General features: G+C 67.3%; 83 protein-coding genes. 40 read left to right on the plus strand and 43 right to left on the minus strand.

The annotated features are described in order from the left end of the window. Nucleotides 1-193: 193 nt before the first annotated feature. Both A9J21_RS27425 and A9J21_RS27430 read right to left on the minus strand, forming a co-directional pair. The gene (locus A9J21_RS27425) at nt 194-1,381 is read right to left on the minus strand and encodes an efflux RND transporter periplasmic adaptor subunit (RefSeq protein ID WP_066741275.1); all 1,188 of its coding nucleotides are present in this window, start codon (nt 1,379-1,381) and stop codon (nt 194-196) included. Then, nucleotides 1,378-2,874, minus strand: a complete 1,497-nt coding sequence (locus A9J21_RS27430; protein ID WP_231907063.1) for an efflux transporter outer membrane subunit — start codon at nt 2,872-2,874, stop codon at nt 1,378-1,380. The genes A9J21_RS27425 and A9J21_RS27430 overlap by 4 nt, the downstream gene beginning before the upstream one ends. Nucleotides 2,875-3,136: 262 nt before the next feature. Here A9J21_RS27430 and A9J21_RS31790 point away from each other — a divergent pair, with 262 nt between their 5' ends. From A9J21_RS31790 to A9J21_RS27450, 5 genes are all read left to right on the plus strand, one after another. Continuing rightward, complete coding sequence (locus tag A9J21_RS31790; RefSeq protein WP_156546236.1) at nt 3,137-3,292, plus strand: hypothetical protein; 156 nt, start codon at nt 3,137-3,139, stop codon at nt 3,290-3,292. A 152-nt stretch (nt 3,293-3,444) separates the two neighbouring features. Then, nucleotides 3,445-4,479, plus strand: coding sequence for an AraC family transcriptional regulator (locus tag A9J21_RS27435; RefSeq protein WP_082926647.1), 1,035 nt, complete (start codon nt 3,445-3,447; stop codon nt 4,477-4,479). Continuing rightward, nucleotides 4,472-4,948, plus strand: a complete 477-nt coding sequence (locus tag A9J21_RS27440) for a DUF3331 domain-containing protein (protein WP_066741279.1) — start codon at nt 4,472-4,474, stop codon at nt 4,946-4,948. Before A9J21_RS27435 ends, A9J21_RS27440 begins: the two co-directional genes overlap by 8 nt. A 6-nt stretch (nt 4,949-4,954) precedes the next feature. Next, entirely contained in the window at nt 4,955-6,367 is a 1,413-nt protein-coding gene (locus A9J21_RS27445) for a cytochrome ubiquinol oxidase subunit I (protein WP_066741281.1), read from the plus strand. Nucleotides 6,368-6,383: 16 nt separating this feature from the next. Beyond that, the gene (locus tag A9J21_RS27450) at nt 6,384-7,355 is read left to right on the plus strand and encodes a cytochrome d ubiquinol oxidase subunit II (RefSeq protein ID WP_066741283.1); all 972 of its coding nucleotides are present in this window, start codon (nt 6,384-6,386) and stop codon (nt 7,353-7,355) included. Nucleotides 7,356-7,442: 87 nt separating this feature from the next. Here the strand turns inward: A9J21_RS27450 and A9J21_RS27455 are convergent, their stop codons facing one another. From A9J21_RS27455 to A9J21_RS27465, 3 genes are read right to left on the minus strand one after another with little or no spacing between them, the layout of a single operon-like run. After that, complete coding sequence (locus A9J21_RS27455) at nt 7,443-7,841, minus strand: alkyl sulfatase C-terminal domain-containing protein (RefSeq protein ID WP_066741284.1); 399 nt, start codon at nt 7,839-7,841, stop codon at nt 7,443-7,445. Between the two features lie 26 nt (nt 7,842-7,867). Further along, nucleotides 7,868-8,065, minus strand: coding sequence for a hypothetical protein (locus A9J21_RS32120; protein WP_066741286.1), 198 nt, complete (start codon nt 8,063-8,065; stop codon nt 7,868-7,870). Nucleotides 8,066-8,115: 50 nt separating this feature from the next. Next, complete coding sequence (locus A9J21_RS27465; protein ID WP_066741292.1) at nt 8,116-8,589, minus strand: Dps family protein; 474 nt, start codon at nt 8,587-8,589, stop codon at nt 8,116-8,118. 302 nt (nt 8,590-8,891) lie between these two features. Here A9J21_RS27465 and A9J21_RS27470 point away from each other — a divergent pair, with 302 nt between their 5' ends. Further along, nucleotides 8,892-10,364, plus strand: coding sequence for a sensor histidine kinase (locus tag A9J21_RS27470; RefSeq protein WP_066741294.1), 1,473 nt, complete (start codon nt 8,892-8,894; stop codon nt 10,362-10,364). Nucleotides 10,365-10,435: 71 nt separating this feature from the next. Here A9J21_RS27470 and A9J21_RS31795 read toward each other — a convergent pair whose 3' ends face one another. Both A9J21_RS31795 and A9J21_RS27475 read right to left on the minus strand, forming a co-directional pair. Continuing rightward, nucleotides 10,436-10,585 (minus strand): hypothetical protein, encoded by a 150-nt coding sequence (locus A9J21_RS31795; protein ID WP_156546239.1) that lies wholly within the window; start codon nt 10,583-10,585, stop codon nt 10,436-10,438. Further along, nucleotides 10,582-10,845 carry a hypothetical protein gene (locus A9J21_RS27475; protein WP_066741296.1) on the minus strand — a complete coding sequence of 88 codons (264 nt, stop codon included), beginning with the start codon at nt 10,843-10,845 and terminating at the stop codon, nt 10,582-10,584. The genes A9J21_RS31795 and A9J21_RS27475 overlap by 4 nt, the downstream gene beginning before the upstream one ends. Nucleotides 10,846-11,140: 295 nt before the next feature. Between A9J21_RS27475 and A9J21_RS27480 the strand changes: the two genes are divergently transcribed. The 3 genes from A9J21_RS27480 (at nt 11,141) to A9J21_RS27490 (ending at nt 17,092) form a co-directional block, all read left to right on the plus strand. Then, nucleotides 11,141-13,459 (plus strand): FdhF/YdeP family oxidoreductase, encoded by a 2,319-nt coding sequence (locus tag A9J21_RS27480; RefSeq protein WP_066741298.1) that lies wholly within the window; start codon nt 11,141-11,143, stop codon nt 13,457-13,459. Nucleotides 13,460-13,916: 457 nt separating this feature from the next. Then, entirely contained in the window at nt 13,917-16,040 is a 2,124-nt protein-coding gene (locus tag A9J21_RS27485; RefSeq protein ID WP_082926648.1) for a di-heme oxidoredictase family protein, read from the plus strand. Between the two features lie 86 nt (nt 16,041-16,126). Next, a complete protein-coding gene (locus A9J21_RS27490; protein ID WP_231907064.1) occupies nt 16,127-17,092 on the plus strand; it encodes a glycosyl hydrolase in 966 nt (321 codons plus the stop codon). Nucleotides 17,093-17,146: 54 nt separating this feature from the next. Here the strand turns inward: A9J21_RS27490 and A9J21_RS27495 are convergent, their stop codons facing one another. From A9J21_RS27495 to A9J21_RS27510, 4 genes are all read right to left on the minus strand, one after another. Then, nucleotides 17,147-18,142: a hypothetical protein gene (locus tag A9J21_RS27495; RefSeq protein WP_156546242.1), complete on the minus strand. Its 996-nt coding sequence runs from the start codon at nt 18,140-18,142 to the stop codon at nt 17,147-17,149. A gap of 248 nt (nt 18,143-18,390) precedes the next feature. After that, complete coding sequence (locus A9J21_RS27500; protein ID WP_066741303.1) at nt 18,391-19,074, minus strand: anaerobic ribonucleoside-triphosphate reductase activating protein; 684 nt, start codon at nt 19,072-19,074, stop codon at nt 18,391-18,393. A gap of 7 nt (nt 19,075-19,081) precedes the next feature. Further along, a complete protein-coding gene (nrdD, locus tag A9J21_RS27505; protein ID WP_066741305.1) occupies nt 19,082-19,279 on the minus strand; it encodes an anaerobic ribonucleoside-triphosphate reductase in 198 nt (65 codons plus the stop codon). A 53-nt stretch (nt 19,280-19,332) separates the two neighbouring features. Then, nucleotides 19,333-21,048 (minus strand): ribonucleoside triphosphate reductase, encoded by a 1,716-nt coding sequence (locus A9J21_RS27510; protein ID WP_404851420.1) that lies wholly within the window; start codon nt 21,046-21,048, stop codon nt 19,333-19,335. Between the two features lie 182 nt (nt 21,049-21,230). On the opposite strand from A9J21_RS27510, the gene A9J21_RS27515 reads away from it, so the two are divergent. Continuing rightward, complete coding sequence (locus A9J21_RS27515) at nt 21,231-21,938, plus strand: glutathione binding-like protein (RefSeq protein ID WP_066741308.1); 708 nt, start codon at nt 21,231-21,233, stop codon at nt 21,936-21,938. Nucleotides 21,939-21,985: 47 nt separating this feature from the next. Here the strand turns inward: A9J21_RS27515 and A9J21_RS27520 are convergent, their stop codons facing one another. Continuing rightward, nucleotides 21,986-22,804 (minus strand): IclR family transcriptional regulator, encoded by an 819-nt coding sequence (locus tag A9J21_RS27520; RefSeq protein WP_066741310.1) that lies wholly within the window; start codon nt 22,802-22,804, stop codon nt 21,986-21,988. A 101-nt stretch (nt 22,805-22,905) separates the two neighbouring features. Here A9J21_RS27520 and A9J21_RS27525 point away from each other — a divergent pair, with 101 nt between their 5' ends. Beyond that, nucleotides 22,906-23,877, plus strand: coding sequence for a tripartite tricarboxylate transporter substrate binding protein (locus A9J21_RS27525; RefSeq protein WP_066741428.1), 972 nt, complete (start codon nt 22,906-22,908; stop codon nt 23,875-23,877). Between the two features lie 26 nt (nt 23,878-23,903). Further along, nucleotides 23,904-26,255: a cytochrome P450/oxidoreductase gene (locus A9J21_RS27530; protein WP_066741429.1), complete on the plus strand. Its 2,352-nt coding sequence runs from the start codon at nt 23,904-23,906 to the stop codon at nt 26,253-26,255. Here A9J21_RS27530 and A9J21_RS27535 read toward each other — a convergent pair. Next, entirely contained in the window at nt 26,252-27,187 is a 936-nt protein-coding gene (locus tag A9J21_RS27535; RefSeq protein WP_066741315.1) for a LysR family transcriptional regulator, read from the minus strand. The two genes, A9J21_RS27530 and A9J21_RS27535, sit on opposite strands and share 4 nt — an antisense overlap. Before the next feature lie 100 nt (nt 27,188-27,287). On the opposite strand from A9J21_RS27535, the gene A9J21_RS27540 reads away from it, so the two are divergent. After that, on the plus strand, nt 27,288-28,712 hold the full coding sequence (locus A9J21_RS27540) for an aldehyde dehydrogenase family protein (protein ID WP_066741316.1): 1,425 nt from the start codon (nt 27,288-27,290) through the stop codon (nt 28,710-28,712). Between the two features lie 72 nt (nt 28,713-28,784). Here A9J21_RS27540 and A9J21_RS27545 read toward each other — a convergent pair whose 3' ends face one another. Together A9J21_RS27545 and A9J21_RS27550 are read right to left on the minus strand one after the other, a co-directional pair. Continuing rightward, entirely contained in the window at nt 28,785-29,783 is a 999-nt protein-coding gene (locus A9J21_RS27545) for a class I SAM-dependent methyltransferase (RefSeq protein ID WP_156546245.1), read from the minus strand. A 220-nt stretch (nt 29,784-30,003) separates the two neighbouring features. Beyond that, nucleotides 30,004-31,068 carry a VWA domain-containing protein gene (locus A9J21_RS27550; protein WP_066741317.1) on the minus strand — a complete coding sequence of 355 codons (1,065 nt, stop codon included), beginning with the start codon at nt 31,066-31,068 and terminating at the stop codon, nt 30,004-30,006. Between the two features lie 72 nt (nt 31,069-31,140). Here A9J21_RS27550 and A9J21_RS27555 point away from each other — a divergent pair, with 72 nt between their 5' ends. Genes A9J21_RS27555 through A9J21_RS27570 form a run of 4 tightly spaced genes read left to right on the plus strand, consistent with a single transcriptional unit; the run spans nt 31,141 to nt 35,151 of the window. After that, nucleotides 31,141-32,082 (plus strand): S1C family serine protease, encoded by a 942-nt coding sequence (locus A9J21_RS27555; protein ID WP_066741319.1) that lies wholly within the window; start codon nt 31,141-31,143, stop codon nt 32,080-32,082. A gap of 12 nt (nt 32,083-32,094) precedes the next feature. After that, nucleotides 32,095-33,108, plus strand: a complete 1,014-nt coding sequence (locus A9J21_RS27560; protein ID WP_066741321.1) for a MoxR family ATPase — start codon at nt 32,095-32,097, stop codon at nt 33,106-33,108. Continuing rightward, nucleotides 33,086-34,081: a DUF58 domain-containing protein gene (locus A9J21_RS27565; protein ID WP_066741323.1), complete on the plus strand. Its 996-nt coding sequence runs from the start codon at nt 33,086-33,088 to the stop codon at nt 34,079-34,081. Before A9J21_RS27560 ends, A9J21_RS27565 begins: the two co-directional genes overlap by 23 nt. Next, nucleotides 34,078-35,151 carry a VWA domain-containing protein gene (locus A9J21_RS27570; protein WP_066741326.1) on the plus strand — a complete coding sequence of 358 codons (1,074 nt, stop codon included), beginning with the start codon at nt 34,078-34,080 and terminating at the stop codon, nt 35,149-35,151. The genes A9J21_RS27565 and A9J21_RS27570 overlap by 4 nt, the downstream gene beginning before the upstream one ends. A 19-nt stretch (nt 35,152-35,170) precedes the next feature. Here the strand turns inward: A9J21_RS27570 and A9J21_RS27575 are convergent, their stop codons facing one another. The 3 genes from A9J21_RS27575 to A9J21_RS27585 all read right to left on the minus strand — a co-directional run bounded on the left by A9J21_RS27575 (nt 35,171) and on the right by A9J21_RS27585 (nt 38,019). Then, complete coding sequence (locus tag A9J21_RS27575) at nt 35,171-35,644, minus strand: PaaI family thioesterase (protein ID WP_066741328.1); 474 nt, start codon at nt 35,642-35,644, stop codon at nt 35,171-35,173. Between the two features lie 122 nt (nt 35,645-35,766). Beyond that, a complete protein-coding gene (locus A9J21_RS27580) occupies nt 35,767-37,008 on the minus strand; it encodes a diguanylate cyclase (protein ID WP_066741329.1) in 1,242 nt (413 codons plus the stop codon). 237 nt (nt 37,009-37,245) lie between these two features. Continuing rightward, nucleotides 37,246-38,019 (minus strand): IclR family transcriptional regulator, encoded by a 774-nt coding sequence (locus A9J21_RS27585; RefSeq protein WP_066741333.1) that lies wholly within the window; start codon nt 38,017-38,019, stop codon nt 37,246-37,248. 198 nt (nt 38,020-38,217) lie between these two features. Between A9J21_RS27585 and A9J21_RS27590 the strand changes: the two genes are divergently transcribed. Then, nucleotides 38,218-39,444: an MFS transporter gene (locus A9J21_RS27590; RefSeq protein ID WP_066741335.1), complete on the plus strand. Its 1,227-nt coding sequence runs from the start codon at nt 38,218-38,220 to the stop codon at nt 39,442-39,444. Here A9J21_RS27590 and A9J21_RS27595 read toward each other — a convergent pair whose 3' ends face one another. From A9J21_RS27595 to A9J21_RS27615, 5 genes are all read right to left on the minus strand, one after another. Continuing rightward, nucleotides 39,445-40,212, minus strand: coding sequence for a class I SAM-dependent methyltransferase (locus A9J21_RS27595; RefSeq protein WP_066741336.1), 768 nt, complete (start codon nt 40,210-40,212; stop codon nt 39,445-39,447). Between the two features lie 73 nt (nt 40,213-40,285). Then, a complete protein-coding gene (locus A9J21_RS27600; protein ID WP_066741338.1) occupies nt 40,286-41,155 on the minus strand; it encodes an ABC transporter permease in 870 nt (289 codons plus the stop codon). A gap of 20 nt (nt 41,156-41,175) precedes the next feature. Continuing rightward, the gene (locus A9J21_RS27605; RefSeq protein WP_066741340.1) at nt 41,176-42,039 is read right to left on the minus strand and encodes an ABC transporter ATP-binding protein; all 864 of its coding nucleotides are present in this window, start codon (nt 42,037-42,039) and stop codon (nt 41,176-41,178) included. A 1-nt stretch (nt 42,040) separates the two neighbouring features. Then, nucleotides 42,041-43,078 (minus strand): ABC transporter substrate-binding protein, encoded by a 1,038-nt coding sequence (locus A9J21_RS27610; protein ID WP_066741342.1) that lies wholly within the window; start codon nt 43,076-43,078, stop codon nt 42,041-42,043. Between the two features lie 42 nt (nt 43,079-43,120). Continuing rightward, nucleotides 43,121-43,999 carry a TauD/TfdA family dioxygenase gene (locus A9J21_RS27615; RefSeq protein WP_066741347.1) on the minus strand — a complete coding sequence of 293 codons (879 nt, stop codon included), beginning with the start codon at nt 43,997-43,999 and terminating at the stop codon, nt 43,121-43,123. 208 nt (nt 44,000-44,207) lie between these two features. On the opposite strand from A9J21_RS27615, the gene A9J21_RS27620 reads away from it, so the two are divergent. The 5 genes from A9J21_RS27620 (at nt 44,208) to A9J21_RS27640 (ending at nt 49,402) form a co-directional block, all read left to right on the plus strand. Continuing rightward, nucleotides 44,208-45,191 carry an aliphatic sulfonate ABC transporter substrate-binding protein gene (locus tag A9J21_RS27620; RefSeq protein ID WP_066741349.1) on the plus strand — a complete coding sequence of 328 codons (984 nt, stop codon included), beginning with the start codon at nt 44,208-44,210 and terminating at the stop codon, nt 45,189-45,191. A gap of 179 nt (nt 45,192-45,370) precedes the next feature. Beyond that, nucleotides 45,371-46,462, plus strand: coding sequence for a pyruvate dehydrogenase (acetyl-transferring) E1 component subunit alpha (gene pdhA, locus A9J21_RS27625; RefSeq protein WP_066741351.1), 1,092 nt, complete (start codon nt 45,371-45,373; stop codon nt 46,460-46,462). After that, nucleotides 46,455-47,435, plus strand: coding sequence for an alpha-ketoacid dehydrogenase subunit beta (locus A9J21_RS27630; RefSeq protein ID WP_066741353.1), 981 nt, complete (start codon nt 46,455-46,457; stop codon nt 47,433-47,435). The genes pdhA and A9J21_RS27630 overlap by 8 nt, the downstream gene beginning before the upstream one ends. 23 nt (nt 47,436-47,458) lie before the next feature. Continuing rightward, complete coding sequence (locus A9J21_RS27635; protein ID WP_066741355.1) at nt 47,459-48,592, plus strand: dihydrolipoamide acetyltransferase family protein; 1,134 nt, start codon at nt 47,459-47,461, stop codon at nt 48,590-48,592. Nucleotides 48,593-48,745: 153 nt separating this feature from the next. Next, nucleotides 48,746-49,402 carry a peroxiredoxin gene (locus A9J21_RS27640; RefSeq protein WP_066741357.1) on the plus strand — a complete coding sequence of 219 codons (657 nt, stop codon included), beginning with the start codon at nt 48,746-48,748 and terminating at the stop codon, nt 49,400-49,402. Nucleotides 49,403-49,789: 387 nt separating this feature from the next. Here the strand turns inward: A9J21_RS27640 and A9J21_RS27645 are convergent, their stop codons facing one another. Beyond that, nucleotides 49,790-50,752 (minus strand): chemotaxis protein, encoded by a 963-nt coding sequence (locus tag A9J21_RS27645; RefSeq protein WP_066741359.1) that lies wholly within the window; start codon nt 50,750-50,752, stop codon nt 49,790-49,792. A gap of 478 nt (nt 50,753-51,230) precedes the next feature. Between A9J21_RS27645 and A9J21_RS27650 the strand changes: the two genes are divergently transcribed. Then, nucleotides 51,231-52,613, plus strand: coding sequence for an NCS2 family permease (locus tag A9J21_RS27650; protein ID WP_066741361.1), 1,383 nt, complete (start codon nt 51,231-51,233; stop codon nt 52,611-52,613). Nucleotides 52,614-53,365: 752 nt separating this feature from the next. Further along, nucleotides 53,366-53,683 carry an H-NS histone family protein gene (locus A9J21_RS27655; protein ID WP_066741363.1) on the plus strand — a complete coding sequence of 106 codons (318 nt, stop codon included), beginning with the start codon at nt 53,366-53,368 and terminating at the stop codon, nt 53,681-53,683. Between the two features lie 28 nt (nt 53,684-53,711). Here A9J21_RS27655 and A9J21_RS27660 read toward each other — a convergent pair whose 3' ends face one another. Together A9J21_RS27660 and A9J21_RS27665 are read right to left on the minus strand one after the other, a co-directional pair. After that, nucleotides 53,712-54,299 carry a hypothetical protein gene (locus A9J21_RS27660; RefSeq protein WP_231907066.1) on the minus strand — a complete coding sequence of 196 codons (588 nt, stop codon included), beginning with the start codon at nt 54,297-54,299 and terminating at the stop codon, nt 53,712-53,714. Nucleotides 54,300-54,558: 259 nt separating this feature from the next. Beyond that, the gene (locus A9J21_RS27665) at nt 54,559-55,488 is read right to left on the minus strand and encodes a LysR family transcriptional regulator (RefSeq protein WP_066741367.1); all 930 of its coding nucleotides are present in this window, start codon (nt 55,486-55,488) and stop codon (nt 54,559-54,561) included. Between the two features lie 130 nt (nt 55,489-55,618). Between A9J21_RS27665 and A9J21_RS27670 the strand changes: the two genes are divergently transcribed. After that, on the plus strand, nt 55,619-56,851 hold the full coding sequence (locus tag A9J21_RS27670; protein WP_066741369.1) for an MFS transporter: 1,233 nt from the start codon (nt 55,619-55,621) through the stop codon (nt 56,849-56,851). 157 nt (nt 56,852-57,008) lie between these two features. Beyond that, nucleotides 57,009-58,007 (plus strand): Lrp/AsnC family transcriptional regulator, encoded by a 999-nt coding sequence (locus A9J21_RS27675; RefSeq protein ID WP_066741436.1) that lies wholly within the window; start codon nt 57,009-57,011, stop codon nt 58,005-58,007. A 6-nt stretch (nt 58,008-58,013) separates the two neighbouring features. On the opposite strand, the gene A9J21_RS27680 is transcribed toward A9J21_RS27675, so the two are convergent. From A9J21_RS27680 to A9J21_RS27695, 4 genes are all read right to left on the minus strand, one after another. Beyond that, nucleotides 58,014-58,466: an SCP2 domain-containing protein gene (locus A9J21_RS27680; protein ID WP_066741371.1), complete on the minus strand. Its 453-nt coding sequence runs from the start codon at nt 58,464-58,466 to the stop codon at nt 58,014-58,016. Further along, a complete protein-coding gene (locus A9J21_RS27685) occupies nt 58,463-59,389 on the minus strand; it encodes a U32 family peptidase (protein ID WP_066741372.1) in 927 nt (308 codons plus the stop codon). The genes A9J21_RS27680 and A9J21_RS27685 overlap by 4 nt, the downstream gene beginning before the upstream one ends. Before the next feature lie 71 nt (nt 59,390-59,460). Beyond that, nucleotides 59,461-60,489 (minus strand): peptidase U32 family protein, encoded by a 1,029-nt coding sequence (locus A9J21_RS27690; protein WP_066741373.1) that lies wholly within the window; start codon nt 60,487-60,489, stop codon nt 59,461-59,463. Nucleotides 60,490-60,575: 86 nt separating this feature from the next. Then, nucleotides 60,576-61,424, minus strand: coding sequence for an IclR family transcriptional regulator (locus tag A9J21_RS27695; RefSeq protein ID WP_082926649.1), 849 nt, complete (start codon nt 61,422-61,424; stop codon nt 60,576-60,578). Nucleotides 61,425-61,635: 211 nt separating this feature from the next. Between A9J21_RS27695 and A9J21_RS27700 the strand changes: the two genes are divergently transcribed. The 4 genes from A9J21_RS27700 (at nt 61,636) to A9J21_RS27710 (ending at nt 64,909) form a co-directional block, all read left to right on the plus strand. Continuing rightward, nucleotides 61,636-63,084 (plus strand): NAD-dependent succinate-semialdehyde dehydrogenase, encoded by a 1,449-nt coding sequence (locus tag A9J21_RS27700; RefSeq protein WP_066741374.1) that lies wholly within the window; start codon nt 61,636-61,638, stop codon nt 63,082-63,084. Between the two features lie 79 nt (nt 63,085-63,163). Continuing rightward, nucleotides 63,164-64,321 carry an iron-containing alcohol dehydrogenase gene (locus A9J21_RS27705; protein WP_066741375.1) on the plus strand — a complete coding sequence of 386 codons (1,158 nt, stop codon included), beginning with the start codon at nt 63,164-63,166 and terminating at the stop codon, nt 64,319-64,321. Nucleotides 64,322-64,507: 186 nt separating this feature from the next. Then, nucleotides 64,508-64,666, plus strand: a complete 159-nt coding sequence (locus A9J21_RS31220) for a DUF3309 family protein (protein ID WP_082926650.1) — start codon at nt 64,508-64,510, stop codon at nt 64,664-64,666. A 54-nt stretch (nt 64,667-64,720) separates the two neighbouring features. Continuing rightward, on the plus strand, nt 64,721-64,909 hold the full coding sequence (locus tag A9J21_RS27710; RefSeq protein ID WP_066741377.1) for a DUF3008 family protein: 189 nt from the start codon (nt 64,721-64,723) through the stop codon (nt 64,907-64,909). Nucleotides 64,910-65,091: 182 nt separating this feature from the next. Here A9J21_RS27710 and A9J21_RS27715 read toward each other — a convergent pair whose 3' ends face one another. Genes A9J21_RS27715 through A9J21_RS27725 form a run of 3 tightly spaced genes read right to left on the minus strand, consistent with a single transcriptional unit; the run spans nt 65,092 to nt 67,099 of the window. After that, nucleotides 65,092-65,718: a ParB-like protein gene (locus tag A9J21_RS27715; RefSeq protein WP_066741379.1), complete on the minus strand. Its 627-nt coding sequence runs from the start codon at nt 65,716-65,718 to the stop codon at nt 65,092-65,094. A gap of 17 nt (nt 65,719-65,735) precedes the next feature. Further along, a complete protein-coding gene (locus A9J21_RS27720; RefSeq protein ID WP_066741381.1) occupies nt 65,736-66,224 on the minus strand; it encodes a hypothetical protein in 489 nt (162 codons plus the stop codon). A 17-nt stretch (nt 66,225-66,241) separates the two neighbouring features. Beyond that, complete coding sequence (locus tag A9J21_RS27725; protein WP_066741386.1) at nt 66,242-67,099, minus strand: SDR family oxidoreductase; 858 nt, start codon at nt 67,097-67,099, stop codon at nt 66,242-66,244. 233 nt (nt 67,100-67,332) lie between these two features. Here A9J21_RS27725 and A9J21_RS27730 point away from each other — a divergent pair, with 233 nt between their 5' ends. Next, a complete protein-coding gene (locus A9J21_RS27730; protein ID WP_066741387.1) occupies nt 67,333-67,983 on the plus strand; it encodes a ParB-like protein in 651 nt (216 codons plus the stop codon). A 6-nt stretch (nt 67,984-67,989) separates the two neighbouring features. Here A9J21_RS27730 and A9J21_RS27735 read toward each other — a convergent pair whose 3' ends face one another. Together A9J21_RS27735 and A9J21_RS27740 are read right to left on the minus strand one after the other, a co-directional pair. Further along, nucleotides 67,990-68,559: a hypothetical protein gene (locus A9J21_RS27735; protein ID WP_066741389.1), complete on the minus strand. Its 570-nt coding sequence runs from the start codon at nt 68,557-68,559 to the stop codon at nt 67,990-67,992. A 99-nt stretch (nt 68,560-68,658) separates the two neighbouring features. Beyond that, nucleotides 68,659-69,738, minus strand: a complete 1,080-nt coding sequence (locus A9J21_RS27740) for a DNA topoisomerase IB (RefSeq protein ID WP_082926654.1) — start codon at nt 69,736-69,738, stop codon at nt 68,659-68,661. Nucleotides 69,739-69,948: 210 nt separating this feature from the next. Here A9J21_RS27740 and A9J21_RS27745 point away from each other — a divergent pair, with 210 nt between their 5' ends. Continuing rightward, the gene (locus tag A9J21_RS27745) at nt 69,949-70,569 is read left to right on the plus strand and encodes a DUF4142 domain-containing protein (protein WP_082926651.1); all 621 of its coding nucleotides are present in this window, start codon (nt 69,949-69,951) and stop codon (nt 70,567-70,569) included. A 21-nt stretch (nt 70,570-70,590) separates the two neighbouring features. Here the strand turns inward: A9J21_RS27745 and A9J21_RS27750 are convergent, their stop codons facing one another. The 3 genes from A9J21_RS27750 to A9J21_RS27760 all read right to left on the minus strand — a co-directional run bounded on the left by A9J21_RS27750 (nt 70,591) and on the right by A9J21_RS27760 (nt 73,289). After that, nucleotides 70,591-71,526 carry a S9 family peptidase gene (locus A9J21_RS27750; protein ID WP_066741390.1) on the minus strand — a complete coding sequence of 312 codons (936 nt, stop codon included), beginning with the start codon at nt 71,524-71,526 and terminating at the stop codon, nt 70,591-70,593. Beyond that, the gene (locus A9J21_RS27755) at nt 71,513-72,706 is read right to left on the minus strand and encodes a DUF3182 family protein (protein ID WP_231907067.1); all 1,194 of its coding nucleotides are present in this window, start codon (nt 72,704-72,706) and stop codon (nt 71,513-71,515) included. Before A9J21_RS27755 ends, A9J21_RS27750 begins: the two co-directional genes overlap by 14 nt. Nucleotides 72,707-72,782: 76 nt before the next feature. After that, on the minus strand, nt 72,783-73,289 hold the full coding sequence (locus A9J21_RS27760; RefSeq protein ID WP_066741393.1) for a low affinity iron permease family protein: 507 nt from the start codon (nt 73,287-73,289) through the stop codon (nt 72,783-72,785). Nucleotides 73,290-73,515: 226 nt separating this feature from the next. On the opposite strand from A9J21_RS27760, the gene A9J21_RS27765 reads away from it, so the two are divergent. Continuing rightward, on the plus strand, nt 73,516-73,872 hold the full coding sequence (locus A9J21_RS27765; protein ID WP_066741444.1) for a BON domain-containing protein: 357 nt from the start codon (nt 73,516-73,518) through the stop codon (nt 73,870-73,872). A 153-nt stretch (nt 73,873-74,025) separates the two neighbouring features. On the opposite strand, the gene A9J21_RS27770 is transcribed toward A9J21_RS27765, so the two are convergent. The 5 genes from A9J21_RS27770 to A9J21_RS27790 all read right to left on the minus strand — a co-directional run bounded on the left by A9J21_RS27770 (nt 74,026) and on the right by A9J21_RS27790 (nt 78,110). After that, nucleotides 74,026-74,490: a PRC-barrel domain-containing protein gene (locus A9J21_RS27770; RefSeq protein ID WP_066741395.1), complete on the minus strand. Its 465-nt coding sequence runs from the start codon at nt 74,488-74,490 to the stop codon at nt 74,026-74,028. Between the two features lie 79 nt (nt 74,491-74,569). Beyond that, a complete protein-coding gene (locus tag A9J21_RS27775; protein ID WP_066741397.1) occupies nt 74,570-75,139 on the minus strand; it encodes a hypothetical protein in 570 nt (189 codons plus the stop codon). A 79-nt stretch (nt 75,140-75,218) separates the two neighbouring features. Next, nucleotides 75,219-75,548: a hypothetical protein gene (locus tag A9J21_RS27780; RefSeq protein WP_066741399.1), complete on the minus strand. Its 330-nt coding sequence runs from the start codon at nt 75,546-75,548 to the stop codon at nt 75,219-75,221. Between the two features lie 198 nt (nt 75,549-75,746). Beyond that, nucleotides 75,747-76,574 (minus strand): sensor histidine kinase KdpD, encoded by an 828-nt coding sequence (locus A9J21_RS27785; RefSeq protein WP_066741402.1) that lies wholly within the window; start codon nt 76,572-76,574, stop codon nt 75,747-75,749. Nucleotides 76,575-76,709: 135 nt separating this feature from the next. Continuing rightward, a complete protein-coding gene (locus tag A9J21_RS27790) occupies nt 76,710-78,110 on the minus strand; it encodes a sigma-54 dependent transcriptional regulator (RefSeq protein ID WP_066741404.1) in 1,401 nt (466 codons plus the stop codon). A 312-nt stretch (nt 78,111-78,422) separates the two neighbouring features. Here A9J21_RS27790 and A9J21_RS27795 point away from each other — a divergent pair, with 312 nt between their 5' ends. The 6 genes from A9J21_RS27795 to A9J21_RS27820 form a co-directional block, all read left to right on the plus strand. Then, nucleotides 78,423-79,439, plus strand: coding sequence for a sigma-54-dependent Fis family transcriptional regulator (locus A9J21_RS27795; protein WP_066741406.1), 1,017 nt, complete (start codon nt 78,423-78,425; stop codon nt 79,437-79,439). Nucleotides 79,440-79,775: 336 nt separating this feature from the next. Beyond that, the gene (locus tag A9J21_RS27800; protein WP_066741408.1) at nt 79,776-83,087 is read left to right on the plus strand and encodes an alpha-1,4-glucan--maltose-1-phosphate maltosyltransferase; all 3,312 of its coding nucleotides are present in this window, start codon (nt 79,776-79,778) and stop codon (nt 83,085-83,087) included. Then, nucleotides 83,084-86,485 carry a maltose alpha-D-glucosyltransferase gene (treS, locus tag A9J21_RS27805; protein WP_066741410.1) on the plus strand — a complete coding sequence of 1,134 codons (3,402 nt, stop codon included), beginning with the start codon at nt 83,084-83,086 and terminating at the stop codon, nt 86,483-86,485. Before A9J21_RS27800 ends, treS begins: the two co-directional genes overlap by 4 nt. Further along, nucleotides 86,478-88,745 carry a 1,4-alpha-glucan branching protein GlgB gene (gene glgB, locus A9J21_RS27810; protein WP_066741412.1) on the plus strand — a complete coding sequence of 756 codons (2,268 nt, stop codon included), beginning with the start codon at nt 86,478-86,480 and terminating at the stop codon, nt 88,743-88,745. Before treS ends, glgB begins: the two co-directional genes overlap by 8 nt. A gap of 76 nt (nt 88,746-88,821) precedes the next feature. Continuing rightward, a complete protein-coding gene (gene glgX / locus A9J21_RS27815) occupies nt 88,822-90,969 on the plus strand; it encodes a glycogen debranching protein GlgX (RefSeq protein WP_066741414.1) in 2,148 nt (715 codons plus the stop codon). Then, nucleotides 90,966-92,434 (plus strand): 4-alpha-glucanotransferase (locus A9J21_RS27820; RefSeq protein ID WP_066741416.1); only part of this gene is annotated, 1,469 nt, incomplete at its 3' end. The genes glgX and A9J21_RS27820, both read left to right, overlap by 4 nt.

Genomic DNA, 92,434 nt, shown 5'->3' on the forward strand with positions numbered 1-92,434 from the left:
CCCCCCCCCCCCCAGCCCCTCTCCCGCCTCGCGGGAGAGGGGAGCAAACACTGCGCATCCCGGCGCGAGCCACGTGCGTTCTCCCCCCTGCCGTTTTACGGGAGAGGGGAGCAAACACTGCGCATTCCGGCACTAGCCACGTGTGTTCTCCCCTCTCCCGTTTTACGGAACAGGCGAGCAAATCCGCAGTCTTCTAGCCAGCATTCGCCACAATGATCCTGGCGATGTTCGCATCGGCATCGCGGCCCACCGAAGCGTAGACATCCGTCGACAGCGGCGTTACCGCCGGCAGCGTATCGAGGCTGGCGCCGTCGTGCTGGTGAACATCCACCGTCACCCGCATCGACAGGCCGATGCGCAGCGGATGGGCTGCCAGTTGTGCCGGATCGAGCGTGATCCGCACCGGCAGCCGCTGCACCACCTTGATCCAGTTGCCAGTGGCGTTTTGCGCCGGCAGGACCGAGAATGCCGCGCCGGTGCCAGCGGCAAAACCGGCCACCCTGCCGTGGTACCGCACCTGGGCGCCATAAAAGTCCGCCACCAGCGACACGGGCTGGCCCACGCGCATGTCCCGCATCTGGTTTTCCTTGAAGTTGGCGTCCACCCAGACCTGGTCCAGCGGCACCAGGCCCATCAGCGGCACGCCCGGCGCCACGCGCTGGCCTACCTGCACGGCGCGGCGCGCCACAAAGCCGGTGACCGGCGCCGGCAGCGTCGAGCGGGCGTGAGCCAGGTAGGCTGCCCGATAGCTGGCGGCGGCGCGCGCCACGTCGGGATGCTGGGCGATGGTGGTGTGATGGGTCAGGGCCAGGTTCGAAGCCAGCTGCTCCTGCGCCACACGCAGCGCCGCCTGCGCTTCCTTGAGCGTGGACCGGGCGTGGTCGACGTCCTCCTTCGATACGGCGCCGGTGCCGTCGACCGACATCCGCCTGCGTAGATCGTCACGGGCGTTCTCCACGTTGGCCTGCCGCTGCGCGATATTCGCCTGCAGCGTGCCGTTGTTGACATAGAGCGTGCGCACCTGGCGTACCGCTTCGGCTAGTTGCGCGGCGGCTTGCTGCAACGCCACCTCGCTATCGGTGGGGTCGAGTCCCACCAGCGGCTGGCCCATCGTCACGCGTTGCGTATCGTCGGCGGCAATCGACACGACCGTGCCGGGTACCAGCGACGTGACCTGCACCACGTTGCCCGCCACATAGGCGTCGTCGGTGGACGCGTAGTGCCGGCCGATGGTCCACCAGTAGGTGGCGGCGCCTATCCCGGCCATGGCAACCAGCGCGCCCACGGCAATCAGGCGGCGGCGCGGAACGGGCCGCATCTCGGCCGACGGGGCCGACGGGGCCGGTGGCGCCGGCGCGGCGGGGGTGACAAGTGCGTTCATGGTGTGGAGGTCATGGGATTGGGTGTCGCGGTGGCCTGGGCGGCGGCATCCGGCAACTGCCCGACGTAGCCGCCGCCAAGCGTCCAGACCAGCTGGAACTGGAGATCGAGCTGCTGTCCCTGCAGTTGCGCCACCTGGCGCTGCTGCGCCAGCACGCTGTCCTGCGCCGTCAGTACGGCCAGCTGGTTGACCAGGCCCGCCTGCCAGCGGCCCGAGGCCAGCGCATAGGCATGCTCGGCCAGCGCCTGAGCCTGCCGCCGCTGTGCGGTTTCGGCGGCCACGGCCTGCAGGCTGCCCACGGCATCGGCCGTTTCGCGCAAGGCGCTGGTCAGGGTCTGGTTGTAGTCGGCCACGGCCGCGTCGTAGTCGGCGTAGCGCCCGTGCAGGTTCGCCCGCAGCCGGCCGCCCTCGAACACCGGCAGGCGCAGCGACGGGCCAAAGGCAAAGGCGCGGCTCGCGCCAAGCAGGAAATCGGATGGCGTGATCGTGGTCAGCCCGGCCATGGCCGACAGCGTGACGTCGGGCAGGAATTCCGCGCGCGCCACCTCGATATCTTTCGAGGCGGCCTCCACGCGCCACCGTGCCGCCACCAGCTCCGGGCGGCGCGACAGCAGGCCAATCCGCGCATCGTCGGGCAGCGCGGGCATCGGCTGGCTGGCACCGGCCAGCAGCACGGGCCGGGCGATTGCCAGCCCGCGATCGGGCCCCTTGCCCAGCAGCGCCGCAATCTGGTGGCGTGTCAGCGCGATACCGTCGTCGATATGGGTCAGATCGGCCTCGGTGCTGGCAAGGTCGGCGTCCTGCAGGGTGATGCCCACCTGGGTATCGAGCCCGGCCACCAGGCGGGCCTTGCCCAGCGCGGACAGTTCTCGGCGCTGGGTAATCGTCTGCACGGTGATATCGCGTAGCGCATAGAGCGTAGCCAGCCGCGCGTAGACGCGTGCCACACCCGTGGTCAGCAGCAACTGCGCGGCCTGGCTTTCGGCCTCGGCCTCGCGCACGCCGGACAGCGCGGCCTGCAGCGCGCTGCGGTGCCGGCCCCAGAAATCCAGGTCATACGTCAGACCGCTGGACAGCTGCACCTGGTTGATCCAGCGCCCGGATAGCGGCGTGGCGCCAAGCAGGTCGGTCTCCGAAATGCGCTGGCGCGACACGCCGCCGCGGATATCGACATCGGGATACAGGCCGCTGCGCGCGCCCTCGGCCACGGCGCGGGCGGCCTCCACGCGCGCCTGCGCCGCCTGCAGCGTGGGGCTGCCGGCAACGGCCTCGCGGGCCAGCGCGCCAAGCTGGGGGTCGCCAAAGGCGTCGATCCAGTCCTGCGACGGCCAATGGCCATGCCGGGGCGGCAGGCTTTGCGCGGTGCCGGTAACCGGTGCCAGCGTTTGCGTGGGGTGGCTGTGGTCGAACGCGGCGCAGCCCGTCAGCGCCAGGGTAGTCAGTACGGCGGCGGCCACGGGCAGGTGCCGCCATCCGGTAGCGGCAGGCTTCACGGCCCTACTCCGAAGGTTGATGCCGGGAATGATGGCCGCTGGCCTGCCGGGCGGTGATTGCGAACGCCACGTTATTTCGGGATGGCACTACCGTGTGCCGCTACCACCCCAATTGGCCCCGGCCTGCCCCGTTCCGGTGCATCGCGTTGGCCCGGCCTATACCTTCGTTTAACACTGCACCACCTACCCGGCAATTGTGGGCATCCGTGCCCGGCTCCTAGCATTCCAGTCAACCACCGACTGCTTCCACGGGAGCCGCACCATGACACACCAGAAGCTCTGGATGCCGATCATCGCCATCACCCTCGCCTTCGCCACGGTCGGCGTCGCCGGTGCCATGGTGTACCGCATGTGGCAACAGGCCATCGAACCCGTCCACACCGCGACGCACGCCGTGCTGTCGCACCACCGTCCGTGAGGGCTGACATGTCCGAACAGGAAAGCCTGCTGCTGATGTACGGCTGGATCGCCCTTGCCGTGCTGAACCTGATCCTGATTGCCGTCGCGTTCCTGCAGTACGCCGAGTGAACGCGCGCCGCCGCACCGATACCGCATCCCGGGAGCATTGCCATGAAAGATGTAGCCACCACCGTCCTGGACATCCATACCGCCACGGTCCCCGACGTCCCCGACACCCTCGACACCACGTTCGCCAGGGCCGCGCCGCAACTGCGCGTTGCCGCGGCGCAGGCGCCCGGGTTCGTCCAGCGCGAAACCCGCTGGCGCCATGCGCCCGAAGCGGTTGCCACGCCAGGCCATCGCGACGCCATCGTGGTATCGCGTTGGACCTGCGACGGCGAACCGCCTGAAACGGTATCGCACGCTGGCGACCCCACCCGGCACTGCATCGCCATCAACCTGCGGTCCAGCTCGATCCGCTTCCTGTGCGGCGGCATGCCCGTGTTCGATGGCCGCCTGGGCGCCGGCGCGGTCCACGTCACCGCGCCCGGCACCGCCACCAGCGCCGTGTACGCGTCGGCCAGCGACGTGCTTCACCTGTTCGTTCCGCAATCGGTGCTGGCGGCCTGCCATGCCGACCAGTTCGGCCACACCCACGAGGGCGAGCTGCGGCTGGACGACCCCTTCTTCCATGCCGACCCGGCACTGGAGCGGCTGGGCCAGGCGCTGGCCGTGGCGCATTCGCAGGACCCGGGGCTGGGCCGCATCTTTGCCGATAGCGTGGCGCTTGCCATCGTGGCGCGCGTGGTCGCCAATCACTACCAGCGCATCGCGTCGAACACGCGCGCCGTGACCATGCTGCCGCAATGGCGCCTGCGCCGTGCCATCGAGTTCATCGACGCGAACCTGTCCACTCCGATCGGGCTGGCCGATATCGCGCGCAGCACGGGGCTGACGCGTATGTACTTTGCCGCGCAGTTCCGCCGGACCACGGGCATGCGCCCGCACGAATACCTGGTACGCCGCCGCATCGAACACGCGCAGGACCTGCTGCGCGGCGGCGCGGGCAGCGTGCTGGAAGTGGCGATGCGCTGCGGCTTCCGCTCGCAGGCCCATTTCACCACCGTCTTCAAGCGTTTTGTCGGCGACACGCCGCACTGCTGGCGTGTCAAGGTCACCTCAACTCCTGGGAGCACCCATGGCTGAAACCCTGTACCACGCATCCGTGGACACCCGCGATCTGGCGGACGTGCGCGACAGCGCCTGTGACGCCTGGCTGCGCACCATCGCGCTGCTGGATCCGAAAGGCCAGCCGCTGGCGTCCCTGACCTATACGGCCGAGGACAACGCACTGCGCGCCCATGCGCCCATCGTCAGCATCATCGAGCGGCTCAGCGCCGCCATGGCCGTGGTGAGCTGGCGCGACGCCACGCACTGCCGCTACGGAGCGCAGGTCTGGACCGTCGGCACGGCGCGCGACACCGGTGTGTGCGCGCTGTCCGGCCAGCCGATAGACAAGAGCGACCTGGTATTCCGCCCGCAGCGTTCGCGTCCGGCCGCGCTCAACGCCGATGCGATGATCCTGGCCTCGGCCATGGACGCCGCCGGCGCGGCCCTTGCGCCCGCGCCGGACGATGCGCAGCCCACCATTGCCTACCGATCCAATGCCAGGTAACACGCCATGCACGACGTCACCGACCTGTCGCGGCTGCAGTTCGCCTTCACCGCGATCTTTCATATCCTCTGGCCGATCCTGACCATCAGCCTGTCGGCCTTCCTGTTCATCGTCGAAGTGCTCTGGGTACGCACCAACGACGTGACGTGGTACCGCCACGCGCGCTTCTGGAGCAGGCTGCTGCTGTTGAACTTTGCCGTCGGCGTGGTCAGCGGCATTCCGATGGAGTTCGAGTTCGGCACCAACTGGAGCGCCTTCTCGCAATTCACCGGGCAGTTCTTCGGCAATATCCTCGGCTTCGAGGGCGCCATGGCGTTCATGCTCGAGGCCGGCTTTGTCGGCATCATGATGTTCGGCTGGGAGCGCGTGCCGCGCGGCGTACACCTGTTCGCCACCGGCATGGTGGCGCTGGGCTCGTCGCTGTCGGCCTTCTGGATCATGGTCGCCAACTCGTGGATGCAGACGCCGGCCGGCGTGGCGGTGGTGGACGGCAGGATCGTCGTCACCGACTACCTGCGCGCCATCTTCAATCCGGACGCGCTCTGGGGCATCAGCCATATGTGGATGGCCGCGCTGGAAACCGGGCTGGTGGTGGTGGCCGGCATCTCGGCCTGGTATCTGCTGAAGCGGCGCCAGCCTGAATTTTTCGCGCGGTCTTTCCGGCTTGCCATGGTGCTGCTGGTGATCGTGACACCGCTGCAGGTATGGCTTGGCGACGGCAGCGGCGTGGACGTCTTCGAGACGCAGCCCGCCAAGGGTGCCGCCATCGAAGGCCACTGGCAGACCAATGCACCGGGCACCGCCGCATCGTGGTCGCTGCTGGCCTGGCCGAACCAGGACGCCCAGCGCAACGACTGGGCCATCGAGGTACCCGGCATGCTGAGCCTGCTTGCCACGCACAAGGCGCATGGCACCGTCACCGGCCTGGCAGACATTCCGCGCGCCGATCAGCCGCCGATGCTTCCGCTGCTCTACTACGCATTCCGCGTCATGGCCGGCATTGGCGTGCTGTTCGTGGTGCTGGCGTTGTGGACGGCGGGCGTGCTGCGCCGCACGCGGCACCGGCCCGCCGCCTTGAGCCAGCATCGCGCGCTGCTGCTGGCATGGATCGTCGCCATCCCGCTGCCGTACCTGGCCGTCGAGTGCGGCTGGATCGTCCGCGAGGTGGGGCGCCAGCCGTGGCTGGTCTATGGCTTGCTGCGCACGCCGCAAGGGGTCTCCACCGCCATCTCCGCCGCCGACGTGACGGGCAGCATCGCGATGTTCGGCGCCTTCTACGCGGTGCTGCTGGTCACCTTCATCTGGCTGGCCGCCCGCTGGCTGCGCCAGGGCCCGGACCTGACGCTGACGCTGCCGGCACCCGCCACCGCACCCGCCACCGCAGCCACGCCGGCCGTCGGCGGGCGCAGCACCTACTGACCACCGGACATTCGCCATGGAAACTTCCGCTCACACCCTGCTGGTGTCGCTCTGGTTCTGCATCCTGGGGCTGATGCTGGCCGCCTATGTCGTCACCGACGGCTTCGATCTCGGCATCGGCATCCTGAGCCTGTTCGAGCCCGAACGGGCGCGGCGCGACGTGATGGTCGAATCGATCGTCCATGTCTGGGACGCCAATGAAACGTGGCTCGTGGTACTGGGCGGCGGCCTGTTCGGCGCCTTTCCCGTTGCCTATGCGACGCTGCTGCCCCATCTGTACCTGCCGCTGATGGCGCTGATCGCCGGACTGATCATGCGCGGGGCCGCCATCGAGTTTCGCCACGCCACGCATCGCGCCCCGTTCTGGGACCGCGTGTTCGGCGTCGGCAGCCTGCTGGCGGCCGTGTCACAGGGGGTGATCCTGGGCCGCATCATCACCGGGCTCGCCCCGGGTATGTGGAACGCCGTGTTCACGCTGTTTGCCGCCGTGGGCGTGGCCGCCGGCTATGCACTGCTGGGGGCCACCTACCTGGTCAAGAAGACATCCTACCCAGTGGAGGCGTCGGCCCGCACCTGGACGCTGGCGACGCTGCCGGTCACCGTGGTCAGCGCGCTGGTGCTGTCCGGCGCCACGCTGCAGCTGAGCCTGATCGGCACCGAGCGCTGGCACCAGCATGGCGTGCTGGCCGTGCTGCTGGCACTGGGCGTGGTGGCCGCACTGGCGGTGGCCGGGATTGCCGGATCCACCTGGACCGGCAGCCGCCGCACGCCATTCCGCGCCACGGTGCTGCTGTTCCTGGTGTCGTTCTGCGGCCTGGCAATCAGCCTGTTTCCGAACGTGGTGCCGGGGCGCCTGTCGCTGCTGGACGCGGCGTCCGACGACCGCACGCTGGTTTTCATGCTGATCGGCATCGGCGTGCTGCTGCCGGTGATGCTGGGCTACAACCTGTACCAGTACCACGTGTTTCGCGGCAAGGTGGCCGCCTGAATCGGTGCCGCCATGCCGTGCGGACACAAGAAAGCCCTGCGGGCCTTCCGGCCGGCAGGGCTTTTACACCACGGGTACGCGGGCGTACTACGGCGTCACAATGTTGAACCAGAACTCGAAGGTATCGAGGTAGCTGACCAGCTCGTCCAGCTTGGCCTGGTTGCCGCTGACCTTGGCGCTGCCGTTCTTCACCGCGTCGGCCATCCTGGTCTGGCCGAGGATGATGCCGTTCAGCGTGTCGCGCGTCATCGTCACGTTGGCGTCGGCCTGCTGCGCCTGCACGCCGGCGGTATGGTTCAGCACGCCATTTTCCAGCTCCAGCAGGTAGGTGCCATCCGGCTTGCCGAAGTCGACGTTGAGCACGATATGCGCATTGGCTGCCTTGGCGCGGTTCACGCGCACGCTCAGGTAGTCGAAGAACATCTCCGGCGTCATCGCCTTGACCGTGTCGCCGCTGGCCGTGTTCGGGGTGGGCAGCTTCTTCACGCCTTCGCGCAGTTCCTTGGCACCGGTCAGGTAAAAATTGCGCCACGGGCATCGTCGAAGTCGGCGCGATCCGAGAACGGCAGTTCGCCGAGCAGCTTCTGGTTGGCCGCCCTGGTGGCGCTGGAGGCGTATTTTGGAATGCGTACTGAGGAAAATGCCAAATGCCCTGCCCAGCCCTGCAGGCTGGCAGCGGCCCGGGCCGCCATCACGTCGGATGGCAGCAACGCAGCCAGATGCCGCGTCCCGGCGCAGGAAGCCGGGCGCGGCAGCCAGATTACCTGACCGATTCCGCCAGGAACCACGCGCGGCGCTGGGCCTCGTCGATCCAGTTTTCCAGCAGGCTGGCCGTGGCAACGTCGGCATGGTCGTCACACACGGCATGCGCGTCGAGCATGGCTTCCACGAGCATGAGGTTGTCGGCATGCAGCTCGCGCAGCATGGCCTTGGGCGAAACATCCTCGGCGTCGTTGTCGCGCACGCGCTGCAACCGGGCAATGGCGCCAATCGAGCGCAGCGTCGTGCCGCCGATCTTGCGCACGCGCTCGGCCACGTCGTCGGTAATCGCAAAGATCTGGGCCGACTGCTCGTCCAGCATCAGGTGGTAGTCGCGGAAGTGCGGGCCGGACATGTGCCAGTGGAAGTTCTTGGTCTTCAGGTACAGCGCGAAGACATCGGCCAGCAGCCGGTTCAGATGGTCGGAGATTTCAGTGACGGCCAGGCCGGGATCGTCGAGTTGGGTATTGGTCATGATGGACTCCGGAAAAGGGCTAGCGATAGGGCGATGTGCCCCGATTCAGTGCACCCGCAGGCGCCTGTGGCGCGGGCGAGTGCCCATCTCGACTGTGCGCCTGGGCCGATGGCGCGGATTGTCCCCAGATCAACCGGTTGCCAAAATGCACCCAAGGTTCTGGATGGGCCACGAATGCATGTACATCTCCTATACCTTCATATGATTCCTCGACCAGTCATTCAGGACTAACATCAGCGTCGGATCATGCTGCCGGTCGTGGGCATGGCGTACCGATAACCAGCAAGACGGGCGAAACAGGGATGTACAACCCAACCACCAACCGGCTGTTGATGGGCGCGGCAGGCCTGCTGGGCCTGTCCGTATTCGCGATCGACGCCTTCACGCCACTGGATTTCGCCATCGCGGTGGTCTACGTGCTTGTTATCCTGCTGGTGGCGCTGACCGGCTCGATCCTCGCCACGCGGGTCACCGCCGCCATTGCGCTGGTGCTGACCGTGGTGGCCTTTGCCTTCTCGCAGAACCCGGACCCCGACCACGGCCAGCTGGCCCGCTTTGTCTTTGCCCTGCTGGCAATCGGCACCACCACCCTGCTGGCGCTGCGGAACCTGGCCGACATGACGCGCAGGCGCCGCACCGAGGCCGCCCTGGCGCGCAGCGAAGCGTTCCTGGCCGAAGCCCAGCGGCTCAGCAAGACCGGCAGTATCGCGCTGCGCCTGCCGGCCAACACGATGACGTGGTCGGACGAGGCGTTCCGCATCCTGGGTTACCCGCGCGGCGAGGCGCCGCACTTCGGCATGGTGCTCACGCGCGTGCATCCGGACGACTTGGCCGAAGTGCAGCGTGTCCATGCGGCCATGCTCGGCGGCATGGACAGCGTGGACTTGCGGCACCGGCTGCTGCTGCCGGACGGCGCGACCCGCCACGTGCATCTGGTGGCGCGCCGCAGCGCCACGGCCGGCGACCAGCACGAGTACGTAGGCGCCCTGATGGATACCACCGACGCCACCGAGACCCAGCAGGTGCTGCATCGGACCATGACCGAACTCGCGCATGTGTCGCGCGTGACCACACTTGGGCAACTGGCCGCGTCGATTGCGCACGAGGTGACGCAGCCAATGGCCGCCATTGTCACGTGCGGCAGCTCGGCACTGCGCTGGCTGCAGCGCGACGAGCCCGAGATCGCCGAGGCCACCGAATCGATCGAACAGGTGATTCGCGATGCCAGCCGCGCGAACGACATCATCCGCCAGATTCGCGCCATGGCGCAGAAATCGGAACCGAAGTACGTGGATATCGGCGTCGACCACCTGGTGACGGCGTCGCTGGAACTGGTGCGGCGCGAACTGCAGGACCACCAGGTATCTGCGGACCTGGACCTCGATGCCGGCGACGTGCAGATTCACGGAGACTGGACGCAACTGCAGCAGGTGCTGGTGAACCTGATGGTGAATGCCGCGCAGGCCATGTCGCATGTTTCCGGACGGCGCAGGCTCACACTGGCCAGCCGCGTGATGGCGGATCACACGGTGCTGCTGCTGGTGGGCGACACCGGGCCAGGCATTCCCGACAAGGACATGGATCACCTGTTCAACGCGTTCTATACGACCAAGCCGGACGGCATGGGCATGGGCCTGTCGATTTGCCGGAATATCGTCGAGTCCCACGGAGGCAGCATCACGGCGGAATCGCCGCCGGAAGGCGGTGCGAAGATGATCGTGCGATTGCCGCAACGGATGGCCGACGGCGAGCAGGCGACCGAAGAGGCGGCCTGATGCCGGCCTGAAGGCAGCCCGAAACCCTGCACCTCGATCCATCGAAACAAAACCGGCGCCCGGGCGGCACCTCAGACGCCTGCCCAGAGCGCCGTGACCAGCGCCATGCCGCAACTGGCGGCACAGATACCCAGCCATGCCAGCGCCAGCCTGACGCCATCGACGGCCGCGCTGGCGGCCCGGCCGTCGATTCCGCCGGTGGAGATCATGCCGGCGTTCATGCAGGCGCGTTGCCCGGAGGCGCCGACACACCGGTCAGATCCTGCCCCACCTGGATAAAGCGCCCCTGGTCGGCAGGCAACACATTGAAGCGCGCGCCCTGCGTGTAGACATCACGCGGCTGGTCGATGTTGTACTGCGGGTGCGAATGCGTGGCGGCGTGCTTGCCGGTTTCGGCGGCATTTGCCATGCCGGTGCCGAGTGCGCTGACGGCGGCCACGCCGCATGCCACGAGAACGGGAACGATGTGCTTGCGAATCATGATGGACTCCTGGTTGACTTGCGTTGCAGACGGGAGAGAACTTCCTGTCTTCCCGCCGGGGCCCGCATCGCAAGCCCGTGAATCCATCGTAGGCGGCCGCGCCGTGCGGCGCATTCGTACCTGGGTTGCCTCGCGGTAGTCAATTTGTAGGGCACCATCATCCTTTGGTTTGCCTGGCGCATCGACTGACGTGCAAAACCGAAACCGGCGCCGTCGGCCGCAATGCCCGCCCCCCTGCCCCCGATACGCTTGGGTCATCGCAACGTATCGTCCCTTTCAGGCAGGAGCCCCCGCCATGGCCTTCAAGTCCAAGCCGCGCATCGAACCCTATACCCACGCCGCCGCCGGATGGGGCGCGCTGAAGTACGTGGCCATCCACCTCATCAAGCAACGGGTGCCGGGCCGCGACTACGCAATGCTGTTCCGGCAGAACAAGGCCGACGGCTTCGACTGCCCCGGCTGCGCGTGGCCCGACCGCGAACACGCATCGACGTTCGAATTCTGCGAGAACGGCGTCAAGGCCGTGGCGGCGGAATCCACCGCCAAGCGCGTCACGGCGGCATTCCTGTCACATCACACCGTGGCGTCGCTGATGGAGCAGACCGATTACGAACTGGAGCAGCATGGCCGCCTGACCGAGCCGGTGATCTATGACGGGCTGTCCGACACGTACCGGCCCATCTCGTGGCATGACGCCTTCGCGCTGATCGGCACCCGGCTGCGCGCCCTGCCCGATCCGAACCAGGCGGCCTTCTACACATCGGGCCGGGCCAGCAACGAAGCGGCGTTCCTGTACCAGCTGTTTGCGCGCATGGTGGGCACCAACAACTTCCCGGACTGCTCGAACATGTGCCACGAGGCCACCAGCCGCGGCATGCCCCATACGGTGGGCGTGGGCAAGGGCACGGTGACGCTCGACGATTTCGAGACCTGCGACACGGTCCTGCTGTTCGGCCAGAATCCCGCCACCAATCACCCCCGCATGCTGGCCGAACTACGCGACTGCGCCAGGCGGGGCGCCACGCTGGTATCGATCAATCCGCTGCGCGAACGCGGGCTGGAGCGCTTTACCAGCCCGCAGAGCCCGGTCGAGATGCTGACCATGTCGGACACAAAGATCTGCTCGGTATTCGTGCGTCCCACGCTGGGCGGCGACTACGCGCTGATCAAGGGCGTAGCCAAGCGCGTGCTGGAACTGGACGACGAGGCGCAAGCCAATGGCGCGGCCCGCGTGCTGGACACCGCGTTCATCGCCGGGCACACACACGGGTTCGAAGCCTTCGCGGCCGATCTGCGTGCCGAATCGTGGACCGTCATCGAGCAGGAATCGGGCGTGCCGCGCGAGGAAATCGAGGGCCTGGCCGCGATCTATGCCCGGGGCCAACGCGTGATCTGCACGTGGGGCATGGGGCTGACCCAGCACAAGCACTCGGTGCAGACCATCCAGATGCTGACCAACCTGATGATGCTGCGCGGCAATATCGGGCGCGCGGGCGCGGGCCTGTGTCCCGTGCGGGGCCACTCCAACGTGCAGGGAAACCGGACTGTCGGCATCGAGGAGCAGCCGACCGCGGCTTTCCTGGACAAGCTGGGCGCTGCATTCCGATTTACCCCGCCACGCGCGCACGGCTACGACGTGGTGGAGAGCATCGAGGCCATGCTGCGTGGCGACGTGAAGGTCTTCGTGGCGCTGGGCGGCAACTTCGCGGCGGCCACTCCTGACACGCCCCGCACCTGGGACGCGCTGCGTGCATGCAACCTGACCGTGCATATCGCCACCAAGCTCAACCGCAGCCATCTGGTCCACGGCAAGGAGGCGCTGATCCTGCCCACGCTGGGCCGCACCGAGATCGACCTGCAGGGCGGCGTGCCGCAGGGCGTGACGGTCGAAGACTCGGTGTCGAAGGTGCATATCTCGTTCGGCATGAATACGCCTGCGTCGCCAGACCTGATGTCCGAGACCGCGATCATCGCCAACCTGGCCCATGCAACGCTGGGCAGCAACACGGTTGACTGGCGGTGGTACGCGCAGGACTACGCGCGCATACGCGACAAGATCGCCGAGGTCATCGACGGGTTCGAGCACTACAACGCCCGCGTGGCGGTGCCGGGCGGCTTTCACCTGTACGTGCCCGCCCGTGAGCGCCAATGGCATACGCCGTCCGGCAAGGCCGAATTCCTGGTCAACCCGCTAAGCCCCGACACGCCGATCGCCCAGGCCCGGGCGCGCCACGGCGAACGCGTGATGACGCTGATGACCACCCGTTCCCACGACCAGTACAACACCACGATCTACGCGCTGGACGACCGCTATCGCGGCGTCTTTGGCCAGCGCCGCGTGGTGTTCATCCATCCCGCCGACCTGGAATTGCTGGACTTGCGCGATGGTGAATGGGTGGACCTGACCACGGTCTGGCACGACGATATCGAGCGGCGCGCCGCCGGGTTCCGGCTGGTGGCCTACGATATTCCGCGTGGCTGCGTGGCCGCCTACTACCCCGAGACCAACCCGCTGGTGCCGCTGGACAGCGTGGCCGACCTCTGCAATACGCCAACATCCAAGTCGATTCCGGTGCTGCTGCACCGGACCAGCGCGGCAACTGTATCTCCGTGAGCGTTGACTCGTAGCGTACTTGAGCCCTCAACGCCCTGACCTGGCCACTGCCAGCCACTGGTACGTGGCCAGTTTCATTGGGTCCCGGCGGAAATGTCTGCGGCGTTCGCGCAACGGAATCTGCACCAGATTCGTCAATCCGGCTTGAATCCAGGCAGACATTCCAACGCCCGGCCTGGCCGGAATCCTCCGTTTTTGTCATGTACATGACATCGACCGGGCTGCATCCGGCGCCCCGTCACGGTGTGACGATCCTCGTCACCGCACGGCGCAATTTTTGTCACCCCAGGCGCCAGATAATGACAATTGACATCTATTTAAGCGGCTCACGATAATCGCCGCGGCTACAGGGAATGGGCCTGTTTCCGGCGCATGGCTGCAGTGCAAGCCGGCGGCGGAAATAACAGATCGAAAAGCGGAGCCCCGTGCGGTTCCGATAAAAACGAGGGGTCAATACATGAAAAAAGTCGCTCACTATCGTGGGCCGGCATTGCTGCTGGCCGCCGTATTGATGGCCGCCGCGTGTGGTGGCGGCGGAGGCGGTGATGGCAGCGCGCCGCCTCCGGCGGTCACGCCATCGCTCTACGAACCGCTGTACAGCGCCGACACGCCGGTCATGGAACAGATCCAGTACCGGGAGGCCGACGGCACGCTGGTGACGATGATGGGCTCGCGCCCGACCGAGCGCCACGCACGCGAGCGAGGCGAGGCCTGGGACGCCCCCGATGCGGGCCCCGGACGCTATCTGACCTTCCCCACCTTCTACTTCCAGAACCGCACGTTCGGCCTGGAGATCCGCGATCACGTACCGGCCGGCAAGCAGCTGATCGAGGTCTACCTGCGCGTGAACCAGGGCATCTTCGACGGCACCACGTTCAGCCTGTTCCGTAACGTGCTCGACCCCACCGTGCGTGACTATGGCTGGTCGCTGAACTATGGCTTCAACAACCCGAAGGAGGGTGGCCTGCCGATCTGCCGCGAGAACCAGCCGCGCGAAGACTGCATGATGACGTTCGATTCGAACTGGCGCACCGACCCGCACAGTCCGCTGAAGATCGGCGACAAGGTCGAACTGGCTCCGGCGCCGCGCCTCAAGCGCGACCCGGTGGTGGACGGTGGCGGCAGCCGCTACTACTCGTTCGAGCAGCTCTACATCGTCGGCGTGGGCATGCGCCCCTGGTACGGCATCGCCCCGAACCTGGATTCGGAACCGTTGCCCGACGACGCCCTGCTGGGCGGCCAGGCGAGCCTTTCGTACAACTACTCGGAAGAGCCGATGCGGGTCTTCCAGCAGATGGCCAACAACATCGGCATCACCAACACGCAGCGCTTCGTGGAAGGCCGCCGGCTGTTCCACACATCGTTCGCCGATGGCACGCACTCCGAGCACGATCGCGACAATCCCGTGTTCACCGCCCATATCGGGCAGCTTGGCGCACGCTACAACCAGCCGCGCTGTATCGAGTGCCACACCAACAACGGGCGCAGCAAGCCGCTGGCGCTGGGCGCGAAGCTGGACACGATGTCGTTCCTGACCGCCAACGGCGACGGCACCGGCCCCGATCCGGTCTATGGCCACAACGTGCAGCAGCACGCGCAGGATGCCAAAGCGGCCGCCTATGACGTCACCGTGCAGTCGTTCGACACCACCGTGCGCACGCTGCCCGATGGCGAGAAGGTGGAACTGGTCAAGCCCGTCTTCGCGTTCACGGGCCCCGCCCCCGGCCGCTTCTCGGCGCGCCAGGCCGCGCAGGTGATCGGCATGGGGCTGCTCGAAGCCATTCCCGAGGCCACCATCCTGGGCATGTCCGACCCCGACGACGCCAACGGCGACGGCATTCGTGGCATCGCCAACCTCGTGGTGGACCCGCAGACAGGCAAGACCCACGTGGGCCGCTTTGGCTGGAAGGCATCGAAGGGCAGCATCCGCCAGCAGGTGGCCGATGCGCTGATCAAGGACCTGGGCGTGACGTCGCCGATGTTCCCCGACTACGGCTGCCAGCGTGGCGCCGCGAACTGCCACACGGTCACCACACCGACGTCGATCAGCGAAAACGAACTGCAGCGCATGACGCACTACCTGTCGCTGATCGCCGTGCCGGCCCAGCGCAAGCTGCGCAGCGGCTTCCCGGACGGCATCCGCGTATCGCCCGAGCATGACGTGGACCCGGCACAGATCGCCCGGGGTACCGACCTGTTCACGCAAGTGCGCTGCGTGGCCTGCCATACGCCGACCTTGAAGACCGGCAGCACGCATCCGTTTGCCGAGCTTCGCGAGCAGACCATCCATCCGTACACCGATCTGCTGCTGCACGACATGGGTCCCGGCCTGGCCGACACGCTGTCCGAAGGCCGCGCGTATCCGAGCCAGTGGCGCACCGCGCCGCTATGGGGCATCGGCTCGCTGCGTTTCGTGCAGGGTGGCGATGCCAGCGTGCGCCTGCTGCACGACGGCCGCGCCCGCACCATCCCCGAAGCCGTGCTCTGGCATGGCGGCGAGGCCACCGATAGCCGCCAGCGCTATGAAGCGCTGCCGAAGACCGATCGCGACGCGATCACGGCGTTCCTGCAGTCGCTGTAGCGTGCCCTGACGCCAAGGCTCCCCTCCTCCGCTCGCGGGAGAGGGGAGAAGTCCAAGATCCGACGCTGCTTCACACGAACACTCAAATGCTGATGCACACCCTACGCAGCCGTGCCGTTGCACCGCTGCTCATGGCTTTCGCGCTTGCCGCCTGCGGTGGCGGCGGCGACGGCGGCACCGCCACCGGCAACGGTGGATCCACCGGTTCCGGCGGCACCCTTGCGCCAAGCACCCCCGCCGCGCCCGTCACCCCGCCTGCGGCCACGCCGGGCGTGACCAAGAGCGCCAAACGCGGCATCGCGTACGACCTGGCAACCACGGCAGACGTCGCCGCGCTGGCCCCGGGCGTATCGTGGTGGTACAACTGGTCGCCCAGACCGAGCCCCACGGCACCCGTCGACACGCGCACCGCCTATGGCATGGATTTCGTTCCGATGCTCTGGAATGACTACGCGTTCGACGCCGCCACCGTGGAGACCTGGCTGAAGGACCATCCGGAGGTCAAGTACCTGCTGCTGATGAACGAGCCGAACCTGACGGACCAGTCCAATCTGTCGCCCGCCGCCGCCGCGGCCGCGTGGCCCCAGTTCGAGGCCATCGCCGCCCGCACCGGGGTCAAGCTCGTGGGGCCGGCCCTCACATGGGGCACCATGCCGGGCTACAGCGATCCCGTGGTGTGGCTCGATGCGTTCTACAACGCCTATCGCGCCGCCAACGGCAACCGCAATCCCCAGATCGACTACCTGGCCTTCCATTGGTACGACTACGGCCTGGGCGGGCAGCTCGACCGCCTGACCAAATATGGAAAGCCGTTCTGGGTCACCGAGTTCGCCAACTGGCACGACAACGCCGACGGTGCACAGGTCGACACGCTGGACAAGCAGAAGGCGCAGATGCGGGAAATGGTCGCCACCTGCGAGCAGCGCACCGATGTGTTCCGCTACGCGTGGTTCACGGGCCGCTGGAACCCCGATCCACACTACACGAGCCTGCTCGGCGCCGATGGCGAACTGTCGGAACTGGGGCGTTACTACCTGAGCCTGCCATTCTGACGGCACCCGCCGGCCTGCCGCATCGATCCGATGGAGGCAGGCGGGATGCCCTGGCTACCGGGTTGCACGGTGGTCGGCAGATCCGCGCGCCAGCGGGGCCGTCGGCGGCGCCACCGCTGTCGAGGTGCCCGGCACGCGCGCCGCCGCCACCGCTTCGCGCTCCACGCGAAGCTGGTCGATCTCGGCGCCGACGTCTCCGGCCTCGCTGACTCCCATCGAGATCACCACGGTTCCGCGGGCCACCGGCACCGGCACCGGCGGTGACATGCCGCTGCATCGCGCCGTCGTGCACGGCAAGCCGTTGCCGCCCAGCGGCACCCGTGCGATCGTGGTGGCTGCCGAGCCCAGTTCGGCAAACGTTGCCGCGCCCTCGCCGTTGACCACAAGCTGCCGGGCCACCAGCGCGAATGCCACCGCAATCTGGGCCGGCTGCCCGCCGCTGGCCGCAGCCGTCTTCGCGATCGAATTCGCGGCGCGGACATAGAGCGGACGAAAGCGGAAATAGTCGGTGAACTTGCCATCCTGGAGCTTTTGCTCGATGGCGAGCACGGCGATCAGGCCGGGATGCGATGGGGCGTCGCCCTGCGCGTAGCGCGCAAACACCGCGCAGCGCACCCCCCGGAACCCCGCCGCCGAAAAGCTCACGTCGACATTGCTGGCGTCGATTGCCTCGCGCATGAGTTGTTCCGGACTGCCCTGCTCCTTATCCGCGTAGAGATCGGCATGGAGCCGTGTCCCGGTGACGACGAACGAGGTGGCCGCGGCGGCTGTCCGGCCCGCCGGCGCCGATGGCGATTTCGCGGAAGGCTCGGCACACTGCGGCGAGGCCATCAGGTCCTTGAGCTCGCGGTTCTCGGGCAATGCCAGGATGGCGCCCAGGTCCTTGTCCGCCGACCAGTCCTTGCCGGCAGCCACCCAGCCCTGCGCCGCACGCTTCGGTTTGCCGCTGAGGTCATCGGCCTTGAAGGCGGATGGCGGTGGCGCTTTCGGTGTCGATGTGCAGCCGGCGGCGAGCATGCAGCCGGCAACGAGTCCCGTAAAGGTCCTCATGCTGCCCTCCCTTGAAAGAAGCTAGAGGATATGGCCCGCTTGCGCGTGGCGGATACCGTCCAAATGACTGAACAGCCAAATGGAGAGTAGTCACCCTGACGGATCCATGCCAGTGACTGTCGGGCAGGCGCAACGGTCAGGTCCCGGCAGGCTCCGTGCCCGCGCGAGTGGAGCACCCGCCTGTTCGCCGATGGGGCGCGTGCCGGGCCCTCGGCTGCAATGGTGCCGCAGCGTCCCTGCTGCCCGGCTCACGCCGTGCGCAGCATCAGTTGCGGAAAGGCCGACGCCAGCCGCCCGGCCACGCCGGGTGGCCACGGCACTGGCCGCCCGCCCCGGTTGCAAACCTGCAGCGACCAATGCCGGACCCCACGTGCCGTCAGCGTTTCGGCCAACGCCAGCAGCGCCGCTTCATCGAACAGCGCGGGGTCCCAGGTCGTCCGGCATTCGTAGGGCACACCGCTCGCCAGCAGGCGATCCAGCGACGCCATCACGCGTGCTGCGCCGCCGGGCGTGCCGGTAATCGCGTCGTGACAATGGGCCGGACCCTTGATATCGAAGCCAACCCAATCCACCAGCGGCAACACGCGCGCCAGCCGATCCGGATACATGCCGGCCGTGTGCAACGCCACCTGAAAATCCATTCGCCGCACGGCGCGTATCGCTTCGGGCAATGCGGCCTGCAGCGTGGGTTCGCCGCCCGAGAACACCACGCCGTCAAGCAGACCGCGCCGGCGCTGCAGGAACGACACGAAGTCGTGCCAGTCCATTGCTGGCGGCGCCTGCGGCGCAATCAGGTGCGGGTTGTGGCAATAGCCGCATTGCCATGGGCAGCCCTGGCAGAACAGCACGGCCGCCAGACGGCCCGGAAAGTCGATGCTGGTCAGCGGCACCAGGCCGCCGATCCGCATGCTGTCGGCCAACGGGCCGGTCATTGCGCGCTCAGCCCTGGCACCGCTGCTCGTGGAAGAACCGGCGCTCGGCATGCTCGCCCTTCTTGCCGATATTGAAGCTCTCCACGGGCCGGTGGTAGCCCATCACGCGGGTCCAGACCTCGCAGGGCTGGCGTTCATCGTCGCGCAGGACGGCGGTGTCGGCTGTGTTGGCGGAGAAATGCTGGGAGACGGAAAGATCGGTCATGGCGTGGCTCGTCGGGTTGGAAAACGTCAGGGGGAAATGGCGGATGCAAGAACTCAGGCCGCCTGCTGCGCCCGCTTGCGCGCGAGGATATCCTCGTCGCATGTGGGGCAGAAACGGTGTTCGCCGGGCAGGTAGCCGTGTGTGGGACAGATGGAAAACGTCGGCGTGACCGTGATATATGGCAGCCGGAACGACTCCAGCGCCCGGCGCACCAGGCGCTTGCAGGCCTCGCCGCTGGACAGGCGCTCGCCCATGTAGAGATGCAGCACGGTGCCGCCGGTGTATTTCGACTGCAGCGTCTCCTGGCGCGCCAGCGCCTCGAACGGATCGTCGGTGAAGCCCACCGGCAGTTGCGACGAGTTCGTGTAGTACGGCTGCGTGGGCGTGCCCGCCTGCAGGATGCCGGGCCAGCGCTTGCGGTCTTCGCGCGCAAAGCGGTAGGTGGTGCCCTCGGCCGGCGTGGCTTCGAGGTTGTACAGATGGCCGGTGGCTTCCTGGTATTCGACGATGCGGCCGCGCACGTGGTCGAGCAGCCGTACCGCCATGGCATGCCCGGCATCGCTTGTGATGTCGTGCGCGTCGCCGCTGAAGTTGCGGATCATCTCGTTGAGACCGTTCACGCCCAGCGTGGAGAAGTGGTTGCGCAGCGTGCCCAGGTAGCGCCGGGTGTATGGGAACAGGCCCTGGTCCATCAGCTGCTGGATGCGCTCGCGCTTGGCCTCCAGCGTGTCGCGGCCGATATCGAGCAACGTGTCGAGCCGTGCCAGCAGGCCGGCTTCGTCGCCGCGATGCAGGTATCCCAGCCGCGCGCAGTTGATGGTCACCACGCCCAGCGAGCCGGTCTGCTCGGCGCTGCCGAACAGGCCGTTGCCGCGCTTGAGCAGTTCGCGCAGGTCCAGCTGCAGGCGGCAGCACATCGACCGCACCATGTTCGGCGTCAGGTCCGAGTTCACGAAATTCTGGAAATACGGCAGGCCGTACCGGGCAGTCATCTCGAACAGCCGCGCGGCGTTGTCGCTGTCCCACGGGAAGTCGGGCGTGATGTTGTAGGTGGGGATCGGAAACGTGAAGACGCGGCCCCGGGCATCGCCCTGCGTCATCACCTCGATGTACGCGCGGTTTATCATGTCCATTTCCGCCTGCAGGTCGCCATAGCGGAACGGCATTTCCTGGCCGCCGATCACCGGCACCTGCTCCCTGAGGTCGTCGGGACAGGTCCAGTCGAAGGTCAGGTTGGTGAACGGCGTCTGCGTGCCCCAGCGCGACGGCACGTTGAGGTTGTAGATCAGCTCCTGGATATGCTGCTTCACCTCGGGGTACGCCATCGCGTCCTTGCGGATAAACGGCGCCATATAGGTATCGAACGACGAAAACGCCTGCGCGCCGGCCCATTCGTTCTGCATCGTCCCCAGGAAATTCACGATCTGCCCGACCGCGCTGGACATATGCCGGGGCGGCAGCGCTTCCACCTTGCCCGGCACGCCGTTGAGCCCTTCATGCAGCAACGTGCGCAGCGACCAGCCCGCGCAGTAGCCGGACAACATGTCCAGGTCGTGGATATGCAGGTCGCCCTCGCGGTGCGCCGCGCCGGCTTCGGGCGCATACACGTGCGACAGCCAGTAGTTGGCCGTGACCTTGCCGGCCACGTTCAGGATCAGCCCCCCGAGCGAATAGCCCTGGTTGGCGTTCGCGTTGATCCGCCAGTCCTGGCGGTCCAGGTATTCGTTGATCGACGATTCCACATCCACCGTCGTCCTGCTCACGGCCATTTCCGGCATCGCGTCCGCCCTCCTTCATACAAGATATGGGACGGATTCTTCCACGCGACACTACATGTAGTTTTGGCCTGGATCAAACGTCGGTATCAGGGGTATTTGCCGGCCGCCAGGCGAAATTGCGCCAAAGCCATTACCATGGCCGCTTTCGCCCACAAAACGACAAGCTCATCACGATGACCGTTCTGTCCGACTTCCCGATCACCGGCAAATGGCCGGCGCAACATCCCGACCGCCTGCAGCTGTATTCGCTGAACACCCCCAACGGCATCAAGGTATCGCTGATGCTGGAGGAAACCGGGCTGCCCTACGAGCCGCACCTGGTGCGCTTTGACAAGCACGACCAGACCTCGCCCGAATTCCTGTCGCTGAACCCCAACAACAAGATTCCCGCGATCATCGATCCCAACGGCCCCGGCGGACAGCCGCTGGCGCTGTGGGAATCGGGCGCCATCCTGGTGTATCTGGCGGACAAGACCGGCAAGTTCATGCCGGCCGATCCGGCGCTGCGCTACGAGACGCTGCAGTGGGTGATGTGGCAGATGGGCGGAATCGGCCCGATGTTCGGCCAGGTAGGCTTCTTCCACAAGTTCGCGGGCAAGGACTACGAGGACAAGCGTCCGCGCGACCGCTACGTGGCCGAATCGAAGCGGTTGCTGAACGTGCTGAACGAACGGCTCAAGGGCCGCGATTGGATCATGGGCGACGACTACACGATCGCCGATATCGCCACGTTCCCGTGGGTGCGCAACCTGCTGGGCTTCTACGAGGCCGGCGACCTGGTGGGTATCCAGGACTTCCCCGAAGTGTCGCGCGTGCTGGCGGCCTTCGCGGCACGCCCCACCGTGCAGCGCGCGGTCAATATTCCGAAGCGGCCGGAATAAGGCCGGGCCGCAATAAGGCCGGGCCGCAACAAGCGCCCCTTCGGCAGTCAGCCCGCGAAACCCAGCAAGGCGCTGATGGCGGCGGCTTCCTCGCGCACCGCGCGGCCGGTTGGCCCGTCGATGGACGGGTCGAAGCCGCCGGTGGCGCCCAGGGCGGTCAGCACCGCGCAGACCCGCCCGGTGTAGTCGCGCACCGGCGCCGCCACCGCGCTGATGCCCTTGAGGTTGGTATCGCGCACCGCCGCGCAGCCCTGCTTGCGCACGGGCTCGCGCAGGGCGCCCAGCGGGTCCTTCGCATCCAGGTCCGCGCGCTGCCCCGGCGTCAGCGCATCGAGTTCGGCGCGGGCCAGCGCCTGCACCTTCGAATCGTCGAGCATGCCCAGGAACACCCGGCCCGTGGCCGACCACAGCAGCGGCATCACTGACCCCACCCGCACATTCACCGTCACCGGCAGGCCCGGTTCCTCGATCCGCACGATGGTGGGCCCCTTGTTGCCCATCACGGCAATAAAGCAGGTGACTTCCAGCCGCTCGCGCAGGCGTACCAGCGAGGCTTCCGACAGCCGGATCGGGTCGGCCTGGCGCATCGCGGCCAGCCCGATCTGCAGCGCCTCGATGCCCAGGTGGTACTGCTGGGTGTTGGCTTCCTGCGCGACAAACCCCTCCTCCATCAGGCTCACCAGATAGCGGTGCACCTTGGCCGGACTTTCGCCGATCTGCCCGGCGATGGCGGTCAGGCTGGCGCGCCCGCCCAATCGGGCCAGGGTCTTGAGCACGGCCATGCCGGTTTCGGCGGCCTGCACGCGCTGGCGGCGTTCGCGTGGGCGCGAAGCGAGGTCCGGAGAGTGATCGGTAGCAGTGGTCATGGCGCCCGAGGTTAACCCTCATTCATAGATTACGCAATGCGTATATGATTTACGCAAAACAGGCCAACCACTGTTCGGCCAAATACCAAGGAGACAACCCGATGCCCCGCTTCCAGCCCCTGGCGCTGCTTGCGCTGTCCTTTGCAGTGGTCACTGGCGCACATGCCGCCGACGTGTGGCCTGCCAAGCCGATCCGCTGGATCGTGCCCTACCCGGCTGGCGGCGGCTCGGACTTCCTGGCGCGGACCATCGGACAGGGGTTGTCGACACGCGTGAGCCAGCCGGTGGTGGTGGACAACAAGCCAGGCGGCAATACCGCGATCGGCGCCTCGGAAACCGCGCGCTCGGCGCCCGATGGCTACACGGTGCTGTCGGCCGACAACGGCACGCTGGTTTTCAATCCCGCGCTGTACAAGACGCTTTCGTACAACCCCACGCGCGACCTGGCACCCGTGACGCTGCTGGGCCGCTTTCCGATGATCCTGGTGGTGGGCCCCGGCACGCAGGCCAGGACCGCGCAGGAATTCATCGCACAGGTCAAGGCGACGCCGGGCGGCGTGAACTACGGTTCGGCCGGCGCCGGCAGCCCGCACCACCTGGCGATGGAACTGCTCAAGACCGAAGCGCACCTGACCATGACCCACGCGCCGTATCGCGGCGCGGCCCCGGCGCTGTCCGACGTGGCTGCCGGCCAGATTCCCGCGATGATGGTCGACTACGCGGCCGGCGCGGGCTTCATCAAGGGCGGCAAGGTGCGTCCGCTGGCCGTGGCCAACGCCACGCGCCTGCCGCAACTGCCCGATGTGCCGACCTTTGCCGAACTCGGCTACAAGAACGTGGAGGCCGCCGCGCTGGTGGGCATGGTGGTGCCCGCGGCCACGCCGCCCGACGTGATCAACACGCTCAACAGGCAGGTGGTGGCGTCCGTGAAGGACCCCGCCATCCACAAGAAGCTGGTCGACTTCGGCGTGGAGCCCGTGGGCAATACGCCGGCCCAGTTCGCCGACCTGCTGCGCAGCGAAACCGCGCGCTGGACCCGGCTGATCCAGGACCTGAAGATTTCGCTCGACTGACGCCACACCCGAAGTTGGAGTTCCGCATGACCCTGCCCACCTCGCCCGCGCCTGGCGCGGGTTGCCCGATCGACCACGCCGCACTGCGCACGCCTGCACTGGCACCGGACGGCTGCCCGGTCAGCCACAACGCCGCCGCCTTCGATCCGTTCGAAGACGGCTACCAGCAGGACCCGCCCGACTATGTGCGCTGGTCGCGCGAGCAGGAGCCCGTGTTCTACAGCCCGAAACTGGGCTACTGGGTGGTGACGCGCTTCGACGACATCAAGGCGATCTTCCGCGACAACCTCACGTTCAGTCCGGCCATCGCACTGGAGAAGATCACGCCCACCGGCGACGCGGCCAACGCAGTGCTGGCGTCGTACGGCTATGCGATGAACCGGACGCTGGTCAACGAGGACGAACCCGCCCACATGCCGCGCCGCCGCGCGCTGATGGAGCCGTTCACGCCGGCGGAACTGGTGCACCACGAGCCGCTGGTGCGCCGGCTGGCGCGCGAGTACGTCGACCGCTTTATCGACGACGGCCGCGCCGACCTGGTGGACCAGATGCTCTGGGAGGTGCCGCTGACCGTGGCCCTGCATTTCCTTGGCGTGCCCGAGGAAGACATGGATCTGCTGCGCCAGTACTCGATCGCCCACACGGTGAACACGTGGGGCCGCCCCAGGCCCGAGGAACAGGTGGCCGTAGCCCACGCCGTGGGCAATTTCTGGCAGTTGGCGGGCCGCATCCTCGACAAGATGCGCAAAGACCCGTCGGGGCCGGGCTGGATGCAGTACGGCATCCGCAAGCAGAAGGAACTGCCCGAGGTTGTCACCGATTCGTACCTGCACTCGATGATGATGGCCGGCATCGTGGCCGCGCACGAGACCACGGCCAATGCATCGGCCAATGCGATCAAGCTGCTGCTGCAACATCCCGACGTCTGGCGCGAGATCTGCGCCGACCCCGCGCTGATCCCCAACGCGGTGGAGGAATGCCTGCGGCACAATGGGTCGGTGGCGGCCTGGCGCCGCGTGGTGACCCAGGACACCGAAGTAGGCGGCATCCAGCTGCCGGCGGGCAGCAAGCTGCTGATCGTGACATCGTCGGCCAACCATGACGAGCGGCATTTTTCCGATGCCGACCTGTTCGACATCCACCGCGACAACGCCAGCGACCAGCTCACCTTTGGCTATGGCGCGCACCAGTGCATGGGCAAGAACCTGGCGCGCATGGAAATGCAGATCTTCCTCGAAGAGCTGACCAGCCGCCTGCCGCATCTGCGGCTGGCCGACCAGCACTTCACCTACGTACCCAATACGTCGTTCCGTGGCCCCGAGCACCTGTGGGTGGAATGGGACCCTGCACGGAACCCCGAACGCACCGATCCGGCCGTGCTGGCGCCGCGCGATGCGGTGCGCATCGGCGAGCCCACGGGCAATATCGGCCGGACACTGGTGGTCGATGCGGTCGAACCCGCCGCGCAGGACGTGCTGCGTATCCGGCTGGTGTCGCAGGACGGACGCCCCTTGCCGCGCTGGTCGCCGGGCGCGCATATCGACATCGAATGCGGCGACACCGGCATATCGCGCCAGTATTCGCTGTGCGGTGACCCCGCCGATGCCAAGGCGTTCGAGATTGCCGTGCTGCGCGAGGCGGAAAGCCGTGGCGGGTCGGCCTGGATCCATGCCAACCTGCGCGCCGGCGACCGCATCAAGGTGCGCGGCCCGCGCAACCACTTCCGGCTCGACGAAAGCTGCCGCAAGGCCATCTTCGTCGCGGGCGGCATCGGCGTGACGCCGGTCAGCGCCATGGCACGGCGTGCGCGCGAACTCGGCATCGACTACGTGTTTCACTACTGCGGCCGTTCGCGCCAGGCCATGGCCCTGCTCGACGAACTGGCGGCCCTGCATGGCAACCGCCTGCACATCCACGCCGCCGACGAAGGCAATCGCGCCGACCTCGCCCGGCTGCTCGCCAGCCCGGACAGCCGCACGCATGTCTACGCCTGCGGCCCGGCAAGAATGATCGAAGCGCTGGAAGCCGGCTGCGCCAGCTGGCCCGAAGACACGCTGCGCGTGGAACATTTCAGCTCCACGCTCGGCACGCTGGACCCGTCGAAGGAGCAGGCCTTCACCGTGGAACTGAAGGACTCGGGCCTCACGCTCGATGTGCCAGCCGACCAGACCCTGCTCACCGCACTGCGCTGCGCCAACATCGACGTGCAGAGCGATTGCGAGGAAGGCCTGTGCGGGTCGTGCGAAGTGCGCGTGCTGGCCGGCGACATCGACCACCGCGACGTCGTGCTCACCCGCAGCGAGCGCGACGCGAACAACCGCATGATGTCGTGCTGCTCGCGTGCGGCGCGCGGCGGGAAGATCGTGCTGGCGCTCTAGGAATGCGGCTTCCGCCTGCCACCCCGGGCACCCTGCCGCTGCACCTGCGCGTGATCGCGGATCATGTCGACCAGCGCGCGCAGGCCGGCTGGCGCATGGCGGCGGCTGGGGTAGTACAGGCATAAGCCGTCGAGCGGCGGCGTCCAGTCTTCCAGCACGCGCACGAGGCTGCCGGCTTCCAGGTCGGCGGCAACCGTCCATTCGGTCAGGTAGGCCAGGCCCATGCCGGCGCGCGCCGCCGCCAGCATCAGGCTTCCGTCGTCGAGCGTCAGGCCGCCCTGCCCATCGAAGCGCACCACTTCACCTTGCCGCTCGAATTCCCACTGGTAGATCGTGCCGCTGGGCATGCGGCTGCGAATGCAGCGATGCGCCTTCAGATCGGCTGGCACGCGCGGCTTGCGATGGCCCGCGAAGTACGCGGGGCTGCCGACCACGGCAAAGCGCTGGCGGTCGCCGAACGGCACGGCCACCATGTCCTGCGGCACCGTCCCGGCCAGGCGGACACCGGCGTCGAAGCCCTCCACCACGATGTCGACGAGCTTGCCCTCCGTCACGATATCGAGCTTCATCTCCGGATAGCGCGCCAGGAACGCCACGAACACGGCCATCACCTGATGCGCCGCGCCCACCGACGTATTGATGCGCAACGTGCCCGATGGCGTATCGCCATAGCTGCCCGCCCGATCCATCGCCTCGCGGATGGTGGACAAGGCCGGCGCAACGCTGGCTACAAACTGGGCCCCCGCCTCGGATAGCGACACGCTGCGCGTTGTCCGGTTGAACAGCCGCACACCGATGCGGCCCTCCAGCCCCGCCACCGCATGGCTCAGCGCCGACGTCGACACCCCCATCTCGTTGGCCGCCGCCCGGAATCCGCGATGCCGCGCCACCGCCAGCACGGCCTCAAGCTCGCCCAGCCCGGAAGTCTTCATTGTTCGATTCTGTTTAACGATACATAAACGATTGTATGGCTAGTCAACGCAATGCGCGGCCTCTATCTTGATGACAACGCCAACTCCCTTCTCATACACCATGTATCGCATCGACCAGATCTACGTTGACGGCGCCTTTGTCACGCCGCACGGCGACGAGCCGTTCGCCCTGTTCAACCCGGCCACCGGGTCGGTCATCGGCCACGTCCGGCTGGCGGACGAAGTGGACGCCGCCCGCGCCGTGGCCGCCGCCAGACGCGCGTTTCCCGCGTTCTCGCGCACCACCCCGCGCGAGCGCATCGACATGCTCCTGCGCATGCACGCCGCAGTGCTGGCACGTGAAGACGATCTGCTGGATGCCATCGTCGAGGAATACGGGGCGCCAGCGTCACGCGCCCGCTGGATGGCCCGGCACGCCAGCGAAGTGCTGCGCGATGCCGCCGGCGTGCTGGAAGGCTATGCGTTCACGCGGCGCTTGGGCACCGCCGAGGTGGTCATGCAGCCGCTGGGCGTAGCCGGGCTGATCACCCCGTGGAACAACGATGCCGGCTTTATCACCGGCAAGCTGGCGGCGGCACTGGCCGCTGGCTGCACGGCCGTGGTCAAGCCCAGCGAGATGAGCGCGTTGCAGACGCGCATCGTGACCGAAGCGCTGCACGCGGCGGGATTGCCGCCGGGCGTCTTCAATATCGTCACCGGCCGGGGCGACACGGTGGGCACGGCCATCAGCACCCATCCCGACGTGGCAAAGCTGTCATTTACGGGATCGACGGCAGTGGGCAAGCAGATCCTGCGCACGGCGGCGGAATCGCTCAAGCGCACCACGCTGGAACTGGGCGGCAAGTCGCCGGCGATCGTGCTCGACGATGCCGACTTCGACCAGGCCGTGCCGCTGACCCTGCAGGCCGGCTTCATGAACAGCGGGCAGGCCTGCATCGCCGGCACGCGCATCCTGGTGCCGCAGGCACGGCTGGCCGAATTCGAGGCCCGCATGGTGGCGGCCATGGCCGGCGTCCGCGCAGGCGACCCGCACGACCCCGCCACCACCATCGGCCCGATGGTCAGCCAGAAACAGTGGGATCGCGTGCAACGCTATATCGGCATCGGTATCGACGAAGGTGCCCGACTGCTGGCCGGCGGTCCGGGACGTCCAGAGGGCATCGAGGCAGGCTGGTTCGTCCGGCCCACCGTGTTCAGCGACGTGACCAACGACATGACCATCGCCCGCGAGGAAATCTTCGGGCCGGTGCTGTCGATCCTGACCTACCGCGATACCGACGAAGCGATCGCGATCGCCAACGACACGCCCTACGGACTGCAGGCCTACGTGATGTCCGGCGATATGGCGCGGGCACGCCAGGTGGCATCGCGCATCGAAGCCGGCCGCGTGCTGGTGAACACCGTCACGCACGATCCGGCCGCACCGTTCGGCGGCTTCAAGCAGTCGGGCATCGGCCGCGAGTACGGAACATTCGGGCTCGAAGCGTTCCTGGAGCCGAAGGCCGTGCTGGGTGTGGCGGCCTGACCGGCACCGCCTCCGCTGCCATGCCGCGCGGGGCGCCATTCCCGGCGGCGGCGAGCGCCGCCGGGCGCCGTGCTAGTTATTGGCTGCCTGGCCGGGCGCCCGGGCCACGCAGAACAGGCTCATCGCCGCCTGCGGGGTGCCCGGCTTGATGCCCGACAGGCGCTGCGCCATGCGCATTTTCAGTGGCGCCCGGCCGATCTGCCCCTCGAACACTTCGGCTCCCACGAAATGATTGTGTGGAAGCACGCTCACCTGCCATCCGTGCGGCTCGAGCACGCCGCGCAGGAAGGCCTCGGTCACGCCGTCGCCGGGACGGTGATGCAATTCCGTCGCCAGTGCCCAATATTGTTCGTTGTCGGCCGCGGCATGGCCTCCGCGCTTGAGCCAGCGGTAGATCGGCACGCGCAGCCGCCACATCAGCATCGCAACGCCACGGAAATTCCATGCGGTGAACTGGGGATCATGGTCGGTGACCAGCACCCCGCCCGGCTTGACCAGCCGCGCGGCTTCGGCCAGCACGGCAGCCATGTCGTCGCAGTGGTGCAGGGACCCGTTGATGGCCACGATATCGGCAATGCCAGACGCCAGCGGCATGTCGTGCGCATCGGCCTGCAGCGGGACATAGCCCACCGCCACCGCTCGCTGCAGGCTGCCTTCCGCGACATCGACACCAATGGCCACCCGCGGCGTGCCGCCCAGCGTGGCCAGCACGTTGCCAGGGCCGCAGCCCACATCCACGAGTACCTTCCCATCGAGAGGGCCCGTGACCGCATGCCAGCGCTCGCGCCATTGCGCGTAGCGATGGACGCTGACGAGCCAGTCGTCCATCCATTTGGGATGGCTGAAATAGTGTGCATTGGCGCGCATGCCCCGCGTGTAGCGGATCGTGGCCCGGGGGAACCATCCGGCCTGCACGGAGGCACCCGCCTTCAGATAGGGCTGCAGGCGCTGCATGTAATCGTGGCCCCGGCTGTCTCGTTCTTCATGATGCGGCAATGGCTGGGCCGCTGGCGGATCGACGGCCGTCACCGGTTCCGTCCAGCCCCCTGCAAGCGTATCGGACTGCTCCATATCACCCCCAACAAAAAAAAACGAAAAAAAAGCCATTCCCAGTGCCGCGCTAGGTGCGCGGTCATCGGCAGGGCATGTCTGGGTATGGGACTGGATGGCACGTGTCAGGACACGGCCGCTTGAAGCATTAAGAGAAAATTAACAGTGTTATCGCAGTGCAGCAGTGTCCGAAAAGCTGCATTTAGTGCGCATTGGGTGCGGTAGCACACATAACTCGGGGTCAGCGACGGAACCAGAAGACTGAAAGTGCACCGGCCGCCACCAAGAGCAGGCCGGAGATCGCCGCAAACAGCGCGCCGATCTCGGTCTCCCTGCGCTCCAGTGCAAAGCGCGCCGTCAGTTGACGGTAGACACGGCTCAGGTCGGCGGCCGAGCCCGCCTGGAAATACTCCCCGCCCGTGAGATTGGCCACGGCACGCAAGGCGGGTTCGTCGAGTTGCATGAAGTAGGACAGCACGGGCTCGCCCGCCACCCCGCCCTGCGCCGATCCGAAGCCCACCGTATAGACGCGCACGCCCCGCTGCGCGGCCATGCGCGCCGCATCGAGCGGATCGGGGCCGGTGGTGCGCCGTCCATCGCTGAGCAGGATCACCGCCCCGTGACGGTACGATCCGGGCTGCACCGGCGGCCGCTCCTTGGCGCGCTTGCGCGCGGCGTCCGCCGCCGCCGCTTCGTCCAGTGACGTGGCCGGCCGCCCGATCAGTGGCGAGCCGTCGTTGAACAGCACGGCTTCGAGGTCGATGCCGTCATCGGGAAACAGTACGGCCAGTGCCTGTATCAGGCCGCTGCCGGTGGCAGTGCCGCGCTGGAGCTGGAAGCGGTCCAGCGCATCGAGCATGTCCTGGCGGTTATCTGTCGGCGACAGCACTTCGGCGGCGGTGGCGGCAAACGACACGATGCCCAGCCGCACGCTCGATGGCAGCCCCACCACCAGGTCGCGTGCTGCCTGCTGGGCCGCAGCGATGCGCGTGGGGGCAACGTCGGTGGCCTCCATGCTGCGCGAGACATCCATCGCCAGCACCAGCGTGATCGTGTCGGAAGGCAGCGTGATGGTGGCGCTGGGCCGCGCACAGGCCAGCAAGGCGGCGCCCAGCGCAAGCAGGAACAGCACGGGGGGAATGTGGCGCCGCAGACGCTGGCCGGGACCCAGCGCGGCGCGCGGCAATGCAAGGCTGGCATAGAGCAGGGCTGCCTTCTTGCGCCGTGCAATCAGATACACGTAGGCGGCTGCCAGCAGTGGGAGCAAAAGCAGCAGCCAGAGCATTTGCGGCCAGAGAAACTGCATGCCCTGCTCCTTGGCGCGTGAGTAAGAGGATGGTACTGTATTTTTTAAGGCGCGACGGAACCGGGGGCTGCAATGAAACGGGTGACGATCTACGGGTTGGTTTCAGTGGCCATCGTCCTGGTGTTCGCGGCAGGCGTATCGGTCTCGTGGCTGTCGCAGCCGCCGCCCCGCAAGCTCACGCAGGCCGACATCGACGCCGCCGTGCTGCACACGCTGCAGACCAAGACCCTGCCATCCCAGGCCGCGCGGGCCGCCGAATCCATTCGCGAATCGGTGGTCGAGATCCGCAGCTTCGCACCGGAAAAGGCACCCGAGCCTCCGCCCGCCGCCAAGGCCAAACGCGATCCGCCGGACGCAAGATCGAAATCCGCACAGAAGCCCGCGCCGAAGTCCGCACCGAACGCCAGCCCCCAGCGCGATGAAGCTGCCGCCACCGATCCGCCCCGGCGAAGCGAGCAGCCCGAAGCCAGGTCGGAAGCCCGCCACATTGGCTCCGGTGTGGTCGTGACCGAAACCGGCACCATCATCACGAACTATCACGTGGTGGCCGACGCCAGCCGCCTGGAGGTCACGTTCCACAACGGCCAGACGTCGGAAGCATCGCTGCTGCAGGCGATGCCCGATAAGGACCTTGCCATCGTGCAGCCGAAATCGATCCCCGACGACCTCCCCGCCGCCACGCTCGGCTCCAGCCAGAACCTTGCGCCCGGCATGGAAGTGGTGGCGGTGGGCTTTCCGTTCGGCATCGGCCCGTCGGTGTCGGCTGGCGTGATTTCCGGGCTCGACCGGCAGTTCGTGTCGCCGGATCGCAAGCAGAAGCTCGACAAGCTGATCCAGTTCGATGCGGCGGCCAACCCCGGCAATTCGGGCGGCCCGCTGGTGAACATGAACGGCGAGGTGGTGGGCATCGTCACCGCCATCCTCAACCCCAATCCGAGCGGCACCTTTCTCGGCATCGGCTTTGCCATCACGATAGAAAGTGCCGGCATGGCCCTTGGATCATCTCCCTTCTAGACGCGGAGGCCCATGAACGATCAAGCCCGGGGCGCCATCGACAGCGCCAACCTGATGGAACGCCTGCTGTACGAGGTGAAACGCGTGGTGGTGGGACAGGACCACTTTCTCGAACGGGTGCTCGTGGCCATGCTGGCCGGCGGGCACCTGCTGGTGGAAGGCGTGCCCGGCCTGGCCAAGACGCTCACGGTCAACACGCTGGCACGGACCATGAGCGGATCGTTCAAGCGCATCCAGTTCACGCCCGACCTGCTGCCCGCCGACCTGATCGGCACCCGCATGTACAACCAGGGCACCGGCGAGTTCTCCACGGTGCGCGGGCCGGTCTTCGCCCACCTGCTGCTGGCCGACGAGATCAACCGCGCGCCGGCCAAGGTGCAGAGCGCACTGCTGGAAGTGATGCAGGAAAAGCAGGTGACGATTGCCGGCGAGACGCATCCGGTGCCAACGCCCTTCCTGGTCATGGCCACCCAGAACCCGATCGAGACCGAGGGCACCTATCCGCTGCCGGAAGCCCAGGTCGACCGCTTCATGATGAAGGTGCTGGTGGGCTATCCCAGCGAGGAAGAAGAGGTGGTGATCGTCAACCGCGTGACCGGCCCGCGCATCAGCGTGAGCCCGATCGCCACGCCCGAGCACCTGGCCGGGCTGCAGGACGAGTGCCGCAAGGTGTACGTGGACCCGGGCCTGATCCAGTACGCGGTGCGCGTGGTGGCCGCCACGCGCAAGCCTGCCAGCCACGGACTGGAGGACCTTGAGCGCTACGTGTCGTTCGGGGCCAGCCCGCGTGCCACCATCGGCCTGATCGAGGGGGCGCGTGCGCTGGCCTACCTGCGCGGACGCGACTACGCACTGCCAGAGGATGTGACCGACCTGGTGCCAGACGTGCTGCGCCATCGCATCGTGCTGTCGTACGAGGCGATCTCCGATGGGGTGACGGCCGACCAGCTGATTGCCCGCATCCTGCAGGCGCTGCCGGTGCCGGAACGGCCCATGGAATCCCATGTTCGGGCGGCTGCGCGCTAGGCGCCGGGACGGCCCGGTGGCTGTCGTCCCCGGCGACGGCGTGGTGCGCGTGGGCGCCAGCCAGACCGACGCGCTGCTGCGCCGGCTGGAATGGACCGTGGTACGGCGGCTCGATGGCCTGCTGCAGGGCGACTACCGCACGCTGTTTCGTGGCTTCGGGCTGGACCTGGCCGACCTGCGCGAATACCACCCCGGCGACGATGTGCGCCATATCGACTGGAACGTGACGGCGCGGCTGCAGACGCCGCATGTGCGCGAATACCAGGAGGATCGCGAGGTGGCGGTCTGGTTCCTGCTGGACCTTAGCGCGTCGGTCGATTTCGGGTCCGGCACCGTGCGCAAGCGCGACCTGCTGGCCGATTTCGTCACGGTCATGGCGCTGCTGCTGACGCGCTACGGCAATCGCGTGGGCACCGTGTTGTACGGCGGCGCCGCCGATACCGCAGCCCTGGTGGTGCCGGCGCGCGCCGGCCGCCGCCACCTGATGCACCTGCTGGACCGCATGCATGCCACGCCAGCCGCCTCGCCGGGCGATACGCGCCTGCGCGACCTGCTGGAGCGGGGGCGGGCCGTCGCCAAGCGCCGCTCGGTGATGTTTGTCGTCTCCGACTTCATCAGCGCACCGGGCTGGCAGGCGTCGATGGCGATGCTGGCGCGGCGCCACGAAGTGGTGGCCGTGCGGCTGGCCGATCCGCTGGAACTGGCCCTGCCCGACCTGGGCGTGGTGGTGATGCAGGACGCCGAGACCGGCGAGCAGATGGTGATCGATACGCACGACAAGGGCTTCCGCAAGCGCTTTGCGGCCATGGCCGAGGCGCGCGAGGCCGCGTTGCAACTGGGCTTTACGCGGGCTGGCGTGGATTGCCTGACGCTGTCGACGGACACCCGGCTGGACCTGGCGCTGCTGCAGTTCGCTCGCCAGCGCAGCCGGCGCCTGGGCACGGTACGCGACGCCACCAGGGGCATCGCATGATCGATGCCCTGACCCGGCTCCCGGTGCTGAGCTTCCTGTGGCCCGCCATGCTGTGGTTGCTGGCGCTCGTGCTGGTGCTTGGCGCGGGATACATGTGGCTTGACGTTCGCCGGCGCCGCGCCGCTGCGCACTATCCCGCCTTGCGCGTGGCCGGCGTGGCGCCCGGGGCGCGTGCGGCGGGCAAGGCCGTGGCGAACTGGCGCCGTCATGTGGCGCCCGTGCTGGCCCTGCTGGCGCTGACCGCCCTGATCGTAGCCATCGCGCGGCCCCAGGCGGTGATGGTGCTGCCGTCACGCATCGAGACGGTGGTGCTGGTGATCGACCTGTCGGGCAGCATGCGCGCGCAGGACGTCAAGCCCAGCCGCCTGCGCGCGGCACAGGGCGCGGCCAAGGTGCTGCTCGACGCGCAGCCGGCCGGCGTCAGCACAGGGGTAGTGGCGATGGCCGGTACCGCGGCCGTGGCGCAGGCACCCAGCCGCCACAAGGACGACGTGGCCGCCGCCATCGACAAGCTGCAGCCCCAGGGCGGCACGGCGCTGGGCAACGGCCTGCTGATTGCGCTGACGACACTGATGCCGCAACTGACCGAGCAAGCGGCACAACTGATGAACGAGGACGCCTCGTTCCAGAAATCGATGCCGGGCGATACGGACGAGACCGTGGCGCCCGGCTCCTATGCATCCGGTGCCATCGTGCTGTTCTCGGACGGCGAGAGCAATGCCGGGCCCGCCGCGCTGCAGGTGGCCCAGCTTGCCGCCGCCCACGGAGTGCGCATCTACACCGTGGGCGTGGGCACCACCGAGGGCGTGGTGCTGAAGGCCGACGGCATGTCGGCCCGCGTCAGGCTCGACGAACAGGTACTGAAGCAGGTAGCCGATGCCACCGGCGCCGAGTACTTCCGCCTCGAAGACGCGTCGCGGCTCAAGACCGTGTACCGCGCCATCAACGCCAGGCTGGCCTACGGCAAGCGCGACCAGATCGAGGTCACCGCGTTCTTTGCCGCGCTGGGGGCGTTGCTGGCGACCTGTGCGGGGCTGCTGTCGCTGTGGTGGTTCGGGCGCGTGCTGTAGCGGCAACGCGCCCTGCCCGCTAGCGCGGCTGCAGCACCAGCAGCGTGGACGTGCCGTGCGCCAGCACGCGGCCCGAGGCGTCGGTCACACGGCAATCGGCGGTGATGATCTGCCGGCCCTGCGTGATCACGCGGCCTTCGGCACGCACCCGCCCGGTATCGGGCTTGATGGCACGCGAGAAGTTGCCTTTGGTTTCCACGGTGGTATAGCCCGTACCGGCCGGCAACACGGAATTGGCCGCGCATCCCGTGGCGCTATCGATCAGCGTCAGGGCCCAGCCGCCATGCACGGTGCCCATCGGATTGCACAGGTGCGGGCCTGGCTCGCCTTCGAAGGCGGCGAACCCGTCGCCCACTTCCACCAGCCAGAATCCCAGCGCCTGGCCGATCGGCGGCTGCGGCAGCCGCCCGTCGACGATGGCCTCCAGCACGGCCTTGCCGGTCATGCCCGCGATGTCAGCCGGGTTCGCCACGCCATAGTGATAGTCGGTCACGCACGTCTCCTGGTTCTTGTACTGGGTGCGATGATAATGGCGATTGCTTGCGCTTGCGCTTGAGTGCCTCGCCCCGGGAAGCCGGTCGGCGGAGGAAGGCCGGGCCCGTGATCAGCGGGTAATCAGGCCGCAGTGACGCAGTCCTGCTCGGCCTGGACGGCGGGCTCGGCGTCTTCGTCGGGCCGCATGCTCGAGCCCAGCACGAACTGGTCGCGGCCGCGCGTCTTTGCCATGTAGAGCGCGCGATCCGCTTCGGCGAACAGGTTGCGCCAGAGGCCGTCGCGGCTCGATGGCCCGGCGTGCAGCTGCGCCACGCCGATGCTGACGCTGGCGTGGCCGCAACCGGGGCCGTCGCCATCGGGCAGGGCAATCGCCCTGACCTTGCGCAGGATACGGTTGGCAAGCGCCGTGGCCTGGTGTTCGTCGGTATGGGGGCAAAGGATGCAGAATTCCTCGCCGCCGTAGCGCGCGGCAATATCCGACGCGCGCCGCGAGTTGTCGAGTGCTGTGGCGATGTCGCGCAGCACCTGGTCGCCGGCATGGTGGCCGTGCCGGTCGTTGACACGCTTGAAATGGTCGACGTCGATCACCAGGCACGACAGCGGATCGCCGTCGCGCTGCCAGCGCGCCACCAGGCCCATGGCGGTCATGTCCAGCGCCCCGCGGTTCAGCAGGCCGGTCAGTGCATCGAGGCGCGCGCCGCTTTCGTTGCGGGCGATGATCTGTTCCATCGCCATCAGGCTGAAGCCGAACAGGCCCAGCAGCACGGCTACCAGCGGCGCCAGCGGCCAGACCGACGCGCTGGTCTGCAGGAAGAACGGCGTGATTGCCAGTCCCTTGAACGCGGCGCCGTAGCTGAGCGCCGCCACCTGGGATCCAAGCAGAACGAGATGGGATGCCAGCACCAGCGGCCCGCCGATGCTGGTACGGCCGCGCCGGCTGCGCAGCATCGTGACGATGGTGCTGAACGAGATCACGGCGAGCATGCCGTACGCCAGGCCATGCAGCAGCAGCCGCCCGTCGGACAGACCGGACATCAGCACCAGCAGTACCAGCGTGGCCAGTCCGATCACGCGCAACGGCAGCGCCCGATCGGCCAGCCCGTAATACACGCGCACACCGCGATAGATGGTCAGCCGGCCGATCAGGTAGGCGCCGGCACCCAGCGCGGAGAGCTGCAGCGAATCGCCAGCGGTGCTGGCGGCCACCACCAGGCCGGCACCGGACGCCACCACATGCCCCACGGCCCAGAGGCGCCCCGCCTCGCTGGCGCGCAGCGCAAGCACCAGCCCTGCCGCCATGACCAGCGTGCTGGAGAAAACCACCATCATGACGACCAGAATCGTCTGCTGAGCCAGGTGCACGGGAATCGGTTTCCTCTTAAAGCTACCGGGGGCGGCTGCCGTTATCCACGTTAACCCTGACTGGGCGACCCGACGTGAAGAACGGTGGACGGAAACGCCGCCGGAAGATACGGGAAGAAGCGGCGAAAGGACGCATCATAGCCCGCGCGCCAGCCATGGCGGCACCCCCGGCAAGCCGGGTACTCGCCTCATTCTTGCAATGGTTTGCAAAGCGCGGAAATCCGCCACGCGGAATGTTCAGTCGTCCTGCGGGGGGGTGGCCGTCAGCGACCCGGCGCCAGCCGGCCTGACGTCCGGGAACGTGCCGCCCAGCGCCAGCGTCAACGCGCGGGCGGCGTCCAGCACCTGATCGCGGAAAGCCTCGCTGAAGCGAGGCGTCGGGCAGGTCAGCGTCAGCGCCCCCTTCAGTTCGCCACCGGGGCCGAATACCGGCGACGACACGCCGGCGATATCGGGGCTGCGGTCGCCCACCATCGCAATCACGCCTTCGTCGCGAATCCGCTGGTAGATCTCGCCGCGTGCCCCGGCAAAGGCGCGCAGCACGCGTCCGCCCGAGCCCCGGTTGCGCGGCAGCAGATCGCCGGCGCGGATATGGTCGCGCACCGGCTGCGGCGAATCCACGCGATACAGGCACAGGCGATGCTCGCCCTGCTCGACGTGGAACGCGGCCGATTCCCGCGTCACGCGCACCAGTTCGCGCAGCGCCGGCAGCACGACCTGCTCCAGCGAGAACGAAGCCGCATAGACCGCGTTAAGCCGGGCCACTTCCGAGCCCAGCGCGTAGCGGCCGTCGGGCAGCCGCTGGATCAGCCGGGCATGTTCCAGCGAGGCCAGCAGCCGCAGCAGCGTGCTCTTGTACAGGCCGCTGCGCTGGGCCAGTTCGGCCAGGCCCAGCGACGTGTCGCCTTCGCGGAACACCGACAGCACGAACAGCGCCCGGTCGACGGCAATCGCACCACCATCGGCGGCGTTCTTGTCGGCTTCGGAGAGCTGGGCGGCTTTGCGTGGCATGGTCGGGCGGGCGGGACGGCCAATTGGAACGGGGGTCCACCGTATAGAACGGCCCAGGTGTTGTCAATGCGACCACGGCGGCGCACCGGTGCCCGACACGATTGCGGCAATGCCGGTATGATGGCGCCTTCCGGGTTTTCCCTAGGTCGTCGTACCAGGCGATCCACGCCCGGCCAACCCGCGCCTCCTGAATCACCCATGTCTGCCCCGAGCCATTCCTCGGTCACACCACCGCATGGCGAATCCGCCACCGACAATGTGACCCGCCGTATCCTTGCCATCGTTTTTTTCAACTTCATCGCCTATCTGGCGGTGGGCCTGCCGATTGCCGTGGTGCCGGGTTTTGTCCACGGCGACCTGGGCTACAGCGCCGTGCTGGCTGGCCTGGCGGTCAGCATCCAGTACCTGGCAACCCTGATGAGCCGTCCCTGGGCCGGCACGCTGTGCGATACGCAAGGCCCGAAGCGCTCGGTGCTGACCGGGCTGGCACTGGTCACGGGCAGCGGTGTGCTGACGCTGGTGGCCTCGCTGTTCGCCGGCAGCGACTGGATCGGCCTGGCGTGGCTGCTGGCGGGACGCCTGATGCTGGGTGCAGGCGAAAGCCTGGTCACGACGGGCACCATCGCCTGGGGTATCGGCAGCGCCGGGGCGCACCATACCGCCAAGGTCATCTCGTGGAATGGCATCACCACCTACGGCGCACTGGCCGTGGGCGCGCCGGTTGGCGTAGTGCTGGCCAAATGGGGCGGCCTGGGCACGATCGGCGTGGTCACCACGCTGATTGCCGGCGCGTCGCTGCTGCTGGCACGCCGCCGCCCGCCGGTGCCGGTGCTCAAGGGCGACCGCCTGCCGTTCCGCAGCGTCTTCCGCGCCATGACGCCGTTCGGCCTGTGCCTGGCACTGGGCTCGGTCGGCTTTGGGGTGATCACGGCGTTCATCACGCTCTACTACAACAGCAAGGGCTGGGATCACGCCGCGCTGGCGCTGACGGCACTGGGCACCTGCTTCGTGCTGACGCGCCTGGTGATGGCCGATGCCATCTCGCGATTTGGCGGCTACGCCGTGGCACTGGTGTCGTTTGCCGTGGAGGCCGCCGGCCTGGGCATTATCTGGATGGCCCACGCCCCGTGGCAGGCCCTGGCGGGTGCCGCCGTGGTCGGTTTTGGCTTCTCGCTGGTGTTTCCGGCGCTGGGCATGGAAGCGGTCAAGCGCGTGCCGGCCACCAATCGCGGCTCGGCGCTGGGCGCCTACGCCCTGTTCCTTGATTTCGCGCTGGGCCTGACCGGCCCGGTGGCCGGCTTTATCGCCGCGCAAGGCGACTATCCGGCCGTCTACCTGTTTGCCGCGGTGAGCGCGGTGCTGGCGCTGGTACTGAGCCAGCTGCTGGCCGCGCGGTATCGCGACCAGCTGGCGCCGGCCACCTGATTACAGCCGTTCGCAGCAATACGCCTCGGTGCTGTAGGGGAACGACACCTCGCCGTGGCCGCGCAGCGCCGGATCGGCGTCGATCACCGCGTGCAGGCGCGCACGCACGGCATCCTGCTCGGACTGCGGCAGCGACGCGATAAAGCTGACCGACATCACGCGGTCGACAATCACCTGCTCCGGCGCGCCGGTATGTGTATAGGGAAAGCGCGCCAGGCCAAGCGGGCCGAAGCCATCGGCCGGGAAGACCTTCTTCCAGTCGCCCTTGTAGAAGCGTGGCGCATCGCCCTCGTAGGGCGTCATGATCTCGGTCAGCCTGGCAACCCAGCCTACCGATTCGTCGCGCACATTCCAGATCAGGCCAAGACGCCCGCCCGGTTTCAGCACGCGGGCGATTTCCCGCATCGCGGCGGGATTGGCAAACCAGTGAAACGCCTGCGCGCAGACCACGGCGTCCACGCTGGCGTCGGGCAACGGCATCGACTCCGCGCTGCCCTGTACGGCACGCACCTCCGGCAGCCTGGCCGAAAGCTGGGCGCGCATCGCGTCGACCGGCTCCACGGCGATCACGCTGGCGCCGGTAGGCAGCAGCAGGCGCGTGAACTTGCCCGTGCCGGCGCCCAGGTCAACCACGGTTTTGCCGGGCGCCAGCCCTGGCGTGTCGCGCAACCAGGTGCCAAGTTCGGCGGGATAGTCGGGACGCCCGCGGGCGTAGGTATCGGCCTGGGTCGAGAAGCCCTGGGCCGCGGCATGATGGATTGTCGTCATGACCCCGCACGATACGCCGGCGGCGTGACATCGACAAGTCCTGCCGCCGCGCACCCCGGCCCCGGGGGCCGCGTCAGTGCTGCAGGCCCCAGCGGCGCACCGTCAGGCGTTCCAGCGTGGTGAACACCAGCCCCTCCACTGCCAGCCCGATCAGGATCACCGTCGCCAGCCCGGCGAAGACGCGGTCGGTATAAAGCTCGTTGCGGTTCTGGAAAATGTACCAGCCCAGTCCGCCCTTGCCCGACGACGCGCCAAACACCAGCTCGGCCGCGATCAGCGTGCGCCAGGCAAACGCCCAGCCGATCTTGAGACCCGACAGGATGGCCGGCAGCGCCGCCGGCACCAGGATCAGCACCACATAGCGCAGGCCTCGCAGCCCATAGTTGCGGCCCGCCATGCGCAGCGTTTCGGGCACGCCGCGAAAGCCTGCATAGGTGTTCAGGGCCAGCGGCCACAGTACCGAATGGACCAGCACGAACACCAGGCTTCCGGTGCCCAGGCCAAACCACAGCAAGGCCAGCGGCAGCAGCGCGATGGCCGGCAGCGGGTTGAACATCGCCGTCAGCGTATCGAGCAGATCGCGACCGATGCGCGTCGACACCGCCACCGTGGTCAGCACAAATGCCAGCACGATGCCGGCCGCGTAGCCCTGCAGCAGGATCGACAGCGACACCACGGCCTTGCCGGGCAGTTCGCCACTGGCAATGGCCTCCACGAAGGCGCGCGCGGTGGACAGGAAGGTCGGCAGCAACAGATCGTTGTCCTGCACGCGGGCAACGATTTCCCAGGCCACGGCCAGCACCAGCAGGATCGCAGCCTTGCGCAGCCAGCCCTGCTGCCACAGTTGCCGGTACCACGGCAGCGCACGGGACAGCGGCACGGCCGTAAAGGGTTCGAGTACGCGCTCGTATTCGGGGCGCAGGGGCGGAAGGATTGTCGACATGGTTCAGGCGGTGGGGGCGTTCAGTGCGTGGCGGCGTGGCGGGCATGGTCCGGCGTGGTGCCAGGCTCGGCCGGTGTATCGAACAGCATGGCGTGGATTCGCTGCGCCGCCTGCTGGAATTCCGCGCTGCCCTGGCTGGCGAGCGAGAACTGGTGGCTGTTCAGCTCGGCGCGCACGCGGCCCGGATGCGGCGACAGCAGCAGGATGCGGCTGCCCACGACCAGCGCCTCTTCGATCGAATGGGTCACGAACAGCAGCGTGAACGCGGCTTCGTCCCACAGCGCCAGCAGTTCTTCCTGCATGCGCCGCCGCGTGAGCGCGTCCAGCGCGGCAAACGGCTCGTCCATCAGCAGCACCTTGGGCCGGGTTGCCAGCGCACGGGCAATGGCCACGCGCTGCTTCATGCCGCCGGACAGCGTATGCGGATAGGCATCGGCAAAGCCCGCCAGGCCAACCTTGTCCAGAAAATGCATGGCGACGTCGCTGGCCTCCGCCTTCGACAGGCCACGTGCCTGGCGCAGCGGAAACATCACGTTCTGCCTGACGGTCTTCCACGGCGGCAGCTGATCGAACTCCTGGAACACGACGATGCGGTCAGGGCCCGGCGCCTGCACGCGCTGGCCTTCAAGCCGGATCTCGCCCTCGGCCGGCGGCACAAAGCCGGCCACGGCCTTGAGCAGCGTCGACTTGCCGCAGCCGGACGGCCCCAGCAGCACGAAACGATCCGACGCATGCACATCGAAGCTCACGCGGTGCGTGGCGCGCACCACGCGCGTGGGCGTACGGTATTCGAGCGATACGCCATCCACCTGCAGCAGCGGCTGCGGATGAGGTACCACGCGCAGGTGCGGATTGACGTGATTGCCGTGATTGCCGTCAGCCATGTCAGCTCCCCTGCGCGGTGGCCGGGTCCTGGAAGAAGTAGTCCTGCCAGGATGCCGGGCGGTTCTTGATGGCGCCCACGCGATGCATGAAATCGGCCAGTGGATAGGTGTTCTGCGGCGTGACCTTGAACTGCACCTGCGGGTTCCTGAGGATCTTCACCAGCAGCGCGCGATCAATTTTCGCCTTGTTCACGCGGATGTAGAGGTCGGCGGCGGCTTCGGGGTCCCTGGTCGCGAATGCGGCGGCCTCGGCCAGCGCATCGACAAACGCGCGATAGGTCTTCGGGTTCTCGTTGCGGAATTTCTCGGTGGCGTACAGCACCGTGGCCGAGCTTGGGCCGCCGAGCACGTCATACGAGTTCAGCACGATGCGCGCATTCGGGTTGCCGGCCAGTTCCTGCTCCTGGAACGGCGGGTTGCCAAAGTGCCCGGTGATCTCGGTGCCGCCCGCGATGATCGCCGCGGCGGCGTCGGGGTGCGGCACGGCCACGGTCCATTTGTCGAGCCGGTTGAATTCCTTGTCGCCCCACTGCCTGGCCGCCGCAAACTGCAGCACGCGCGACTGCACCGACACGGTCACCGCCGGCAGCGCAATGCGGTCCTTGTCCGAGAAATCGGCAATCGACTTCACCTTGGGATTGTTCGAGACCAGGTAGTACGGGAAGTTGCCCAGCGATGCCACGCCCTTCACGTTCTGGCGGCCGTGCGTGCGGTCCCATAGCGTCAGCAACGGGCCCACGCCAGCACCGGCGATATCGATGGCACCGGACAGCAGCGCGTCGTTGACCGCCGATCCGCCCGACAGCTGCGTCCATTCCACCTTGACGTCAACGCCCTGCTGCTTGCCGTGTTTCTCGATCAGCTGCTGGTCACGCGCCACGTTCAACAGCAGGTAGACCACGCCAAACTGCTCGGCAATGCGGATTTTGCCCTCCGCGTGCGCGGTGCCGGTCAGCGCCAGACCGGCCGTCAGGACGGCCAGCGAGGCTCGGCGTGCAAAGGGGGTGGCAAACGATAGAACTGACTTGCGGACTGACATGCAAAAGACTCCGGGGACGCTGGAATTGAATTGGGAACAGACTTAGAACGGCGTATCGCCTTCGATCGTGGTGCGAAACATCACGCGGCGCAGATGGTCGGGCGTGCCGGCCGCCAGATGCAGCAGCGAGCGGTTGTCCCAGAACACCAGGTCGTGCTGGCGCCACTGGTGGCGATAGACGTACTCGGGCTGCACGCTGTGCGCGAACAGCGCGTCGAGCAGCGCACGGCTTTCGTCGTCGGGCAGGCCGACGATCTTCGTCGTGAAATGCTCGCTGACGAACAGCGCGCGGCGACCGGTTTCCGGATGGGTGCGCACCACCGGATGCACCACGGGCTTGACCTGCGCGATCTGCTCCGGCGTCAGGTTCGGCCGCCAAGGGCTGCGCTTCTGCAGTTCGGCGTAGCGCGCCAGGTAGGTGTGCTCGGCGGTCAGCCCTTCGATCTTCTGCTTCAGCGCCGCCGGCAGTCCATCGTATGCGGCGTGCATGTTGGCAAAGAGCGTGTCGCCGCCTTCGGCCGGCAGATCGATGGCATGGAGCAGCGATCCCAGGCTCGGCGTTTCCTTGTACGACAGGTCCGAGTGCCAGAAATGGCCCGCGTCGCCAAGCCCGATCGGCTTGCCGTCCTTCAGCACGTTGGACACGATCAGGATTTCAGGGTGGTCGGCCAGCTGGAACTGGTGCAGCACGTGGATCTGCAGCGGGCCAAAGCGGCGGCTGAACGCAATCTGCTGGGCCGGTGTGATGCGTTGGTCGCGGAACACCACTACGTGGTGATCCAGGTGGGCGCGGTGGATGCGCCGGAAGTCTTCGGCGGACAGTGGCTGATCGAGATCGAGCCCGATCACTTCCGCACCGAGTGCGGCATCCAGCGGTCGGATCTCGAAATCCTGCGCGGTATCTACGGCGGCAATCGTCATGGCAATTCATGGCCTTGGGGGAAGCACAAGCCTTGCACTCTAGGGAGCCTCGAAGCCGCACACAACGAATCAAATCGCGCGCCGTTATACGGCCAGCGCATATGGGTGCCGTGGCGCAGCTTCCGCATAAGCAAGCGCACTTTCCTTCGTTCCCGTGCCGTGCCGGGTTCCTTACGCTGACAGATTGGTTCTTTCGAAGGAAGCCGCAATGTCATCCCCCAACACCACCCGCCGGCGCATCGTGCTGGGCGGCATGGCCAGCCTGGGCGCCGCCGTCGCGCCTGCCATCACGACAACCGCAGCGCTGGCCGCCGACACGCCCGAGACGCTGCGCATCGGCTACCAGAAGTCGTCGACGCTGATGATCTGGCTGAAGTCGCGGCAGGTACTGGAGCAGGCGCTGGCGCCGCGCAAGGTCGGCGTGCAATGGCACGAATTCACGTCGGGGCTGCCGCTGCTGGAATCGCTCAACGTCGGCAACCTCGACCTCACCGCCGACGTGGCCGATGCCGTGCCGCCGTTCGCGCTGGCGGCCGGCGCCAGCATGACGTACTACGCCATCGAATCGCCGTCGCCCACCGCACAGGCCATCGTGGTACGGCACGATTCGTCGATCCGCTCGGTCGCGCAGCTCAAGGGCCAGCGCGTGGCGTTCTCGAAGGGTGCCGGTGCGCACTACCTGCTGCTGGAAGCACTGAACGAAGCGGGCTTGTCGATGCGCGACATCGAACCCGCGTACCTGACACCGGCCGATGCCCGCGCGGCGTTCGAGCGCGGCAGCGTGGCCGCCTGGGTGATCTGGGACCCGTTCCTGGCAGCGGTGCAGCGCCAGGCCAATGCGCGCATCCTGCGCGACGGTGCGAAACTGTCGAGCTACCGGCGCTTCTACCTGGCCGCCACCCCGTATGCCAAGCGCCGGCCCGACGTGCTGGCGACGGTCTATGCCGAACTGCGGCGCGCGGGCGAATGGGTCAAGGCCAACCCCGCCGAGGCCGCCGCATGGCATGCGCCGCTGATCGGCCTTGACGCCGCCACCGTCGAAGCCGCCAACGCACGCCGCACCTACCAGGTGCAGCCCGTGGACGCCGCCGCGCTCGACGAACAGCAGCGCATCGCCGATGCGTTCGCCAGCCAGGCCATCCTGCCGCGCAAGGTCACCGTGGCCGCATCGCCGGTGTGGAAGCCGGCGTAAGTTGAAGGGGGAGCTTTTCCCCGCGCCCTTTCCGCGGGAGAGCGCGAGACAACTGTCAAGCTTGACGCCGTGCGCCACCGCACGCCCCAACCCCTGTTCCGTGCCCTATAGTCGAAGGCAGCAGCGTCCACAAGATGCTGCGCCGCACAGGACACAGCGAACCACAAGGGGACCACCACATGGGCACTGTTGCGCGCTTTGACATCGGCTTTACCCGCTACCTCTCCCCCGAGGGCACGCCCGCCCCGGACCTTCCCGCCTTCGCCCGCGACCCGGCCGCCCTGCTGCCGCTGTATCGCGCCATGGTGCTCACCCGGCAGTTCGACCTCAAGGCCGTCGCCATGCAGCGTACGGGCCAGATCGGCACGTTTGCGTCGGCGCTGGGCCAGGAGGCCATCGGCGTGGGGGTTGCCACGGCCATGCGGCCCGATGACGTACTGATACCGTCCTATCGCGATCACGCCGCGCAGTTTGTGCGCGGCGTCACGATGACGGAGAGCCTGCTGTACTGGGGTGGCGACGAACGGGGCAGCGGATTTGCGGCAGTGCCGCACGACTTCGGCAATTGCGTGCCCATCGGCACGCAGGTCGGCCATGCGGCCGGCGTGGCCTATGCATTCAAGCTGCGCCGGCAGCCGCGCGTGGCGGTATGCATCATCGGTGACGGCGGCACGTCCAACGGGGCGTTCTACGAAGGCATGAACATGGCCGGCGCATGGCAGGCGCCGCTGGTGATCGTCATCAACAACAACCAGTGGGCCATCTCGATGCCACGCGCCAGGCAGACGGCGGCCGCCACGCTGGCGCAGAAGGCCATCGCAGCCGGCATTCCCGGCGAGCAGGTGGATGGCAACGACGTGATTGCCGTGCGCGTGCGCGTGGGCGACGCCATCGAACGGGCGCGCGACGGCGCCGGCCCGGCGCTGATCGAGGCCGTAACCTACCGGCTGGGCGACCACACCACGGCCGACGATGCGTCGCGCTATAGAGACGACGCCACGGTCAAGGAGGCCTGGCAGCACGAGCCCGTCAAACGGTTGCGCGACTACCTGGCAAGCGTGGGCGCCTGGGATGCCGGGCACGAGGAAGCGCTGATCCGCGAATGCCAGCAGGCCGTGGGCGCCGCCGTCGAGGCCTACCTGCAGCTGCCCCACCCCGATGTCTCGGCCATGTTCGATTGCCTCTACGAGACGCTGCCGGCAGCGATGGCCGACCAGCTCGACACCGCGCAACGCTACGCCGCACCGCACCGGGAGACGGATCATGGCTGAACTGCATATGGTGGAGGCGGTCAACCTGGCGCTGGCCCACGCGCTGGAGCACGACCCCGACGTGGTGCTGCTGGGCGAGGACATCGGCGTCAACGGCGGCGTGTTCCGCTCGACGGTCGGCCTGCAGCAGCGCTTTGGCGAGGCGCGCGTCGTCGACACGCCGCTGGCCGAGGGCGGCATCGTCGGCGCGGCCATCGGCATGGCGGCGATGGGGCTCAAGCCGGTGGCCGAGATCCAGTTCGCGGGCTTTATCTATCCGGCCATCGACAACATCCTGAACCACGCCGGGCACCTGCGGCATCGCACCCGCGGCCGGCTCAGCTGCCCGCTGGTGGTACGCGCGCCCAGCGGCGCCGGCATCCACGCGCCCGAGCACCATTCCGAAAGCCCCGAGGCGCTGTTCGCGCATATTCCGGGGCTGCGCGTGGTCATGCCATCGTCGCCGGCCCGCGCCTATGGCCTGCTGCTGGCCGCCATCCGCGACCCCGATCCCGTGATCTTCTTCGAGCCAACCCGGCTCTATCGCCTGTTCCGGCAGGAGGTGGAGGACACCGGCGAGGCGCTGCCGCTCGATGCCTGCTTCACGCTGCGCGACGGCACAGATATCACATTGGTCAGCTGGGGCGCCATGGTGCAGGAAACCCTGGCCGCCGCCGACCAGCTGGCCGACGATGGCATCTCCGCGGCCGTGATCGACGTCGCCACGCTCAAGCCGCTGGACATGGAGACCATCCTGGAATCGGTGGCACAGAGCGGCCGCTGCGTGATCGTGCACGAGGCCCCGCGCACGGCCGGTGTCGGGGCCGAGATCGCCGCGAACCTGGCCGATGCCGGGCTCTATTCGCTCAGCGCGCCGGTGCAGCGCGTGACCGGCTACGACACCGTGGTGCCGCTGGCACGGCTGGAGCACAGCTACCTGCCGTCGGTGGCGCAGATCGTGGATGCGGCGCGGCGCGCGCTCGACGCCGGCTAGGCACAGCCAACCAGGAGACAACGATGCGGATCTTCAAGCTGCCCGACCTGGGCGAAGGCCTGCAGGAAGCCGAGATCGTGACGTGGCACGTGAAACCCGGCGATACCATCCAGGCCGACCAGCCGCTGCTGTCGGTGGAAACCGCCAAGGCCATCGTCGAAATCCCGTCGCCGTTCGGCGGGCAGGTGTCGAAGCTGTTCGCGCAGCCCGGAGACATCGTCCACCTGGGCGCCCCGCTGGTGGGCTTCGAGGGCGCCGGCGCGGCCGACGATGCGGGCACCGTGGTCGGCAACGTCAAGGTGGGCACCCACGTGGTGCGCGAAGGCGAGACGCGCGTGGGGGCCACCGGCATCCAGGGCGGCCATGGCCTCAAGGCCACGCCCGCGGTGCGCGCGCTGGCGCGCAAGCTGTCGGTGGACCTTGCCATGGTGACGCCGTCGGGCCGCGACGGCGTGATCACCGCCACCGACGTGCAGCGGGTGGCCACGACGCTGGCGGAGATCGGCCCCGCCGAAGTGGTGCGCGGCGTGCGGCGTGCCATGGCCCAGAACATGGCCCGGGCGCAAAGCGAGGTTGCGGCGGCCACGGTCATGGACGACGCCGACCTGCACGCCTGGCAAACCGTGGGCACCACGGCCAGCGGGCATGACATCACGATCCGCCTGGTACGGGCACTGGTGGCCGGGGTACGGGCCGAGCCCGCGCTGAATGCCTGGTACGAAGGCCGCACCGGCCGCCGTCACCTGCTGGAACGCATCGACGTGGGCATCGCGGCGGACCTGCCCGAAGGGCTGTTCGTGCCGGTGCTGCGCAACGTGGGCAAGCGCGATGCGGCCGACCTGCGCAACGGGCTGGACCGCATGCGGGCCGACATCAAGGCGCGTACCATCGCCCCCGAGGAAATGCGCGGCAATACCATCACGCTGTCGAACTTCGGCATGATTGCCGGCCGCTATGCAGCACCGATCGTGGTGCCGCCCACGGTAGCCATCCTGGGCGCCGGCCGCATCCGTGACGAAGTGGTGGCCGCCGGGGGGCTCCCCGCCGTGCATCGCGTGATGCCGCTGTCGCTGACGTTCGACCATCGCGTGGTCACCGGCGGCGAGGCGGCGCGCTTCCTGCGGGCGGTCATCGCCGACCTGGAGCGCCCGGACTAGGGAGTGACGCACGCGATACCGGGCAAGCTTCCGCCATCGGCAGGAGCGCATTCGTCACCGGCTGTTCCTATACTGGATAGCCCCGGCGCGACGGCTACCGCGCGTGCCGGACCTCCCATCCATCACTGCATTCCACCCTGAAGGAGCCAGACCATGGCCATCCGCATTGGCGAGACCGCCCCGGATTTCACCGCAGAGACCACCGAGGGCAAGATCAACTTCCACGAATGGATCGGCGACAGCTGGGCCATCCTGTTCTCGCATCCGAAGGATTTCACGCCGGTCTGCACCACCGAACTGGGCTACATGGCCAAGCTGAAGCCCGAGTTCGACAAGCGCAATACCAAGATCATCGGCCTGTCGATCGACCCCGTGGGCGACCATTCGCGCTGGGCCAAGGACATCGAGGAAACGCAGGGCACCGCGGTGAACTACCCGATGATCGGCGACCACGACCTGGCGGTAGCCAAGCTCTACGACATGATCCACCCCGAGGCCAGCGGCGGCGGCCCTCGCACCGCCGTGGACAACGCCACGATCCGCTCGGTGTTCTGGATCGGCCCCGACAAGAAGATCAAGGCCATGCTGGTCTATCCCATGAGCGCCGGCCGCAATTTCGACGAGGTACTGCGCCTGCTCGATTCGCTGCAGCTCAACGCCAAGCACACGGTCGCCACGCCCGTGAACTGGAAACCCGGCGACGACGTGATTATCCCCACATCGGTTTCCGATGAAGATGCGAAGAAAAAATATCCGGACGGATTCAAGACGCTGAAGCCGTATCTGCGTACGGTGGCGCAACCGAAGTAAATCAGTCCGGAGTCACTCATCAGGATGAGTGCCCGGTGCGGTATACCTGTTTGAGTTAGTCCATCTGGCCTGTGGAACTATCCACAGGTTGCGTGGATAATCGCCCTCTTGACAGCCCGCAAACCCGCGCCAGCATTGAGGGGAGCTGGACTGCCTTTTTTTTGGGCAAATGCCGGTGCGGGGGATTTATTGCCTTCGGCGACGATTTATGCAGGGCGCTGCAGGACGTGAAAAAGAGAATCCCCTCGCCCACTTGTGGGAGAGGGGTCGGGGCAGAAGGGATGGCCGCTCAAGATGCGGCCGGTTGCAATTCGAATTGCTGCGCCCGCTTCCCTGGCCCCTCTGCCGTTTCGCGGGAGAGGGGATATCCAGCGGCGCCAACGCGCGTTACGGATGCCGCGCCAGCACGCCGCGGATCGTATCGGCCAGGTCCTTTGCCAGGAATTTCGACACGTAGGCGTCTGCGCCCACCTTGCGGACGTGTTCCTCGCTGGCCTCGCCCGACAGCGACGAGTGGATGATCACCGGCAGCGACTTCAGCCGTGCATCGGCCTTGATCTTGCGCGTCAGCGTGAAGCCGTCCATCTCGGGCATTTCCAGGTCGGTCAGCACCAGCGCCACTTCGTCGCGGATCGGCCGGCCCTGGCTGGCCGTCAGTTCGGCGATCTGCCCCAGCATCTCCCAGGCTTCCTGCCCGGTCTTGGTCATCACCACCTGCACGCCCATCGCCTTCAGGCCGTTTTCGATCAGGCCGCGCGCCAGCGCCGAGTCGTCGGCGCACAGAATCTTGCTGCCCGGGCGCAGGTTCAGTTGCGGGCCCACCGTGGCGGGGTCGACGTCCGGCTGGCGGGTCGGCAGTACGTCGCGCAGGATCTGCTCGACATCCAGCACCTGCACCAGGCGCGGGTTGTCGCCGCCGACATCGAGCTTGGCGATGCTGGTCACCAGCCCGCCCTTGACGCTGTTCTCGGCCGAGATCACCTGGCTCCAGTCCAGTCGTACGATCTCTTCGACGGCCTCGACCGCAAAGCCCTGGGTCGAACGTGCATACTCGGTCACCAGCATGATGTTCAGGCCCGACTTCGGCGAGCATTCCAGCAGGCGCGGCAGGTCGATGACCGGAATCACCTGGCCGCGGATGTCGGCCATGCCCAGGATCGACGGCTCGGCCCCCACCACCGTGGTGACCGGCGGCATGACCAGGATTTCCCGGACCTTGAAAACGTTGATGCCGAACAGTTCGGACTGTCCGCTATGCGTCGCATCGCCAAGTCGGAACAACAGCAACTCGAACTGGTTGTTGTTGGTCAGGTTGGTGCGCTCGTCGATGTCTCTCATCGCGCTGGTCATGCTCTGGCTCCGCTTCGGCTCGGTATGTGTGGATATGGGTGTTGCCAAGGGGCTATCGGCGCCCCAGCCGTGACCTTTAGCCTGACATGCGCCACCGGCCCCCGTTGTGACGCATCGGTGGCCTCCGTGACTGCACTTCAGCGCCGATACAGTGTGCCGGCAGGCCATTGAGGGAAATCCCTGAGCCGTTCCAGGCACCGGCCAGCCGTGGTTATTCGGTCGACGGCATGTTCCGCATGTCGCACCAATGATGAACATGGCGGATGGCTCGCCTACCTTTGAGCCTCGCCGGATCCCGCCCGTCAGAGGCAGTGGACCGGCACCCGGCCCGAGTGGCCGGACACCGAGGAACGAGACACCCGCACCCCTTGCCGATGCCAACGGGAACTCCGCCCTCGCACACCCGGAACCACGTGAGACGAGGCTGACGCCCGATCCGTACGCGGACGCGCGCAGCGCCCCTGCAAGGAGACAGACCATGATCGAACAGCCGTATCCGTCCGTAACGGACGTGGACGCTGCGCCGCCGCAGGCCAGCGGCAAGCTCGACCAGTATTTCGAGATCAGTTCACGCGGCAGCACGCAGCGCCGCGAGGTGCTGGCTGGCGTGACCACCTTCATGGCGATGGTCTATGCCGTGTTCGTCGTGCCCGGGATGCTGGGCAAGGCAGGCTTCGACACCAGTGCCGTGTTCGTGGCCGTCTGCCTGACCACGGCATTCGGCTCGCTGCTGATGGGCCTGTGGGCCAGGCTGCCGATTGCCATCGGCTGCGCCATTTCGCTGACGGCCTTCATGGCCTTCGGCCTGGTGCTGGGCCAGAAGCTGTCGCCCGCCGTGGCGCTTGGTGCGGTATTCCTGATGGGCGTGGTGTTCACGGCCATCTCGGTGACCGGCGTGCGCTCGTGGATCCTGCGCAACCTGCCTGCTGGCGTGGCACACGGCGCGGGTATCGGCATCGGCCTGTTCCTGTTGCTGATCGCATCCAATGACGTGGGCCTGGTAGTGAAGAACCCCGGCCCCGGACTGCCGGTGGCGCTGGGCCACATCACGGCGTTCCCGGTGATGATGTCCGTGCTGGGCCTGGCCGCGATCTTCGGGCTGGAGCGCCGCCGCGTGCCGGGCGGCATCCTGCTGGTGATCGTCGCGATCTCCGCGCTGGGCCTGTTGTTCGACCCGGCGGTGAAGTACACCGGCGTGTTCGCGCTGCCGTCGCTGTCCGCACCGGGGCACGCGTCTCTGATCGGCACCATGGACATTCGCGGCGCGCTGTCGGCCGCCGTGCTGCCCAGCGTGCTGGCACTGGTGATGACCGCGGTCTTCGATGCCACCGGCACGATCCGCGCCGTGGCCGGCCAGGCCAACCAGCTCGACGCCACCGGCCGCATTCACAACGGCGGCCGCGCACTGACGGCCGACTCGGTCAGCTCGATCTTCTCGGCATGCTTTGGCGGCGCACCGGCTGCGGCCTATATCGAATCCACCGTTGGCGTGGCCGCTGGCGCGCGCACCGGCCTGGCTGCCGTCACCGTCGGCCTGCTGTTCCTGGCGGTGATGTTCTTCTCGCCACTGGCCGGCCTGGTGCCGTCGTACGCCACGGCGCCCGCGCTGATGTACGTGGGCCTGCTGATGCTGTCCAGCGTGTCGCGCCTTCACATGGATGACATGGTCGACTCGCTGTCCGGCCTGGTCTGCGCCGTGTTCATCGTGCTGACCTGCAATATCGTCACCGGCATCATGCTCGGCTTCTGCACGCTGGTTATCGGCCGCATCGTCGCGGGCGAATGGCGCAAGCTCAATGTCGGCACCGTGGCCATTGCAGTGGCGCTGGCCGCTTTCTATGCAGGAGGCTGGGCCATCTGAACAGACGGCCACGCCCCGATTACCCGATAGCGTGCCGTCGCCGGTCGATTGGCATCGATTGCCATCGATTGCCGTGGCGGCACCAGCGAAGTCTCCTCCACCTGGGATAACCGGTGGATTTCCAGGCCCTCGGGACTTTCCCCCGGGGGCTTTTTTTAATGGCACGGCGCGCGTGTCATCGCTATCCCGTCGACGGGAAAATCCAGGCTGCGGTGAATCCGCCTGCGTGACATATCGGATCAAGTTTCCCAACCCTGCCGTCAGTCCCAATTGGACAGGGGCTATTTGGCAGCGCCATTCGGCACCAGGTTCCGGAATCCCGCCCCCGAAAGCGTAACAAAAATATCATTGCTGACAACAATGCAAGTTGCCGGGTCCATTGTGCGCAAATTCCGAATGGAAGCCACCGCCTTCGCCGGGTAAAAATCGCCATCGATTTTTCGGGACGGCATATCGGCGGATTTACGAATATTCGGCGCCACGAGGTTGCTTCCGATTACCGATTCTGGTTAGGATGCGGACCTGCGCCACTGGCAAAATGCCGAGCCGGTGCCAAAGCAATCAGGAACAATCCGATAAGAAGGCGGGATGGCATGCTGACATGGTGCCAACCAGGTCACGATTTTGTTGCGTTTCACGTTTGAATTCGCGTTTGAATCGTGCTTTTTCGGATAATTCTTGTAATATTTTTGTTATGCGGATCGCATTGCAGCCGTACGCAACGCGCCGCCAATCTGAACGGGGATCCAGAAATGCCAACTTACAAGCAACTGCTGGCTGAAAAAGAAGCACTGGAAGCAAAGCTCAGCGAAGTGCGCGCCAATGAGGTGGCCAGCGTGATCGAGCAGATTCGCCAACTGATGGCCGATTATGATCTGACCGCCGAAGATATCGCCCCGAAACGCCGTCGCGGTCGTCCGGCCGGTAGTGGTGCGGCACGCAAGCCGGCGGCGTCGGCCCTGCCGCCCAAGTATCGCGACCCGAAGACCGGCAAGACCTGGTCGGGCCGCGGCCGTGCACCGGCATGGCTGGGCAAGCGCCCCGAGCGCTTCCTGATCGAACAGGCCTGATCCTGCATGGATTCGCGGGACGCGCCGCTTAGCGCGTCCCCGCTCCTGCCCCCGTCCCAGCCTTCGGTACTCCCCCTGCTCCGGCATCGCACAGGTATTCCGGCCTCAGCGCCCTGAACCCCTGCTGCGTAGGCTCCTGCACCACCGTTGCCCCCCCGTCCGCATCCGGCTGCAGCCGCAACACGCGCGCCGTGCATTGCGTGGCGGCGTCGTCGCGCATATACCGGATCTCATATTGCCCGCTGACCTGCGGGACGAACGACACCCCTGCCGCGCAGCGCGCATCGTCGGCCGGCGGCGCGGCGTACGACGTCACCGCGACATAAATTCGCTTGCCGGGCAGGACCTTGCGCTCGCGCGTGCGCGACGGCGGCTCCGGCGGAATACCGGCCATGTCCAGCGTCGAGTCGCGCCCCATCGATGCCAGCTGCTTGCCCATGCCGGCCAGCACCTGCGGACGCGGCGATGGACACTTCGCTGGGTCCAGCACGTTGAAGGTCGTCCGGTCGTCGGTACTGGTCATCAGGCGTACGCTGGCATAGGGCACGTCTGACGGAACGCGGTAATATGACACGCAGCCCCCCAGCGGCAAGGCCAGGGCGACGGCAACAGGCACGGCGGCAAGCGGAATCCTGCACATAGCGGACGCGAAGCTGACAGTTGACCGAGGTTGGTGCCAGAGCATAGCCTTTCAGCGGCCGCGCGGACGTGGGCTGGACCACGTTGGGGATATCCACAGTTTCTGTGGATATCCTGCCATCCCGACCCGCCGAGGCCCAGTCTGTGCGGCATCGCACCGGACTGCCCAAGAATTAGGCAACCACCCCGCCGCGCAAACCGCTTCCCGACACACGGCCGCAACAAAGGACTCTAGGTCAGGTTCGCGCCGAACCCAAGTCCGGCATGCCGGGCGGCGCCACGCTCCAGTGCTCGGCCAGGAAGTCCACGAACGCCCGCACGCGCGGGGGCACCAGCCGGCGCTGCGGCATCACCGCGTAGATGCCCGTGACGGCAATGGGATGGTCAGGCAGTACCTGCACCAGCCGGCCCGACCTCAGGTCATCACAGACATGCCATGTGGAATGCATGGCGATCCCGAATCCCGCCAGCGCCGCATCGGCCAGCAGCTCGCCGGTATTGGCCTCGACCCTGCCGCGCACCCGCACCGCGATCTCGCCGCCCTTGCCATCGTCGAAACGCCAGACATCCGACCGCCCCTGCGCACCGACCAACACCAGGCACTGATGCCGGGCCAGGTCCTGCGGGGTACTGGGCGAACCGTGCTCGCGCAGGTAATCGGGCGATGCGCATAGCAGACGCTGGTTGTCCGCCAGCTTGCGGGCCACCAGCGTGGAGTCCTCGAGCGATCCGATGCGAATGGCAAGATCGAAGCCGCTGCTGACCAGATCCAGCACGTGGTCGGTCAGGTGCACGCTGACATTGACCCCGGGATAGCGGCGCAGGAATTCCGTCAGCAGAGGCGATACGTACTGGCGCCCGAACGACGCCGAGGTGGTCACGCGCAGCGTGCCAGTGATGCCGGAGCCCGATTGCCGCAACGAGCCCGACAGCGCCTCCAGGTCTTCCACCAGCGCCCGCCCCTGCTCGGCCAGCACCGCGCCTTCCGGCGTTGCGTGCAGGCGGCGCGTGGTGCGATGCAGCAACCGGACCCCGAGATCGCGCTCCAGCCGCTGCAGGCGCTGGCTGGCCACCGCCACCGAGATGTCCAGGCTACGCGCCGCCGCGCTGATCGACCCCTGGTCCAGCACCCGAAGAAATAGTCCGATGTCTGCAATGCGATCCATGATTCTCAACAAAATCTTGAAACTGATTATGGATATTGCCCGTTTTTCAGAAGATGGAAAAGACCGACACTTCGGCCTTTCCTGCCATCCAACCGTCGGCCTTGAGCCGGCTCCCACTGGAGAAATTGCCATGGCTGCGCCCCCTTCCACCCCCAACGCCGGCCCGCGCACGCGGATGCCCGCGGCCCTGTATGCCCTGACCGCCGGGTCATTTGGCATCGGTTGCGCGGAGTTCGTCATCATGGGCCTGCTGCTGCAGGTGTCGGCCGACCTCGGCGTGACCATCGCCTCGGCCGGCATGCTGGTGTCGGGCTACGCGCTTGGCGTCTTTGCCGGCGCGCCCGTGCTGACGCTGCTGACCCGCCGCATGCCCCGCAAGGCGGTGCTGATGGCGCTGATGATCATCTACACCGTTGGCAACGCTGCCTGCGCGCTGGCGCCCGACTACACCACGCTGATGATTGCCCGCGTGGTGACGTCGCTCACGCACGGCACGTTCTTTGGCGTGGGCGCCGTGGTCGCCACGGGCCTGGTGCCGGCCAACCGTCGTGCTTCGGCCATTTCGGTGATGTTCTCCGGGCTGACGCTGGCGACGCTGCTCGGCATGCCGGCCGGCGCGTGGCTGGGCCTGCAGTTTGGCTGGCGCTCCACGTTCTGGGCCATGACGGCAATCGGGCTGGTGTCGCTGACGGTGATCGCGCTGCTGGTGAAGACCAGCCGTGACGACACCGCTCCCGTGCGGCTGGTCGACGAACTGAAGACCATCGGCCGCCCGCAGGTGCTGCTGGGCCTGCTGATGACCGTGCTGCAGGCGCTTGGCACTTTTGCCGTCATCACCTATATCCAGCCGCTGCTGACGCGTGTCACGGGCTTTGCCGAAAGCGCGGTGTCGCCGATCCTGCTGCTGTTTGGCGGCGGCATGATCATCGGCAATATCCTCGGCGGACGCATGGCCGACCGCCGCCCCACCGGCGCCCTGCTTGGCGCGCTGCTGGCGCTGACGGTGGTGCTGGCGAGCATGACGCTGTCGGTGCACAACCATCTGGCAGTCGTGGTCTTTGTCGGCGTACTGGGCATCGCGGCCTTCTCGACGGTGTCGCCGCTGCAGCTGCGCGTGCTGCGCCACGCCCAGGGCGCGGGCCAGAACCTGGCGTCGAGCTTCAACATCGCGGCCTTCAATCTGGGCAACGGACTCGGCGCATGGCTGGGTGGCGCGGTGGTGGACCACGGGCCCGGCCTGCAGTCCCTGCCGTGGATCGCGGCCATCGCCCCGTTGGCGGCGTTGGGCATCGCCCTGCTGGCCGTGCGCATGGAGCGCAGCGCATCGGGCAAACCCGGGGCGTACCATCTCGATCCTGCTTGATAACCGTCAACAAGGCCGCGACCGAACTTCACGATCATGCCCGCATGCTGCGGGCGTGCTCTGGTTCGTCGCAATACATGGCGCCTGCGCATCGACCCTGTGCATCCCTCTCGCACAGTTCCGATAGCAAAACACCCCGCTCGCCATGTACGACGCCATGTTCGACGAAAACGACCTCTATAACCGCATCCAGGACGACTTCCCGCTGCACACGCGACCCTACCAGGCCGCTGGCGAAGCCTTTGATCTTTCGGAGCACGCCCTGCTCAGCCTGCTGGCCCGCGACGTCGGCAACGGGCGCATCAGCCGCATCGGCGCCGTCTTTGCGCCCAACACCATCGGCGCCAGCACCGTGGCCGCGTTATCGATACCGCCGGCACGCATCGACCGCGTGGTCGAGCGTATCAATGGCGATCCCGATATCAGCCAGAGCCATGCACGCGACGGCCATCGCTACAACCTCTGGTTCGTGGCCGGCGCGCGAGACCGTCCCACGCTCGATGGCGTGCTGGCCCGCCTTGCCAACGATATCGGCCAGCGGCCCATCGACCTGCCCCTGGAACGCGAATACCGCACCGACCTGGGCCTGCCGCTGGGCGTGACCCGCAGCGCGCGCCGCGCGCCGCTGCAGCCATCTCAGGTGTTGAATACCCCGGTGCGGCCCGATCTCGATGAAGCAGACTGGCGGCTGGCCGCCGCGCTGGAATCCGGCCTGACGCTGACACCGCAGCCGTATCACGCGCTTGCGCGGCGCACCGGACTGGCACTGTCAGAAACGCTGGCACGGCTGGCAAGATGGCGCAGCGCGGGCGTGATCCGCCGCTTTGGCGCCATCCTGCGGCATCGGCCCTTCGGCTATACCCACAATGTGATGTGTGTCTGGAACGTGCCCGATGCACGGGTGGATGCGGTCGGCCTGCGGCTCGCCCATGTGCCGCACGTCACCATGTGTTTCCGGCGTACGCGCCGGCTGCCCGCGTGGCAGTACAACCTGTTTGCGATGATCCACGCCCGCAGCGCCAATGAACTGCACAACACGCTGGCGCGCTTCGACGCCGTGGGCGGGCTGGCCGACGCGCCGTGCGCGGTGCTGCAGGCCAGCCAGTGCTACAAGCAGCGCGGCACCCGTTTCGGGGGCGCCATGCCCGAGTTCTGATTCGATTCAGGCGCCGCGCGGCTCGGGGAACAACAGCGACAGCCGCTGCGCGAGTGTGCCCAGCCACTCGGGCCGCGGCGCTGCATCGAGCCAATACTTGACTTCCAGCCCCAGCGCCGTGTCGCCGCGAATCGACAGACGGCGCTGGAAAAACAGCGTATCGGTGTCGGCATCGCCGCTGATCAGCCGCAGGTAGCTCAACGCCGCCGCGTGCAGCGTCAGGTCGGTTTCCTGACCATCGAACGGGCCCGGCAGGAAGCGGCCATTGGCACACTGGAAGCGCACCTCCAGCCCCACATCGTCAACCGTCAGCGAAAACGTGCGGCCATCCAGCGCGGCCGGCGGCTCCATCCAGCCTGCGCGACGCATGGCCTCCAGTGCCACGACCAGCGGTGCGGCGCGCATCGGCGCGGGCATATGCCGATGCACGCGCGTCATCATCGATTTCAGTATCGTCATGCGGCGGCCCCTTCCTGCGACAGCCAGTGAATGCCCGGCTTGCCGCTCCAGTAGCCATTGCTGGGTGCCGCACCGGCCGGCATCACGGTACCTGGCGAGGCCACGCGTTCTCCGCGCCGGATCGCATCGAGATGGGCAATCGCTTCGAGCGTACCTGTGGCATGCGGACTGATACGGGCATATTCGATGCCAGCTGCGGCCATCTGCGGCACTTGCGCGCACAGGTCCAGGCAGGTGGCCGACTGCGTCTGGATGCCGTTGAGCGTAAAGAAATCCTGGCCTTCGGCGGTCCTGGCCACGAGGCCGTCGGGATAGTCGATGCAGCGGAATTCGCAGGCGTCCTTGCGCAGCCGATGATGCCGCGCCGTAAAGCAGCGCGCCGAAAACGCCAGCGGCATGCGCCCCCAGACCATCGCCTCCAGCGCCAGCCCCGCCGGGCGGGCCGCCGCCAAGGCCGCCATCGTCGCGCCATCCATCTCCACCGGCACCACGCATCCCTGCGCGCCCAGTCCGGCCAGCCAGGCCAGCGTGTCCGCGTGATAGACATTCAGGTGCGGGCCGCCGATAAAGGGCCGCCCGGCCATGCCATGCACGGCGCCCAGGTCATTGGCCTCCACGAGAAAGTCCTCCTGTGCGCAGACCCGGCGCATCACCGCGATATCGCTGTCCGACTCCACCAGCACCGGCGTGGACAGCACCACCTGCTTGCCGGCATCGCGCAGCATCTGCGCCACCTCGATCCAGTCGGCCAGGCGCATCTCGTGCCGGCGCGTGCAGACGGCCTCTCCCAGATAGACACGCTCGACGGCGGTGTCCACGATCGATGCATAGAACTCCAGCACCGCCGTGCGCGGCCAGTAGTACAACAGCGGACCGAGCGCGATGCGGATCGGCTCGGGATTCAGTGGGGTAGTTGTTGCCATGTTGGAACCGGAATTGGGCAGGTATTCGGTGAGCGCGGACAGGCTGTGCCAGTCCGCCCGGGAGAATGGATTTACCGCCAGGGTCGGTCGTACGCGCCCTGCGTCACCTGGTCGCCCTCGGCATGGCGGCCCAGCGTGGCCTGCCAGTCCTGGCGCGGGACAAAGCGTTTCGGGTCGCGGCAGGCGTCGTCGATGGCGGCGCGCAGCACGCCCACCACATCGGCCACATAGCGCGGGCTGCGCTGGCGGCCCTCGATCTTGATGGCCGCGATGCCAATATCGATCAGCGACGGTAGCAGCGAGACCGCATTGAGGCTGGTGGGCTCTTCCAGCACGTAGCCGCGTTCGTCCTCCACCGTGAACCGGCCCTTGCACAGCGTGGGATAGCCGGCCGGCTCGCCCGGGGCATAGCTGTCGATCAGGATGCCCGACAGCCGCGCGTGCATCGTGCCGTCGTGCTCGTCCCAACGTACGGCGTGGGCCGGCGAGCAGACGCCCTTGTTGTTGGGCGAATCGCCCGTGGCGTAAGACGACAGCAGGCAGCGGCCCTCGGCCATCACGCACAGGCTGCCAAAGCCAAAGACTTCCAGTTCGACGTCGGTCTGCTTCGCCAGCCGCGCAATCTGGGGCACGGACAGTACCCGGGGCAGCACCACGCGGCGGATGCCGAACTGTTTGCGCATCAGTTCGATGGCGTCGGCATGCGTGGCGGAACCCTGTACCGAAAGGTGGATGCGCAGCGACGGGTGCCGTCTGGCGGCATAGGCGATCAACCCGGCATCGGCCATGATCACGGCGTCGGCACCCAGGGCGGCAGCGGCATCCACGGCGTGGTGCCAGCGCTCGACATGCCCCATCTGGGCAAACGTGTTGATGGCAAACAGCACCTCGGCGCCGCGCGCGTGCGCTTCGGCCACGCCGGTGCGGATATCGTCTTCGCTGAAGTTCAGGCCGCCAAAGTTGCGCGCGTTGGTGGCATCGCGCAGGCCCAGGTAGACCGCGTCGGCGCCGTGCTGGAGCGCCATGCGCAGCGCCGCCAGCGATCCGGCCGGCGCTACCAGTTGGGGGCGGCGAACGGGGTTCGCCGTAGATTGTGTCATCGCGTGATGATCCGGGAAGGGGAACTTCCGGATCCTAGCGATTCAACGAGAATGGGCCTTTGACCCTACGCAAACGTTGAGAGGGATCAACGCGCCGCCGGCGCAATCGCCATTGCCGATGCCGGCGCACCCAGCCTGGCCGACAGCCGGTCGGCCAGCGCGCGTACCTGCTGCCCGATGCGCTCGCCGGTGGCGGCGTCGATCTCGCTGGTCAGGTAGCTGACTGCAATGGCACCGGTCGCACGGGCCGACTGGGCATCGAACACCGGCGCACCGAAGCAGGTCATGCCTTCGCGCATCTGGCCGTTGTCGACCGAGTAGCCCACCGCGCGCACCTGCTGCAATTCGCTGGTCAGTGCCGCTGCCGAAGCCACGCTGGCGCGCGTGAGTGGCGGCGGCAGGCCATCGGCAAACAGCCGCTGCACATCGGCCGCAGCCATCGTGCTGAGCATGGCCTTGCCCGTGGCCGTGTACGGCGCCGGCAGGCGCATGCCGATGCGGAAGGTCACGCCCAGCGGACGGTCGCCGTTCTGGCAGGCCAGATAGACCACTTCGTCGCCCTCCAGCATCGACAGGGTGACCGTGGCGTCGTGGAACGCATCGGTCTCGTCCCACAGCGCGCGAAATTCCTCGGTGATCTGAGTCTGGGCCAGGAATGCGCTGGCCCAGGTCATGACGTGCGGCCCGAGCGCCATCGCCCCGCCGGGCGTCCGCTTGACCAGCTGCAGCTGGACAAGCGTGTCGCACATGCCATGCAGCGAACTCTTGGGCGCCCCGGTCAGCCGGGTCAGGTCGGCCAGCGTCAGCGGATCGGGCGACGCGGCGATGGCATCCAGCACCTGCACGGCGCGTACCACGGCGGGCGACGTGGGCCGGTTCCCGGCACCGCCGGGGGCGTCGGGGTCTGCTGAAGTGGCGTAGGCGGATTTCGGCATGGGCAGTTTCAACTGTGACAGGCGAGGCAAACGGCGCGAACCTGAGCCGTACACCCCAGCGCCAGCGGAACACCGGCCACTACTGGCGGTCTCCCCGGCATGGGCGTATGATCTCAGCATCGTTCGACATACGGAATATAGTTCAATCTATTGAACGCAGGCAAGTCTTTTGATGGGCATGCCTGTATTCGTGACTTCGGGGAAATTCGCCATGCAGCTCAAGGATGCTTCACTGTTTCGCCAACAGGCTTATGTGGACGGACAATGGTTGTCCGCCGATTCGGGCGCCACGTTCGACGTGACCGACCCGGCCACGGGCGAGGTTATCGCCAGGGTGGCCGACCTGGGCGCAGCCGAGACCGAGCGTGCGGTAGCCGCCGCCGAAGTGGCCCAGAAAAGCTGGGCCGCGCTGACCGGCAAGGCGCGCGCCAGTATCCTGCGCCGCTGGTTTGACCTGATGGTGGCCAATACCGACGACCTGGCCTATCTGATGACCCGCGAGCAAGGCAAGCCGCTGGCCGAAGCCAAGGGCGAGATCGCCTACGCGGCCAGCTTTATCGAATGGTTCGCCGAGGAAGCCAAGCGCGTGGACGGCGAGGTGCTGGCCACCCCCGCCGCCGACAAGCGCCTGGTCACGCTGCGCCAGCCGGTGGGCGTCTGCGCCGCCATCACGCCCTGGAACTTCCCGGCCGCGATGATTACCCGCAAGGCGGCACCTGCGCTGGCCGCCGGCTGCGCCATCGTCATCAAGCCCGCCGAACTGACGCCACTGTCCGCGTTCGCACTGGCCGAACTGGCCCACCGTGCCGGCGTGCCGGCCGGCGTGCTGCAGGTGGTGACCGGCGACGCCAAAACCATCGGCGCCGTGCTGACGGCCAGCCCCATCGTGCGCAAGCTGTCGTTCACGGGATCGACCGAAGTGGGCCGCATCCTGATGGCGCAGTCGGCGCCCACGGTGAAGCGCCTGTCGCTGGAATTGGGCGGCAACGCGCCGTTCATCGTATTTGACGACGCCGACGTGGATGCCGCCGTGGAAGGCGCCATCGCGGCCAAGTACCGCAATGGCGGACAGACCTGCGTCTGCGCCAACCGCTTCTATATCCAGGACGGCATCTACGAAGCCTTCGCCGCCAAGTTCGCCGAACGCACCAGCCAGTTGCGCGTGGGCAATGGCCTGGAAGATGGCGTGGTCATCGGGCCGCTGATCGAGGACGCGGCCATCGACAAGGTGGTGTCGCTGATGGACGACGCCACGGCCAAGGGTGCCCGCGTGCTGACCGGCGGCGGCAGGCACAAGCTGGGCGGCACGTTCTACACGCCTACCGTGATCACGGGCGCCACGGCCGACATGCGCGTGGCGCGCGAAGAGATCTTCGGGCCGGTGGCCCCGTTGTTCCGCTTCAAGACCGACCAAGAGGCGGTGGCCGCCGCCAACGACACCGAATTCGGCCTGGCCGCCTATCTCTACACGCGCGATATTGCCCGCGCGTGGCGTACCGGCGAGGCGCTGGAATACGGCATGGTCGGCCTCAACACCGGCCTGATCTCGAACGAGGTGGCACCGTTCGGCGGCATCAAGCAATCTGGCGTCGGCCGCGAAGGCTCGCGCCATGGCATCGAGGAATACCTCGAGATCAAGTATCTTTGCCTGCAGATGTAGGATTGCGTCTGGCTTGACTCCCCTCTCCCCGCGCGGGAGAGGGCGGAACACCTGACAAGACACATATACCGGAGACATCATGAACCCGTTCCGCTTCCAGACCGTGCCGACGGTCATCGTCGAATCCGGCGCGGCGCGCCGCCTGGGCGTGCTGCTGCGCGAAGCGTTCCCGCAGGCGCGGCGTCTGTGCGTCGTCACCGATGGCTTCCTGGCAAAGAGCGGGCTGCTGGCGCCCGCGCTGGAAGACCTGGGCAAGCATGACTGGCAGGTGACCGTGATCGACGACGTCGTGGCCGATCCGCCCGAGCATATCGTGCTGGAAGCCACCGAACGCGCCCGCCAGGCCGATGCCGAAGTCGTGCTGGGCCTGGGCGGCGGATCGTCGATGGATGTTGCCAAGCTGATTGCCGTGCTGCTGCCGGCCACGCAGTCCATCAAGGACATGTACGGCGTGAAGAAGGTCACCGGCACGCGGCTGCCGCTGGTGCAGATGCCCACCACGGCGGGCACCGGCTCCGAAGTCACGGCCGTATCGATCGTGACCACGGGCGAGACCACCAAGATGGGCGTGGTGGCACCGCAGCTGTTTGCCGACCTGGCCATCCTCGATGCCGAACTGACGCTTGGCCTGCCGCGCGGCGCCACGGCCGCAACCGGTATCGATGCAATGGTCCATGCCATCGAGGCCTACACCAGTGCGCATCTGAAGAACCCGGTGTCCGACATGCTGGCCGTGCGGGCGCTGCAGTTGCTGTCGCAGAACCTGATGCGCGCGTGTGACAACGGCCACGACCTGGCCGCACGCGAGGCCATGCTGCTCGGCGCGATGTTCGCGGGCCAGTCGTTCGCCAACTCGCCGGTGGCGGCGGTGCATGCGCTGGCCTATCCGATTGGCGGCATTTTCCACGTGGCGCACGGCCTGTCCAACGCGCTGGTGCTGCCGCACGTGATGAAGTTCAACGCGCCGGCCGCCTGCAAGCGGTACGCCGAGCTGTGTGACGTGGTACTGCCCGGCACCACCGGCAGCGACGAGACCAAGACCGCAGCGCTGATCGCGCATATCGAGGGCCTGGTCGAAGCCACCGGCATTCCGCGTACGCTGCGCGACGTGGGCGTCAAGGAGCCGGACCTGGGCCGGCTGGCCAGCGATGCGATGCTGCAGACGCGCCTGCTCGTCAACAATCCGCGCGAGGTCACCGAGGCTGACGCCTTCGCCATCTACAGCGCTGCGTTCTGACAAGGCATGCCCGGCGCCGCCGGGCCCTGGCGCCCGCGGCGTTGGCGTCGTCTAATTCCTACACCGATATCAGCCCCTGCCCGCCTCAGGTCGGAGTGGTGCTGTCCTAACCTGCAATAACAGGGACAGCCGCGCGGCGACATCAATTGCCGCTGCGCAGCCAGCACCACAACAAAGGAGCGCACCATGGGTATCGGCACCATTCTTCTGATCGTCCTCATCCTGCTGCTGGTTGGCGCACTGCCGACGTGGCCGTACAGTTCCGGCTGGGGCTACGGGCCAAGCGGTGGCCTGGGGCTGATCGTCATCATTGTTGTGCTCCTGGTTGTATTGGGCCGGATCTAGTACCGATCCGGCGCCGTTCACCGCGAATCCAATCGCGAACCGAAGGAGATCGACATGCCAGCCAAATCCAAGGCACAGCAGATGGCGGCCGGGGCCGCCTTGTCAGCGAAACGCGGCGAGCGCAAGGCCAGTTCGCTCAAGGGCGCATCGAAGTCGATGGCCAAATCGATGAGCGAAGGCGAACTCAAGAAGATGGCCAGCACCAAACAGAAGGGCAAACCCACGCACAAGTCGAAGAGCTGAGGAGCAAAGCCTTCGGGCAGTGCCTCCGCGCAGGTGGCCCGGGTTGCGCCCGGGTTGCTTTCGCGATATACGCCGCGGGGCGGGTTCCGTTGAAGTTCAAAGGGCTCCCGTTTCGCGGCGTTTCTGCGTCTTCTTCTGCGTCCTCGTTTCCGCGTCCCGCGCCCTGCGCAGCCACCCCTCCCTCAGCCGACACCCCCTGCCCGTTCGCACTTGCCCACAAAGCCCGGCAAGCGCTTTGCCTTGCTGCTGCGCGCAAGCCGAATGGCCTGCGTCATGGCCAGCGCAAAGCCGGGAATGCTTGCCATATCCTCCGCCACGTGCCGACGGAAGAATGCCGCCCAGCGGAAGTCCCCATACGCATTGCCCGGCTTGCGGTAGGCGCCCGCATTGCGGGTAAAGGCAGCCAGGCTGCGGTAGGGATCGTCCCGCATGCCCATGACCGTGGCCGGCAGGTCCTGCTCCGACAGATGCTCGCCGTGTTCGTCATACGGATGCACATGACCCAGCGTGCGCATCCGTTTCCAGAACTTGCCCGGCGCCAGGTGGCTCAGGTCGTCGATGATGGCCACCGGCGCTTCCTGCCATCCCAGTTCCAGCCAGGCGCGGGCCCAGTGATGATGATCGGCGATATACAGCGCACCACCCGGCCCGGCGATGGTCTGGATTCGATGAGCCTCGAGAAACCGCTTCAGCGCTGCGCTGCTGCGCGGCCTGGCCGAGACGTCCATCTTCTCGTGTACCTGGTACATCCCCAGCGTGATCTGGGTGGGCCGGAGCGTGTCGAGTTCGGCAGTGGCATGCGTGACCATCGGCGCGTCATCCGTTGTCAGTTATGGCTGGCAACCTGGCGGTCGACATAGTGTTCGAGTTCGCTGCCGGGATCCTCGTTGCCGGTAGAGTCTTCGGCCACCGCTTCCTGCGCCACCGGTGCGGCGTGCGCGGGTCGCACATTGCCGTCCCCGCCGTCGGCACCCTTTCCCGCCCCCTGGCCGGGGATGGGCCAGCATTCGCCCTCGGCCGCATCGACCAGGGCGGGCGCGCGTGCGGGATCGAAATCGGTCCACTGCCCGCCTTCCCATTTGCCCTTGGCCTCTTCGCAATCGCAGGCGCCGCCTTCGCGCAGCACGTCCAGCACCTCTTCACGGCGCTCGCCCTTGGCGCGCGCGGCAAGCAACACGCCGGGTGGCCGTGCACCGCCCGGGTCCACCGACATGATCGATACATCCCACACGGAAAACCCGCGCGCATACAGCTTTTGCGCTGCGTGTTCTGCTTCGGGAATGGACGCGAAGCGCCCGGCGACAATCGAAGACATGATGTTTCTCCCTGCGTTCAGGCGTTGACCACCTCGCCACCGTTGATATGGAGGATCTGCCCGGTGATATAGCTTGCGGCCTCGGACGCCAGGAACACGTAGCCCGCGGCCACTTCGAAAGGCTGCCCAGGGCGGCCCATTGGCGTCTTCTTGCCAAACTCGGCCACTTCCGTGGCAGTAAATGTCGACGGAATCAGTGGCGTCCAGATCGGGCCCGGCGCCACGCCGTTGACGCGGATGCCGCGATCCACCACCTGCAGCGCCAGCGACCGCGTGAACGCCACGATGGCCCCCTTGGTAGCAGAGTAGTCCAGCAGATGCGCACTGCCGCGATAGGCGGTCACAGAGGTCGTGTTGAGGATCACCCCGCCCTGCCCCAGATGCGGCAGGGCCGCGCGTGTCACATGGAACATCGCGAAAACGTTGGTCTGGAACGTGCGCTCCAGCTGGGCGGCACTGACGTCTTCAAGCGACTCCTGTGGATGCTGTTCCGCCGCATTGTTCACCAGCACGTCGAGCCGGCCGAACGACTTCAGGGTATCGGCCACGATCTTGTCCGCGTGGGCCACGTCGGCAATATCACCGGCAATCGCCAGCGTTTTCTGGCCCGCCTCGGACACCAGCCGCGCTGTTTCCCGCGCGTCTTCGTGCTCGTCCAGGTAGGCGAACGCCACGTCGGCGCCCTCGCGGGCAAAAGCCACGGCGATCGCGCGGCCAATACCACTGTCGCCGCCCGTCACCAGCGCCACCTTGCCGCGCAGCCGGCCGCTGCCGACATAGTCTTCGGCGCCGCTGTCGGGTTTCGGCTCCATTTCGCTTTCCAGGCCCGGCTGGCGGTCCTGATGCTGTGGCGGGAGTTTCTTGGGGGTGGACATACGCGCTTCCGGTGGCATCGTCAATGCAGACGTGGGGCGCAAATTCCGTGCCGCGCGTTTTCCCTTGTGCAGCCTTGCGCCCTGCGGCGCGCCGGGCATTTCCCCGCCTCGGAGATGCGTAACGGTTACAAGCGGTGGCAACGATTGCCGAAGCGGCGCGCCGGCACGCACGGCCACGCCACGGCACAAACCTTGCTGCTTCCGGGCCATTCCTGTCCCGGAGATCAGACCCCATGGCAAAGCGCACGCGGCGGCTTGGCAAGGATGCGGCACTGATGGTGCCCATCGGTCACCTGCGTCCCACGCAGATCACCGTGGGCGCGTACCACGTCGCGCAGAAAATGCATGTCACGCGGCGGCTGGCCCATGCCGACATTCCGGCATTCCTTGACCAGCATCGCGTACACATCGTCATCGGTCCCGAGCAAGCGTTGTATATCGTCGATCATCACCATTGGGTGCGGGCGTGGCAGGACATGGGCATCGACATGGTGCCGGCGCTCGTTCGCAACGACTACAGCCATCTGTCGGTACGCAAATTCTGGAAGCGGATGACCGACGAACATATGGTCCATCCGTACGACGAACGCGGACGGCGCCGCCCGATCCGTGAATTGCCGGAAGACGTCCACAGCATGCGCGACGACCCTTACCGCAGCCTGGAGGCCTTTGTGCAACTGGCCGGCGGGTATCGCAAGGTGAAGACCGCATACTCGGACTTTCGCTGGGCCGACTTTTTCCGCAAGAACATCAAGGGGCCGCTGGATACGCACCACACTTTCGCGGCCGCGCTGGCCACGGGCCTGCAGCTTGCGCTGAGCCCCAAGGCGCGCGACCTGCCCGGCTACCTCGGGCCGTGCAAGGACCGGCGTCGAAATCGATAGCGTGGATCAGGCGGTTGCCTTGCGTCGGGCGCCAGCCCGGGCATTGTCGCGGGCCTGCGTCAGCACGCAGCACAGCAGCAGATAGGCGCGCTTGAACTCGCCAGCAGCCTCGCGCGCACTGCCGCTGCGCGCGTGGCGGAAGCCCGCATCCAGCCGGGCCTCGATGCCGCGTTCCACGTCGGGTTGCGTGTACAGCGATCGGGTGCGGTTCTGCCATAGCGCCATGGTGGCCATATGCTGGCTGTCCAGCGCAGCAGGTGACAACACTTCGTCCGGCTTGCTCAGTGCCAGGCGCATCTCGCACAGCGCCTGCATCAGCACGCGCGCCTGGCGCAGGTCGCTGCCACGCGGCGCACGCGCCGTGGCGCCCTTGCCCTGCTGCGCCTTGGCAGCCAGCCGTGCAGGCGATACCAGCCGCGCTATCCGGGCAGCATTGGCTGCGCCGTCGCCGCCATTGTCTCCGATCTCGGAAATTGAGGGATTGCCAGCAGTGGGGAGCGATTGATGCGCTTCAGTAAGCAAGGTTGCCGGGCTGCTGCTGTCAGCCTCCAGCCAACCGATGACTGCGTATTCCACCTTGGACCTCGATGCGTGTTCTGCTTGTTGTTGGTACAAGTATCGATGCAATTGCCGTGCCGGTTGGCGTGTGCAACTGCCAGATGCCTGCCTGACACTTCAGGCAGCCCTGCGCGCGGGCCGCGCCGGCGCAGCGGTACTTTCCAGCAGTGCCAGCAGCCGCGCTTCGTCGGTACGCAGGCGCATGCCTGCACGCGGTGCCGGTAAAGCCTGCAACGCATCCGCCATGAACGCGGCCAGCACGTCCGGATGCACATAGCATTTGCGGCAGACGGCCACGGTGTTGCGCAGCCGTTCCGCCACGCTGCGAATCACGTCAACCATCGCCCGCTTGCGTGCCGCCTCGGTGTCGGCGGGAGTCTTGCGCAGCAGCGCCAGCGCATGCACGCTGCCGGCCCATGTGCGGAAGTCCTTGGCCGTGAACTCGCCCCCCGTCACTTCCTGCAGATAGGCATTGACATCGGCCGAGCCAATCTCGTGCACCTCGCCGTCGCTGTCCTTGTACTTGAACAACTGCTGGCCCGGCAGGTCGGCGCAATTGCGCACCACCCGAGCCAGCCGCGCGTCGTTGACCGACACATCGTGCGTGACGCCGGACTTGCCCGTGAACTGGAAGCGCAGACGGCTGCCCTGCACCGCCACGTGCTTGCGTTTCAGCGTTGTGAGCCCGTAGGTGCGGTTCTGCTCTGCGTAGCGCGGCGTGCCCACGCGCACCAGCGTGGCATCGAGCAGCGTTACCACGGCGGCCAGGACCTTTTCGCGCGGCATGCCATTGCGCGCCAGGTCGCGTGTGACGCGCCCCCGCAGATGCGGCAGCGCATGCCCAAATGCCATCAGCCGCGCGTACTTGTCGGCGTCGCGCAGCGCAGCCCAGTCAGCGTGATAGAGGTACTGCTTGCGCCCGCGCGCATCGCGGCCCGTGGCCTGCAGGTGGCCGTCGGGGTCCAGGCAGATCCAGACCGACTCGTACGCTGGCGGAATCGCCAGTGCGTCGATGCGGGCCTTCGTGGCGGCATCGATGCGCTTGCCATCGGGCCGTACATACGTGAAGCCCTTGCCGGCACGGCGCCGGGCGATGCCGGGCTCGCTGTCGTCGACATGATGCAGCCCCGCCTTGCGCAGGGCAGCGTCGAGGGTCGGGGTCTGGATGTCCGGATGGGCAAGGTTTGTCTGGGTCATGTGCATGCGCGTACGCATGAGCCATGCCATCGGCTTTGCCCCGATAACCACGGGGTGACGCCGCCCACGCTTGCAGTTTTTACCGGCCTGGAATGGCGGGCGCCGGCGCGCTTTGCAAATTCTGCCGCCAGACAGGAATGCTTCTTGCGCGAACCGCATCGTGTACATGCCGCCCATCCATAGCCGAACGGCAAATGAAGGAGCATCGTCATGCCCGAACGAGACCGTGAACCGAATCGACTTCCGAGCCGGTGGCCGCTGCAGGCGGCCGCCGTCGTCATCGTATTGTGCAGTGCCGCAGCCGTCTCGCCGGCTTCGGCTGCCCCACCCGTAGCCGATACGCCGCTGGCCCCGACACCGCCCAGGCCCGCCAAGCCGCCCGCTACATCGCTGTCCACCGACGACCTGCGCTTTGTGGACGAGGCGCAGATGACCAGTCACCTGGAAATCTCGGCCAGCGAAATGGCCCTGGAAGTATCGAAGGACCCAAAGGTCCACGCGTTCGCGCGCCAGATGGTGGAAGACCACAAGGAGGCACTGGGCGCCTTGCGCGGCATCGCCGCCGACAAGGGCATCACGCCACAGGAGCGCGTGCCCGAGGCACCCGAACTGACGCGGCTGAAGTCTCTCAAGGCCGGGGAATTCGACCAGGCCTATATCCGGACCATTGGGATCGATGCGCACGAGCAGGCCGTGCTGCTATTCCAGAACCAGGCTACGCGCGGCAAGGACCCCGCCCTGCGCGCCTTTGCCGCACGCATGCTGCCTGCGCTGCGCGAGCATTTGAAGCAGGCCCGCACGATGGATCAGCGCGTGACGGCCAACCGCTGATCCTCATCGGCCAGCAGCGCATTACACCGCCCCACGCTCCTGACGCGGCCGCGCGGCAATGACCTGCGGATCGTTCTCGTCGTCGCCGTCGGCCAGCACTGCCTCGCGCGCCTTGTCCTCGCCGCCGCTATCCGTGCGTTCCGGCTCCAGCCCATCGTCGTGATGCGGCACCTTCGGCGCGGTGGATGCCTTGGACGGCCGGGCCGGCACGGCGGGGCCGGTACGGGCCTCGGTGACCATCTCGCGCAACCAGCCCAGCAGCAGCCTGGTGTACGCGCGCTGGCTGTCCTCGCTGTTCAGCCCGTGGTCGGCGCCTTTGAGCACCCGATACGTGATCGAACTGGCCTGGATGCAGGCATCGACGTAGCTCAGCACCGCCGTGTGCGGCACGATATTGTCGTGCTGCGATTCCACCACGAGCACATCGCCCTTGAAGTTCGTGCAGGCGCGCAGCGCCCGATTGGTATCGGCGGCCACCACCTTGCGGCGATAGGCCACCAGGTCCTGGTCGCGGTGCAGCTGCCGTTTGGGCGATTCCCAGCCTTCGTCCATGTACAGCGCCGGGGCGCGAAACGCGAGCCAGCGCACCGGCCTGAGTTCGCACAGCACGGCGGCCAGATAGCCGCCGTAGCTGCTGCCCACTACCGCGATGGCATTGCGGTCCACCTCGGGATGGCGCACCAGCATGTCGTAGGCGGCCAGCACGTCGGCCAGGTTGCGCATGCGGCTGACGGTCTCGTACTGTGCCGACGTGCCAGCATGGCCGGTCAGGTCGAAGGTCATGCAGACCGCGCCCAGCCCCGCCACTTCGCGGGCCCGGGCCAGATACTGCTGCTGGCTGCCGCCCCAGCCGTGCACGAACAGCACGCCGGGCAGCTTGGTGGCGGGCGAGATCACGGTGCCCGCGATCATTCCGCCTTCGGTATGGATCTGTATCGATTCTTCATGAGTGGCCATCGGAAACGGACTCCAGTCTTGCGTATTTGGTCAGTGCGCCGACACTGCGGTCTTCTCCCTGGAAATAGACGTCCGCATCCTCCGGCACGGTTGCGTCCTCGCCATAGATCTCCCGCGTGCTCGCCGTGGCACGCACGCATTGCGGATCGTCGCGAAAGGCGGTCAGCGCCGCCAGTTCCGCGCCCGTGGCGCCGCCGACGCGCCACGACTGTTCCAGCACGCCCAGCCGTGGCTGGCCGTTGTCGCGGCCGAACGCCACGTCGTAGTTGCAGCGCGACATCAGGGACCCCGGAAAACAATCGATGGCCGCCGCGTGATAGGCCATCGCCGCAGTGACCGCGTCGTGCAGGCGTACCTCCAGCGGATGCGCCAGCAGGTCTTCCAGCGTGCCACGCACCACACGCAGCGTGGACCCGCCGTAGACCTTGCGGCCGGTGTTGTCGGGTGTCAGGTCCTGCGTGCCGCAATAGCTGGCGCACAGGTCGCCAACCTGGATCTGCCCCACGCTGAAAGTGATCACATCGTCGAGATTGCGCTCCAGCACCAATCCCTCGCGCTTCACGCGCGCTACATCCATTCCCTGCAGCGCCCGGTCCAGTTCCGCCACGTTCGCCACCACCTGCTGGCCCAGGCCGCCAATCCCGCAGGGCTCCTTGACCCGCACCTTGCCATCGCGCAGCATTGCCCGGCCGGCGCGGCTGGCATCATCGAGCGAGAACGCGGTAAAGCCGGGCAATACATGCCCGCGTATGCGCGCGGCAAACGCCTCGTTCCAGCCTTCAGGCGCTGCAGCGTCAGGCGCCACCAGCCCGTGCGAGATCGCCTTGGTGGCGATGAACGCATGCGGCACCACGCCGCCAAGCAGGTCGTCCAGCCCGGCGATGCCAAGCTGGCGCGCGCTGTCGACGCCCGTCAGCGTATCGGCCGGCACGAAGTAAAGCCTGCCTTCCTGCGGCCGGTGCGTGGCCGCGTCGTAGCTGCCGGCGAATGTGAAGCCGGCCAGCTTCGCCACGCGCTGGGCGATGCCCTTGAGCGTGGCGCCCTGGTGGCTGTCCGGGTCATCGCAATCGGCGCGGCCATATACCACCACGCGTACATCGCGTTGCCGCGGATCGGGGGCCGGGGCGGCTTCCATGGCCGCCGCGGTAGCTGCTGCATCGGGAGTCACTGGGGTTGCCAAGTCGGGCTCCTCTGCGGCCCAGGCCGCGTCGTCGTTTCAGCGTGTCAGGTCCAGTCGTCGCCTGTCATGATCGAGGCTACGCCGCGTTTGGCGCCCGACGGTCATCCCGCGGCTTGCGGCGCGCGTGCTGCACGCGGATCTTTTCGGCGTGATTCTCGTTGGCTTCGTCGATCGAGTGGCTGCACTTGACGTCGCCTTCCTTGTCCGCCAACTCGGCCAGGCGGCGGTAGAACTCCACCAGCTGGCGCAATTCCTCCTCGTCCAGATCCTCGATCGCCACCAGGTGGTTGCTGGCCTCGCGGTGCGAAGCCAGCAGCTCGTTGAGCTTCAGGTGAACCGCGATGGCGTCCTTGTTCTGGCTTTGCTGGATCAGGAACACCATCAGGAAGGTGACGATGGTGGTGCCGGTATTGATGACGAGCTGCCAGGTTTCCGAATAGCCGAAGATGGGACCGGTGACCGCCCAGGCCAACACAACGAAGACGGCCAGCGCGAACGCCAGCGGCGAGCCGGCCTGCCGGGTCGCGGCGCCGGCAAAGTGGTCGAACAGTTGAAGAAGACGATTCGTGGGGCGGTGTTGCATGAAATGCTCCCGTGGCAAGCAGGACTGTCTACATTGTAGGGAGCGCCCCAATGCAGTTTCAGTCGGTGGCGTCCTACAAGGATGTCATCCGGCACCGTGACATGTCGTTTTTACAAGCAACGATCCGGAGCCCGGGGCGCCCCGGTGGGCATGGCGATTGCGTCTCACCGGCATTCCGGGCGCGGCTTTGCCGCCGCGCGCCATCACTTACCAGACGAGGACTGCCATGATGCAAACGGAAAGCGAAGCTCCACGCCGTACCAGCCCCGATGACGAAGACGAACTGTTGCGCGAGCGCGTGGGCACCTGTATCGCGGAATTCTGCGGCGGCGACATGCCCGACGGCGTGGCGGTGCATGTGGTGGAGCGCCGCGTGACGATCACGGGCCAGGTGGAGGACATCGATATCGCCCAGCGCATCGAAAAGGCCGCCTCGACGCCGCCGGGCATCCTGGGCGTGTCCAACCAGCTGACCACGCGCGTCCCACCGCCGCGCGAAGCCCCCGGCCAGCCGCCGCAGGCCACCGGCATGCGCGCCGACCCGGCGGAAAAGCCGCCGGGCCAGATCAATCACAAGGTGTAGCCACGAATGCGGCCCCGCCCCGTGCAAAGGGGCGGAGCCGCGCAAGCGTGTGGGAAAGGCCGACGCTGGCCGATGCGGGCCGATGCGGGCCGATGCGGGCCAATACGGGCCGCGCCGGGCCAAACGCGTCGCCCGGCCCGACCGGCCGCCCCCTCAGGCCCAGGGGTCGTATCGATCCTTCTCCCAATACGGCGAAATGCCGTAGTACTCGTGGATGCTGGTGGCCCATTGCGAATTTGCCATGGTGGGCCAGTGCTCCTTGTCGAAGCCGGGCGCGGCCTTGATGCGTTCCTTTTCCACCCCCAGCACGAAGCATTTGCGGCGCGTGTCCAGCGTCAGGGCCGACCACGGCAGCGCATGCAGCTTTTCGCCAATGCCCAGGAAGCCGCCCATCGCCAGTACCGCATAGGCGATACGGCCGCCCAGCACGTCGAGCATGATGTGGTCGATGGTCCCGATCTCCTCGCCGGACGGGTCCACCACCTTGTTGCCTTCCAGCGTATCGGACGCCATCACGAACGGCCCGCATCCGGCCGTGGTCTGATCGACGTCGCCAATGATTGATGCACCGCGCGGCGGCGTACCGGCGGGCGTGCTCTGCGGGTCCATGGGCTTCATGAGCGGTTCCTCCAAGGGTGGAAAGTTGAACTGCAGGATCAAAGGTAGCCGAACCTGGCGGCTGAAGTTGGTCGATACCTCATCTTCCCGCCGGCACCGGCGGCGCCAGCGGATCAAAATCCTCCCAACGGCCGTCGCGCCATTCGCCCTCGGCGCGTTCCACATCGCGCGCACCGCCACGGCGCAGTTCGGTGGCAACCAGCGACGTGTTGGCATCGCTGACATGAGCCGCCAGCAGTACGCCCGCGTGCCGCACCGGCCCCGTGCCGCGAGCAGTGCCCGCCAGTGCGCCCATCAGCGAACCGGCGTAGGCGCCCACCCCGGTGGCAAAGGCCATCACCAGCACCAGCACCCAGGGTTGCAGCGATGCGGCAGCAAACCAGGCGTGGGCGGCGGCCACCAGGCAAACCCCGACGGCAAAGCCCGCCACGGCGCCAATCAGGATGCCCCGTCCGGCGCCGGGCCCGGCATGGCGCGCGCCGGGATCCACGGCCTCGTCGCCGCCTATCGGGAAGGTGGCGTGCTGGCCTGGCGGATTCACATAGAACATGGTCAGATCGTCCTGCCTGACGCCCTTGGCCATCAAACGTGATGCAGCAGTCTCGGCGCGGGCAAACGTTTCGAATCGTCCTGCGATGATCGTAGACATCCTGAGGCTCCGTTCAAGGCATGTTGCAGTGCACTGGTGTGCAGGCGATCACATTTTAATCGCCGGGGGGGAACTGCCTCTAGCGCTTCTTGTCGCTGCGGTCGCTCACGCCCGTACGGTGGGCGGCGGCCTTTTCGCCAGCCGGCTGGTGTTCGCTGCCCTTCTTCAGTTTCCAGTCCACGTCGTCGCGGCGGGTAGCGGTCTGGCGCTCGGCATGCTCGGCGGCGCCCGGCGAGATCGGGTCGCTGGCCGGAAAAGTCATGTCGAGCGATTCGTCCACGGCCGCCTGGTAGGTTTTGCCGGCCTTGTCGGACTTGCCAGACTTGTCCTTGCCGGCCTTGTCCGTTGACTGCGTCGACGGCTTGGCCGACGGCTTGTGTGAACCCTTCGAGGCATGAGCGTGTGACATGGCATCTCTCCTGATCGGAATCGAGTTCGGGTCCCCTGTCTGCGGGGCTCCGTTCGTCAACGATGCAAACGCCGGGCCAGCGCGAACACCTCGCGCATTACCGCTGCCAGGCACGCCCAGCGCCGCGTCATGTCAGGTGCAGCCGGAAGATGGGTTGGCGATGGCGCTGCAGATTGTGCGCCATGCGGTAAAAAATGCTCAGGCGGGGCGTGCGGTGTGCTGGCGCGGAAAGCGCACGGCAATGCAGACGGTGACGTTATCGGTATCGCCGCAATTCTCGTTTTCGGCCGTCAGCATGGCGCCCTGCAGTTCCACCATGCGGCGGGTCAGCAGCAGCGCAGTGCTCTGCCGCGGCGTGTGGCCGCCACTGGCAGGCACCCGGCGGCCAAAGAAGTCGCTCAGCGCGGCCAGCCGGCCTTCGCCTCGCGTTCGCTCCACGGGCGGACTTTCGGTAATGCGGAACTTGACGTAGTCGGGCTCGGCGCTCAGGTACACCCGCACCGAGCCGCCTGCTGCGGCGCGCCAGATGCAGTGAACCAGCAGATGCCTGAGCAGGGGACCGATGCGCAAGGCATCGCCGGGCACCACGAAGCCTGTGCCTGCGCTGTCCTGGATGTCCAGGGTCGCCAGGATAACGCCGCGCGCTTCGGCGGCAGCCCGCTTGTCCTCGATCGCCAGCCCGGCCAGCACGCGCAGGTCGGTCTCTTCCCACGATGGGCTGCGCTCGTCGGCCAGCAGGCGCACGCCTTCTTCCATTTCCTCGATCAGCGCCAGTTGCTGCTGCATGCCCGAGCGCATGCCGTCCAGTGCGCGTTGCGCCGGCGCCGCCAGCGAATCGATCGAGCGATCCAGCACATAGCTCCAGCTCTGGATGGCATTGAGCGACGACCGCAAGTCATGCGCGGCCTGCTCGATCAACGCGCCCACCTCGCCAATGCTGCGCACGGCGGCCGAAGCGTCGTCTGGGGCACCCCCGCCAGCGGAAGGCGGCACGGCAGAGGAAGGAATGCGTGGAGCGTCAGTCATGTTGGGCCATGGGGATCGGCAAACAGTTCGGAAACCGTCATTGGTTTCCACCCACGCAAGAACCATGCGCTGGGCATCGCCAGCTCATCTTGCGCGCCACGCCGCATGCGTCCGGAGCCCTGCCCGCCATTCTCATCAGGCGGCAGGAGGGCTGGCGTCGCCGCCGCGTGATGCCCGCAGCCATTCAGGCAGTTCGCCCTTGGCTGCATAGTCCTCCAGCCGGTTGTACAAAGTCTTCAAACTGATACCCAGAATTTCCGCCGCGTGTTTCTTCACACCGGCGCATTGCTCCAGCGTGGCAAAGATCAGCTGGCGATCGGCCTCGGCCAGCGACATGCCCACGGGCACCGACACCACAGCCGTGCCGGTGCTGGGCGCGGCGGCCACCTGCAGCGGGATCTGGACCTCGGTGATGACATCCTGATCCGCCATGATGTATGCGCGCTGCACGAAATTGCGCAATTCGCGCACGTTGCCGGGCCACGAATGCATGCGCAGGCTTTCCAGCACGGCGGCCGAAAACCGGCGCTGCGTACCCTGCTCGGCGTTCAGCTGTTCCAGCATGGTATTGCCGATCTGCACCACGTCCTCACCGCGTGCGCGCAGCGGCGGAAGCTCGATCGGGAACACGTTGAGCCGGTGATACAGGTCGGCGCGCAGCTTGCCTTCGGCCACGGCTTCCTCGGGGTTGCGATTGGTGGCGGCCAGCACGCGCACGTCGGCATGGTTCTCGCGGTTGGTCCCCACGCGCATGAACGTGCCGGTTTCCAGCACGCGCAGCAGTTTCACCTGCAGCTCCAGCGGCATCTCGGTGATTTCATCGAGGAACAGCGTGCCGCCGTCGGCGCGTTCGAAATAGCCCTTGTGCTGACGATCCGCACCCGTAAAGCTGCCCCGTTCGTGACCGAACATCTCCGTCTCGATCAGCGTGGGCGAGATGGCGCCGCAGTTGACCGCCAGGAACGGCTGCCGGCGGCGCGCGGACAGTTCATGCACGGTCTGGGCGGCCAGTTCCTTGCCGGTGCCGCTTTCCCCGATGAGCAGCACGGTGGCCTCGGTGGGCCCCACCTTGCTGAGCTGGTCGTAGACAACCTGCATCGCCTCCGAACTGCCCAGCAGCCGGCCAAAGCGTCCATAACGGCGCAGTTCACCGCGCAGCGAATGCACTTCGGCACGCAGTTCGCTGGTGGTGGCAATGCGCTTGAGTACGGTCTGCAGCCGCGTGACATTGATAGGCTTGACCAGGTAGTCGGTGGCGCCCAGGCGCAGGGCCTCGACAGCCGATTCCACGCTGGCATAGCCGGTGGTCAGGATCACCTCGACCCCGGCGGAGCCAACCTCGTCGAACAGCTCCATGCCATTTCCGTCCGGCAGCCGCAGGTCGGCCAGGATGGCATCGGGCATGCGCCAGCCGATCTGCAGGCGCGCCTCGCGCAGGCTGTTGGCGCTGGCCGACGAAAAGCCTTCGATCGCGACAATCTCCGCCAGCGCCGCGCAGGCGTTTTCGTCGTCGTCAACGATCAGGATATGTGGCATAGGAGAGTCGGGTGGCGTCGTATGACCGGCGTCTGGTTGTCTGGGCCCGCAGGTGGCGGCTGGTTTGCCAGGGCGCATGCGGACGGCACACGCCTGAGGATAGGCTGAAGTGTAATGACAGTCCCCTGGCCATTATGCCGGTGTCCGTCTGACACGCCTGTAGGGCCATGCCGCGACAGCGTTTCAGGCGGTAGCCACCCGGCGCCTGAACAGATAGCATGATAGACATCTTCCACCAATCCGACGCGCCTGCGCGTACCGGCCGCCCCCGAATTCTGTCAACGCGCCGGACAGCAGGCCCCCTCGCCGCCCGTGTCAACCACTGCCACGCTCCCTTCCGGACGCCCCGCCGCGCCGCCCCGCCCAGCGGGACGCCGCGCCGCACCTGCGCAGGTCTCGCTGCTCTGGGAAAGCACTTCGCCTGCCATGCAGCGCCTGCTCGGCCAGTTGAACCGCGTGGCAGCCACCGACGTCACCATGCTTGCCGTGGGCGAAAGCGGCAGCGGCAAGGAAGTGGTGGCGCGCGCGGTGCATGAGCGCAGCAGCCGCAGGAGCGGGCCCTTTGTCGCGGTCAACTGCGGCGCCATCGCGCCCACGCTGATCGAGTCGGAGCTGTTCGGCCACGAGAAAGGCGGCTTCACCGGCGCACTGGAACAGAAGGCCGGCTATTTCGAGCAGGCCCAGGCCGGCACGCTGTTCCTGGACGAAGTCACGGAAATGCCGCTGGAGATGCAGATCAAGCTGCTGCGCGTGCTGGAAAGCCGGTCTTTCCATCGCGTGGGCGGGGACGCCCCGCTGATCAGCGACGTCCGCATCCTGGCCGCCACCAACCGCGATCCTATGGATGCCGTGCGCGGCGGCCAGCTGCGCGAAGACCTGCTGTACCGGCTGGCCGTCTTCCCGCTGCATATCCCGCCGTTGCGCGAGCGCCCCGAAGACATCATTCCGCTGGCGCGCCATTTCCTGGACGAGTTCAACGCGATGGAACAGACCGAAAAGTCTTTCTCGCCCGGCTCGCTGGAACGGCTGGTGCGCTACGACTGGCCCGGCAACGTGCGCGAACTGAAGAACTCCATCTACCGCGCCTACATCCTGGCCGACCGTCAGGTGGAGATCGGCAACCCGGGCCTCGCCAGCCAGCCGCCCCGCCCCACCACGGTCGACGGCGTGGTCAGCGTGCGCGTAGGCACCACGCTGGCCGATACGCAGCGCGAGATCATCCTGGCCACGCTGGCCAGGTACGACGGCGACAAGCGCCAGGCCGCCAAGGCGCTAGGCATCAGCCTCAAGACGCTGTACAACCGCCTCGACGTCTATCGGGCCAGCTGACCGCCCCCGCCCAGCCACGCTCACCCCGCGCGGCATCGGCAAGATCGTTCCCCGCATCATCGCCCGAGTCGCCCGAGCCCCTTTCGGGTGTCCTGAATGCATGCATTCCGACCAGCGGGCATTCCTGCGCCTGCGCCCTTTTGACCCTGTATTTCTTACATAGCTGACCGGGCAGACGCGCGGCCTGGTCTGCGCGCCATCCCTTGCTGCACCGCACTTCCGGCCCGATGCCGCGATGCGTGCCGGCGCTGGCATGCCGTCTGCATGTCCTTATGGAATTGACATGACGCGCGCCCGCCTGCCCTACGGGCGCCCCACGGCCAGAGGACGTGTGACGTGCGCATTTGCCAAATCAACCTGACGGAATCGCGGGCACTGGACAACGACGCACTGGTGCGCGCTGCCAGGCTTGGATTCGACCATATCCTGCTGGCCGGCTGGTCGGCCTCCCACTCACGGCCCGACGCCTTGCAAGCCGCGTTCGAAGCCTGCCGCAAGCATGGCCTGGCACCGCTGCTGGACCTGGCGCTCGACCGCCTCCCCAGTGACACCGCGGCCATGCACGACGGCTGGGTCGATCATGCGCGGCCCGCCGGCAGCCCCGATGCCACGGACAACCATCTGCCCGGCGTGCGCGTGCGCTGGTTCGACGACGCCACGGCCAGCCAGTTGCTGGCCTGGTGGACGGCGCAGCTGGGCGATGCCCTCGCCATCGGCGCGGCGGGCTTCTGCTGCAGGGCACCATCGCGCGTAGCGGGGCGGCATTGGACCGAACTGATCGAGACGCTGCAGCGCAATAACGGCGCCGGCCCGGCCGGCAAGCCGCTGTTCCTGGCCTGGACGCCCGGCACCACGCCACAGCAACTCGACGACCTGTCTGCCGCACCGTTCGACGGCGCCTTTTCGTCGTTGCCGTGGTGGGACTACCGCAGCGCCTGGCTGACCGAGGAAATCGCCCGCCTGCGCCGCTTCGGCCGCGTACTGGCAGCGCCCGCGCTGGCGCCGGACGGCGTTGACGTGCTGGCCGCACGGCGGGCGCTGTGGACGGCAGCCGCCATCGGCGATGGCTGGATGGTACCGGCGGGGTACGAGACGGGCGCGGCCGCCGCACATGCCGCCGCGCCCGATACCTCGCCCGGCGCACAGGCTGACGGCCATCCCGACGATATCGTCGACGCGCCTTACGACCTGACCCATGAACTGATGCAGGCCAACGCCTGGCTGGCTGGCCGCGACGACGAGCCCGCCGTGGCGGTGCGCCAGGTCAGCGGCCCGGATGCCCCGCTGACCGTGCTGGCGCGCGTGCCGCGCCATCTTGCCAACGGCGCCGCCGGCGAGCGCGCACTGACGGTGGTGCTGAACCCATGCCCCGTGCAGCCGGCGTCGTTCGGCGTCGACCGGGTGCTGAGCGGACTGCCGCAACCATCGGCCACGCTGACGCCCGTGGACGGCGGCCCGGGCGGCACGCTCGAAGATGGCCTCGACAAGCTGAGCCCCTGCAGCACCATCACGCTGCCGCCGGCCGATATCCGTCTGTTCGAAGCGGTCCCGGCTCCCGTCGTCACCACCAACGGGCGCAAGGACGCCCGCAAGTCATCCGACCGCGCCGCCGATCGGGCGCTGGCCGCCGCGATGGAAGCCCCGCGCGTAGCCATCGAAAACCTCGCGCCCAGCACCGACAACGGCCGCTTTGCCGTGCGCCGCACCGTGGGCGAACGCGTGGAAGTCAGCGCCGATATCTGGATGGACGGTCATGACAAGCTGGCTGCCGCCGTCCTGTGGCGCGGCCCCGGAGAGCAGGCGTGGCGCGCCGCGCCGATGGTCCATATCGTCAACGACCGCTGGCGCGGCAGTTTCCCGATGGTGGCCCTGGGCCGCCATGAATTCACCGTCGAGGCCTGGCGCGATACATTCGCCAGCTGGCTCGACGAGGTGGGCAAGAAACGCAAGGCCGGCGTCGACATCAAGCTGGAGATCGAGGAAGGCGCGCGACTGGTGGCAGCCACGCTTGATACGCCGGACGGCGCAGCCATCTCCGACGCCAGCGCGATCCTGGCCGACCTGTCGGCCGCAGCCGATGACGCGTTGCGCCTGGAAATCCTGCTGTCGCCGCGCACCGAGACGGCCATGCGCGCGGCCATGGAAACGCCGGCCGGCCGCCCGTTCGCGAGCCGCTACCCGACCATCATGCCAATCGAGGCTGACCGCCTGGCCGGCCGCTTTGCCAGCTGGTACGAACTGTTCCCGCGCTCCGAGAGTGGCGATGTGAACCGCCACGGTACCTTCGATGACGTGATCCGCCGCCTGCCCGCCATTCGCGCGATGGGCTTCGACGTGCTGTATTTTCCGCCGATCCATCCCATCGGCCAGGCGCACCGCAAGGGCAAGAACAACAGCCTGAAGGCCGAACCTGGCGACGTGGGCAGCCCGTATGCCATCGGCAGCCCCGAGGGCGGGCACGACGCGATCCATCCACAACTGGGCACGCTGGAGGACTTCCAGCGCCTGCGCCGGGCCGCGGCCGACATGGGAATCGAACTGGCGCTGGACTTCGCCATCCAGTGTTCGCCCGACCATCCCTGGCTGCGCGAGCACCCCGAATGGTTCTCGCACCGTCCGGACGGCACGCTGCGCTATGCCGAAAACCCGCCCAAGAAGTACGAGGATATCGTCAACGTCGACTTCTACGCGGCGCCACCGGGCGGCCAGCAGCTCTGGCAGGCGCTGCGTGACGTGGTCATGTTCTGGGCCGACCAGGGCGTACGCATTTTCCGCGTGGACAATCCGCATACCAAGCCCCTGCCGTTCTGGGAATGGATGATCGCGGACGTGCGCGCGAAGCATCCGGACACCCTGTTCCTGGCCGAGGCCTTCACCCGGCCCAAGATGATGGCGCGGCTGGCAAAGCTGGGCTTCTCGCAGTCGTACACGTACTTCACCTGGCGCAACACCAAGGCCGAGCTGATCGAGTACATGACCGAGCTGACACAGAGCCCGCTGCGCGAGTTCTATCGCCCGCATTTCTTCGTCAACACGCCGGACATCAACCCGTTCTTCCTGCACGAAGGCGGGCGCCCGGCGTTCCTGATCCGCGCCGCGCTGGCAACGCTGCTGTCGGGCCTCTGGGGCATGTACAACGGTTTCGAGGTCTGCGAAAGCGCGCCGCTGATCCTGAACGGCGTGGAACGCGAGGAATACCTCGACTCCGAGAAATATGAACTGCGCGTGCGCGACTGGCATGCGCCGGGCAACATCGTGGCCGAGATCTCGCGGCTGAACCAGATCCGCGCGAACCACCCGGCGCTGCAGAGCCACCTGGGCCTGCGCTTCTATCACGCCAGCGACGACGCCGTGCTGTATTTCGCGCGCTTTGTGCCCACCGGGGCCGAGCACGCCGGCGCGTTCGGCGACGACGTACTGCTGGCCGCCATCAGCCTGGACCCGCGCGCGCCGCGCGAGACCGAAATCGAACTGCCGCTCTGGGAATGGGGCCTGCCGGACAACGCCGCGCTGGACGCCGAAGACCAGATGTTCGGCACCCGCTTCACCTGGCACGGCAAGCGCCAGCGCATCCGCCTGAACCCGCGCGACTTGCCATTCTCGCTCTGGCATGTCAGGCCCCAACAACAACCTGGAGACACGGCATGAAGCGACTCTCCGAGCGCGCCAACGCCGCACTGCTCAACGCCGATCCGCTCTGGTACAAGGACGCGGTGATCTACCAGCTGCACATCAAGTCATTCTACGACGCCAACGGCGACGGTGTGGGCGATTTCGCCGGCCTGCACGCCAAGCTCGACTATCTGGTCAGCCTGGGCGTCGACACGGTCTGGCTGCTGCCGTTCTACCCGTCGCCACGCCGCGACGACGGCTATGACATTGCCGACTACCGCAATGTCCATCCCGACTACGGCTCGCTGGCCGAGGCCAGGCGCTTCGTGTCGGCGGCACACGCCCGGGGCCTGCGCGTGATCACCGAACTGGTCATCAACCATACGTCGGACCAGCATCCGTGGTTCCAGCGCGCACGCCGCGCCAAGCCCGGGTCCGCCGCCCGCAACTACTACGTATGGTCCGACAACGACCAGAAATACACCGGCACCCGCATCATCTTCTGCGATACCGAAAAATCCAACTGGAGCTGGGACGCCGAGGCCGGCGCGTATTTCTGGCACCGCTTCTACTCGCACCAGCCGGACCTCAACTTCGACAATCCGCAGGTGCTCAACGAGGTGCTGTCGGTCATGCGCTTCTGGCTCGACATCGGTATCGATGGCCTGCGGCTCGATGCCGTGCCCTATCTGGTGGAACGCGAAGGCACCAGCAACGAGAATCTGCCCGAGACGCACGAGGTGATCCGCAAGATCCGCCGCCACCTGGACGAACGGTATCCGGGCCGGATGCTGCTGGCCGAGGCCAACATGTGGCCCGAAGACGCCCAGCAGTACTTTGGCGGCGCCAGTGGCGGCGGCACGGCCGACACCACGGGCGCCGCCAGCCCCGACGGCGGCATCGAAGGCGACGAATGCCACATGTCGTTCCACTTCCCGCTGATGCCGCGCATGTACATGGCCATCGCCCGCGAAGACCGGTTCCCGATCACCGACATCATGCGGCAGACCCCCGAGGTGCCGCCGAACTGCCAGTGGGCGATCTTCCTGCGCAACCACGACGAACTGACGCTGGAAATGGTGACCAGCAGCGAGCGCGACTACCTGTGGGAAGTCTACGCATCGGATCGCCGCGCCCGCATCAATCTCGGCATCCGCCGCCGGCTGGCCCCGCTGATGGAACGCGACCGCCGCCGCATCGAACTGATGAACAGCCTGCTGTTCTCGATGCCGGGCACGCCCGTGATCTATTACGGCGACGAAATCGGCATGGGCGACAACATCCACCTGGGCGACCGTGACGGCGTGCGCACGCCGATGCAGTGGTCACCCGACCGCAACGGCGGCTTCTCGCACGCCGACCCGGAACGGCTGGTGCTGCCGCCCCTGCAGGGCCCGCTGTACGGCTTCGAGGCCGTCAACGTCGAAGCGCAGACGCGCGACCCGCATTCGCTGCTGAACTGGATGCGCCGCATGCTGGCGCTGCGCCGTCAGCACCGCGCATTCGGCCGGGGCACGCTGCGCTTCCTGTTTCCGGGCAACCGCAAGATCCTGGCGTACCTGCGCGAGTACGACGGCGAGCACATCCTGTGCGTCGCCAACCTGTCGCGCGCGCCGCAGGCCGTGGAACTGGACCTGTCCCAGTTCCACGGCCGCGTGCCCGTGGAAATGCTCGGCGCCACGCCGTTCCCGGCCATCGGCCAGCTTACGTACCTGTTGACGCTGCCGCCGTATGGCTTCTACTGGTTCGTGCTCAGCGAGGACGCGCAGCCGCCGTCGTGGCACGTCAACGCGCCGGAGCAGATGGTGGATCAGGTCACGCTGGTACTGCAGAATATTGGCGGCCGCTCCGAGCTGACCGACTCGGCCCGCCGCGCACTGACCACCGAAGTCCTGCCCAACTATCTGGCGCGGCGCCGCTGGTTTGCCTCCAAGGGAGAACGCATCGAACGCGTGACCGTCGCCTACGCCTGGCCCGTGGCCCGCGTGGGCACCAGCGAGGAAGTCTGGCACTGCGAGGTGGAGGTATCGCTACCGGGCCGTACCGAGTGCTACCAGCTGCCGGTGGCACTGCTATGGGACCGCGAAAACACCGACGGCATGTCGCAGCTGATGACCGGCCTGTCGATGGCCCGCATCCGGCGCGGCTCCCGCGTGGGCGTGGCGACGGACGGCTTCGTGGTCGAGTCCTACGCCCGCGCCGTGGTGCAGTCGCTGCGCGACGCCGTCAGCGCCGAGACGCCGCACGGGACCATCCGCTACCTGGCCGAGCCCGGCCTGGCCGAAGCCCCGCTCGAAGCCGAACCGGTGCAGTGGATGTCGGCCGAACAGTCGAACAGTTCGCTCGCGTTCGGCAACACAGGCGTGCTGAAGCTGGTGCGACGCGTGGCCGGCGGCATCCACCCCGAGGCCGAGATGACGCGCTACCTGACCAGCCATGGCTATACGCATTCGGCGCCGCTGCTGGGCGAAGTCGTGCGCACCGGCGCGGATGGCACGCCGCATACGCTGATGCTGCTGCAGGGCTACATCCTGAACCAGGGCGATGGCTGGGACTGGACCCTCGATTACCTGGGCCGGTCAATCGACGACGCCCTGCCCGCCACCGAGACCGACAACGAGGACGAGTTCGGCGAAGCCATGGCCGGATACGCCACGATGGTCGGCACGCTGGGCCGGCGCCTGGCCCAACTGCACGCAGTGCTGGCGCAGCCGACCGATGACGACGCGTTTGCGCCGGTGGCGGCCACCGAGGCGCAGGCCACGGAATGGGCCGAGGAAGCGCTGCGGTCGCTCGAAGAGGCGCTGGGCCTGCTCGAAGCGCGCCGGGGCAATGCCTCGGGGGCCTTCGCGCGCGACATCGACACGCTGCTGGCCGCGCGTGACAAGCTGCCGCATCTGGTGGCACGCCTGGCTGCCGCCGCGCCCGGCAGCCTGCAGACGCGCATTCACGGCGACTTCCACCTGGGCCAGGTACTGATCGCGCAGAACGACACCTACCTGGTGGACTTCGAAGGCGAGCCGCGCCAGCCACTGGCCTTCCGCCGGCGCAAGACGTCGCCACTGCGCGACGTGGCCGGGCTTTTGCGATCGATCGACTATGCTGCCGCCACGGTAGGCACCGACCGGCAGGAGCGCACGCACGCCACGCTGCCACCCGCCCAGGCCGAACGTCGCGCCGCGTTGCTGGACCGCTTCCGCACCACGGCCGGCGACGCATTCCTGAACTGCTACCAGCAGGCCATGGCGGCTGCGCCGCAGCCCTGGGCCGATACCGGCCAGCTGCAACCACTGCTTGACCTGTTCCTGCTGGAACGTGCGGCGTATGAAGTGGGCTACGAGGCGGCCAACCGCGTGGCATGGATCGACCTGCCGGCCAGTGGCCTGGCACGCCTGGTCCGCAAGCTGCTGGGAGACGACGATGTCCATGAATGATGCCGCCACGCTCGATGCGCCCGCGCCGACATTGCCAGGACCGGTCATCGACGCACTGCGCGAGGCCCGTCTGGCCGATCCGTTCGGCGTACTCGGCCCACAGCGCGACGAACACGGCGCCGTGGTGCGCGCCATCGTGCCCGGCGCGGCGGCCATACAGCTGACCGGCGCCGATGGCGAGTTTCTGGCCGACATGACGCGGCTGCACGCCGACGGCGTGTTTGCCGGGCGCCTGCCCGGCTTCAAAGGCCGGCAACCCACCGCCCCCGACTACCGGCTGCGCATCCGCTGGCCCGACGGCAGCGAGCAGATCGCCGCCGACCCGTATGCGTTCGGCCTGCTGCTGGGCGAACTGGACCTGCACCTGTTCAACGAGGGCCGCCATCTGGAACTGGGCAAGTGCCTGGGTGCGCAATGCCTGACCATCGACGGTGAACCGGGGGTCCGGTTTGCCGTGTGGGCGCCCAATGCGCGCCGCGTGTCCGTGATTGGCGATTTCAATGGCTGGAACCCGGCACGGCACCCCATGCGGCTGCGCCACGGCGCGGGCGTCTGGGAACTGTTCGTGCCGCAGGGCATGGGCGTCGGGCCCGGCAGCCGCTACAAGTACGACATGACCGGCCCGCATGGCGAGGCGCTGCCCGACAAGGCCGATCCGGTGGCGCAAGCCACCGAACTGCCGCCGGCCACGGCGTCGGTGGTGGCCTGCGCGGGGCATGCCGCGCCGCCGTTCCGCTGGAACGATGCCGCATGGATGGAACAGCGCGCGAAGACCGATCCGTACGCCGCGCCGATGTCGGTCTACGAGTTGCACGTGATGTCCTGGCAGCGTGACGCCAACGACAGCGGCCGGGGCTGGGACATCCTGGCCGAGCGGCTGGTGCCCTATATCCGCGACCTTGGCTTCACGCATATCGAACTGCTGCCCATCACGGAACACCCGTTCGGGGGATCGTGGGGCTACCAGCCGCTGTCGCTGTTCGCGCCCACGGCCCGCCTGGGGTCGCCGGAACAGTTCGCATCGTTTGTCGACCGCTGCCACCAGGCCGGCATCGGCGTGATCCTGGACTGGGTGCCCGCGCACTTTCCGACCGATCCGCACGGGCTGGCGATGTTCGACGGCACCGCGCTATACGAACACCAGGACCCGCGCGAGGGCTATCACCAGGACTGGAATACGCTGATCTACAACCTGGGCCGCAACGAGGTGCGTGGCTTCCTGCTGGCCAATGCCGTGCACTGGCTCGAACATTTCCATGCCGACGCGCTGCGCGTGGACGCGGTGGCTTCGATGCTCTATCGCGACTACAGCCGCGAAGCGGGCCAGTGGGTGCCCAACCGCTTTGGCGGCCGCGAGAACCTGGAGTCGGTGGCGTTCCTGCGCGAGATGAACACGGTGGTGCGCGAGCGCTGCCCGGGCGCGCTGACCATCGCCGAGGAATCCACGGCGTGGCCCGGCGTCACCGCCAGCGTGGAATCGGGCGGACTGGGCTTCAGTTTCAAGTGGAACATGGGCTGGATGCACGACACGCTGCGCTACCTGGGCCACGAGCCGATCCACCGCCCGTGGCACCACGGCGACATGACATTCGGCATGGTCTACGCGTGGTCCGAGGCGTTCGTGCTGCCGCTGTCGCATGACGAGGTGGTGCATGGCAAGGGATCGATGATCGGCAAGGCGCCCGGTGACGACTGGCAGCGCTTTGCCAACCTGCGCGCGTACTACGGCTTCATGTGGACGCATCCGGGCAAGAAGCTGCTGTTCATGGGCGGCGAATTCGCACAATGGCGCGAATGGAACCACGACGACGAACTGGACTGGGCGCTGCTAGACCAGCCCGCCCACCGGGGCGTGCACTCGCTGGTGCGCGACCTGAACCGCCTTTACCGCGACCTGCCGGCACTGCACGCGATGGACCACCGGCCCGAAGGCTTCCAGTGGATCGTGGGCGACGACCAGCAGAACAGCGTGTTTGCGTACCTGCGGCGCGCCGGGCCCGATAGCCAGGACGTGGTGCTGGCCGTCGTCAACATGACGCCGGTGCCGCGCATCGGCTACCGCCTGGGCGTGCCGTTCGCCGGGACGTGGGAGGAGTGCCTGAATACCGATGCCGAAATCTACGGCGGCAGCAACATGGGCAACGGCGGGTGCGTGCAGGCCGACGCGACGCCATCGCACGGCCAGCCCGCGTCGTTCTCGCTGACCCTGCCGCCACTTGCCACGCTGATCCTGCGGTACGCACCGGAGCATGCTGCCTGACGCCTGAAGCCGGGGCCACTGCCAGCAGTACGCGCCGTCACGACACACATAACCAGAACAACGAGGAGCTTCACGCATGGCGAGCCTTACCGTTGATCGCCTGCTGCCCGGCAAGCCGTATCCGCTTGGCGCCCACTGGGACGGACTCGGCGTCAACTTCGCGGTGTTTTCCGCGAACGCCAGCCGCATCGACCTGTGCCTGTTCTCGCCGAACGGGCGCAAGGAGGTGCAGCGGCTGGCGCTGCCCGAGTGCACCGATGAAATCTGGCATGGCTACCTGCCGCACGCGCAGCCCGGCCAGCAATACGGCTTTCGTGCATTCGGCCCGTACGAACCCACGCGCGGGCACCGCTTCAACCCGCACAAGCTGCTGCTGGACCCGTACGCCCGTGCGTTGAGCGGGCCCGTGCGCTGGTCCGACGCGCTGTTCGGCTACCGTCTCAACAGCCCGCGCGCCGACCTCACGCCCGATCGCCGCGACAGCGCGCCGACCATGCCGAAGGCCGTGGTCATCGACGAGAGCTTCAACTGGGGCGACGACCGGCCGCCACGCCAGCCATGGACCACGACCTCGATCTACGAGGTGCATGTCCGGGGCGCATCCATGCTGCGCGAAGACCTGCTGCCGCAGTACCGTGGCACCTTTGCCGCATTGGCGGACCCGCGCCTTGTCGAGCATCTGCTCCAGATGGGCGTCACGGCGATCGAACTGCTGCCCATCCATGCGTTCCTGCAGGACCGCTTCCTGGTGGAGCGCGGGCTGCGCAACTACTGGGGCTACAACACGCTCGCGTTCTTTGCCCCCGAGCCGCTGTACCTGTCCGGCCGCCAGCACCACGAGGTGAAGATCGCGATCCGGCGGCTGCATGCGGCCGGCATCGAGGTGATACTGGACGTGGTCTACAACCACACCTGCGAAGGCAACGAACTGGGGCCCACGATGTCCTGGCGCGGGCTGGACAACGCCAGCTACTACCGCCTGATGCCCGGCGACGAGCGCCACTACATCAACGACACCGGCTGCGGCAACACGCTGAACCTGTCGCACCCGCGCGTGCTGCAGATGGTGATGGACTCGCTGCGCTACTGGGTGGAGGTGTTCCACGTGGATGGCTTCCGCTTCGACCTTGGCAGCACGCTGGGCCGCGAAAGCAACGGCTTCGACCCGGGATCGGGCTTCTTCGACGCGATCCTGCAAGACCCGGTGCTGTCGCGCGTCAAGCTGATTTCCGAGCCCTGGGACCTGGGCCCCGGCGGCTACCAGGTGGGCAATCATCCGCCGGGCTTTGCCGAATGGAACGACAAGTTCCGCGACAACGTTCGCCGCTTCTGGCGCGGCGACGCGGGACAGCGCGGCGAACTGGCCGCGCGGCTGACCGGCTCGGCCGACCTGTTCGACCACCGCCACCGCAAGCCGTGGGCCAGCGTCAACTTCATCACCGCGCACGACGGTTTCACGCTGGCCGATGTGGTCAGCTATGCGCACAAGCACAACGAGGCCAATCACGAAGACAACCGCGACGGCAACGACGACAACGCCAGCGCCAACTGGAGCCCGGACGGCAGCGTCGAGGGCCCCACCGACGACGAGGCCGTGCTGGAAACACGCGGCCGCGTGGCACGCGCCATGATGGCGACGCTGCTGCTGTCGCAAGGCACGCCGATGATCACGGCCGGCGACGAATGGTGCCGCAGCCAGCAAGGCAACAACAACGCCTACTGCCAGGACAACGAGCTGTCATGGCTGAACTGGGACGATGCCGCCCATTCCTCCAACGCGCCGATGCGCCGCGTGGTCAGCCGCCTGCTGGCACTGCGCAGGCAGTTGCCGGTGCTGACCGAGAACCGCTTTGTCCACGGCCGCTCGCAGCCGGCCCCGGGCCTGGCCGATATCGCCTGGTTCGGGCCCGACGGCAATGAATTGACCAGCGAGCAGTGGAGCAATCCTGAAGACCGTACGCTGGCGCTGCGCCGTGCCACGCACTGCCCGCAGGAAGAAGTGGAGGTGATCGTGCTGTGCCTGAACGCCAGCCACGAGGACGTGGTGTTCCGTATGCCGGCGCCCGGCGAGGACTGGCACCTCCTGTTCGACAGCACCGCGCCTGACCTGGAAGACGAACCCGTGACGCTCGATGACGAGGGCCGTCCGGCGTACAGGGTGACCGCGCACGGGCTGGCGTTGCTGGCCGCCGCCGTTCCCAAGGACGAGGACCCGTCGCGATGAGCGAAGATGATCCGCTCCGGCTGCTGGCCGCACGCGCCGGGTTGCAGGTGCGCTGGCGCGACGCATGGAACCAGCCGCAGACGCTCTCGCCGGACGCCCTGCGCACGGTGCTGACGGCGCTGGATCTGCCCTGCGGCACGCCCGGCGAGTGCGAGGCTTCGCGCGCCCGGCTTGCGGCCGACGATGGCGCGCACGCGCTGCCGCCGCTGATCACCGCCGACCAGGGCAAGCCCGCGGCCGTGCCATGGGCGCACGCGCTGGCCCAGCGCCCCTATCGCCTGGAATGCGAGGACGGTACGATCGTCGAGGGCATCGCCCGGCGTGCCGGCGACGGCACGATGGAAATCGAACCGGTATCGCAATGGGGCTACCACCATCTGCTGCTGGGCGACGTGGAGACCACGCTCGCGGTAGCGCCGCCACGCTGCTTCGGCATGGCCGACGCGCTGGCGGCATCGCCGCGCCCGGTACTGACAAGCAAGCCATGGGGGCTGTCGGTGCAGTTGTACGGACTGCGGCGCGGCGCCGACACGGGACTGGGCGACCTGACCACGCTGGCGCTGACGGCGGAAGCTGCGGCACGTGCCGGCGCCGATGCCATCGGTATCAATCCGCTGCACGCGGGATTTCCGGCGCTGCCGGAGCGTTTCAGCCCGTACTCGCCGTCCAGCCGCATCTTCTTCAACCCGCTCTATGCAGACCCGGCGGGCGTATTCGGCCAGGGCGCCGTGGACCGCGGCGTGGCTGTGCTTGGCATTGGCGCGGCGCTGGCCGAAGCCGAGCGCCGCACCGAGATCGACTGGCCGGCCATCTCCACCTTGCGGCTGCAACTGCTGCACTGGCTCTGGCAGCATCACGACACCCTGCTTCCCGCCACGCAGAAACAGGCGTTCGCCGCGTTCCGCGCGCGCGGTGGCAAGGCGCTGCTGGCCCATGCGACCTTCGAGGCCATCCAGGCGGAGCGGCTGGCCGCCGCCACTGACAGCGACGCCGCCCGCGACGCGGCCGACTGGCGGCGCTGGCCCGCCACGCTGCGCGGCCCCGATGGGGCAGCGGCCGTGGGCATGGCGACCACCGCAGCCGACGCCATCGGCTATCACGCATTCCTGCAATGGCTGGCCGCCCACGGCCTGGAAGATGCCCAGCGGCGGGCCCGTGCGGCCGGCATGGCCGTTGGCGTGATTGCGGACCTTGCCGTCGGTACCGACCCCGGCGGCAGCCACGCATGGACGCGCCAGGCCGAGATCCTGAACGGCTTCCACGCGGGCGCGCCGCCCGACCTGTACAACCCGCTGGGACAGGACTGGGGCGTGGCCGTATTCTCGCCGCGCGGCCTGCGCCGCCACGGCTATGCCGCCTTTATCGAGATGCTGCGCGCCAACCTGGCCCATGCCGGCGGCCTGCGCATCGACCATGTGCTGGGGCTGGCGCGCATGTGGCTGGTGCCCGGAGGCGCGCCCGCCCG

Source organism: Cupriavidus sp. D384 (assembly GCF_001652915.1).
Classification (GTDB): Bacteria; Pseudomonadota; Gammaproteobacteria; order Burkholderiales; family Burkholderiaceae; genus Cupriavidus.

Excerpts from the sequence above, each read along its gene's own strand:
- A9J21_RS27665 (WP_066741367.1), bottom strand. The coding sequence starts at position 55,488 with ATGGATCGCATTGCAGACATCGGACTATTTCTTCGGGTGCTGGACCAG.
- A9J21_RS27635 (WP_066741355.1), top strand. The coding sequence starts at position 47,459 with ATGCGGATCTTCAAGCTGCCCGACCTGGGCGAAGGCCTGCAGGAAGCC.
- A9J21_RS27765 (WP_066741444.1), top strand. The coding sequence starts at position 73,516 with ATGATGCAAACGGAAAGCGAAGCTCCACGCCGTACCAGCCCCGATGAC.
- A9J21_RS27440 (WP_066741279.1), top strand. The coding sequence starts at position 4,472 with ATGGCTGAAACCCTGTACCACGCATCCGTGGACACCCGCGATCTGGCG.
- A9J21_RS27615 (WP_066741347.1), bottom strand. The coding sequence starts at position 43,999 with ATGACGATTGCCGCCGTAGATACCGCGCAGGATTTCGAGATCCGACCG.
- A9J21_RS27670 (WP_066741369.1), top strand. The coding sequence starts at position 55,619 with ATGGCTGCGCCCCCTTCCACCCCCAACGCCGGCCCGCGCACGCGGATG.
- A9J21_RS27730 (WP_066741387.1), top strand. The coding sequence starts at position 67,333 with ATGGCAAAGCGCACGCGGCGGCTTGGCAAGGATGCGGCACTGATGGTG.
- A9J21_RS27770 (WP_066741395.1), bottom strand. The coding sequence starts at position 74,490 with ATGAAGCCCATGGACCCGCAGAGCACGCCCGCCGGTACGCCGCCGCGC.
- A9J21_RS27585 (WP_066741333.1), bottom strand. The coding sequence starts at position 38,019 with ATGCCACGCAAAGCCGCCCAGCTCTCCGAAGCCGACAAGAACGCCGCC.
- A9J21_RS27425 (WP_066741275.1), bottom strand. The coding sequence starts at position 1,381 with ATGAACGCACTTGTCACCCCCGCCGCGCCGGCGCCACCGGCCCCGTCG.
- nrdD (WP_066741305.1), bottom strand. The coding sequence starts at position 19,279 with ATGACCGATCTTTCCGTCTCCCAGCATTTCTCCGCCAACACAGCCGAC.
- A9J21_RS27645 (WP_066741359.1), bottom strand. The coding sequence starts at position 50,752 with ATGACCAGCGCGATGAGAGACATCGACGAGCGCACCAACCTGACCAAC.
- A9J21_RS31790 (WP_156546236.1), top strand. The coding sequence starts at position 3,137 with ATGACACACCAGAAGCTCTGGATGCCGATCATCGCCATCACCCTCGCC.
- A9J21_RS27655 (WP_066741363.1), top strand. The coding sequence starts at position 53,366 with ATGCCAACTTACAAGCAACTGCTGGCTGAAAAAGAAGCACTGGAAGCA.
- A9J21_RS27705 (WP_066741375.1), top strand. The coding sequence starts at position 63,164 with ATGAACCCGTTCCGCTTCCAGACCGTGCCGACGGTCATCGTCGAATCC.
- A9J21_RS27775 (WP_066741397.1), bottom strand. The coding sequence starts at position 75,139 with ATGTCTACGATCATCGCAGGACGATTCGAAACGTTTGCCCGCGCCGAG.
- A9J21_RS27650 (WP_066741361.1), top strand. The coding sequence starts at position 51,231 with ATGATCGAACAGCCGTATCCGTCCGTAACGGACGTGGACGCTGCGCCG.
- A9J21_RS27480 (WP_066741298.1), top strand. The coding sequence starts at position 11,141 with ATGGCCTTCAAGTCCAAGCCGCGCATCGAACCCTATACCCACGCCGCC.
- A9J21_RS27590 (WP_066741335.1), top strand. The coding sequence starts at position 38,218 with ATGTCTGCCCCGAGCCATTCCTCGGTCACACCACCGCATGGCGAATCC.
- A9J21_RS27515 (WP_066741308.1), top strand. The coding sequence starts at position 21,231 with ATGACCGTTCTGTCCGACTTCCCGATCACCGGCAAATGGCCGGCGCAA.
- A9J21_RS27785 (WP_066741402.1), bottom strand. The coding sequence starts at position 76,574 with ATGACTGACGCTCCACGCATTCCTTCCTCTGCCGTGCCGCCTTCCGCT.
- A9J21_RS27725 (WP_066741386.1), bottom strand. The coding sequence starts at position 67,099 with ATGTCCACCCCCAAGAAACTCCCGCCACAGCATCAGGACCGCCAGCCG.
- A9J21_RS27565 (WP_066741323.1), top strand. The coding sequence starts at position 33,086 with ATGTTCGGGCGGCTGCGCGCTAGGCGCCGGGACGGCCCGGTGGCTGTC.
- A9J21_RS27570 (WP_066741326.1), top strand. The coding sequence starts at position 34,078 with ATGATCGATGCCCTGACCCGGCTCCCGGTGCTGAGCTTCCTGTGGCCC.
- A9J21_RS27465 (WP_066741292.1), bottom strand. The coding sequence starts at position 8,589 with ATGACCAATACCCAACTCGACGATCCCGGCCTGGCCGTCACTGAAATC.
- glgB (WP_066741412.1), top strand. The coding sequence starts at position 86,478 with ATGAATGATGCCGCCACGCTCGATGCGCCCGCGCCGACATTGCCAGGA.
- treS (WP_066741410.1), top strand. The coding sequence starts at position 83,084 with ATGAAGCGACTCTCCGAGCGCGCCAACGCCGCACTGCTCAACGCCGAT.
- A9J21_RS27545 (WP_156546245.1), bottom strand. The coding sequence starts at position 29,783 with ATGGAGCAGTCCGATACGCTTGCAGGGGGCTGGACGGAACCGGTGACG.
- A9J21_RS31220 (WP_082926650.1), top strand. The coding sequence starts at position 64,508 with ATGGGTATCGGCACCATTCTTCTGATCGTCCTCATCCTGCTGCTGGTT.
- A9J21_RS27485 (WP_082926648.1), top strand. The coding sequence starts at position 13,917 with ATGAAAAAAGTCGCTCACTATCGTGGGCCGGCATTGCTGCTGGCCGCC.
- A9J21_RS27720 (WP_066741381.1), bottom strand. The coding sequence starts at position 66,224 with ATGTCTTCGATTGTCGCCGGGCGCTTCGCGTCCATTCCCGAAGCAGAA.
- A9J21_RS27475 (WP_066741296.1), bottom strand. The coding sequence starts at position 10,845 with ATGATTCGCAAGCACATCGTTCCCGTTCTCGTGGCATGCGGCGTGGCC.
- A9J21_RS27555 (WP_066741319.1), top strand. The coding sequence starts at position 31,141 with ATGAAACGGGTGACGATCTACGGGTTGGTTTCAGTGGCCATCGTCCTG.
- A9J21_RS27710 (WP_066741377.1), top strand. The coding sequence starts at position 64,721 with ATGCCAGCCAAATCCAAGGCACAGCAGATGGCGGCCGGGGCCGCCTTG.
- A9J21_RS27605 (WP_066741340.1), bottom strand. The coding sequence starts at position 42,039 with ATGGCTGACGGCAATCACGGCAATCACGTCAATCCGCACCTGCGCGTG.
- glgX (WP_066741414.1), top strand. The coding sequence starts at position 88,822 with ATGGCGAGCCTTACCGTTGATCGCCTGCTGCCCGGCAAGCCGTATCCG.
- A9J21_RS27540 (WP_066741316.1), top strand. The coding sequence starts at position 27,288 with ATGTATCGCATCGACCAGATCTACGTTGACGGCGCCTTTGTCACGCCG.
- A9J21_RS27500 (WP_066741303.1), bottom strand. The coding sequence starts at position 19,074 with ATGACCGGCCCGTTGGCCGACAGCATGCGGATCGGCGGCCTGGTGCCG.
- A9J21_RS27715 (WP_066741379.1), bottom strand. The coding sequence starts at position 65,718 with ATGGTCACGCATGCCACTGCCGAACTCGACACGCTCCGGCCCACCCAG.
- A9J21_RS27450 (WP_066741283.1), top strand. The coding sequence starts at position 6,384 with ATGGAAACTTCCGCTCACACCCTGCTGGTGTCGCTCTGGTTCTGCATC.
- A9J21_RS27630 (WP_066741353.1), top strand. The coding sequence starts at position 46,455 with ATGGCTGAACTGCATATGGTGGAGGCGGTCAACCTGGCGCTGGCCCAC.
- A9J21_RS27495 (WP_156546242.1), bottom strand. The coding sequence starts at position 18,142 with ATGAGGACCTTTACGGGACTCGTTGCCGGCTGCATGCTCGCCGCCGGC.
- A9J21_RS27595 (WP_066741336.1), bottom strand. The coding sequence starts at position 40,212 with ATGACGACAATCCATCATGCCGCGGCCCAGGGCTTCTCGACCCAGGCC.
- A9J21_RS27685 (WP_066741372.1), bottom strand. The coding sequence starts at position 59,389 with ATGGCAACAACTACCCCACTGAATCCCGAGCCGATCCGCATCGCGCTC.
- A9J21_RS27675 (WP_066741436.1), top strand. The coding sequence starts at position 57,009 with ATGTTCGACGAAAACGACCTCTATAACCGCATCCAGGACGACTTCCCG.
- A9J21_RS27560 (WP_066741321.1), top strand. The coding sequence starts at position 32,095 with ATGAACGATCAAGCCCGGGGCGCCATCGACAGCGCCAACCTGATGGAA.
- A9J21_RS27510 (WP_404851420.1), bottom strand. The coding sequence starts at position 21,048 with ATGGCCGTGAGCAGGACGACGGTGGATGTGGAATCGTCGATCAACGAA.
- A9J21_RS27490 (WP_231907064.1), top strand. The coding sequence starts at position 16,127 with ATGCTGATGCACACCCTACGCAGCCGTGCCGTTGCACCGCTGCTCATG.
- A9J21_RS27445 (WP_066741281.1), top strand. The coding sequence starts at position 4,955 with ATGCACGACGTCACCGACCTGTCGCGGCTGCAGTTCGCCTTCACCGCG.
- pdhA (WP_066741351.1), top strand. The coding sequence starts at position 45,371 with ATGGGCACTGTTGCGCGCTTTGACATCGGCTTTACCCGCTACCTCTCC.
- A9J21_RS27470 (WP_066741294.1), top strand. The coding sequence starts at position 8,892 with ATGTACAACCCAACCACCAACCGGCTGTTGATGGGCGCGGCAGGCCTG.
- A9J21_RS27525 (WP_066741428.1), top strand. The coding sequence starts at position 22,906 with ATGCCCCGCTTCCAGCCCCTGGCGCTGCTTGCGCTGTCCTTTGCAGTG.
- A9J21_RS27535 (WP_066741315.1), bottom strand. The coding sequence starts at position 27,187 with ATGAAGACTTCCGGGCTGGGCGAGCTTGAGGCCGTGCTGGCGGTGGCG.
- A9J21_RS27790 (WP_066741404.1), bottom strand. The coding sequence starts at position 78,110 with ATGCCACATATCCTGATCGTTGACGACGACGAAAACGCCTGCGCGGCG.
- A9J21_RS27740 (WP_082926654.1), bottom strand. The coding sequence starts at position 69,738 with ATGACCCAGACAAACCTTGCCCATCCGGACATCCAGACCCCGACCCTC.
- A9J21_RS27780 (WP_066741399.1), bottom strand. The coding sequence starts at position 75,548 with ATGTCACACGCTCATGCCTCGAAGGGTTCACACAAGCCGTCGGCCAAG.
- A9J21_RS27680 (WP_066741371.1), bottom strand. The coding sequence starts at position 58,466 with ATGACGATACTGAAATCGATGATGACGCGCGTGCATCGGCATATGCCC.
- A9J21_RS27600 (WP_066741338.1), bottom strand. The coding sequence starts at position 41,155 with ATGTCGACAATCCTTCCGCCCCTGCGCCCCGAATACGAGCGCGTACTC.
- A9J21_RS27640 (WP_066741357.1), top strand. The coding sequence starts at position 48,746 with ATGGCCATCCGCATTGGCGAGACCGCCCCGGATTTCACCGCAGAGACC.
- A9J21_RS31795 (WP_156546239.1), bottom strand. The coding sequence starts at position 10,585 with ATGAACGCCGGCATGATCTCCACCGGCGGAATCGACGGCCGGGCCGCC.
- A9J21_RS27760 (WP_066741393.1), bottom strand. The coding sequence starts at position 73,289 with ATGCAACACCGCCCCACGAATCGTCTTCTTCAACTGTTCGACCACTTT.
- A9J21_RS27610 (WP_066741342.1), bottom strand. The coding sequence starts at position 43,078 with ATGTCAGTCCGCAAGTCAGTTCTATCGTTTGCCACCCCCTTTGCACGC.
- A9J21_RS27700 (WP_066741374.1), top strand. The coding sequence starts at position 61,636 with ATGCAGCTCAAGGATGCTTCACTGTTTCGCCAACAGGCTTATGTGGAC.
- A9J21_RS27745 (WP_082926651.1), top strand. The coding sequence starts at position 69,949 with ATGCCCGAACGAGACCGTGAACCGAATCGACTTCCGAGCCGGTGGCCG.
- A9J21_RS27435 (WP_082926647.1), top strand. The coding sequence starts at position 3,445 with ATGAAAGATGTAGCCACCACCGTCCTGGACATCCATACCGCCACGGTC.
- A9J21_RS27530 (WP_066741429.1), top strand. The coding sequence starts at position 23,904 with ATGACCCTGCCCACCTCGCCCGCGCCTGGCGCGGGTTGCCCGATCGAC.
- A9J21_RS27690 (WP_066741373.1), bottom strand. The coding sequence starts at position 60,489 with ATGACACAATCTACGGCGAACCCCGTTCGCCGCCCCCAACTGGTAGCG.
- A9J21_RS27695 (WP_082926649.1), bottom strand. The coding sequence starts at position 61,424 with ATGCCGAAATCCGCCTACGCCACTTCAGCAGACCCCGACGCCCCCGGC.
- A9J21_RS27620 (WP_066741349.1), top strand. The coding sequence starts at position 44,208 with ATGTCATCCCCCAACACCACCCGCCGGCGCATCGTGCTGGGCGGCATG.
- A9J21_RS27520 (WP_066741310.1), bottom strand. The coding sequence starts at position 22,804 with ATGACCACTGCTACCGATCACTCTCCGGACCTCGCTTCGCGCCCACGC.
- A9J21_RS27750 (WP_066741390.1), bottom strand. The coding sequence starts at position 71,526 with ATGGCCACTCATGAAGAATCGATACAGATCCATACCGAAGGCGGAATG.
- A9J21_RS27550 (WP_066741317.1), bottom strand. The coding sequence starts at position 31,068 with ATGCAGTTTCTCTGGCCGCAAATGCTCTGGCTGCTGCTTTTGCTCCCA.